This is a genomic window from Serratia sp. LACPHL-BACT-2024-00286 (assembly GCF_043109535.1).
Classification (GTDB): Bacteria; Pseudomonadota; Gammaproteobacteria; order Enterobacterales; family Enterobacteriaceae; genus Serratia; species Serratia sarumanii.
In genome coordinates this window covers 112208-227550 of the sequence record NZ_JBICNA010000007.1, presented here as the reverse complement: position 1 = coordinate 227550, position 115343 = coordinate 112208, and the positions used below count along the sequence as shown (strand labels likewise).

Sequence of the window (115343 nt, the reverse complement as noted above, 5' to 3'; positions counted from 1 at the left end):
TAGCACATGCATCCCGTGAGATGATCGTTCACCAGCCCGCTGGCCTGCATGAAGGCGTAACAAACGGTGGAGCCGATAAACTTGAAGCCGCGTTTTTTCAGCGCCTTGGACATGGCGTCGGACTGCTCGGTTTTGGCCGGCACCTGGTTCAGCGCCTGCCAGCGGTTGAGCTGCGGCCTGCCGCCGACGAAGTCCCAAATGAAGGTAACGAAATTCTCGCCGGCCGCCTCCATCGCCAGATAGGCTTTGGCGTTGGTGATGATGGCTTCTATCTTGCCGCGGTGGCGGATGATGCCGCTGTCCTGCAGCAGGTTTTCCACGTCCTGTTCGGTCATGGCGGCGACCCGCTGCGGATCGAAACCGTGGAAAGCGCGGCGGTAGTTCTCGCGCTTTTTCAGCACGGTGATCCAGGAAAGGCCGGCCTGTTGCCCCTCGAGGCACAGCATTTCAAACAGCTCGCGCGCGTCGGTGGTGGGCGCACCCCATTCCTGGTCGTGATACTCGAGATACAACGGATCGGCCGTCACCCAACCGCAACGTTCGTCTGCCATCCTGACTGTCCTTATGCTGTATTTATGAACAGTAATCATCGCTCGAAGCGCCGAACTTGGCAAGCCTCTGATTGTTTTGTCATCAGCCCGCTTGACGTGACGAAAAAGCCGACAATAGTTACTACATGGCCGGTGGAAAACCGGCCAACGATAAAAACGACATTGCCTTCATTTGCAGGCTCTCAGGAGTCGATTCATGCCTCTAAAAATAACGTGCATGCCCCGCCCGGCGGCGCTTGCAGTGGCGTTGCTTTGCAGTGTGACCCTTCCGGCTCAGGCGTACGATCAACTCTACGTCTTTGGCGATAGCCTGAGCGATACCGGCAACAACGGCCGGTTCACCTATGACGGTAACCAGCACCTGCTGTACGACGAAGCGTTGGCGCAACGCATCGGGGCGGCGCTGGTGGCTTCGGACAACGGCGGTGAGAACTACGCCGCCGGCGGCGCCGTGGCGGTGCCGGGCCTGAACCCGGCCGACAACACCCAGGATCAGGTGCAGCGCTATCTGAACCGGGTCAACGGCCAGGCCGACGGCGACGGTTTGTACGTTCATTGGATCGGCGGCAACGATCTGGCGGCGGCGGCATTAAATGCCGCTACCGCGCCCGGCGTGGCCTATAACAGCGCCGCCGCGGCAGCCGCGCAGGTGCATTCGCTGCTGAACGCCGGTGCCGGCACGGTGATCGTGCCGACGGTGCCGAACATCGGCTCCACGCCGCAGCTGATGGAATTGATCATTCAACAGGCGCTGTCGCCGGTGCAGGGAGCGGCGATCCAGGCGGCCTATGCCACGCTTAATTCGGTGGCGACGCCGGACAACGCTTCACGCACGCAGGCGATTCATGCGGCGTTGGCCGCCGCGGCGAAGCAGGGCAGCGCCATTCCTCAGGTGCAGCAGGCGATCGCCACGCAGCTTATTGCGGCGTATGACAGCCTGAGCGAGCAGGCCGCCCAGCTGACCGATTTCTATAATCAAAGTGAAGACCTTTTGCTGGCGCAGGGCGGCGGCAATATCGTGCGGGTGGACGTCAACAAGCTGTTCGCCGAAGCGATCGCCAATCCGGCGCAGTTCGGCTTCGCCAACACCGCCGGCATGGCTTGCCCGCCGGGCGTTTCCTCGGCGGTCTGCAGCTCCGATATGCCCGGCTTCGACGCCGGCCAGTCCTATCTGTTCTCCGACCATTTCCACCCGAGCCCGCAGGCGCACCTGCTGATTGCTGATTATATCCAGGCGGTGTTGGATGGCCCGGCGCAGGTAGTGGCGCTGAATCAGGCGACCGCGGCGATGGCGCGCGACAGCCGCGCCACGCTCGACAGCCGCTTCCAGCAGCTGCGCCACGGCGAAAACCCGCAGGGTTCGCTGGGCGTGTTCGGCGGTTACGCCGGCCAGCACTATGACTATGCCGATAACCGGGCGGCGGGGGACGGCAACGCCACCACCCACAACCTGACCGTCGGGGTGGACTATCAGCTGACCGACGGCTGGCTGATCGGCGCGTTGATCGCCGGTTCCAACGACGATCAACATCCTTCCAGCCGCTTTGATTACAAGGCGCGCGGGCTGCTGCTGTCGGCTTTCAGTTCACTGGCGATATTCGAGCAGGGCTGGGTCAACGCCGATTTGCACTATGCGACGATGGATTATGACGACATCCGTCGCAGCCTGCGGCTGGGGCCGCTGACGCGCACCGAAACCGGTTCGACCACCGGCAGGCAGTGGGGCGCGCGCGTGACCGCCGGCTATGACTTCCCGATCGCTTCTTACCTGACCACCGGGCCGGTGGCGCAGTTCGCCTGGGATTACAGCCGCGTTTCCGGCTACAGCGAAGATGGCGATGACAGCACCGCCATGCGCTTCAACGATCAAACCTACCACTCGCAGATCGGCGCGTTGGGCTGGCGGCTGGATACGCAATTCGGCGTGTTTAACCCTTATGCGGAAGTGAGTTATCAGCACCAGTTCGGCGACGACGTCTACCGCGCCGGCGGCGGCCTGAAATCGACGCAAACCTCGTTCACCCGCGACAGTGCGGGCCAGGACAAAAACTGGGTGGATGTCACGTTGGGGGCCAACATGCCGTTGACGGACAGGGTATCGGCCTTCGCCACCGTCTCGCAAACCGGCGGGCTGAGCAGCGGCGAGCAGTTTATGTATAACGTAGGCGTCAGCGCGCGCTTTTGAACGAATCGGACAGAGAATGAGGCTAATGGAAGGCGGGGTGGCAAGGCGGTGCATGTGAGTGAGACTGTACTTTAGTACAACTATCATTTGTCGCTAAAAGCTCTTATCGTTGTTGCATAACGATAAAATACAGCACTACAAAAAAAAACTGATCCTATAAAGGATCAGGTAGCCACTTGGCCAACACCAGGGAAAATTTTGGTTATTATTGTATATCCAAATCTTCACTGTCAATGGCTTTCTCCCTTCATCATTGGATGTGGGGCGTTTTTGCCTGCCTGCCTCATACCTCCCATCTTCAGCTCGACAGAACAATTTTTGTCAGATTCACGTCATGATGCTGAGTTGTTATGGTTTTGTTTTATTTGTGTTTATCCGCCGTGCTATGCCTTCTATCGGCCCTTCTTCAGTGAAGCGCTTATTTCACGATTAAATTAATTTCCCCTCCGAAATTATTTAAATTTACGCTTTAAAGCGCATGGCCATTATTAACGCATCCTCTATGTCTGCCAGATTAATTTACTTGGCAGCGCAACCGGGTTATACTCTTCTGCGTTTTATAGTATTGTTATTTCTTGAAGAGGATGGGTGAGTGTCTAACTTTTTTTTCAATAATGAAACCATTAATGCCTCTATCAAAGAAGAGTTGGAACGTGGTCTGAGTAAATACAATAATATAAAATATGCCTATGCTATAATGAATAAAAGAAATCCGGCTAATTTCTCAATCGTTTCCAATAGAACGGAGTGGTTTGAGTTTTATATCAAGAATAACTATCAGTTTATTGATCCCGTTTTGATTACCGCATCGCATAGAATTACCCCGTTTACCTGGGATAAAGATTTGGAAATTGGCTCAGGGTTAAAGTTGCCAAAGATTTTCGATATGGCTAAGAACTACAATATTATTAATGGATATACTTTTGTGTTGCACGATCATCATCATAATCTGGTGGTGTTATCCATTATGCTGGATAAGCATTGTGATACAGATGTTGAACAGCAGATTGACAATAATAAGGCCGAAATTCAAATGCTGCTGATTACCATGCACGGAAAAATGACGGCGCTCTACCAGGAAATGAGCACGCCTGCTGACTTTGAAAAGATGAATCAGCGGGAGTTTTTCTCCAAGCGTGAAAATGAGATTATTTACTGGGCGAGCTTAGGTAAGTCCTACCAAGAAATTGCACTTATCTTGGGAATAAAACTCACTACGGTAAAATATCACATTGGCAACGCTGTCAAAAAGCTTGGCGTCACCAATGCCAAACATGCCATCAGGTTAGGTGTGGAGCTGCAACTCATCCGGCCGCTTCTCGCAGATGCGGAAGGATAATGGCCATGCATCCAACGGGTTATCCCATTTTGTGGCGTGTTGGTTGATGCGCGCTAGCAATCTGTTCCGGTTGGCATCGTCTATCGGCATGTAGATCAGGTAAATATTTTTATTTTTCTCGGAACATCCGGTTTTTACCACCGAGATATGCCAGCCGGAACGTTGGAAAATGATGCGCATCGGGTGACTGATAATGGCGTAAATGCCTTCGTAGCCGCAGCTTCTTGCATAATTTATCATCGATAGAAAAAGCATGGCGCTAATCGGCGCTTGATGGAGTTGAAGTGCTTGAATGCGAGCCTTATCTATAAATAATCTGCTGGCTTCAACGTAATTTCCATCGGGGAGTTTTATATCGTTAAAGTAATTGTTGAACACACCATCGCTGATCATGTTTGGGTGTTTCGTTTCGATAAATCGCAAGCTGCAAATGACGTGATTCTGGTAGGTGCCGAAAATATAGGTGGCGTGACGATTGTCGTATTCGTCAAATTCCATGTTGTTTTCACAATTAACGAGCCAGTCTAAACGGTCTTTAAACGTTTTTTTTCTTAAAGAGAATAGTTCTTTCGATCTGTTATCTGGCAGCAAATTATAGTCTACGTCAAAGAGCTCTATCATTTTCAATCTTTTTCCTAAGCGACTTAAATGGTTTTTTAGCTGCGGCTGTCATTTGTTTTTATTATACTACCAGAGTCATTATGGCAAGTAAATTTCAGGCGGTGCGGCATCGGCGAGAATAAAGTAGTATATAACACTGAGTTATGTTTTTTTTCATTCTATTCACTTATTTGAATGTTTTTCAACACGCCTGTAGTTTGACGAAGAGGTGTCAAGCTGACGGTAGTAGAGCATGTAGGGTATGACGCGATATTTCTCTCAAGCAAACCAGTCGAGTCTGCGATAGCGGTGCTGTTGCCTCGCCCCTGAGGACGGTGGAGGCAGTACCGGGGATTTACCGCGCTGATGTCGCCGGCGGTTTCCGTGGCTGAAGGGTGAAAATCCAGCGCTTCTCGTCCCGATTCGCACTTGTTGCCGGATTCTGGCTGTATATCTTACGGTCAAAGGGTATACTGGCGCATTCCATCTAAATCCACTTGTATCGCGTGCGAATTCAACATGCAAAAGTTTGATACCAAGACCTTCCAGGGCCTGATCCTGACACTGCAGGATTATTGGGCGCGCCAGGGCTGCACCATCGTTCAACCATTGGACATGGAAGTCGGCGCGGGAACCTCACACCCGATGACGTGCCTGCGCGCACTGGGGCCGGAGCCGATGGCCGCCGCCTATGTGCAGCCATCCCGCCGCCCGACCGACGGCCGCTACGGTGAAAACCCGAACCGTCTGCAGCACTACTATCAGTTCCAGGTGGTGATTAAGCCATCGCCGGACAACATTCAGGAACTCTACCTGGGCTCGCTGAAAGAGCTGGGTCTGGATCCGACCATCCACGACATTCGCTTCGTGGAAGACAACTGGGAAAACCCGACGCTCGGCGCCTGGGGCCTGGGTTGGGAAGTGTGGCTGAACGGCATGGAAGTGACGCAGTTCACCTACTTCCAGCAGGTCGGCGGCTTGGAGTGCAAGCCGGTGACCGGCGAGATCACCTACGGCCTGGAGCGCCTGGCGATGTACATCCAGGGCGTGGACAGCGTATATGATCTGGTGTGGAGCAACGGCCCGCTGGGCGTCACCACCTACGGCGACGTGTTCCACCAGAACGAAGTGGAGCAGTCCACCTACAACTTCGAATACGCCGATGTCGACTTCCTGTTCTCCTGCTTCGAGCAGTACGAGAAAGAAGCCCAATCGCTACTGGCGCTGGAAAAACCGCTGCCGCTGCCGGCCTACGAACGCATCCTGAAGGCGGGCCATACCTTCAACCTGCTGGACGCGCGCAAGGCGATTTCGGTGACCGAGCGTCAACGCTACATTCTGCGCATCCGCACGCTGACCAAAGCCGTTGCCGAAGCCTACTACGCTTCCCGCGAAGCGCTGGGCTTCCCGATGTGCAACAAGAAGAACGAGAACTAAGAGGCAGCCATGACTCAACAGACTTTCCTGGTGGAAATCGGCACGGAAGAGCTGCCGCCGAAGGCTCTTCGTTCCCTGGCGGAATCTTTCGCCGCCAACTTCACCGCCGAGCTGGACAACGCCGGCCTGGAACACGGTGACGTGAGCTGGTTCGCCGCACCGCGCCGCCTGGCGCTGAAAGTGGCCAACCTGAGCGCGGCGCAGGCCGATCGCGAAATTGAAAAACGCGGCCCGGCGATCGCCCAGGCGTTCGACGCCGAAGGCAAACCGAGCAAAGCGGCCGAAGGCTGGGCGCGCGGCTGCGGCATCACCGTCGATCAGGCTGAACGCCTGGTGACCGACAAGGGCGAGTGGTTGATGTACCGCGCCCACGTCAAAGGCCAGTCGGCGCAGGCGCTGCTGGCCGGCATGGTCAGCACCGCGCTGGCTAAACTGCCGATTCCGAAACTGATGCGTTGGGGCGACTCCGACGTGCAGTTCGTGCGTCCGGTGCACACCGTCACGATGCTGCTGGGCGCCGATCTGATCCCGGGCACCGTGCTGGGCATCGACTCTGCGCGCACCGTGCGCGGCCACCGCTTCATGGGCGAAGCCGAGTTCACCCTCGACAACGCCGACCAATACCCGCAGATCCTGCTGGAGCGCGGCAAAGTGGTCGCCGATTATGAAGCGCGTAAAGCCTTCATCAAGCGCGACGCCGAGCTGGCGGCGCAGAAGATTGGCGGCAAGGCCGATCTGAGCGACAGCCTGCTGGAAGAAGTGGCCTCGCTGGTGGAATGGCCGGTGGTGCTGACCGCCAAATTCGAAGAGAAATTCCTGGCGGTGCCGGCGGAAGCGCTGGTGTACACCATGAAGGGCGACCAGAAGTATTTCCCGGTGTACGACGCCGCGGGCAAACTGCTGCCGAACTTTATCTTCGTGGCCAACATCGAGTCGAAAGACCCGCAGCAGATCATCTCCGGTAACGAGAAAGTGGTGCGTCCGCGTCTGGCCGACGCCGAGTTCTTCTTCAATACCGACCGCAAGAAACGCCTGGAAGACAACCTGCCGCGCCTGGAAACCGTGCTGTTCCAACAGCAGCTGGGCACCCTGCGCGACAAGACCGGCCGCATTCAGGCGCTGGCGGGCTGGGTTGCCGGCCAGATCGGCGCCGACGTCAACCACGCCACCCGCGCGGGCCTGCTGTCGAAGTGCGACCTGATGACCAACATGGTGTTCGAATTCACCGACACCCAGGGCGTGATGGGCATGCACTACGCGCGCCACGACGGTGAGGCGGAAGACGTCGCCGTTGCGCTGAACGAGCAGTATCAGCCGCGCTACGCCGGCGATGCGCTGCCGCAGTCGCTGGTGGCCTGTTCCCTGGCGATCGCCGACAAGATGGACACCCTGGCCGGCATCTTCGGCATCGGGCAGCATCCGAAAGGCGATAAAGACCCGTTCGCGCTGCGCCGCGCCGCGCTGGGCGTATTGCGCATCATCGTCGAGAAAAACCTGCCGCTGGATCTGCAGACCCTGACCGAAGAGGCCGTGCGCCTGTACGGCAGCAAGCTGACCAACGCCAAGGTGGTCGACGAGGTGGTGGAATTCATGCTGGGCCGCTTCCGCGCCTGGTATCAGGAGGAAGGCCACGCTGTCGATACCATTCAGGCGGTGCTGGCGCGCCGTCCGACCAAGCCGGCCGACTTCGACGCGCGCGTCAAGGCGGTCTCCCACTTCCGTACGCTGGAAGCGGCGGCGGCGCTGGCTGCGGCCAACAAACGCGTCTCCAACATTCTGGCCAAGTCTACCGAAACGCTGAACGACAGCGTGCGCGCCTCGGTGCTGAAGGATGCAGCGGAGATCCAGCTGGCGACTCACCTGGTGGTGCTGCGCGACAAGCTGCAGCCGTACTTCGCGGCGGGCAACTACCAGGAAGCGCTGGTGGAGCTGGCTGCGCTGCGCGAGCCGGTGGATGCGTTCTTCGACAACGTGATGGTAATGGCGGACGATGCGGAAGTGCGCGTGAACCGTCTGACGCTGTTGAGCAAGCTGCGCGAACTGTTCCTGCAGGTGGCGGATATCTCCGTGCTGCAGTAAGTGGCCTCTCTGCTGTGAAAAGGCGCCTGCGGGCGCCTTTTTTTATTTCCGTTTCCTGGGGGCGAAGGCAAGGTCGCCTGGCGACTTGGGGGGCGACTTGGGGGGCGACTTGGGGGGCGACTTGGGGGGCGACTTGGGGAAATTGAAGCGTCCGGTCGCCGACGGCAATGAACCTCAGTGCGTTTTGCGCACGATTTTCAACCGCATCCGGCCGGGGCAATGCTCATCGCAAGCGGAATCGCGTATCGGAATGCCGCCAGTTGATCTATTCTTATAGGCGCACGGAGTGCGGAAAAAGGGGCGGAGTCCAATGAAAAAGCAGGTTTATAACAGGAGTTATGTCACATGGCGGTAGGGATCCAGAGCAGAGGTTTCGCGCGTTGGTTGGCACCGGTATTGGCATTGTTGGTGGTCATGCAATTGACCGCCTGCGGCGATAAAGAGCCGGAACAGCGCAAAGCATTTATCGATTACTTACAGAATACCGTGATGCGCAGCGGGGCGAACATCCCCACGCTGAGCGAAGACCAGAAGCAGAAGTTCGGCAACTATGCCGGCGATTACGCGATTTTGGTCGGCTTTTCGCAGCAGCTGTCCAAGTCGGTCGGCGCCAGCCTGACGCCGGCGCTGGATCAGATTAACCAGATCCGCACCGCGCAGGACTACCTGAACAAACGCGACGCGCTGCAGCAATCGGTCGGCGCGTTGAACCTGCTGGGCCAACAGATCCAGTCCGCTAAATCGCAGGCGGATACCGCCCGCGCGGCGCTGAAGCAGCCCGACGATCTGAAGGCGGTGTACAACCAGGCCTATGACAAGATCGTTACCGCACCGGCCAACGCCTTGATGCCGGCGATCCCGACCACCGCCGGCTTCGTGCAGGATCTGGTGCAGGTTGGCGATTTCCTGCAGAGCCAGGGCAACCAGGTCAGTTTCAACAACAACGGCGTGCAGTTCCGCACCGCGCAGCAGGTGGCGCAGTACAACACCATGATGTCGAATCTGGTGGCCAAGCAGCAGAACCTGCTGAATGCGCAGAAAGCCGTTCAAAGCGTGACGCAATAACGCACCGCATGCACGACATACGGGCCGGCATTGCCGGCCCGTTTTATTTCCCCTCAGCGTTTCCAATAGCTTGCTGGTTTATTGCGCAGGCTTCTGTACTACACTTCAATTAATCCATTCATTCGGCAATGTAGTTTTCTTTCATTCATCACTTCGCTAGTTCCCGGCGGGATGAATGCTCACAGGGATGATCAAACAGAGCGTCGCGATCGGCGCCGCAGTTGAAAATAAATTGTGATGTTTATCACAATTTAAAAACAAACCATCAGCTTAAAAATGTGATCAACATCACTTTATTGTGGGTTTTCAGGCGACTTTTTTCTCACTGTGCTTTTTTTACACGCCATAAGTGTGATCTTTATCACTATAAAGGGTGGTTTGTTGGGGTGTTGTATGTGATTTGTGTCACAAAAAATCCGTGAAGTTCGCGTGACAAAAACAGCGTGATAGAGTCCGTTTCGCATACAGCGGCAACACGGCTGGATCGTCACAACAATAATCACGCGCTCTATTGTCAGCGCGTAACAATAGGGGTGTGTTTTATGTTTTCACCAGACATCAAGGTTAAAGTACAAAACTTTGGCCGCTTCCTGAGCAACATGGTGATGCCCAACATCGGCGCCTTTATCGCCTGGGGGATTATCACCGCGCTATTCATTCCAACCGGCTGGCTGCCGAATGAAACCTTAGCCAAGCTGGTCGGCCCGATGATCACCTACCTGCTGCCATTGCTGATCGGTTATACCGGCGGGCGGCTGGTGGGCGGCGAGCGCGGCGGTGTGGTCGGCGCTATCACCACCATGGGCGTCATCGTCGGCGCCGACATGCCGATGTTCCTCGGCTCGATGATCGCCGGTCCGCTGGGCGGCTGGGCTATCAAGCACTTTGACCGCTGGGTGGACGGCAAGATCAAAAGCGGTTTTGAAATGCTGGTGAACAACTTCTCCGCCGGCATCATCGGCATGCTGCTGGCGATCCTGGCTTTCCTGGGCATCGGGCCGCTGGTGGAGGTGCTCTCCAAGCTGCTGGCGGCGGGCGTGCACGTGATGGTGAAGAACAACCTGCTGCCACTGGCGTCCATCTTCGTTGAACCGGCGAAAATCCTGTTCCTGAACAACGCCATCAACCACGGCATCTTCTCGCCGCTGGGTATCCAGCAGGCCACGGAAGTCGGCAAGTCGGTATTCTTCCTGATCGAAGCCAACCCAGGCCCGGGCATGGGCGTACTGATGGCCTACATGTTCTTCGGTCGCGGCAGCGCCAAGCAATCCGCCGGCGGTGCGGCAATCATTCACTTCCTGGGTGGCATCCACGAAATCTACTTCCCTTACGTGCTGATGAACCCACGCCTGCTGCTGGCGGTGATCCTGGGGGGCATGACCGGCGTCTTCACCCTGACGATGCTGAACGGCGGCCTGGTTTCTCCGGCTTCTCCGGGTTCGATCCTGGCAGTGCTGGCGATGACCCCGAAAGGCGCCTACTTCGCCAACATTGCGGCGGTGTGCGCAGCCTTTGCCGTCTCCTTCGTGGTGTCCGCTTTCCTGCTGAAAACCTCCAAGGTGAAAGAGGATGACGATCTGGAAGCCGCGACCCGTCGCATGCAAGAGATGAAATCGCAGTCCAAAGGCGGCGCGGCGACGCCGGCATCGGTCGACGGCGATCTGAGCACCGTGCGCAAAATCATCGTCGCCTGCGATGCGGGCATGGGTTCCAGCGCCATGGGCGCCGGGGTGCTGCGCAAGAAAGTGGCCGACGCCGGGCTGAAGAACATCTCGGTGACCAACAGCGCCATCAACAGCCTGCCGGACGATGTGGATCTGGTGATTACCCACCGCGATCTGACCGAGCGTGCGATGCGCCACGCGCCGCAGGCACAGCACATCTCGCTGACCAACTTCCTCGACAGCAAGCTGTACAGCGATTTGGTCGACCGTTTGCTGGCGGCCAACAAAACCAGCGACAACCAACAAAAGGTACTGGGCGCGCTGGACGACAGCTTCGAAGCCGGTGAATCGAACCTGTTCAAGCTGAGCGAGAGCAACGTGTTCCTCAACCTGCAGGCCAGCGACAAAGAGCAGGCGATCCGCTTCGCCGGCGAGCAGCTGGTGAAAGGCGGCTACGTCGAGGCGGAGTACGTGCCGGCGATGCTGGAGCGCGAGAAACTCACCTCCACCTACCTGGGCGAGTCGATCGCTGTGCCGCACGGCACCATCGAGGCCAAAGACCGGGTGCTGCGCACCGGCGTGGTGTTCTGCCAGTACCCGCAGGGCGTGCGCTTCGGCGAGGAAGAGGATGAAGTGGCCCGTCTGGTGATCGGCATCGCCGCGCGCAACAACGAGCATATCCAGGTGATCACCAGCCTGACCAACGCGCTGGATGACGAGAGCGTGATCGAGCGGCTGGCGAATACCACCAGCGTGCAGGAAGTGCTGGACCTGCTCGGCGGCAAAAAAGCCGGATAACGGAATCATTTTAAAGGGTGCAGCTTGCTGCACCCTTCGACATTAAGAAGGTAGAGTTATGAAAGCATTACATTTTGGCGCAGGGAACATCGGCCGCGGTTTTATCGGCAAGCTGCTGGCGGACGCCGGGGTTGAGCTGACCTTCGCCGACGTCAATCAAACGGTGCTGGATCTGTTGAACAGCCGTAAAAGTTATCAGGTGCACGTGGTGGGCGAGCAAGAACGCGTGGAGAGCGTCAACAACGTCAGCGCCGTCAACAGCGGCAGCGAGGCGGCGGTGGCGCTGATCGCCGAGGCGGATCTGGTGACCACTGCCGTTGGCCCGCAAATTCTCGGCAAAATCGCCGGCACGATCGCCAAAGGGCTGGTGCTGCGTCATCAGCAGGGCAATGAGCAGCCGCTGAACATCATCGCCTGCGAGAATATGGTGCGCGGCACCAGCCAGCTGAAGCAGCATGTGCTCGCCGCGCTGCCGCAGGACGAGCAGGCATGGGTTGAGCAGCACGTCGGCTTCGTCGATTCGGCGGTCGACCGCATCGTGCCGCCGGCGGACAGCAGCGATCCGCTGGAAGTGACGGTGGAAACCTTCAGCGAATGGATCGTCGATCAGACCCAGTTCAAAGGCCAGCCTCCGGCGATCGCCGGCATGGAGCTGACCGACAACCTGATGGCGTTCGTCGAGCGCAAGCTGTTCACCCTCAATACCGGTCACGCCATCACCGCCTACCTTGGCCAACGGGCCGGGCTGCAAACCATTCGCGACGCCATTCTCGACCCGGCGATCCGCCGCGTGGTGAAAGGAGCGATGGAAGAGAGCGGTGCGGTGCTGATCAAGCGCTACGGCTTCGACGCCGACAAGCACGCCGCCTACATCAACAAAATCCTCGGCCGCTTCGAAAACCCGTATCTGCACGACGACGTCGAGCGCGTGGGGCGCCAGCCGCTGCGCAAACTGAGCGCAGGCGATCGCCTGATCAAACCGCTGCTGGGCACGCTGGAATACGGCCTGCCGCACGCCAACCTGATCCAGGGCATCGCCGCCGCCATGAGCTACCGCAGCGAACAGGATCCGCAGGCGCAGGAGTTGGCGGAATTGCTGAACACGCTCGGGCCGAAAGCCGCGCTGGCGCAAATTTCCGGCCTGCCGGCGGAAAGCGAGGTTGTAGAAGAGGCCGTTGCTGTGTATAACGCCATGCACAAGTAGAATCGTGATGATGAACACCCGAGCGCAGCTTGCTGCGCTCCTGCAATCCGAGTTCGACATCGACGGCCCTCCCCACGCCTTTCGAAAAGCGATGATGGAAGAAGCACAGGCATTTGAAAATCAGGTTCTGGAAAAGCTGAACGCGGGCAAAACGGTGCGCAGTTTCCTGATCGCGGCGGTAGAGCTGCTGGCGGAAGCGCTCAATGTGCTGGTGGTGCAGGTATTCCGCAAGGACGACTATGCGGTGAAATATGCCGTCGAACCGCTATTGTCCGGCAGCGGCCCGCTGGGGGAGCTGTCGGTGCGCCTGAAGCTGATGTATGGGCTGGGGGTGATCTCCCGCCACGAATATGAAGACGCCGAGCTGCTGATGGCGATGCGCGAAGAGCTGAATCACGACGGTGCGGAATACCGCTTCGTCGACGACGAAATCCTCGGGCCGTTCGGCGAGCTGCACTGCGTGGCCGCGCTGCCGCCGGCGCCGACCTTCCTGCAGCCGGGCGAAGCGGATGAAGCGCTGATCGCCATGCAGCGTCAGCGCTATCAGCAGATGGTGCGCTCCACCATGGTGCTGTCCATTACCGATCTGATCGCCGGCATCGGCGCCAAACAACCTTCCCGACTCTCTCCTCTCGGCCGCGGCTAAGCAAAGGCCGCGCGCCACTCGTCGAACAGCAACCACAGCGCGGTGGCGGCCATCAGGCCGGACATGACGCCGTTAAACGCGCGCAGCTTCCAGGCGACCTGGAGCGCGTTGCGCAACCGGTCGCCCAGCACCGCCCACAGCAGCACACAGGGTAAATTCAGCACGACGAAACCTGCGATGACGCTCAGCGTATGGAAGAAGGTGGCGCCTTCGCGCGGGGTGAACAGGATCGCCACGTTGATCACCATCAGCCAGGCCTTGGGGTTGACCGCCTGAAACAGCGCGCCGTTGAGGAAACTCATTGGCCTCACCTGCTCTTTGGCGTCCGGCGAGGCTGCCTTGAACAGTTTCCATGACAGCCACAGCAGGTAGGCGCAGCCGATCACCGCCAGCGGGAAGCGGATGACGCCGGCCCAGCTCAGCGCCAGCGCCAGCAGCGGGATAATGATAGCCAACTGCACCGCACAGCCGGCGCCGATGCCGAACAGCATCGGCAGGGTGCGGCGCAGGCCGAAGTTGACGCCCGACGAGGCCAGCAGCAGGTTGTTGGGGCCGGGGGTAATCGACATGACGGTGACGTAGCTGACAAAGGCGGAGTCCAGCATGGCAGGTTCCTTGAAAATGACGGTAATAACGAGAGGATCAGCATAATCGCTGCGATGGGGTGGTGACAGAACCACAAATTGGATATTGTTATGGTTACAGTTGTGCAAAATGTAAACTGTACCCATTGCCTGGAGAGAAACTGTGACCCTGCTCGATGAAACCCCGGATACCCGTTACCTGCAGCTGGCGGATACGCTGGCCGAGGCCATTCGCCGCGGCACGCTGCTGCCCGGCGACCGCTTGCCTTCGGTGCGGCGCTGTGCGCAAACCCATCGCGTCAGCATTAATACCGTGGTGTCGGCTTACCGCACGCTGGAGGATCGCGGGCTGATCGAAGCGCGGCCGCAATCGGGGTTTTATGTCCGCAGCACGCTGCCGGCGCTGAAGATGGCCTCGGCGCCCAGCGGCCGCATCGAGCCGCCGGCGGACGACGTGCTGGCGCTGATCGATACCGTGTTCGCCGCCCAGCAGAATCCGGCCTTCACCAACATTGCGCTGGCCTGCCCGCAGACCAGCGATTTTTATCCCGGCGGCAAGCTGGGGCGCATGCTGTCCTCTCAGCTGCGCCGTCAACCGGATCTGATCGGACAGTATTCGTTGCCGCCCGGCAGCCTGCGGCTGCGTCAGCAGATCGCCCGCCGTTCGATGACGCTGGGCATGCTGCTGGAGCCTGGCGACGTGGTGCTGACCCACGGCTGCATGGAGGCGTTGCAGCTGGCGCTGCGCGTCACCACCAAACCGGGCGACTGCGTCGGGCTGGAGTCACCGACCTACTTCTACCTGCTGCCGCTGCTGGCCAGCCTGGGGCTGAAAGCGCTGGAAATCCCCACCGATCCGCAGCTGGGGCTGTCGCTGGACGCGCTGGAGCTGCTATTGAACGAGAAACGGCTGAACGCGGTGATTGCCATGCCGACGGTGCAAAACCCGCTGGGCTGCACCATGCCGCTGGCGGCGAAAAAGCGGCTGGCGCGGCTGATGAACGATCATCAGGTGCCGTTGATTGAAGACGGGCTGTATGCCGAGATCCAGTTCGGCGGCGCGCTGTCGCCGGCGGTGAAGGCGTTCGATCGCGACGGCTGGGTGCTGTTTTGCTCCAGCTTCACCAAAACGCTGGCGCCGGATTTTCGCGTCGGCTGGATCTGCGGCGGCCGCTTTCACGAGGCGTTGCGCAAGCTGAAGGCGGTGTCGTCGATGTCCGAGTCGCAGCTGCTGTCGGAAACGCTGGCGACCTTCCTGGAGAGCGGCGGCTACGATCACCATTTGCGCAACCTGCGCAAGCGCTATGCGGCGCAGGTAGACGAGGCGCGGGCGCTGATCGCCCGGCATTTCCCGCGCGGCACGCGGGCCACGCAGCCGGCGGGCGGCTTCGTGTTTTGGGTTGAGTTCCCCCCCAACGTGGACAGCGTAGCGCTGTTCCACCAACTGCTGGAAGAGCAGATCTGTTTGACGCCGGGCACCCTGTATTCCCCCAGCGGGCGCTACCGCAACGCGCTGCGGCTCTCCTGTTGCTACCCGTTCAACGCGCGCTACACCCAGGCGTTGGCTCGGCTCGGCGCCAGGGCCTGCGAGATGAGCGGCCTGCCGCCCGGCATTGCGCAGGACGGGTAACGGCGCGCGCCTTTTGCTACAATGCCGGTATCATTGATTAGCGTGCCATTTTGGGCACAACGGGCCAGAGACCATGAAAGAGAAAGAAAAGGCAGAGATCAAGCGCCTGAGCGACCTGCTGGACGCCTTGAACCACAAAGATGCCACCGTGATCCAACAGGGCAACCCTGAGTTGATTGCGCAGCACACCAAAGAGAAAGAGAAGCTGGCGACGGAGATCGAGCGCCTGAAAAACGTGCGCGGCGAGAAGCTGAGCGCCGAAGCGCAGAAGCTGAGCAAGCTGCCGTTCAGCCGCGAAATCACCAAGAAAGAGCAGGCCGACATGGGCGCGCTGAAGAAAAGCGCGCGCGGGCTGATCGTGGTGCATCCGATGACCGCGCTGGGCCGCGAGATGGGCCTGAAAGCGGTCACCGGTTACGCCAAGAAAGCGTTCTGAACCCCCGGGCGTCAGACCTTGGTGGTGAAATACGCCTTGGTCTGATAGGGCACGGTGACCGTGTCCTGGCCCCGTAGCTCCTCTTCTTCCGCCACCAGCTGGCGCAATTGATCGATAACCTGCTCCTGTTGCGGCTGCGGCAGCGCGGCGATAAAGCTGGTTGAACGCACCCGGTTGTAGATCACGTCCTCCACCGCGCCGCGGTGGCTCAACATAAAGACCTGCTCCTGCAGCGGTTCAAAGCCTTTGAACGGGAAGAACTTGCGCCATTCGCCGGTATAGAAACGCGGCGCATCGCCTTCGTGGCGATCGACGATCTGATTCAGTTTACGCACCCAGCCGACGCGCGCATCGCGCATGTTCCACACCAGACCGAGTTTGCCGCCGGGTTTGAGAATGCGCCGGATCTCCGCCAGCGCCTGCGGCGTGGCGAACCAGTGGAAGGATTGGGCGCACACTACCGCGTCGACCGACTCGTCCGGCAACGGGATCGCCTCGGCGGTGCCCGCCAGCGTTTTCACCTGCGGCAGCGCCGCCGACAGTTTTTCCAGCATTTGCGGCACCGGTTCGACGGCGATCGCCTGAGCGCCGGTTTCCAGCAGGCGCGGGGTGAACTTGCCGGTGCCGGCGCCGAGATCGATAACCGTCATGCCGGCGTGCAGGCCGATAGTCTCGCGCAGCCAGGCGGCGATTTCCGGCGGATAATCCGGCCGGCCTTTCATATAGCGATCGGCATTGGCCTGATAGCCCTCGGCGGCGGCGTGATGAATCGAATGGGTCGGGGTGGTCATTACCTGGCTCCTGGCTGAAAAACACGCGGCTACAGTATAGGCGGAAGAACAGGGTTAACGCGGCATTCGGCGCACGTTTTTCATCTTTTCCGCCCGCGCTTTCAACGGCCGAGCAGGCGGCGGTTGAAGTCCTCAAGGTGCCCTTCGGCAAGCCGCGTGAGCATGGTCTTGCTCCAGCTGGCGGAGAGGCCGGCTACCGCCAACAGGCGGCGATACTGTTCCGCGTCGAACGGCATATGCCAGGCGATGGCGATGGCTTCGGCGACCGACACGTCGCTGTTGCGCGCCGCCAGCGCCAGCGGACGATCGCCGCTGACCGCGCCCGGCGACACCACCCGATACAGCCAGCCGCAGCGGCCGCTTTGCTGCATCAGCACCGAAATGTCCTCGATGGCGAAGTGATAATTGAGCTTGAAGCACGGCGAGCGCGGCTGGGTGACCTGGATCAGCGCCTCGCCCCAGCGGAAAATGTCGCCCATAAACACATTGTGTTCGGTCAGCCCTTCGGTGGAGATATTCTCGCCGAAGGCCGGGGCGCAAAATTGCTCGGCCTGCGCCGGAAACTGCGCGCGCCAGTGGGCGTAATGCTCGCGCGGGTAGTGGCACAGCGCGCGGTCCGGCCCGCCGTGATAGCTTTTTTCCGCCTGCTCGTCGCCTTCCAGGCCGAGCGGCGTGAGCCGGATGGCGCCATCCACCTGGCGTTTGGCGATGGCGCTGGGGCGCCCGCCTTCATAGGGTTGGATGCTGCCGATGTAAACGTCTGGGTGATGCATGTGCGCCTCCGTGTCTCGCGTCGAAGGCTCAGCATAGCCTGAGTTGCGCCGGGGGGACATAACAACCCGCCCGAAAATCCTCGGGCGGGCGGCGGGGCGTCAGAAGGTGGTCCAGTTCTCTTCCGCTGCGGCGTTGGCGGCCGCGGGTTTTACCGCCGGCGCTTTCGGCGCGGCGGCTTTCACGGCGGCGGGTTCGGTCTGCTCCGCCAAACGGAACACCGAGACGCTCTGCAGCAGCATGTCGGCCTGTTCTTCCAGCGAATCGGCGGCGGCGGCGGACTCTTCCACCAGCGCGGCGTTCTGCTGGGTGGTGTGGTCCATCTCGACGATCGCCTGGCCAATCTGGGCGATGCCGCGCGTCTGCTCATCGGAAGCGGCGGCGATTTCAGCCATGATGTCGCGCACGTGGGTGACCGAGCGGACGATCTGTTCCATGGTGTTGCCGGTGCTTTCCACCAGTTCGGTGCCGGTTTTCACCCGGCTGACCGATTCGGCGATCAGCCCTTCGATCTCCTTGGCCGCCTGGGCGCTGCGGCTCGCCAGGCTGCGCACTTCGCTGGCGACCACCGAGAAGCCGCGGCCCTGTTCGCCGGCGCGCGCCGCTTCCACCGCGGCGTTGAGCGCCAGGATATTGGTTTGGAAGGCAATGCCGTTGATCAGGGTGGTAATTTCGGCGATACGCTGCGAACTGCTGGAAATATCGCGCATGGTGCTGACCACGTTTTCCACCAGCTTGCCGCCCTGCTGCGCGGTCTGCGAGGCGTCGGTGGCCAGCTGATTGGCGTGATGGGCGTTGTCGGCGTTCTGTTTTACCGTGGCGGTAAGCTGTTCCATGCTGGCGGCGGTTTCCTCGACCGCCGCCGCCTGCTGTTCGGTGCGTGAGGAGAGGTCGGTGTTGCCGGCGGCGATTTCCGCCGAGGCGGTGGAGACCTGGCTGACCCCCATCTGGATCTTCTCAATCATGGTGCGCAGGTTTTGGCTCATCGCCGCCACCGCGTTCAGCAACTGCCCCAGCTCGTCGCGGCGGGTGCTGGTCTGCGCCTGGCGCAGGTCGCCGCTGGCGATGCGTTCCGCCATGGCCAGCGTGCTGTGCAGCGGACGGGTGATCTGCAGGGTGATGCGCCAGGCAATAAGCACCCCGGCGATGATGGCGATCAGCGTGGTGATGCCCATCTGCAGTTGCGCCAGATTGATATCATTGTGGGTCTGCGTCAGCTCGTCCTGCATAAAGGCGTTCACCAGCATGCCGATCGCCTGCGCGCGTTCGCCGAGCCGCCGGCTGATCTGCTGCTCGTGCTCATAGGCAGGCAGGTAGGCCGCGATGCGGTTTTTGTAATCGTCCAGCGCGGCCAGCAGCGGTTGCAGCTGCGGGCGCTGCGCGTCGCTGACCCGGCGGCTCAAGGCACTGGCCGCGTCGCGCGCATCGTCGATGGCCGCCATCAGCGGGGCTTCGGTTTCCTTGTTCAGGCTCAGCAGCAGGCCGCGCGCGCCGTAGCGCACCTGGGTCAGCTTCTGGTTCAGCTGGATGAAGGCCAACTGCAGATCGCCGTTGGTCAGCTGGCGCTCCACCTGGCTCAGGCTGGCCTGCACTTCCGACATGTTCCAGCTCTGGCGCACCGCGTCTTTCGCCGTGACCGCCTGTTCAAACTCTTTTTGCTGCTGCTGATATTCCCCGATCAGCGTCACCAGACGCTGCAGATCCTTGCGGCTTTGGGCGTCCCAGTCCAGCGCCTGCCCGTGGTCTATCAGTTTGACGGCGTTTTCAATATTGGCGCGGTTGTTCTGAATATACTCCGGCCGGTAGGTTTGGCCGTACATGGCGCGGTTGTATTTGGCCTGGTTGATCTCTTCGTTCAGCCGGTTGCTGAAGTCGATGCGATCGGCGCGTGATTCGATGATATGCAGATATTGCGCCCCGGTGCCGGCGATGATGACCGCCAACAGCAGCAACAGTGCGAAGCCGAGACCGAGCTTTTTACCTACGGTGAGATGAGTGAATTTTCCTGCCAATGCTTGCAATGCCGCCATAGCGTTTTTTCCTTCTCCGGGCGAACGTCAATTGAACAAACCATCGGCAAGACGTGGTCAAACTTTAGCGGATTTCAGGCAAAAAAATACCCGCCGGTGGCGGGCATCTTCATCAACGGGGGCGAATTACTTCTTCGCGGCGAAGCGTGCGGCGGCTTCATCCCAGTTGACCACGTTCCAGAACGCCTTGATGTAGTCAGGACGTTTGTTCTGATATTTCAGGTAGTAAGCGTGTTCCCACACGTCCAGGCCGATGATTGGGAAACCGGAAGCGCCGGCGACCGCTTCGCCCATCAGCGGGCTGTCCTGGTTAGCGGTAGACACCACGGCCAGTTTGCCGTCTTTCAGCACCAGCCAGGCCCAACCGGAACCGAAGCGGGTGGCAGCGGCTTTCTCGAACTCTTCCTGGAATTTCTCAACGCTGCCGAAATCGCGCTCGATGGCCGCTTTCAGATCGCCGCCCAGCGTGGTGCCGGTTTTCAGGTTTTTCCAGAAGAAGCTGTGGTTGGCGTGGCCGCCGGCGTTGTTGCGCATGAAGGTGCGTTTGTCGGCAGGCACTTTATCCAGATCCTGGATCAGCTCTTCAACGCTGTATTTGGCCAGCTCAGGGTAGGCTTCCAGCACGGTGTTGGCGTTGTTGACGTAGGTCTGATGGTGTTTGGTGTGATGGATTTCCATCGTCTGCTTGTCGAAATGCGGTTCCAGTGCGTCGTAAGCGTACGGCAGGGATGGCAGTGAATAACTCATAATCATCATCTCCAGTGGTGTATGGGCGGCGCAAAGCGTGAGCACCGCGTAAGCAGTCGGATCATTATAGTTAATTAAATGATATTGAAAATGATTATCAATGCCCTGTGAACTGTGTGGTTAACGATCAAATCGCTGCGCTAACCTACTGATAGAAGAAGGGGCGGATGGCTGCGTGAAGCCGTCGCCCCGGCGCGCGGGTTACTCTCTATACTGTAGGGAGCGCCAACGCCGAAATGTATCGAAATGTGCCAAAGCGTTCACTGAATGAGCACGAGTGTGTAACAACCACAAGCACGCTGTGGTAATATGGCCGGCGTTCGTAGCAAGCATAACAACAGTGACATTCGCGTTTGCCGCGCTAGCGGGCAGGCGCCTTTGAACAATGTGACAATCGAGAGTAAAGGAGACCCCCATGCAGGTCAGCAGAAGGCAGTTCTTTAAGATCTGCGCTGGCGGTATGGCAGGAACGACGGTGGCCGCGCTGGGCTTTGCCCCCGAAGTGGCGTTGGCGGAAACCCGGCAGTACAAACTGCTGCGCGCCCGCGAGACCCGTAATACCTGTACGTATTGTTCCGTCGGCTGTGGGCTGTTGATGTACAGCCTTGGTGATGGCGCCAAAAACGCCAAAGAAAGCATTTTCCATATCGAAGGGGATCCGGATCATCCGGTAAACCGCGGCGCGCTTTGCCCGAAAGGCGCCGGCCTGGTTGACTTCATCCACAGCGAAAGCCGCCTCAAGTACCCGGAATACCGGGCGCCAGGATCGGACAAATGGCAACGCATCAGCTGGGACGACGCCTTTACCCGCATCGCCAAGCTGGTGAAAGAAGACCGCGACGCCAACTTCATCAAAACCAACGATCAGGGCGTTACCGTCAACCGTTGGCTGACCACCGGCATGCTGTGCGCCTCGGCCGCCAGCAACGAAACCGGTTTTCTGTCGCAAAAATTTAGTCGCGCTCTCGGCATGCTTGCCGTAGACAACCAGGCGCGTGTCTGACACGGACCAACGGTAGCAAGTCTTGCTCCAACATTTGGTCGCGGTGCGATGACCAACCACTGGGTTGATATCAAGAACGCGAATTTGATTATCGTCATGGGCGGTAATGCGGCGGAAGCGCATCCGGTGGGGTTCCGCTGGGCGATGGAAGCCAAAATACACAACAATGCCAAGCTGATCGTGATCGATCCGCGCTTTACCCGAACCGCATCGGTGGCGGACTTCTACACGCCGATCCGCTCCGGGACCGACATCGCTTTCCTGTCGGGCGTGTTGCTGTATCTGATGACCAACAACAAGTTTAACCGCGAGTACGTCGAGGCCTACACCAACGCCAGCCTGCTGGTGCGGGAAGACTTTGCCTTCGAAGACGGCTTGTTCAGCGGCTACGATGCGGAAAACCGCAAGTACGACAAAACCACCTGGAACTACCAGTTCGACGAGAACGGCTTCGCCAAGCGCGACGTCACGCTGCAGGATCCGCGCTGCGTGTGGAACATGCTGAAACAGCACGTGAGCCGCTACACGCCTGACGTGGTGACCAACATCTGCGGCACGCCGAAGGACGATTTCCTCAAGGTGTGCGAATACATCGCCGAAACCTGCGTCGCGGATAAAACCGCTTCGTTCCTGTACGCCCTGGGCTGGACTCAGCACTCGGTCGGCGCGCAGAACATCCGCACCATGGCGATGATCCAGCTGCTGCTCGGCAACATGGGCATGGCGGGCGGCGGCGTCAACGCGCTGCGCGGCCACTCCAACATTCAGGGTCTGACCGATCTCGGCCTGCTGTCGCAGAGCCTGCCGGGCTACCTGACGCTGCCGTCGGAGAAACAGACCGATCTCGACACCTACCTGAAGGCCAACACGCCGAAGGCGCTGCTGCCGGGCCAGGTTAACTACTGGGGCAACTACCCGAAATTCTTCGTCAGCATGATGAAGACCTTCTACGGCGACAAGGCGCAGAAGGACAACAGCTGGGGCTTTGACTGGTTGCCGAAGTGGGACAAAGGCTACGACGTGCTGCAGTACTTCGAGATGATGGCGCAGGGCAAGGTCAACGGCTACTTCTGCCAGGGCTTTAACCCGGTGGCGTCGTTCCCGAACAAAAACAAGGTGGTGGCTTCGCTGTCCAAGCTGAAGTTCCTGGTGACCATCGATCCGTTGAACACCGAGACCTCCAACTTCTGGCAGAACCACGGCGAGTTCAACGAGGTGGATCCTGCGCAGATCCAGACCGAAGTGTTCCGCCTGCCGTCCACCTGCTTCGCCGAAGAGAACGGCTCGATCGTCAACTCCGGCCGCTGGCTGCAGTGGCACTGGAAAGGCGCGGACGCCCCGGGCGAAGCGCTGAACGACGGCGAGATCCTGGCGGGCATCTTCAGCCGCCTGCGCGAGATGTATGCGCGCGACGGCGGTGCGGTGCCGGAACAGGTGCTGAACATGACCTGGGACTACCTGACGCCGGACAACCCGGCGCCGGAAGAGGTGGCGCAGGAAAACAACGGCAAGGCGCTGGCGGATCTGCTGGATGCCGATGGCAAGGTGCTGGTGAAAAAAGGCGAGCTGCTCAGCTCGTTCGCGCAGCTGCGCGACGACGGCACCACCGCCAGCGGCTGCTGGATCTTCGCCGGCAGCTGGACGCCGGCCGGCAACCAGATGGCGCGGCGCGACAACGCCGATCCGTCCGGCCTCGGCAATACGCTGGGCTGGGCCTGGGCATGGCCGCTCAACCGCCGCATCCTGTATAACCGCGCCTCGGCGGATCCGCAGGGTAAACCGTGGGATCCGAAACGCCAGCTGCTGGAGTGGGACGGCGCCAAGTGGGTCGGGGCCGATATCCCGGACTACAGCACCGCCGCGCCGGGCAGCGACGTCGGGCCGTTCATCATGCAGCCGGAAGGCATGGGCCGCCTGTTCGCCACCGACAAGATGGCGGAAGGGCCGTTCCCTGAACACTACGAGCCGTTCGAAACGCCACTCGGCACCAACCCGCTGCACCCGAACGTGGTGTCCAACCCGGCGGCGCGCGTGTTCAAGGACGATCTGGCGGCGATGGGCAAATCCGACAAGTTCCCGTACGTCGGCACCACCTATCGTCTGACCGAGCACTTCCACTACTGGACCAAGCACGCGTTGCTGAACGCCATCGCGCAGCCTGAGCAGTTTGTGGAGATCGGCGAGAAGCTGGCGGAGAAAAAAGGCATCAAGCACGGCGATACCGTGAAGGTCAGCTCCAACCGCGGCTACATCAAGGCCAAGGCGGTGGTGACCAAGCGTATTCGCACGCTGCAGGTGCACGGCCAGGAAGTCGACACCATCGGCATCCCGATCCACTGGGGTTACGAAGGGGTGGCGAAGAAAGGCTTTATCGCCAACACGCTGACGCCGTTCGTCGGCGACGCCAATACGCAAACGCCGGAGTTCAAGGCGTTCCTGGTCAACGTGGAAAAGGTGTAACGGAGACGAATTATGGCCATGCAATCTCAAGACATCATTCGTAAATCCGCCACCAATGGTTTCACGCCGGCGCCGCGTGCCCGTGACCACCAGGAAGAAGTGGCCAAACTGATCGATGTCACCACCTGTATCGGCTGCAAGGCCTGTCAGGTGGCCTGTTCCGAATGGAACGACATCCGCGACGAAGTGGGGCACAACGTCGGGGTGTACGATAACCCCGCCGATCTGACCGCCAAGTCGTGGACGGTGATGCGCTTCTCCGAGGTGGAGGAAAACGGCAAGCTGGAATGGCTGATCCGCAAGGATGGCTGCATGCACTGCGCCGATCCGGGCTGCCTGAAGGCCTGCCCGTCGGAAGGCGCGATCATTCAGTACGCCAACGGCATCGTCGACTTCCAGTCCGAGCACTGCATCGGCTGCGGCTACTGCATCGCCGGCTGCCCGTTCGACGTGCCGCGCATGAACAAGGACGACAACCGGGTGTACAAGTGCACCCTGTGCGTCGACCGCGTGGACGTCGGCCAGGAACCGGCCTGCGTGAAAACCTGCCCGACCGGCGCCATTCACTTCGGCACCAAGGAAGCGATGAAGCAGGTGGCGGCGGATCGCGTCAGCGAGCTGAACACCCGCGGCTACCAGAACGCCGGTCTGTACGATCCGGCGGGGGTGGGCGGCACGCACGTGATGTACGTGCTGCACCACGCCGACAAACCGCAGCTGTACCACGGTTTGCCGGACAACCCGAGCATCAGCCCGGCGGTGACCTTCTGGAAGGGCGTGTGGAAACCCCTGGCGGCCATCGGCTTTGCCGCCACCTTCGCGGCCAGCGTGTTCCACTATGTCGGCGTCGGGCCTAACCGCGTCGACGATGAGGACGAGCACGACGAGTCGCACGACGAGGAGACGCGCAAATGAGAAAGGAAAAGCCCATTCAGCGTTACAGCGCACCGGAGCGCATCAACCACTGGATCGTGGCGTTCTGCTTTGTGTTCGCCGCCATCAGCGGGCTGGGGTTCTTCTTCCCCTCCTTCAACTGGCTGATGAACATCTTCGGGACGCCGCAGCTGGCGCGCATTCTGCACCCGTTTGTCGGGGTGATCATGTTTGCCGCGTTCCTGCTGATGTTCCTGCGCTACTGGAAGCATAACCTGATCAACCGGGAAGATATCGTCTGGGCCAAGAACATCCACAAAATCGCCATGAACGAGGAAGTGGGTGACACCGGGCGCTATAATTTCGGCCAGAAGTGCGTGTTCTGGGCGGCGATTATCAGCCTGGTGCTGCTGCTGGCCAGCGGCGTGGTGATCTGGCGGCCGTATTTTGCGCCGTCGTTCTCCATCCCGCTGATCCGCATCGCGCTGCTGGTGCATTCGCTGGCCGCGGTCGGCCTGATTATCGTGATTATGGTGCACATTTACGCCGCATTGTGGGTAAAAGGCACCATTACCGCGATGGTGGAAGGCTGGGTGCCGGCGGCCTGGGCCAAGAAACATCATCCGCGCTGGTACCGCGAGGTCCGCGAGAAACGACAGGAAGATAAACCCTGATGAGTATCCGCATCGTTCCTAAAGAGCAGTTAGGGGCACAGCGTGAGAAGTCCTCAACGGCGGAGAACATCCCGCCGTTACTTTTCGCCAACCTGAAAAGCCTGTACAGCCGCCGCGCCGATCGCCTGCGTCAGCTGGCTGTCGACAATCCGCTGGGCGACTATCTGAACTTCGCCGCCGAGCTGGCGCAGGCGCAGCAGCATGCGCTGCACGATAATCCGCTGCAGCTCGATCTTAGCGAAGCGCTGGCGCAGGGTGCCGCCAGCGGCAAACCGCCGCTCGATCTGAGCGTGTTCCCGCGCAGCGAGCACTGGCGCAAGCTGCTGGCGTCGCTGATCGCCGAGCTGCGCCCGCAGGCGCCGGAGCATATCCTGGCGGTGCTGGACAACCTGGAGAAAGCCTCGGCGCACGAGCTGGAGCTGATGGCCGACGCCTTGCTCAACCGCGAGTTCGGCAAGGTGGGCAGCGAGAAGGCGCCGTTCCTCTGGGCCGCGCTGTCGCTCTATTGGGCGCAGATGGCCAGCCTGATCCCCGGCAAGGCGCGCGCCGAATACGGCGAGCAGCGCCAGTTCTGCCCGGTGTGCGGCAGCATCCCGGTCTCCAGCATGGTGCATATCGGCACCGTCAACGGCCTGCGCTACCTGCACTGCAACCTGTGCGAAAGCGAATGGCACGTGGTGCGGGTGAAGTGCAGCAACTGCGAGCAGACCCGCGATCTCAACTACTGGTCGCTGGACAGCGAGCAGGCGGCGGTGAAGGCGGAAAGCTGCGGCGACTGCGGCACTTACCTGAAGATCCTGTATCAGGAAAAAGACCCGCAGGTCGAAGCGGTGGCCGACGATCTGGCTTCGCTGGTGCTGGACGCTCGCATGGAAGAAGAAGGCTTCGGCCGCAGCAGCATCAATCCGTTCCTGTTCCCGGCGGAGTAACCGCCCGGCCCCGTTCGCGCGGGGCCGGACCAGCAATTTCAGCACGGGCTTCTGGCATTCGCCCGGACGAGTTGCTACGTTTAGGCCATAACGCGCCAAGCGAAAGGAACCACGATGTTAAACACCCTGGCAAAACTGACCGCGGTCGCCGTGCTGGCGGTCGGACTGGCGGCCTGCGACAACAAAGACGACACCAAACCGGCGGTGCCGCCACCGGACACCAAGCCGACCGTGACGCAGCCCGCGCCACCGCCGCCGCCTGCGCCGGTAGAAACCCCGCCCGCGCCGCCGGGGCTGAACGTGTCGCTGCAGAAGGGCAAAATCACCTTCGAGCTGCCGCCGGGCTTTAGCGATCAAACGCTGAACAGCGGCATCATCAACGACAGCACCTCCACCATTCAGCGCTTTCTCGACGGCAAGTCGCGCCAGAGCGCGGTCTCTTCCGAAGTGATCCCGCCGGACGGCATGAAGCTCAACACCAGCGACAAAATGCTGAAAGAGCTGGCGCAGAGCGCCATCACGGTGCTGGCCGAGCGCTATCAGAATATCCAGACCACCAAAGAAGAGAACTTCAGCGTCGGCAAACAGAAGTTTCGCCGGGTGGATACCGAGCAGACCGTCAACGGGCAAAAGGTGGTCTCCACGCTGGTGTTGACGGTGTTCAACAAACGGGTGGTGACGCTGCAAATGCTGTCGCCGGCCAAAACGCCGGAAGTGCATCAGGCGCTGGTGCAGCGGATTATCGATACCCTGGCGGTGAAGTAAGGGCGCCGCGCCGCGGCCAGGACGAAGCGGAGGAGACCGGATGAAGCTTATCGGCAGTTACACCAGCCCCTTTGTGCGCAAGATTTCCGTGATGCTGCTGGAAAAAGGGATCGCGTTCGAATTCGTCAACGATCCGCCGTATGAGCCAGGCAGCCGGGTGAAGGAGCTTAACCCGCTCGGCAAGGTGCCGGTGCTGATCGCCGATGACGGCGAGGTGTTTTACGATTCGCCGGTGGTGGCCGAATACCTCGAACTGCTGACGATGGAGCCGGCGTTTTTGCCGGCCGAACGCGCCGCCGCGCTGCGCGTCCGCCAGGTGGCGGCGCTGGCGGATGGCGTGACCGAAGCGGCGGCGACCCTGTTTCGCGAAAGCCGGCGCGCGCCGGAAAAACAGGACGAAAACTGGATGCTGCGCCAGCGTGACAAACTGACGCACGGGTTGGATGCGCTGGAGGCGCTGGCGCGGGACAAAACGTGGCTCAATGCCGAGCGGCTGACGCTGGCGGATATCGCCACCGGCTGCGCGCTGGGCTACCTCAATTTCCGCCGCATCCTGCCCAACTGGTGCGTCGGGCGCCCGGCGCTGGTCAAGCTGGCCGAACGCCTGTTCGCCCGTGAAAGCTTCGCCCGCACCGCGCCGCCCTGAACGTTCTTTTCTCCCCGCCGCGGCGGGGCTTTGCTATGCCGATACGTCTAAATTGAAAACCGAGCGACCATGAGCACTGAATCCCACCTTCTTTACAGCCAACTGCCCGCCATCGACCGCCTGCTGCGTGAACCCGCGATTGAACCGCTGGTGGCGCAGCATGGCCAGACGCTGATCGGCGAACTGCTGCGCCGGCTGCAGGCCCAGGCGCGCGACGCGATCGGGCAACAGCAACGTTTACCCGCCTGGTGCGGCGACTGGCCGCAGGCGCTGCGGGCCGAGCTGGCCCAGCAGCAACGCCCGGCTTTGCTGCCGGTGTTCAACCTCAGCGGCACCGTGCTGCACACCAACCTCGGGCGCGCCCTGCTGGCGCAGCCGGTGAAGGAGGCGGTGAGCGCGGTGATGGGGGAGGCGGTGACGCTGGAGTACGATCTCGACGGCGCCGGGCGCGGCCATCGCGATCGGGCGGTGGCGGATCTGCTGTGCCGGCTGACCGGCGCGGAGGACGCCTGCATCGTCAATAACAACGCGGCGGCGGTGCTGCTGATGCTGGCGGCGATCGCCCCCGGCAAAGAGGTGGTGGTGTCGCGCGGCGAGCTGGTGGAGATCGGCGGCGCATTCCGCATACCCGACGTGATGCGCCAGGCCGGCTGCCAACTGGTGGAGGTCGGCACCACCAACCGCACCCATCTGAAAGATTACCGCCAGGCCATCAACGAACAGACCGGCCTGTTGATGAAAGTGCACACCAGCAACTACAGCATTCAGGGCTTTACCGCGGCGGTCGACGAGGCTGAACTGGCGCAGCTCGGAGCCGAACAGGGCGTGCCGACCGCCACCGATCTGGGCAGCGGCTCGCTGATCGACATGGCGCAGTACGGCCTGCCCGCCGAACCGATGCCGCAGCGGCTGCTGGCCGCCGGCGTCGACTTGGTGACGTTCTCCGGCGATAAGCTGCTGGGCGGCCCGCAGGCCGGGATCATCGTCGGCAAAAAGGCGCTGATCGCCCGCCTGCAGCAGCATCCGCTCAAGCGCGCGCTGCGCGTCGGCAAGCTGACGCTGGCGGCCCTGGAGGCCACGCTGCGGCTCTATCTGCAGCCGGAAAAACTGGCTGAGCAGCTGCCGACGCTGCGGCTGCTGACCCGCCCGCAGCAGGAGATGCAACAGGCGGCCGAACGGCTGCTGGCGGCGCTGGCACCGCGGTTCACCGCCGATTTCGAGCTGCGCGCCGAACCGTGCTGGTCGCAAATTGGCAGCGGTTCGCTGCCGGTGGATCGCCTGCCCAGCTATGCGCTGACCTTCACGCCGCGCGACGGCCGCGGCGCCACGTTGGAAGCGTTGGCCGAACGCTGGCGCCGCCTGCCGCAGCCGGTGATTGGCCGCCTCGGTGACGGCCGGCTGTGGCTGGATCTGCGCTGTCTGGAACAGGAAGGGGCGCTGATCGACGCGCTGAGCGCCTCATGATCATCGCCACCGCCGGCCATGTCGATCATGGCAAAACCACCCTGCTGCAGGCGATCTCCGGGATCAACGCGGATCGCCTGCCGGAAGAGAAGCGCCGCGGTATGACCATCGATCTGGGTTACGCCTACTGGCCGCAGCCGGACGGCCGGGTGCTGGGCTTTATCGACGTGCCCGGCCACGAGAAATTCCTCGCCAACATGCTGGCGGGCGTCGGCGGCATCGACCATGCGTTGCTGGTGGTGGCCTGCGACGACGGCGTGATGGCGCAAACCCGCGAACATCTGGCGATCCTGCGCCTGAGCGGGCGCCCGGCGCTGACGGTGGCGCTGACCAAGGCCGACCGGGTGGACGCGGCGCGTGTCGGCGAGGTACGCCGCCAGGTGCGCGACGAACTGGCGCGCCAGGGCTGGCCCGATGCACCGCTGTTTGTTACCGCGGCGGCGGCGGGAGAGGGTATTGAGGCGCTGCGCGCGCATTTGCTGGCGCTGCCCTCCGGCGAGCACGCGCTGACGCGCCGTTTTCGCCTGGCGGTAGACCGTGCGTTCAGCGTCAAAGGGGCGGGGCTGGTGGTGACCAGCACCGCGCTCGGCGGCCGGGTGCAGGTGGGAGATACGCTGTGGCTGACCGGCGCCGACGCGCCGGTGCGGGTGCGCGGCCTGCACGCCCAAAATCAGGCCGTGGAACAAGCCCAGGCCGGGCAACGCATCGCGTTGAACATCAGCGGCGATGTTGATAAAGACCGTGTCGCGCGCGGCGACTGGCTGCTGGCGCAGCGTCCGCCGGAGGCGGCGGAACGCATTCTGGTGGCGCTGGAAGCGGATCGGCCGATCCGCCATTGGCAGCCGCTGCACCTGCACCATGCCGCCAGCCACATCACCGGGCGCATTTCGCTGCTGAACGACGGGCTGGCGGAACTGATCCTCGATCGCCCGCTGTGGCTGGCGGAGAACGATCGGCTGGTGCTGCGCGATATCGGCGCACGGCAAACGCTGGGCGCGGCCCGGGTGCTCAGGCTGAGCGCGCCCAAGCGCGGCAAGCGCCAGCCGGACTACCTGGCATGGCTGCAGGCCCTGGCGAACGCGCAGGACGATGCGCAGGCGCTGACGCTTGAGCTGCCGCACGGCGCGCTGTCTCTGACGGCGTTCGCCTGGGCGCGTCAGTTGACCGACGACGGCCTGGCGGCACTGCTGGCGAACCGCGATCTGCTGATCGTCGGTGACCGGGCGCTGGCGCAGGAGCAGGTGCAACAGGCGGAAAGTCGGCTGCTGCAGGTGCTGGCGGAGTACCACCAACAGCACGCCGATCAGTTGGGGTTAGGGCGCGCCCGTCTGCGGCGCATGGCCCTGCCCCAGCAGCCGGAAACGCTGGTGTTTATGATGATCGATCGGCTGCTGAAGGCCGGCGCGCTGCGCAATACGCGCGGCTGGCTGCACCTGCCGGAACACGGTCTGGCGTTCAGCGCCGAAGAGGCGCCGCTGTGGGCGCGCATCGAACCGCTGTTCGGCGACGAGCCGTGGTGGGTGCGCGATCTGGCGAGCGAGTTGGGTGAGGAAGAGAGCCGGGTACGGGCGCTGCTGCGCAAGGCGGCCCAGCTGGGCCATGTGACGGCGGTGGTGGTGGATCGCTATTACCTCAGCCGACGCATCGAGCAGTTCGCGGCGCTGATCCGCGAGCTGGATGCGGAGCGGGGCGGCGCCAACGCCGCCGACTTCCGCGATCGGCTCGGCGTCGGGCGCAAGCTGGCGATCCAGGTGCTGGAGTTCTTCGATCGCAGCGGCTTTACCCGCCGCAAGGGTAACGAGCATCTGCTGCGCGACGGCGGGTTGTTTGGCAACTGATTGCGTGTTTTTTGTTCTCTGATGGCGGTATAATCAGCTTTAATCACTTTGATTGATATTGATTGTACTGAGGAGCAAGACGATGAATACGAAAGTCATCACCGCTCATGTCCCGCTGCCTTTGGCTGAAAAGGTGGATGAAATGGCCGCCAAACTTGAACGCTCACGGGGATGGATAGTGAAGCAAGCCCTCACCGCCTGGCTCGAGCAAGAGGAAGAGCGCCGTCGGTTAACGCTGGCGGCGCTGGCCGATGTCGAACAGCAAAACGTTATCGATCATGAATCGGTAGAAGCTTGGGCTGCCAGCCTGGACAGTGACGATCCGCTGCCGGTACCGCGCTGATGGAGTTAAAATGGACGAGTAAGGCGCTATCGGATTTGGCGCGTTTGTTTGAGTTTCTTGCCTTGGCTAACCGTACTGCGGCAGCGAATTCGGTGAAGGCCTTGGTCGCCGCGCCTAAAGCGTTGCTTGATAATCCTCGCCTGGGTGAAAGACTGGACGAGTTTTTACCGCAGGAAGTGAGGCGTATTCTGGTCGGCCGTTATGAGATACGTTACCAGGTGCAGCCGGCAACGATTTATGTTCTGCGTATTTGGCATACCCGCGAAGAGCGATAGGCCGAATTCCCCTACCCGATGAATCTGACGGCGGCCTGGCTGACGTCGGGCGTCTGGGCGGTCAGAAACGCCTGTAAGCGTTCGATCAGCGGCCGCTTCGCCGATTCTTCCGGCCAAACCAGATAGTAACCGTCGCCGGTACGCACGGCGGCGTCACAGGGCAGCGCCAATAACCCCTCTTCAATCGTCCGCAGGCTCAGCGCCAGATCGCCGATCGAGACGCCGTGCCCGGCGATGGCCGCCGTGTTGCCCTGTTCCAGCGAATCAAATACCTGGCCGCGCGTGAGATCGATCGGGGCCGCGATGCCGCTTTTTTGCAGCCAGCGCCGCCAGTCGCGCCGATCGGGCGAAGGGTGGATCAGCGGGCAGGCGGCGAGGTCGCGCTGCCCGTCGGCGAGCAGCGCGGGGGCGCAAATCGGGATCAGCCATTCGTCGAACAGTTTGGCGGCGGCGGTGTCGGCGCCGAAGTGGCCGTTGCCGAGCAGGATGGCGCAGTCGTAGGGTTCGCTGAAAAAATCCACGCTGTCGATGTCCATCCAGACGCTGGCTGCCTGCACCTCGAACGCCTGCGCCGTTTGCCGGAACCGGCTCAGGCAGTCCAGCAGCCAGCGCAGGGTCAGCGTGGAGGGCGCCTTCAGCCGCAGTAGATCGCGGTGGCTTCTGAACAGCTCGCAGGCTTGCTCGATGCGGCCAAACCCTTGCTGCAGCTCGGCGGCGAAGATTTTCCCCTGCGGCGTGACCTCGATGCGCGGGCCGTTGCGCTGGAACAGTCGACAGCCGAAGTGCTGCTCCAGCGTTTTGATGTGCTTGCTGACGGCGCTCGGGGTGAGATGCAGCTCCTCGGCGGCCAGCGTGAACGAGCCGGTGCGGGCGGCGCTTTCGAAGGCGCGCAGGGCGTAAAGCGGCGGAAGGGAACTGGCCATCGCGGCGTCTCTAATAATGAGTCTGATTCACAGTAAACGACAGGATTACTCCTTTTTCAAGGCGGGGGCGGCGGCAGGATAATGGCGCGACGCCAACTGACTGAATGTGAGTGAAATAAAGATGAACCTGTCGTTGCTGGCGGCGTATTTCGCCGCCATTTTCTTGCTGATCGCCACGCCGGGGCCGGTGGTGGCGATGGTGGCCAACACTGCGGCGCGCTTTGGCGCCCGGCGCGCGCTGTTGACCGCGCTGGGTAGCAATGGGGCCTCTTTGTTGCTGATCGGCGTCGCCGCGCTGATTATCACCGGGCTGTTCGCGGTGGATATGCGCTTGCTGCAGTGGATAGGCCTGCTGGGTTGCCTGTTTATCGGCCGTATGGCGATCGTCTCGCTGTATGAGGATTTATCCGCGCGAACCCCGGATGCGCAGCCCGTTGCGCCGCCGCAAAAACGCTCGGCGATCCTGACCGGTTTTCTGGTGGGCATCGCCAACCCCAAAGACATTATCTTCTTCGTCGCTTTTTTCCCGCAGTTTATCGCCGTCACCCCCTCGATCGGCGCCAGCCTGACGCTGTTGACTGCACTGTGGGTGCTGGCGGACTTCGCCATCTTGCTGGCCTATATCACCCTGCTGTCGGGAACGGCGCTGCAGCGCGCGCGGCGGGCGATCTCTGTCCTGTCGGCGTTGCTGCTGTTGGGGGTGGCGGTGGTGGGAGCGGGGTATGCGCTGTGGGGGCTGCTCGGCTGAAGCCGCATAAAAAAACGCCGGTCGGGAAACCGGACCGGCGTTTATCGTGGCGTTTAAGCCGCGCCGGTCGGCTGCGGCGTGGGGTCACCGTTGCGGCGTTTGCCGATAAACAGCGCCACCAGCGTCAGCCAGCACAGGCCGCTGATGAGGTTGAACAGGTTGAACAGCCCGCTGCCGCCCCAGACGTAGGCGACCTTGGCCAGTTCGATGCCGATGGTGAACACCATCATGCTCAGCATGCCCATAGTGGCCGACACCGTGCCCTTGCTGACGTTGCTGGAGAACAGCGTCAGGCGGTACAGGCCGGCGTTGGCCAGGCCAATGCCGAAGGCGTACAGGCTCAGGCCGGCGGTCATCCACAGGTAGGCATGGCTGGAGAACTGGGTCGCCAGCGCGGCGATCAGTAGCCCCAGCAGCATCGGGCCCGCGCCCAGCTTGATCAGGCGCTCCACGCTGTTTTTGCCGGTCAGGCGTGCCAGCGTCAGGTTGCCGAGGATCAGCGCGCCGAACACCGGGATTTGCAGCAGGCCGTAATCCAGCGTCGACAGCGACTCACCGCTGATCAGGATCACCGGTGACTGGGCGATCCAGGCCAGCAGCGGCAGGCTGGCGAAACCGATCGCCAAAGCGCCGCACAGGAAGCGGCGGTTGCCCAGCACCTGACGGTAGTCGCGCCACAGGTTGGCGGCGGAAAACGCCTCGCCCTGCAGCGTGGCGGTTTCCGGCATGGCTTTCCACAGGCCGTAGAAGGCGATGGCCGCCAGCGCGGCGAACAGCACGAACATGCTCTGCCACGGCGCGACGTGGATCAGCGCCGCGCCGGCCAGCGGCCCGAGCAGCGGGGCGATCAGCGCCACGTTGGCCATCAGCGCGGTGATCTTGATGCACACCGATTCTTCAAACGACTCCTGGATGGTGGCGTAGCCGACCGCGCCGATAAAGCACAGGCCGATGCCCTGCAGGAAACGCATGGCGATGAACTGCTCGATGGTGGTGACCAACAGGATCGCCAGGCAGGAGACGATAAAGAACGCCACTCCGGCCAGCATCACCGGGCGGCGGCCGCGGCGATCCGACAGCGGCCCGAGCAGCCACTGCAGGAAGATGCCGCCGGCCAGATAGGCGGTCATCGAGGTGGGTACCCACTCTTCGCCGGCGTTGAAATCCGCCACGACGGCCAGCATGCCCGGCTGAATCATATCGTTGCCGATATAAGTGGCGAACTCGAACAGCACCAGACAAAGAGGGAATAAAAGCGCCTGTCGGCCCAAACGTGCCGCAGGTGGTAATGTCGTTTTCATATTATTGTACTGATAGTAAAAGAGAAAAAGGAACTGCCAGGGCGGGAAGCGCAAACTGAGCGAGTTGTGGCGGCTATTTTGCCGCCAATTGTTCACCTTCGCAATCATAAGGTGTTGTTTAAGTGCATTCTGATATTTCGCTTTTGGGTTGTCGCCGAACGCCGTGCCCGATAACCTCTTCTTAACATATCAATATGACACAAGATCGGGCGAGCGTTTGAGCGAGAAAATCGGCTGGATAGACAATCTGCGGGCGATAGCGTGCATGATGGTGGTGATGATCCACGCCACCACCTATTACGTCACCAACGGCGCGGCGATAGGGCTGCACAACTGGGATATCGCCAACGCGCTGAACTCGCTGTCGCGCGTGTCGGTGCCGCTGTTCTTCATGATTTCCGGCTACCTGTTCTTCGGCGAAAAGAGCGCTGGCCGGCGGCATTTCACCCGTATCGCCTGCTGCATTCTGTTCTACAGCGCCATCGCGCTGATCTATATCGCGGCCTTCACCAAGATCGGCTTCTGGCCGTCGCTGCGCGCCATCCTGCAAAAGCCGGTGTTCTACCACCTGTGGTTTTTCTACGCCATTACGGTGATTTACCTGCTGTCGCCGCTGATCAGCGTCAAGCCGGTGTCGCGCCGTTACCTGGCCGCCGCGCTGGTGGTGTTGGCGGCGATCGCCAACCCGAATACCGACAAGCTGACCTTCGGCAATGCGCACCTGCTGCCGGTTAACCTGTATATCTACGGCGATACCTTCTACTACCTGCTGTATGCGCTGGCCGGGCGGGCGATTGGCATGATGGAGGCGCGCGGGCGCGCCGTGGGCTGGCTGGCGGCGCTGGGATTTGCGCTGTGCGTGGCGCTGATCGCGCGCGGCACCAAGCACCAGCTGTTCATCAACGGCAACTTCGCCGATACCTACTACATCTACAGCGGCCCGCTGGTGTTTATGGCGGCGGTGGCGCTGCTGGTGTGGGTGAAACACTGTTTGCCGCAGCCGATCGGCTGGCTGAGCGCGTTCTCCCGCCATTCGCTGGCGATCTACGGTTTTCACGCCCTTATCGTCAACGTGATGCGTAGCCGGCACCTGGATTTCACCGGCCACCCGCTGCTGGATATCTTCTGGGTGTTCGGCGTGGCGCTGGGGCTCAGCCTGCTGCTGTCTGTCGGCCTGCAGCGGCTGGATACCCGCCGACTGGTGTCATAGCGGCGAGCGCTGGCGCTGCTGGGCGCGGCGCAGCTGCCGCCCGGAAGAAAAGCCGGCCGCCAGCGCGGCCTTCTCCAACCCATACCCTTGCTGCAGGCGCTGTTGCGCCACCGCCAACCGCAGCTGTTCATGATACTCCCGCACGCTGATGCCGATGTGGTTGCGAAACAGCCGCGCCAGGTGGCGGCTGCTGACGTGCGCCTTCTCCGCCACCTGCGGCACCGACCAGTCGGCCTCCGGCTCGGCGGCCATCACGTCCTGCGCGCGGTGTACCGCCGGGTGCAGGTGGTTGCGGTAGCGCAGCCAGGGCGACAGCTGCGGATCGTCCCCGGCGCGGCGGAAATAGACCACCATGTCGCGTGCGACGTCGCGCGCCCGGCCGGAGCCGCAGTGGCGGTGGACCAGGTGCAGCGCCAAATCGATGCCGGTGGTGATGCCCGCGCTGGTGTAGATGCCGCGATCTTCGACGAAGATACGGTTCTCTTTCACCTGCGCCGCCGGCGCCTGCCGGCGGATACGCTCGATGACGTCGTGGTGGGTGGTGCACTGATAGCCGTCGAGCAGCCCGGCCTGCGCCGCCAGCAGCGCGCCGGAACAGATGCACACAAGGGTGATGCGCTGCCGCTGCAGATCGGGCCGCAGCGTCGCCAGCCAGCGTCGCGCCTGCTCGGCCTCTTCCCCGGCGAAATAGCGCTGCGAATCGCCGACGCCCGGCAGCACCAGAATGGCGCCGTCTTCCAGGCGTTCGGGCAACGGCTGCAGGCCGCTCAGCGTCATGCCGATGGAGCAGACGATCTGCGGCGCCGGGCTGAGATAACGCAGGCTGAACTGCCCGGCGAGGCGCAGGGTTTCCGCCGGGCCGCTGACGTCCAGCGACAGCACGTTGGGCAACAGCAGAAAATAGACGGCCTGCGACATGGTTACTCCTGTGCGAGTTGCGCCAGCGCCTCATCCACGCTGGCGATGCGGGCGAAACGATCGACCAGTACGGTTTCAGTATGCCGCTTCAGCTGCGCGGGGGTAAAGGTTTCACCGTCGGGATGACGCATCGGGAAAGTCAGCGTCGCCTCGGTGACGAAGGTCACCCGATAACCGAGATCGGACGCTACCCGGGTGGTGGTTTCGCAGCACTGCTCGGTACGGATGCCGGAGACGATCAGGTGGTTGATATCCCGCTCGCGCAACCAGGCGTCGAGGCCGGATTCGGTCAGCGCATTGTGTACGTGCTTATGCACGGTGATATCCGCCTGGTGGGTGAGGAACGGCAGGCGCTGCACATGGCCCGAAGCCAGCGAGAACGGCCCCTGCGGCGAAACGTGCAGCACATCGACCAGCGCTGCGCCGCGTTGTTGGCAGCCCACGATCAGGCGCGTCAGCGCCTGCTGAAACGCCGGCAGATCGTCCTCCTGCCAGAATGGACGGTGCTGGAATGATTGCTGGACATCGATGATCAATAACGCGCTCTGTGACATTTTCGGCCCTCCGCCAGTATGTGTAGCGACCATCTTGCGCCGCGCCTTACTCTGGCAGAAGGCCAAAAACGGCCATCATGATGACAACAGCGGACCGACCTTAGGCTTTGCTCACCTGGCCGGCCACCAGACGCCCCTGATGGAAGGTGGCGCTGCGCGCCGGCAGGCGGGCGACCGCCTCGGCGGAACAGCTGGCGTTGACCAGCACGAACTCGGCGGCATCGCCGGCTTTTGGCCAGGCGCGCTGGCCCTTATCGTCCAGCGGCAGCACGCCACCGGTGGAGATGGCCATGGCGCGCGACAGGTGATACTCGTCGGAGCCACGGTACAGCTGGGCGTACAGGTTGGCCTTCTCCAGGATGTCGCCGGTGCCGAACGGCGACCAGTGGTCGATCACGCTGTCGGTGCCGGTCATCACGAACACCCCTTTCTCGCTGAGCTGCGGCAGCGGCATCATCAGGCCGCCGATCGGCACCGTAGAGGCGATAGTGATCTGCTGCGCCGCCAGCCGGGTGGCGGTTTCCGCCAGTTCGCCCGGCGTCAGCGTGGTCAGGGCGAAAGCGTGGCTGATGGTGACCTTGCCGCGCAGCGCCGGGTTTTGCTCCACGGTGGCGATCATGTAGTTGATGGCGGCGACCCCGGCCGGGCTGGTCTCATGCAGGTGGATATCCACGCCTTTGCCGGTATCGAGGGCGATCTGGAACATGGCGTCCAGCGATTGCTCCATCGCGCCGTCGACGTTGGTCGGATCCAGCCCGCCGACGTACTGCACGCCCATCTGCATCGCTTCGCGCATCAGCGCATCGACTTTGGAGTGCAACAGCCCGTGCTGCGGGAAGGCGACGATTTCACAGCTGAAGTCCGCCCGGTGGTTTTCCAGCGCGCGCTGCAGGTGCTCCAGGCTTTTCAGGCCGCTGACCGGATCGATATTGCAGTGGCTGCGCGCCACGGTGCTGCCCTTGGACTGCAGCAGGGCGATCAGGTTTTCCGCCCGCTGCTGCGAGGTGGGCAGCAGTTTCGGGATCAGCGTCTGCTCCAGCGCGATCATGTCCATGATGGTTTTGCCCTGGCGCGGGCGCGGCGCCTGCCACGGGCCGCTGTAGAAGGTTTTGTCCAGGTGGATGTGCATGTCGCGAAACGCCGGCAGCAGCAGCTGGCCCTGCGCCTTATAGCGGGGCACGCCGGTGGGCAACGCGGCGTTGGCGGCGTGAATGGCGGCGATCTTGCCGTCTTTGATCTCCAGCGTGTACAGCGCGGTGCGGGTGCCGATCACCGTTTCGCCGTCGTATTCAAAGCCGTCTTCCAGCCGCACCTCGCTCAGGCAGTAGTGGCGATCGGTCAGGGTCATCGGTGCCGGTGCGCACTGCCCGTCGCCCGGTGACGCGGCCTGCGCCATGCCACCCGTCAGGCCGATCACCGCGCAGGCGGTGGTAAGTTTGCCGGTTTGGCTGAGGAAGGCTCTGCGGCCCGGTTGTTGAGGGGTTTCCACGTTCGGTTCCTTAATCCAGAGGTGAGGGATGAAAACATCCCCCAATTTAGGAGAGGAACCGGCCGGTTGGCAGTGACATTTGCCACTGGTGACTATTCGATTTGGTAATGATCGGCGTGTGCCGGCGTTTATATCAACCCGCAAAACACCGCCAGCCGCTGGGCCAGCGCCAGCGTGGCGGCGGGGGCGCCGTCGCGGTAGTAGAGCGCCAGTTCGAAGCTGTCTATCGGCGGCAATCCTTCGGCTTCGCCCAGCACCCGATGCGTGGGCAGACGGCAGCCGGCCGGCAACAGGGTGACGCCCAGCCCGGCGGCGGAAGCGGCGGTCAGCGCCGCCAGGCTGGCGCTGCTGTAGCCGATGCGCCAGCGTTTGCCGAGGTTGTCCAGCGCCTGGCACAGCTCGTCGCGGTACAGGCCGCTGAGCGGAAATACCGCCAGCGGCACCGGCGATTGCTCGATGGCCGGGAAGGCCTGGCTGTCCAGCCACAGCAGCGGTTCCGGCCGCGCGGCGCGCGGCGGTTGCCGGCGGCGCTGCTTCACCAGGATCAGATCCAGCTCTTCACGCGCGTAGGCGCTGTGCAGATCGGCGCTCAGGCCGCTGGCGACGTCCAATCGCAGGTGCGGGTGCTCGCGGCTGAAGTCGGCCAGCAGCTCGGTGGTGGGCACGGCGAAATCCTCCGGCATGCCGATCCGCAGCACGCCGTCGCGCCAGATGCCGGTCAGCGCGTCGTGGGCCTCTTCATTCAGCGCGATGATGCGGCGCGCGTAGCTCAACAGCTTGACGCCTTCTTCGGTCAGCAGCACCTGATGCGAGGAGCGCTCAAACAGCGGCTTGCCCAGCATCTCTTCCAGCCGGCGCACCTGCTGGCTGACGGTGGACTGCGACAAAAACACCCGCTCTGCGGCGCGGGTGAAGCTGTTGCTGTCGCATACGGCGACGAAGCTGAGCAGCAGCTGCGGATTGAACATCGGGTAGCGATTCATTTTCCCACTGTTGGCTATTTTATTATTTAATTTCCCAATACTAGCGGCGTTGCCTACAGTAACGCAACGCTGCGGCGATCGCGCTGTGACGCCGCACTCTTCATTTTGCAGTACCAGGAATATACCGTGTTAAATCATTCTGTTAATTCACCTTCTTCGCGCCGCTGGTTCAACCCTCTGCTGCTGGCGCTGGTGTTGATCGGCCTGAACATGCGGCCGCTGTTGACCTCGATTGGCCCGTTGCTGCCGACGCTGCGCCAGGCTACCGGGCTGAGCTTTGGCGGCGCGGCGCTGCTGACCACGCTGCCGGTGCTGATGATGGGCCTGATGGCGTTGGCGGGGGGCGCCATCAACCGGCTGTTCAGCGAACGCAGCGCTGTGGCGTTGAGCCTGTTGGCGATCGGACTGGGCGCGCTCTGGCGCGAGCTGGCCCCCGGCAGCGTGCAGCTGCTGATGAGCGCGGTGCTGGGCGGGCTCGGCATCGGGGTGATCCAGGCGGTGATGCCCGGCATCATCAAGCATCATTTCCTCAACAGCATGGCGCTGGTGGCCGGGCTGTGGTCGGCGGCGCTGATGGGCGGCGGCGGACTGGGCGCGGCGATCACCCCGTGGTTGATGAGTGCGGGGCACGACTGGCACAGCGCGCTGGCCTGGTGGGCATTGCCGGCGCTGGTGGCGCTGCTGGCCTGGTGGCCGGTCAGCCGCGGGTTGTCGCGCCTAGGCGCGGCGGGAGAAAACCGCGAGCCAAGCCTGCTGCGCAACCGGCGCGCCTGGCTGCTCGGCGCCTATTTCGGCCTGATCAACGGCGGCTACACCAGCCTGATCGCCTGGCTGCCGCCGTATTACATGCAGCTCGGCTGGCAGCCGCAGGCCAGCGGTTCGCTGCTGGCGCTGATGACCTTCGGCCAGGTGGTGGGCGCGCTGCTGTTGCCGGCGCTGGCGCGCAATCATGACCGGCGGCCGCTGCTGCTGCTGGCGCTGATGATGCAACTGATCGGCTTTATCGGCCTGATTTACCTGCCGCAGACGCTGCCGTGGCTGTGGGTGTTGGTTTCTGGGCTGGGGCTGGGCGGCGCGTTCCCGCTGTGCCTGGTGCTGGCGCTCGATCACCTGCACCAGCCAGCGGCGGCCGGGCGGCTGGTGGCCTTTATGCAGGGCGTCGGCTTCCTGCTGGCGGGCGTGACACCCTACCTCTCCGGCCTGCTGCGCGACTACAGCGGTGGCTTCGTGCTGGACTGGCAGATCCACGCGCTGCTGGTGGTGGTGCTGATCGCCATCACCTGGCGCTTCCACCCGCACAGCTACCGGCGGGCGTTCGCCGAATAATATTTCTGTCATTGCCGCTCCCTATAGTGACGTTGCTTTTACTTCTGGGCGATAACAACGAAAAGGGACAATGACATGCACAACACCAAAACCCGGCTGGCGCTGCTGGTCGGCTGCATGGCGCTGAGCGCCAACCTGTGGGCCGAGGCGCAGCCGGTACCGGCGACGCTGGCGGGGCATGCGCTGCTGCCGGTGAAATCCACCGTTTCCACGCCGAAGGACGCGCCGAGCGATCTGCAGCTGAGCGGTAAGTACACCAGTGGCAAACGCGTCACCGAGCTGGGCAGCGTGGCGGGCAAATCCGCCGATCGCCTGACCGGCCTCGGCCTGCCGATCGAAGGCCAGCCGCTGCAGGGCCACTCAGGCATCAAACACATGCCCGACGGCACCTACTGGGTGCTGACCGACAACGGCTTCGGCAGCAAGGCCAACTCGCCGGACGCCATGCTGTATCTCAACCACTACAAGATCGATTTCAAAGACGGCACGGTAGCGCCGCTGAAGACGGTTTTCCTGCACGATCCGGATAAAAAGGTGCCGTTCCACATCATCAACGAGAGCACAAAGCAGCGTTATCTGACCGGCAGCGATTTCGATCCGGAAAGCTTCCAGTTTGCCGACGATGCCTTGTGGATCGGCGAAGAATTCGGGCCTTACCTGATCAAGGCCGACCTGAACGGCAAAGTGCTGGCGGTGTTCGACACCCAGGTGGACGGCAAGGTGGTGAAATCGCCGGACAACCCGACGCTGACCCTGCCGGGCGCGCCGGACGGCAAGCAGAACTTCCAGGTGGCACGCTCCAAAGGCTTTGAAGGCATGGCCGCCTCGCCGGACGGCAGCAAGCTGTATCCGCTGCTGGAAGGGGCGCTGTGGGACGGCGAGCAGTTCGAGAACGTCGGCGGCAAACGCTACCTGCGGGTGCTGGAGTTTGACGTGAAACAGCAGGCCTGGACCGGCCGCAGCTGGCAGTACGTGCTGGAAGACAACCAGAACGCCATCGGCGACTTCAACATGATCGACGCCACCCACGGGCTGGTGATCGAGCGCGACAACGGCGAAGGCACGCCGGATAAAGCCTGCGCCGCAGGCGCGCCGACCGACAACTGCTTCAGCCAGGTGGCCAAGTTCAAGCGGGTGTATAAAATCGCCTTCTCGGACGCCAACGTCGGCAAACCGGTCGAAAAACTGGCCTATATCGACCTGATGAACATCCAGGATCCGAACAAGCTGGCGCGCAAGCCGCTGAACGACGGCGTGCTGACCTTCCCGTTCTTCACCATCGAGAACGTGGACGTGGTGGACGCTAACCACATCATCGTCGGCAACGACAACAACTTCCCGTTCTCCTCCAGCCGCCAGCCCAATATGGCGGATGACAACGAGTTCATCCTGCTGGACGTGAAGGATTTCCTGAAGTAGCGCTCCCCGGCCGCCGAATCGCCAGCGGCCGCCATTTCCCGCTTAGCGCAGCGAACAAACTGCGCTATAATCAGCGCCTTGCTTCTTCTCTTCTCCAAGGAAGATCCTCGTCCCCGGTGGGGCGGCCGGACTTCAAATCCGGTTGGGGCCGCCAGCGGTCCTGGGCAGGTTCGACTCCTGTGATCTTCCGCCAATCAGTATCTCTCTGACTCTCCTTGACTCAACTAATTCTCCGTAATTACTGGATTTAACGCTTTATATTGTCTCTGTAACTCAACGGGGCTCTACCCACATCAACGCAATATTGGGGGTGCTTTAGGGGGTGCAAAATTGTATGCTCTTTTTTGGCACCCCCAGACTATGTGGTAACCCCTGATTCCTCTGACTTGGCTGTGCCACACATACACCGCTGCTTATATTTTCAATGGAGATGCTATGCCACTAACGGATATCAAGGTGAAAACGGCTAAGCCGATGGATAAGGCTTACAAGCTAACTGACGGTGGCGGCATGTATCTGCTGGTCAAGCCGAATGGTTCGAAATACTGGCGACTGAAGTACCGTTTTGTCGGCAAGGAAAAGATGCTATCGATCGGCGTTTATCCGGATGTTTCTTTAGCCGATGCACGTCAGAAGAGAGACGAAGCGCGCAAAATCTTGGCTGCCGGTGGCGATCCTGGTGAGGTGAAGAAGGCGGATAAGCTGGCGCAGAAGCTCTCTACTGAAAATACGTTTGAGGCTATTGCCCGAGAGTGGCATAAACAAAAGGCCGATCGCTGGTCGTTACGCTATCGTGATGAAATCATTGATACCTTCGAGAAAGACATATTCCCTTATCTTGGCCGACGCCCGATAGCTGAGATTAAGCCAATGGAGCTACTTGAAACGCTTCGTCGCTTGGAGAAGCGCGGTGCGCTGGAGAAGATGCGCAAAGTGCGCCAGCGCTGCGGCGAGGTGTTTCGCTATGCCATTGTTACCGGGCGTGCGGAATACAATCCGGCTCCCGATTTGGCGACTGCCTTGGCAACGCCAAAGAAAACCCATTTTCCCTTCCTTACCGCAGAAGAACTTCCCTATTTCATCAAGGATCTGATCGGGTACACCGGTAGTGTAATCACTAAAACGGCGACGCAAATTATCATGCATACGGGGGTGCGTACGCAGGAACTACGCTTTGCGCGTTGGCAGGATATCGACTTTGAGAAGCGTCTCTGGGAGATCCCCCCTGAAGTGATGAAGATGAAACGGCCCCATATCGTTCCGCTGTCAGAGCAGGTTGTGGAGCTGTTTCAGTCGCTGAAGCCGATTACCGGCATGTATCCGTTGGTATTTGTTGGAAGAAATGACCGGACAAAGCCGATCTCAAAGGAAAGCGTTAATCAGGTTATTGAGTTACTGGGTTATAAAGGGAGGCTGACAGGACACGGCTTCCGCCACACGATGAGCACGATCTTGCACGAGCAGGGGTTCAACTCGGCGTGGATAGAGACGCAGCTTGCTCATGTGGATAAGAATGCGATTCGCGGCACGTACAACCATGCGCATTACCTGGAGGGAAGACGGGAGATGATGCAGTGGTATGGGGACTATATTGATGGGCTTGCGAGTGCTGGAAACGTACTTGCTGGTTCGTTTAGCAAAACGGCATAAAATTTTTTTTACTTCAGCTAGGTACTGGGAAAGGAGGTTTTTTTATTTGCTAAGTTCAATGAAAAAATATTTTTTCAGCAAAACAGCTAGTTATAGGCAATTCTTTTTTTATTCATCGCTCTTTTTGATGGCTAAGTGTAACAGGGTGTCCATCTGTAGAGGTGGTACTGTAGATAAAATGCTATTGACGATACTGTTTTTTTATATCATGATGCTTCTACCAACTCACTTTTACTGCGGTAGCAGTCGTACAGACAGTGATGTGAGTGGTGCGACAGGCGGCAACCTGTCGCGTTGACTCAAACCCAAAGCGTCTAAAACTAGGATCGGAGGTCGTACCTATGGCAGTTTATCAAATTTCTTATGATCTGCAAAAGCAGATTATTACACTTAGTGTAACAACTGAATCACACCCGGCAGATCTTGATGCTAACCCCGTAACTCTACATGGTTCATTGCCGCTCACCAAATTGCTGAGGAAATTCGCGAGGATGTTCTGGTTATGGTGGTGATTTAGTAAAAAGAGTTAAAGTGGCAGGAGTAGGCACGGATTATCCATGAAAGGGTTTTAAAATCCCCTGGCCGTTGAATCCTCACCATACGAACAGTGCATCAGGAATGATGCACCTACCCGAGGTCTTTATGCCAGCAACGTTAATAGAGTTAGGTGATATTGCTACAATCCGGTCTGGCTATACCTTTCGAGGGGCAATCGAGCCAGTATCTGACGGGGATGTACGCATATTACAAATTAAGGATCTTGAGCAGGATTGGCAGGGAGATCATGAGGCTTTACCGGCGATAAGCTGGGAGCAGCGTGTTGCACCACCTTTCCTCAGACAAGGCGAAATCGTCGTTGCCGCTAGAGGTAACCGGAACGTCGCGGTTGTCTATCGTAGTGAGATCCCTGTGGTAGCTACCAGCCAGTTTCTAATTGTCACTCTTCGAAGAAAAGAGTGTGAGATCGCTCCAGAATATCTGTGCTGGGTACTTAACCATCCCGTGACACAACAAATGTTTAATCGCAGTGGTACAAACATTCAGCTCATTACTAAAGCAGCATTGCTGGATGTGGAGATTCCTGTTCCATCTGCAGGTACTCAGCGACAACTTATTGAGCTCCAACGAGTCTGGCAGGAAGAAGATAAAATTATCAGTAAGTTACAAAAAAATCGCCACCAGCTTGAGCTTGGTATTTTGCAAAAATTACTTAAGGATAAATAGGTTATGAGCAACAAAATCGATCAAGACCGTATTAACCGGGTGCTGTGGGGTGTATGCGATATCTTCCGTGGCACCATCAGTCCTGATACCTATAAAGACTTTATCCTTACTATGTTGTTCCTGAAATATATTTCTGATGTATGGCAGGATCACTATGATGGGTATAAAAAAGAGTATGGCGATGAACCGGAACTGATCGAAGAGATGATGAAGAACGAACGGTTCGTTCTGCCAAAAGAGGCCAGTTTTTATGCGCTTTACAACCGCCGTAATGAACCTGGTAACGGCGAGCGTATCGACGAGGCGCTTCACGCCATTGAAGAAGCTAACGGTAACAAGTTGAAAGATGCCGGGAAAAGCGTTTTCCAGGACATTACTTTCAACACCGATAAATTAGGTGAAGAGAAGCAAAAGAACGGGATCCTCAAAGACTTGTTGCTGGAGTTCGCTGATCCAGAACTGAACCTTAAGCCTAGCCGCGTGGGCGGATTAGACGTAATCGGTAATGCGTATGAATACCTGATCGGTAAGTTTGCCGCCAACAGTGGTCAGAAGGCGGGTGAGTACTATACCCCACCGGAAGTGTCTGAACTGATGGCGGAACTGTTGGATCCTCAACCTAGCGACACTATTTGCGATCCAGCCTGTGGTTCTGCATCCTTGTTGATGAAATGTGGCCGTAAGGTAGTACAGCATCATGATTCTAAACAGTATGAGCTCTATGGCCAAGAAGCCATCGGCTCAACCTGGTCGCTGGCGAAAATGAACATGTTCCTGCATGGAGAGGATAACCACAAAATTGAGTGGGGCGACACCATTCGTAACCCCAAACTGCTGGATAAAAATGGCGATTTAATGCTGTTTGATGTGGTTACCGCTAACCCACCGTTCTCGCTCGATAAGTGGGGGCACGATGACGTGGAAAACGATAAGTTTGGTCGTTTCCGTCGAGGCATGCCGCCAAAGACTAAGGGTGATTACGCCTTTATTCTGCATATGATTGAAACCATGAAGCCGAAAACCGGGCGTATGGGCGTGGTGGTTCCTCATGGCGTGCTATTCCGTGGTTCTAGCGAAGGAAAAATTCGCCAAAAGTTGATTGAAGAAAACTTACTTGATGCGGTGATTGGTTTACCTGAAAAGCTGTTTTATGGCACGGGGATTCCTGCTGCAATTCTGATCTTTAAAAAGCAGAAAGTAGACGATAACGTGTTATTTATCGATGCTAGCCGTGAGTTTGAACCGGGCAAAAACCAGAACAAGTTAAGCGTGGAAAATATTGCTAAAATCGTTAAAACCTATCGTGAGGGTGATAACGTCGATAAATACGCTTATCTCGCCAGTCTACAGGATATTCGTAACAACGACTACAATCTGAATATTCCCCGCTATGTTGATACATTCCAAGAGGAGGAGGATATCGACCTTATGGCAGTACGTGCAGAGCGCGAACAGTTAAAAGCCCAATTAAGCAAACTAGAAACAGAGATGGCTGCATATTTGGAGGTGTTAGGTTATGGCTCGCGAGCTTGACGTAACTGCTATACCTGCGGGCTGGAAGTATGATCTGCTCGATAAGTTTGCAGAGAGATGCAGTGGTCATACACCGAGCAAGAGCCATCCCGAGTATTGGAATGGGGGGATTAAATGGATTTCACTGACAGATAGCTATCGTTTAGACAAAGGCTATGTATATGCGACCGATAAGGAAATCTCACAAAAAGGTATTAATAATAGCTCAGCAGAACTACATCCTGCTGAGACAGTAGTGTTATCTCGCGATGCAGGGATTGGGAAGAGCGGAGTGATGGCTGAGGCCATGGCTGTAAGCCAGCACTTTATCGCTTGGAAGTGTGACAATAAGGAAAAATTGAACAGTTGGTTCTTGTATAATTGGCTTCAATTGAATAAGGCTGAGTTTGAACGACAAGCTGTCGGATCAACAATTAAGACTATTGGGTTACCTTATTTTAAGAAGCTGAAGATTGCAGTTCCGCCATATTCAGAGCAAAAAAAAATCGCCAAAATCCTTTCTACCTGGGATAAGGCGATTGCAGCCACTGAGAAACTGCTTATCAATAGCCAGAAGCAGAAAAAAGCATTGATGCAAAAATTGCTTACAGGCAAGAAGCGTTTTATGGGGTTTAGTGGGGAGTGGAAACCGGCTCAATTACGTAATATAGCGAAAGTAGTTAAAGGGAAAGCATTAAGCAGCAAAGATTTGATTGAGGGTGAAGTGCCTGTTATAGCGGGTGGAAAAAGTAGTCCTTACAAGCACTGTCATTTCACTCATGAAAATGTGGTAACAGTAAGCGCTAGCGGGTCATATGCAGGTTATGTTGCCTACCATCCTCATAAAATCTGGGCTTCTGACTGTTCTGTTGTTGTTGCAAAAGAGGACTCTTCTATTGGGTATATATTCCAGTTACTTGTATTTATGCAAGAAAAAATTTATTCATTGCAAAGTGGTGGTGCGCAACCTCATATTTACCCAAAAGATATTGAAAGCTTACACGTTTTAATTCCTCCTAAAAGGGAGCAAGAGAAGCTCTCTATTGTTTTGACAATTTGTGACAATGAAATAGAAACTTTAAAACAACAACTCAATCACCTAAAACAAGAAAAGAAAGCCCTGATGCAACAACTGCTCACCGGTAAACGTCGGGTGCAAACGGAGGCGGCATGACGGATAAGCATCTACGGCAAGCTCCGGAGGGTGAGTTCCTGTTGTTTCAAAGCGAAGATGGTGCCGCTATCAGTCAAATATGCTGTGGCTTACTCAGGCATCAATGGCTGAGCTATGTGATAAGGGGGTTCGTACAATTAACGAATATCCGATCAACACCATTGCTAAAGGCGAACTTGCTCGAAGTCGAACTATCCAAAAATTCCGGATGGTTCGTCAGGAAGGAAATGTCAGGTTTCCAGAGAGATAGAGCACTATAAGGGAGTATAATGAACACCCAATATGCCCCAAAATTTCAGGAAGAATACAGTGCTAAGCTTCCGGCTTTGGCGCTGCTGAATAACATTGGCTGGTCTTACCTTTCTCCTGAAGAGGCTCTGGCTGCCCGAGCAGGCAAACCCGATCAGGTTGTATTGACGCACCTGCTCAGGGAGCAACTGGCAAAGCGTACTTTTACGTTTGGTGGACAGGAATATTCTCTTTCTGACAAGGCTATTGATAATCTGATTGCTGAAGTCAACAGCCCGGCCCTGAATCAGGGCTTACTCACTGCCAATGAGCGTCTCTATAACCACTTGATATATGGGATTTCCGTTACCGAGTTTATCGATGGTAAAAAGGCGAACCCAACCATTGCCTTAATCGATTGGCATCATCCAACGAATAACAGCTTTGTCTTTACCGAGGAGTTCACGGTAACGCGGGCTAACGGTGTTGAATCACGTAGACCAGATATCGTCTGCTTTGTGAACGGTATTCCACTGGTGGTCATTGAGGCCAAACGTCCGGATGGTAATGCTAAAAAGGCGCCAACCATTGGTGAAGGGATATCACAAACTCTCCGCAATCAGCGGCACGATGAAATTCCACGCCTGTTTGTCTACAGCCAGTTGCTGTTGTCGATTAATGGTCATGATGGTCGGTATGGTACCTGTGGAACATCGGCTAAATTCTGGGCCGCCTGGCGTGAAGAAGATCTCTCTGATGCTGAAATGTATGTCATCAAGAACCAAAAACTTCTGCCTGAACAGCTAGATAAGTTATTTGATCATCGGCCAGTAGCGGCCAGAGACTGGTACCAGGGTTTGGTAGCTGCGGGTGAGTTGGCCGTTACCGGGCAAGATAAGCTGTTAATCAGCCTATTGTTGCCTGAACGTCTGCTGGATATGGTTCGCTTTTATACGCTGTTTGATAAAAAAGTCGGCAAGGTTGTTGCTCGCTATCAGCAAGTTTTTGGCATCAAACGCTTGATTGAGCGCATCAATACCAAAAGACCTGATGGTAGCCGTGAAGGTGGTGTTATTTGGCATACCACCGGTTCGGGTAAATCGTTGACGATGGTATTTCTGAGCAAAGCGCTAATCTTGCATGAAAGCTTAAAGCAATGCCGCATTGTGGTGGTTACCGACCGCGTCGATTTGGAAAACCAGCTTAGCCGCACCTTTATCTCCAGTGGAGAGCTCTCCGGGAAGAGAGACAAGTCAGCGGCGATCGCGACATCCGGCAGGCGTTTGGCAGAGCAGATTGGTAAGGGCACTGAGCGTATTATCTTCTCGTTGATCCAGAAGTTTAATACCGCGATCAGGCAGCCTGAATGCATCAATACCAGTTCAGATATTATCGTGTTGATTGATGAAGGCCACCGTAGCCAGGGTGGTGAAAACCATATCCGCATGACGCAGGCGTTGCCGAAAGCCGCATTCGTTGCTTTTACTGGTACTCCATTGCTGAAAGATGATAAAACGACCAATAAATTTGGTTCTATCATCCATGCTTATACGATGCAGCGAGCAACGGATGATAAAGCCGTAACGCCACTACTTTATGAAGAGCGCATTCCCGATCTGGATGTGAATGAACGAGCTCTCGATAGCTGGTTTGAGCGAATCACCGAAGGGTTAAGCGACCAGCAAAAAACCGATCTTAAACGCAAATATTCCAGTAAAGGGCAGATCTACACCGCAGACGATCGTATTCGTCTGATTGCATTAGATATTGCCAATCACTTCGTAAAAAACATCGATGAAGGATTAAAAGGTCAGCTTGCTTGTGACAGTAAAGCCGCTGCCATCAAGTACAAGAAATACCTGGATGAGGTCGGGCTTTTTGAATCCGCGGTGGTGATCAGCGCCCCTGATACACGTGAAGGCAACACCGAAGTTGATGAATCTACCGCACCTGAAGTGGTTAAATGGTGGAAGGAGAATGTCGGTCAACAGGATGAACAATCCTACACCAGAAATGTGATAGACCGCTTTGATAAAGACGATTCGCTGAAATTGCTGATCGTGGTCGATAAGCTGCTAACCGGCTTTGATGAGCCCAAAAACGCTGTGCTTTACATCGATAAGCAGCTTAAAGGACACAACCTGATCCAGGCGATAGCACGAGTTAACCGTTTGCACCCTAAGAAGAAATTCGGTCTGCTCATAGACTATCGTGGCATTCTTAAAGAGTTGGATACCACCATAGAGAAGTACCAGAAACTCGCATCCCGCACACAGGGTGGCTATGAGATTGACGATCTCGCCGGGCTCTATAATCAGATGAGCACCGAATACAAACGTTTACCGCAGCTTTATAAAAACCTGTGGGCGATTTTTGACGGTGTGAAGAACAGGCAAGATACCGAGCAACTGCGTCAGGTATTGGTGCCACGCATTGAAGAAAAAAATGGCGAACTGGTCGATGTGCACCTGAAAATACGTGAGGATTTCTACGAGGCACTGACTGAATTTGCCAGTTGCTTAAAAGTTGCATTGCAATCAGCCACTTTCTTTGAAGACAAGAGCTTCAGTGAAGATGATCGCCGTCATTACAAAGAGACGGTGAAGCAGTTCTCCAGTTTGCGCCAGTTAGTGCAGCAAGATGCTGGTGAGCGTATCGACTATGATGAATATGCCGAGCAGGTCAAAAAGTTACTCGATAAGCATGTTGTTGGCGTAGAAGTTCGTGAGCCTGATGGTGTTTACGAAGTAAACAAGATGGGGCAAGCGCAGCCAGAAGAGTGGAGCGAAGATAAAACCCGTAACGAAACCGACATCATAAAAACGCGTGTTACTCGTATGATCGAGCAAGAACTGCGTGATGATCCTTATGCGCAGGAGGCGTTCTCTAAGCTATTACGGCAAGCTATTGAAGAAGCTGAGAAGTTATTCGAACATCCGCTCAAGCAATATATGCTTTTCCGGGAGTTTGAAGAGCAGGTGCAGGAACGCCGCTTGAATGATATTCCAGATGCATTCGCCGGCAATCACCATGCTCAGGCTTACTTTGGCGTATTCAAGAAGATTTTGCCTGAGGTCTTCTCGATTACCGATTCGCAAGTTCAGGATAAGTGGATAAAACTGGCGTTTGATGTGGATCGTTCAGTTGAAACCTCGGTGGCAGAAAACTCGATAAACCCGCAGAACATTGAAGCAGATATCAGGAAAAAGCTGCTGCCATTAATGTTTAAAGAATGCAAAGCCATTGGCGGCGGTATGGACCAGGCGAAGAAGATCGTCGAGATGATTGTACAAATTACCCGTGTCGGATTGAGTGGAGTGTAAGCTGTGCCCATTCACGCGCAAACGCAGGCTATGAGCTTTATCTACGGAGACGAGTGGATCAACTTTGACCGTGAGCCTCGTCCCTATGCAACAAGCCGCGTGTTGATTAAGGTGCATCCTGATTGCCGGGTGGTGGTCTCTGCACCTGAAGAGGCTGATGATCTGGCCGTCCTGACGGCAGTGAAAAAGCGAGGACGCTGGATTTACCAGCAGCTTCGCGATTTCCGCAAACAGCTTGAGTACATTACGCCACGTAAGTATATCAGCGGTGAGAGCCATTATTATCTTGGCAAACAATACTTGCTGAAGGTGATTGAAGAACCTGCAGGGTTACAACGCGTAAAAATGTTGCGTGGAAAGCTGGAGGTTACCTTGCGTCAGAAGAGCTCTGAAAAGGTCCGGCAGCTTCTTGTCGATTGGTATAAGACTCGTGCCAAGGATGTTTTCGCCAAACGGCTCGAAGCCATGCTCGAGCAGGCTCTGTGGGTCAATGTTCCGCCCCCATTGCGCATTCTCACCATGCAAACGCAGTGGGGGAGCTGTTCCCCTAACGGTCGGCTCACCCTTAACCTAAACCTGGTCAAAGCCCCCCGGGAATGCATCGACTATGTGATTTTGCATGAGCTCTGCCATCTGGCCGAGCACAACCATAGTGAACGCTTCTATCGGCTTATGGGGCAGGTTATGCCTGATTGGGAGAAGACTAAGAAGCGTTTGGATGGAATGGCTGGAGTGATAATGGTAGGTTAAGAATATGGATGTGATACTGCTTTTTTGGGGGCTATCCCGCTTACATTAAGGTGAAGAAAATGGAAAAAATTGTCTGTGGGTTGTGCAATGCGGAGGTCGGGTTAAATATGTTATCTAACCATAAGCATGGTTGGAAGTTGGTACCTAAGGCCACAGTGGAAGCACCATCAGTTACCCCAGAAGTCTGCAAATGCCCAATATGTAATGTTTCTCTTAAAGACGCCCGACGATTAAAAAAACATCTCGACAAGGCTCATGCCAAAGCAGGCATTTCTTCCCGACCCCTCCATCACACCGCTAAAAAACAAAGTGTATCCACGATTTCTTACCATTGGGCGCTCACTAAGAAATTGGATAAAAAATATACCAGCGTGGTAGATAAATTTGTAGCCGAAAAAACGTTGTTAGAAATTGAAAAGGAAATAACGCTTATAGTGAATAGCTATGATGCTGCAGATTTGTCGCGGCAGAGTTTGATGTCAGGTCGACTGATTATACTTTCGCATGCTAAGAAAAGAATTGAAGCAAAAAACAAGGCGAGTAAAAACAAGAAAGTACCTGCTAAGCGTTCAAAAAAAGGACCTGTTCGTTCTGGGGACATCATGGACCAATACATTGGTGGCAGGCGAATCGTTGTTTCCGGTGGTTTACCTTCTTTAGGAAAAAGGTGAAGGGGCCTAACGTGAATGAAAAACAGGGTGTTATCGACGAGAAAGGTCTATTCGATGCTGCACCCACGCTTCTACCTCACTCTGTAGCCAACGGGAGCTGCGCCCCAGTTTGATAGGTTTTGGGAATTCACCCTGCTGGATCAGTTTGTAAAACCACTTGTCACTTAAGGCAGTGAACTGCGTGATAAACGCCATATCGACAAGCTGATCATTCAGAAGGGATGATGAGTTGGTGTTCATGATTAAATCTCCTTTAAATTAGTTGGTTAAAGGAGGAATGCCGTTTTGGTTTTCTACTTGGCTTCCCTCAAGGGATGGGCTGCCGAGTAAGAAATAAATAATTCGTAGTTGGGGGTATGGCGCAAGTTCCCCCGGATGATGGGAGGGTATTGTCCTTACCCTGGTTTCTACGTTGGTATGTGCTTGTTCGTTTGCTTCCCCATCAGAACGCCAGAGTTCACCGAACATCCAAAGGAGCGTGCTTGATTGCTGTATTGCTTGGTCCGGTCTTTTGCCATGTAGTTGATACGATCCAAAAGAGCTTGGTAGTCATGTGTTTTCGTCAGGGCATTTCTATTGATGTGATAGCAGGGGTTCTTGGGAAAATAGACAAGAGAACGGTACTTTTCTTTATCAACACCAAGCGCACTACACCATGCCTGGACAATGAGGTCTGCAAGGTTACCTTCTGTTATATAGTTCCCCAGTATCCAGTAAGCATCCTTATTGAACATTAGGAGAACGTGGTAGTGGACTTTGTTTCCTATTTGGTTACTTTCCTTAACCCATATGTAATGAACTTCAGAGTCGTGTGCCTTGGGATTGGTTTTTTTACTTCTTTTCCTATCTGCTTTTACTTTAGCTTTAACAGCATCTGTAAAACGTGATATGACATTTTTGTCATTACGAGATGCTTCATTAGGCAAGTGCAGGTCAATACGTGCAGCTAAGGTTCTAGGGTGTTTAGCTAAAGCGAGACTTATGACTTGCTCAAACCTATTTAGGTAGTGATTGTTATGTGATGTTGTGCTTGCTTTCATAATGTATGCCCTCAGGGTTTAATTGTCTTCATCTCATCCCATACCCCGTATTTAATTATTAAAATCACCTTTCATATCTTCAATTTTATTTGTATATAATTAATCTACTTTGTTCTGTATATATATTAAACAATCCGAGATTTTATTTTAGTTTGCACTAAGCAAATTTCATGGCGATTTTCAGACTGGGCGAGGTGTCAGACTACGATTCTATTGATTACTTTTTGGATAATTTACTCTGGAGTTATGCTTTTTTAAAACGCTATATTTACATGCTTGTTTGCAGGGAGGCTGTTGCGCAGGGCAACCTGTTCTGGTTGGCACATTTGCTATCTCTTCCTCGAGTGGCATGGGAGAGACTGGACCAGTGCCGGCAACGCCACCGCTGTTTTGTAGGGAGGGTGTTCATGGATCAATCAATGGGATGCGCAGTATTTTTTTACATACCCCTATGTATTGGCGTACACAAAGCGCTTTACTTGCTCCCAAAGAGATCCTTTGAAAATCTTGATCTTTTGTTTCTATTTAAAATAATTGCATGATATATATGGTTTTGTTGTAAAGTAAGTTACTTTTTAAAGTCAAGGCTGTGGGGGAAAGCAAGAGATGGCAAGCAAGTACAAGATAACGACCTATCTTTCCGATAAGGCGCTCTATGAACGGGTCATTAACTCAGCCAAGAAAGCAGGGATGACGCAGTCAAAATACGTCGAGTCGCTTCTCATGCAAGAAAGTCCGCATGCTAGCGATGTGCGAAAAGTCAGGCCTGAGATAGAGATTTATGATCACTATTATCCCAGACAAGATATTTTCCCTTCTCATGGGGCACTCGTTCTTGACGAGGCATTGGCTTCTACGCCTAGTGAGAGGAAGTTGTTTTATTCTGAACAGATAACCCAAGCGGCCAACGCAGGGATTCTTGCTGATTTTTATAAGGAGGTGTATGGGGAAAATGTTCATAAGGTGGATCATGACAGTGCGATTTTTGTGTTTCTCAGACTACAGTTTTCCGGGAGTCTAAAGAAGAACTCAAATGTTTCAAGTGTGGAGTTTAAATATCGCGTTATGTATCAGCCTATGATAATTACTTCTACAGAGTGGAATAAATATAGTGGGTATTATGATTTCTTCAATATTAGATATTTGAGGCAGTCAGATCTTATTAATAAAGGGTGGCGCAGGAATTTCTCAAGTAAGTACTCCGGAGTTGTACCTGTTTTTGAGAGGAGAAGGGAACACAGGGATAATAGTGGTTTCTTTATTCCGGTTTTTAAGGAGCCTAAGTTTTTTTCAGATAGAGTGAGCGAGGTAAAAAACACTTTCATTGGAGATAACGGTTTTTTCTGTGGAGTTAAAAACATTAATAACAAAGAAAGATTTAATTTAAAAGGGCGGTGGCTGTTAAATATCTAGATTTTTCTGGTTTTTTATTTGGATAATTTCTTAGTTAAATATCATTGAAGTGGTATTTAACTTAATTATCTTAGGTAACGCAATGAATAAAAAACAGAAAAGTTATGAGCCTCTGTCTTCTTTGTTACAGACTCTTCCCCGAGAAATATCTCAAAGAGTGTTTCATCGACTCGATGAAGTGATCGCCTATGAACCGACAATCGGACTGATGGGCAAAACTGGCGCAGGGAAATCCAGCCTGTGCAATACGCTTTTTACGTCTCCTCCTGCCAACGTGGATGCGGTGAAGGGGGGTACCCGTTTTGCTCAACAGTACAAAACCTCTGGTGGTCTGAATGCTCTCAACATTATTGATTTCCCAGGGATCGGTGAAACACCCACGCTTGATAAGATGTATGCCCATTTGTACCAACACTGGCTGAATAAACTGGACCTGATTGTCTGGGTACTCAAAGCCGACGACCGCGCCTGGAATGATGATATCCGGTGTTACAGACAGTTGGTTTCTCAGGGGGCAGATCCCGCCCGGTGTCTGTTCGTCCTCAACCAGGCCGATAAAATTGAGCCTTGCCGGGAATGGGATATTGCAACTCGCCAACCTTCTCTGCGGCAACAGCAGAACCTTCAGGAGAAAGTGACCCAGGTGAATACCGTATTTTCTCCCGTACATCCTGTCTTGGCGGTTTCCGCCTCTGAAGGTTTCAATATTCCTGGGTGGGTCGAAACCCTTATCACCGTTTTACCCGACAAAGCCAGCAGTGCGGTTGCCCGTCAGCTTGAGCCTGAGTATCGGACAGAGAAGGTGACCACCACGGCGCAGGAGGGCTTTGGCCGCGTTGTAGGTGACATCTTTGACGCAAGCGTGGAATCCCTACTGGAGTCACATACATTAAGAACGTGGTTAAAACAGGTGCGCTCTCGATTGCTCTCTTTGGCCAAATTGCTCTGGCATCGCTTCTTTTAACGTATGCCGAGAAACCTGCCTTGTGTTCGATCTGTTTCGCCGATCGAATATAGATTCATTATAGTTTCTGGCTATTAAATCGCAATTAATGATCGTTTATATCGATAGATTTCAACGATCGGTTTCGGTTTATTGATCTTCACTAACGATTATCCCTCCTCTTTACATCCCGATACGATCCCCTCGCTGGGGAGGTCGTTTAATCCCACTGTTTTCTAATTAATTATTAATAAAGGAATATTTCTCTATGTTGAAACCTTATCCGTTTCTTAAGCAAGACACCTATGCCTGGTGTTTATCCATTGGCCTTCCTGTTATCTGGGGTCTCTCCGCTATCTTCCTCCCACAGAAAGTTGCGCTGGGTCTTTATATGCTTTTCTCCCTGGTCTGGGTGCTACTCGACCGATTGAGCCTGATGAAACAGGAGAAAACGGCCCCTTCACTGGGGTGGTTCTTGCTGCCGATGGTTTACCTGCGGCAACGTGACGAGCGTCAGGGGAAACCCTGGCGCTTGTTACAGGTATGGCTGATTTGCACCGTGTTATCAGCCGTGGCCGGTAATCATTTTAAAGCGCAATCGGGTACCGAACGGCTGGCGCAAAGCGCTTGCCCGGTGGTCACTAAAATCCTGCAGCGTCAGGGCATAGAGGAGCACTGTATCCGTATCACAGATATCAAGGAGGAGGTGGCAGGGCGTTTTTATCAGGCTCAGGCTTTGCTGAATACCGGCTCAAAAGAGCCGCTGACGATAGAAGTGCGCTCAGGCGGGAATATTTATGTCACGCTAACGGATCCGGAATAAGTGATTTTTATCAAGGAGATGATGAACATGAAAAAAACGATAATGATGTTTACCCTGTTGGTCAGCGCTCTGTTGAGCCAGGCCGCATGCGCAGCAGCTTATGATCCCAAGCCGATAGAATATCGGAATGTGGTGGCTGACAGCGTACAGGTTGAGCATGACCGTATTATGGATGGCGTTGATGAATTTATCATCACGGGGAAGAAGGGAAGGGTTACTGAGAAATTCAGGCTCACCTGCAACGCCGATGAAGCACGTCTGGGCATCATGTATTACCTGAAAGATATCTATGGCGATAAGGCCGAGGGGGCAACGGGAATGACTCTGCAGTATTACCCGGCCGGGGCCCATCAAATGAACATCAGTATCGATCATCCCGATACGTTGATGGACAGCCTTCTGACGGCTAATTTGGCACAGGCGGTTTCTGCCATGCAGAAGCGTAAGGAAGGGACCTTTGTTTTTCACTTCTACCACAACGACAGCAGCTTCGATCATGTCCCACTGGCTTACAGCTTCCAATACCCGGCGACAATGCTGGCCCCAGCCCTCGGGAGGGCATTGGTTAATGCCAGAACGACATCATGCGACATCAAATCAGGCAATAGCCAGCTATCACCACTCAAGCGTCTTGTTGATCATCTCTAGCTGATTGATTACCGCTATCAGTTTGTTACTGACTTAGAGCCCTGTCGCCGATCGCGACGGGGTTTTTGGTTTTTAGGCGCTGAGATGACCTATTTCAAGCCGTCTCCTGCGCTACCGCTCAATGAACCCTGAATGCAGTGACATCATGCCTATGAACGACTGAAAACAATGGGAACAACCTCATGAACTTAACCTTATCCCCGGCAGTCACTGAACTGCCATTAAGTACACAACGTACTATCAAACGCGCCCTGTTATTGCTGGAGGCCCATTTGCGTGAGCCGGGAGCCTCATTCACTTCACCTGGTACCGTCAGCGATTGGCTTCGATTGCGAATGGCTAGGCTGGAGCGTGAAGTATTTATGGTGCTCTGGCTTGACAATCAACACCGGCTATTGGCCCACGAAACGTTGTTCACCGGCAGTATCAACAGCACCGAAGTCCACCCCCGCGAAATCGTGAAAGCGGCACTGAAGCACAATGCTGCTGCGGTACTTCTCGCGCATTGCCATCCTTCCGGCCACGCTGAGCCCAGTGTTGCCGATCGGCAAATCACCGGCAGGATTAAAGATGTGCTGGCACTGGTTGAGGTCAGGGTACTGGATCACTGTATTGTCGGCGGCATGTCGGTGTATTCATTTGCTGAACATGGCTTGTTATAGGGGGCGATACGATGCCATCAATCATTGCCCCGGCCTGGGGACTCAAACGCAACGTCACTCCGCAGTTTGGCGCCCGCCTGGTACAAGAAGGCGGGCGACTGCACTTCCTGGCTGACCGTGCCGATATCAGCGGTACCTTCAGCGACGAGCAGCTGCGTGATGTAGATAACGCCTTTCCGCAGTTCATCAACCATTTGGAACTGATGCTGCTTTCTGGTGAGCTCAATCCCCGTTATCAGCATTGCGTCACGTTGTATCGCAATGGCTTGACCTGTGAGGCCGATAGCCTGGGATCACACGGTTATGTGTATCTCGCCATTTATCCTACGCCTTCATCAACGGCATAAATCTTCGTTTTTTATCTCTATCACTTTCCCTTTTTTCATCTGACTAACAACGAGATAACCCACATGCAAATCTTACCTGTCACTCCGAAACAGGCGGCTTACGCTTGCCCATCACCCGTTATTGTCTGGCAATCCATGCTCACGTATCTGCTGGAACAGCATTACGGATTGGCGCTTAACGATACCGAGTTCAGTGATGACACCGTGATCCACGAACATATTGATGCCGGTATTTCCCTGGCTGATGCGTTGAATTTCACAGTGGAAAAGTTTGGCCTGGTTCGCACCGATCGCCGGGGGTTTTCCTATAGGGAACAATCCCCCTTTATCACGGCTATCGATATTCTCCGTGCCCGTCGAGCTACCGGCCTGATGACCCGTATGGGTTACCAGGCCATCACCTCAGTTATCCGGGGAGAAAAGCAGGCATGAACCTGTCCAGATTGCTGTTGGCATGCTGATTGCCCGCCCACCCAGCTTGGCAGATTTTTTTTTGGGCAAGCTCGCATTCGATAGGCAATAAAGCTATTAGCCATCTAGGTTTTGCGAAACGCTTTCCACACTATCTTTCCTGAGGTTTATCCCCTTTTTATCTGTTGCATAATACGTCTAACCGATTTGGTAGGCGTGTTTGCTTTTATGTAAGGATTACGATGATGCAAACTGAAACCGAAGTAATAGTTGAACATAGCGAGGTGATTTGCTCGACCAGCGTAGCGCGAATCGTTGCTGGCCGCGATAGCGCTCTGAAACAGATAGAACAGCTGATCCATCAGCTTAGTGACATTTCTTCACTCACTTCTTCAATTGGTGGGGGGACTGCTGGCGAGTGGGCGATGAGACAGGGAAGCCGCTATGACTGCTGGTTAATGGAAGTGCCAGACAAAGCTATAAAGTTGATCACCCGAAATATCGATCGCAGTATCTGGCGTGATCTGATGATGAAATCTGGCATGCTAGCTCTCATGGATGCTGAAGCTCGCGAGCAGTGGTATAAAAATTTGGAAGAAGGCGACCTACCAGCCATCAATGAAGACAATATCCTCAGCACTTTTAAACAGCTACATCTGAATAAACAGGATGTATTTGAGCGCGGTGTTATCAATGTTTTCAGGGGACTATCATGGGAATATAAAACAAACAGTCCCTGTATGTTCGGCAAAAAAATCATTGTTAACAATCTGGTAACGCATAACCGTTGGGGCTTCAGCTTAAGTTGGGGCTGCCGGCGGGACCAGTTAGTTGATTTGGAGCGAATGTTGTATCTGTTGGATGGTAAGCCCGTTCCTGACAATCGTGGGGATATCTCTGTGCGGTTAATGGAGTATATCCGGGATAACCCTCGTCTGCAGAGCTACGAGGATGAGCTGTTTGGTATCCGCTATTTTCAGAAAGGTACCGCGCATGTGATTTTCAAACGCTTGGATCTGGTGGAGAAAATGAACGATATCGTGGCGAAGCACTATCCAGGGATGTTAGCTCGAGAAGAGTGTGTCCTCTATTCATTTTGAGCAATAAGTGAGCCTGTTTACCGGATCAAAAATGGAGTAAAATCTGCAAGATCCATGAGTCATTTATTGCCTGTTTTTCATACAAAAATAAGCAAGCAAAAGCATTTGGGGGTGCTTATGGGGGTTAATTAATTATCCATTTCAAATAACTCCTTTTATATCATATTAATAAGTCTCTTATGCGACTCCTGTGATCGCCAATCAATATCTCCCAATCTCCCCTGTGATTGTCGGCTCCGGTAGGGGTAATTTACTCCTCTCATTTTGTGATAGTGCGGCTTGCGTGGGTAGAAGAAACGTTCATGAAGAAGGACTACGAGGCGGTAAGCCTTGACGTAAAAACCGCTTACGCGGCCTTTTTATTTCTGAGGAACAGGGCAAGCAGATACAGGGCGCCCAGCGGCACGGCCATGACATAACAGAATGCATAATACAGGATCAGCACGCCATTTTTGCCTATGGTATCGGCGAACAGTCCGCGGTGCCAAAATTCTTCACTCGTGAACCGCAGGGCGGCCGTTTCAATGCCTTTTTTAGCACAGGGATACAGTAAAAAGCTCAGGATGGAGAGGATCAACGAAAGTGCGATATTCACCATGTCCTGGAAAGAATAGATGTAATAAAGCGCGGTAAAAAAATAGGCCGCTCCCCACACCTGACTTTTCCAATAATACGCTTTGGTCATTTGTGCCTCCCTGGGCATGAGTTCCTTTCTGTTTCGTGCTTGGCGAAATGGAATACCGATGCCATTGCCCGCGTCGCGCGGTTTACCCAAGACGTCTGAGTATGCGCAGGGCTTCGGCAAAATGCCATGTTACCGGCTTATCTGGCAGGCGTATTTGGGTTCTGCCGCGAGCGTCTTCTCTCCCCAACACCTAACCCCTTCACTCCCTTTGCAAAAAGAACTGCTTGATGGTCTGCCGCAGCCAGCGGTGCGCCGGATCGCGATCGAGGCGCGGATGCCAGGCCTGCACGATGAACACCGATTCCAGCTCGAGCGGCAGCTCGATCTCCGCCAACGGCAGGTGGATGTTGCTTACTCCCTGCAGCACGTGGCGCGGTAGCGGCAGGATAAAGTCTGATTTCATGGTTAGCATCATCGCCGAATGGAAGCCCGGCAGGGTCAGGGCGACGTTGCGCTGCAGGCCAAGATCGCGCAGCGCGTCGTCGATCGGCCCCTGGGTGCGCCCGCGGCGGGAGACGCTGATATGCGGGTAATGGGTCAGGGTTTCGGGCGTTACCCGGCCGATGATCGGGTGCCCCAGCCGCACCAACGCCTGAAAGGTGCTGGTGAACAGGCTCTGCGTCTTGATTTCCGGGTGCCAGTCGCGTGAGGAACCGATCACCAGATCCACCTTGCCGCTGCGCAGCGCGTCATCCTCGCCGTCGCTTTCGGCGATAAACTTCAGGCCGCTCAGCGGCGCCATGTCCCGCAGCGTCTCCAGCAAGCCGCCTGCCAGCGCGCCGATAAAAATGTCGTTGGCGCGAATGGTGAAGGTTCTGGTCAGCTTGCCGGGCTCGAAGGATTCATTCGGCGCGATCAGCGCGGCGGCCTGCTCGATGATCTCGCCGAGCTGGCGTTTCAACTCCAGCGCACGCGGCGTCGGCACCAGATGCTTACCGGCTCTGACCATGATAGGGTCGTCGAACTGCCGGCGGATGCGCCCCAGAATGCGGCTCATCGCCGGCGCGCTCAGATTCATCTTTTCGGCGGCGCCGCTCACGCTCCCTTCTTCCAGCAGCAGATTCAGCGCATAGATCAGGTTGAAATCAATTTTTTGCGGCATGGCCTCTCCGGTAATGGTGCGCTCTATGGATTGCGTTTTGTGCAACTAGTTAATTACATCATTTCATTTTAAACAATCGAAGTAAGCCCGGATACTGCCCACGACAACAAAGATTGAGGCTGAAACAGCAGGAGTGGGGAATGGTTGAGGTGTCTGTTACGCCGCACCACAAAAATCGATGGCTCGCCAGCGCCGGCGAAATCAACGGCCGCACCTGGCTGGGGTTGTTCGGCGTGTTTTTGGCGGTGATGGCCAGCGGCGTGGGGGAAAACGCCGGCAAGTTCGCGCTGGCGGATATACAGGGCGGCATGCTGCTGAGCTTCGATGCCGGCAGCTGGCTGACCACCTGTTATGTCACCGGCTTTGTGATCGGTTCCGGGTTCACGCCCTGTTTTTGGCCGACCTTTTCGCTGCGCCGGGTGGCGTTGACGATGTGCGGCATTTACCTGGCCGGTGGACTGCTGACGCCCTGGTTGGGAGAACAGTATGGCGCGCTGCTGGCGGTGCGCAGCCTGCAGGGCTTCGCCGGCGGCGCGTTGCCACCGATGCTGATGACGGTGGTGCTGCGTTTTATGCCGCCGCTGATCAAGGTGCTGGGGCTGGGCGCCTATGGCTGGGTCTCCGCCTGGAGCGCCACGCTGGGCGCCACTGCCGCCGCCTTTGCCTTTCACTGGGGCTGGAGCGGGTACTTCTATTGGAACCTGCCGCTGATGGCGATCGCCGCCGTGTGTATCGGCTACGGTCTGCCGCAGGATCCGTTGCGGCTGGAGCGCCTGCGGCAGTTCAACTGGCGCGGCCTGCTGCTCGGCGGCATGGCACTCGGCATGCTGACGATGGGCATCTCACAGGGGGAGCGCCTCGACTGGCTGAACTCGCCGCTGATCTACGTTTTATTGTTGGGCGGCATCGGGCTATTGGCATTATTTCTGATTAACGAATGGTATCACCCGCTGCCCTTTTTCAATTTGCAGCTATTAAGCAAAAGGAATTTGTCTTTCTCCTTAATTACGCTGGGTGGCGTGCTGTTAATTATGGTGTCGCTGGTCAATATTACGTCGGGATATTTAGCCGCGATTCAGGGCTATCGGCAGGAACAAACCTCCGACTTAATGCTGTGGGTGGCGTTGCCGCAATTAATTACGCTGCCGATTGTCGCCATTATTTGCAATACGCCGCGGGTGGATTGCCGCTGGGTGCTGGCGATCAGCCTGCTGTTGATGGCCACCGCCTGCGTGCTGGCCGCCCAGCTGACGCCGGAATGGAACGGCGACACGTTTCGCGTTATCGCGCTGTTGCAGGCGGTCGCTCAACCGATGGCGATCATCCCCCTGCTGATGCAGGCGACCGGCGGGCTGTTGCCGACCGACGGGCCGTTTGCGGCGGCCTGGTTCAACGCGGTGAAGGGTTTCGCCGCCACCGCGGCCGGCGGCGCCATCGCGCTGCTCAGTCGGCAGCGCGGGGACTATCACGCCGGCACGATCGCCGACGGTTTTGGCTCGGCCTACAGCCGCGCATCGGGGTCGGCGGAGCAGTTGGCGCAGCTTGCCGCTCGGCAGGGCCACGTGCTGGCCAGCGCCGATCTTTATCTGTTGGTTGCCGGCCTGGCGTTATTATTGACCGCGCTGATTTTATTTATGCCGACCCGTATTTATCCGCCGCGTTCGGTCGCCGCCTGACATTTTATCATCAGAAATAAATATTAAGTGGAGTCACTTTTATGGCTAACAAGAAAGTCGCCGTCGCCGTATTGGCGGTTACCGTTATTACGCTGGGGTTATTAATCAATAAATTCTTTATTAAAGAAACACAGCAGAATACCAACGACGCCTATATTCGCGCCGATATCTCGCGTATTTCTCCGCAGATTGCCGGTGAAATTGCGCAGGTGTTGGTCAGGGACAACCAGTGGGTCAAACAGGGTGAATTGCTGGCGGTGATCGACCCGCGTGAATTCAACGTCGCGCTGGCGCAGGCGACGGCGCAGGAGCAATCCGCCCGCGCCCGGCAGGACGACGCCAGGGCCAATCTGACCCGGCAAAGCGCGCTGATCGCCGCCGCGCAGGCGGAGCGGCAGGCGGCGCAGGCGGAGCTGGCGTTTGCGCGCCAGGAGCAGAACCGCTACCAGAGAATGGCCAGCAGCGGCGCGGGCTCCCAGCAGGCGGCGCAGCAGGCGACAACGCGGGTGCACACGCTTTCCGCCAATGTGGCGCAGGCGGAGGCGACGCTCAAAGCGGCGCGAAACATGGAGCAGGTGCTGCAAGCCAAGCTGGCGGACAGCGATGCCGAGCTGATGCTGGCGCAGGCCAAGAAAGCGATGGCCGAGCTGAACCTGTCTTACACCCGTATCACCGCGCCGATCGGCGGCGTGGTCGGCAAGAAAAGCCTGCGGGTCGGGGAGTTCGTCAAACCGGGCGATGCGCTGCTGGCCATCGTGCCGCAGGACAAGCTGTACATCATCGCCAACTACCAGGAAACCCAGCTGGAAAACATTGCGCACGGGCAGTCGGTGGACATCCATATCGATACCTTTCCCGGCCAAACGCTGAAAGGGCTGGTGGACAGCATTGCGCCGGCTTCCGGCGTCAGCTTCGCGGCCGTGGCGCCGGAGAACGCCACCGGCAACTTCACCAAGATCGTTCAGCGCATCCCGGTGAAGATCGTGTTTGATAGCAACAAGGAGCACGCCGCCTTGCTGAGCGCCCTGCGCGTCGGGATGTCCGCGGACGTCAGCATCAATACGCTGGACGGAGGCGTGCAATGAACAGGGCCGTGATCCCGCTGCTGTTGATTGCGCTGAGCGGCTGCCGGGCGGTAGGGCCGGACTACGCTCGGCCGCAGAACGCGCTGCCCAATAACTGGGGCGAGCAGGCCGGCGGCGGGGCGCTGCCGGTGGCCTGGTGGTCGATATTCAACGACGCGCCGCTGTCGCAACTGGTGCAGCGCGCGGCGGCCGGCAACCTGGATCTGCAGCTCGCCACGGCGCGCATGCAGCAAAGCCGCGCCCTGCTGGGCGTGACCGAGGCGGCGCTGATGCCGGATCTGAGCCTGGACGGCGCCTATCAGCGCCAGCGCGCCACCTCGGTGGGCAGCATGGATCCGTCCGGCAACGGCGGAGAGGCGGATTATAACCTCTGGCGCGGCGGATTCAGCGCCAGCTGGGAGCTGGACATGTGGGGCAAGCTGCGTCGCGCGTCGGAAAGCGCGCGCGCCGGCTTCGCCGCTTCGCAGGAGAATCGGCGCGCGCTGCTGACGTCGGTGACGGCGGAGGTGGCGAGCGATTATCTGCGCCTGCGCGCCACGCAGCAGCAGCTGACGGTGGCGCAGGAAAACCGCGCCACGGCGCTGCGCACGCTGCAGCTGACGCAAAGCCGTTATCAAAGCGGTGCGGGCAACGAACTGGATATCGATCAGGCACAGGTGCAGTTGGCGCAGGTGGATGCCCTGCTGCCGACGCTGGTCGATCGGCAGGAACGCTTGATCAACGCCATCAGCCTGCTGTTGGGCGAGCGGCCTGGCGCGCTGGAAGCGATGTTGTCGCCGACGGGGCCGCTGCCGACGCTGGCGCGCGCGGTGCCGATGGGCGTGCCGTCGGATCTGGCGCTGCGCAGGCCGGATATTCGCGAAGCGGCGGCGCGTTTGCATCAGGCGACCGCCGAGATCGGCGTCGCCACCGCCGACTACTATCCGCGCATCACGCTGACCGGCAACGCGGGCTATCAGGCGCTGGCGCTGGCGGATATGGGCAGTTGGTCCACGCATACCTTCGCCATCGGCCCCACCCTGTATCTGCCGCTGTTCGACGGGGGGAAAATCACCCAGCGGGTACGCCTGAGCGAATACCGGCAGCAGGAAATGGCCATCGCCTACCAGCAAACGGTGCTGCGCGCCTGGCACGAGATCGACGACGCGCTTTCCGGCTATCGCGCCCAGCAGCGCCGCCAGACGCACCTGGCCGAGGCGCTGGCCGCCAACCGGCACGCGTTTGCGCTGGCGCGCGACAGCTATCTGAACGGCGCCAGCGATTTTATCCATGTTCTGAGCACGCAGCGTGCGCTGCTGGATCTGCAGTCCGCGCAAATTGTTTCTCAGGAGGAGACGGCGATCGCCGTGGTGAATATCTATCGAGCGCTGGGCGGTGGCTGGGAACACACCTATCCGCCGGCGGCGCCACAGGAGAAGGCTGATGCACAACACGCTGAATAAAATTGTCGACGAGATGCTGGAAAGGGACACCCGCCGCAAACGCGAGGCCCGGGTGAGCGCCGTGCGGCAAGTCACCGCCCGGATCCGCCGCATCACGTTGAGCGGCGACGATGTGGATAAGTTTATCGCCGATCCGCGCGCGCAGGAACCGGCCAGCTGGGTCAAGGTGTTCTTCCCGTGGCGCGACACGCTGGCCGGACGGGCTTACACCCTGAGCGGCATCGACAAACTCGCCCGCACCTTCGATATCGACATGGTGCTGCACGGCGAAGGCCCGGCGTCGAACTGGGCGCGCGACGCGATGCCGGGCGACAAGCTGGGGTTCGCCGGCCCTTGCTCCGGCGGCTTTCGTCTGTTGCCGCAAACCCGCTGGCTGCTGTTGCTGGGCGATGAGACCGCGCTGCCCGCCATGCGCACCATCCTCGCCTCGCTGTCTGCCCCGTTGCCGGTGCTGTGGTTCGCCGAAGTGGGCGATGCGCAGGAGATTCAGGACGTCGATTGCTCCTTTTTGCAGGTGAACAGCTGGCAAATCCGCACCCGACATTTCGACAGCGTGATGAACAGCCCGCTGGTGCAGGCCGTCAGCCATTGCGAGCTGCCGCCCGGCGAAGGGCAGGTGTGGCTGGCCTGCGAACACCAGGTCGCCGCCTATCTGAAGGCGCGCTTTATCAACGAAATGGGCATTTCCCGCGCTGCGCTGTTTGCCAAGGGTTATTGGAAAAAGGGCGAAGCCAACTTCAAGGGTGCGATTTAACTCGGGCGAATGAGGGTTGTTATGATTGAGAGAGTGTTATTGGCGGTGGACTGTTTTGAACACAGCGGCAATGCCCTGGATTTTATGGCGCGTCTGCAAGGCAGCATCGGCGGCGTGATCGTACTGACGGTGGTAGACAATGCCTTCACGCTCAGCCGCAGCGGCCTGCGTTTCGACAGCGACGAGCGCGAGGAATATCCCGCCGCCCAGCGCGAAGAGGCGCTGGCGGAAAAGCAGGTCGGACAGGTGACGCGGGCGCTGAAACAGATGGGCTTCAACGCCCAGGGGCTGCTGGCCGCCGGGGCGCCCATCGAGGTGATCCCGGAACAAATGGCGCTGTTTAACTGCGATTTGCTGATCATCTCGCACCGCCACCTGTCTTCGTTGGGGCGCTGGCTGAACGCCTCCGTCACGCGCGGCCTGCTGGATGAGATTGGCCAACCGGTCTTGGTGATCCCGCGCTAAGCTATGGGTAAGGGCAGCCGCATGCGGCGGCGCGCGTTCGGCGACGAAGGCCGTACATACCGGAGGTCAACATGCGAAGTCTGGAAGATCAACTTGCCGCTTATGCCGCCTATCACCGCGATGCGCGCAATATCGCCACGCATTTCATCGGCATTCCGCTGATCGTCGTCAGCCTGCTGGCGCTGCTCTCCCGGCCGGCGTGGGGCGCGGGAGGGCTGCCGTTTTCGCCGGCCTGCGCGGTGGTGCTCGTCGCGGCCTTCTATTACCTGCGGCTAAATCTGCGCCTTGGCGCCATGATGCTGGCGTTGTTGCTGGTGTGCCTCGTGTTCGGCGCCTGGGTGGCGTCGCTGTCGACGGCGGCGTGGCTGAGCGTCGGCATCGGCGGCTTCGTCATCGGCTGGCTGTTTCAGTTTGTCGGGCATTTCTGGGAGGGGAGAAAACCGGCGTTTATGGACGACGTGACGGGCCTGATCATCGGCCCGCTGTTCGTACTGGCGGAAGCCTGCTTCCTGGCCGGCGGGCTGCGCGAACTGCAGCGGAACATCGAAATGCGATCGGGCAAAGTGCGCAGTGGGAGGGCATGAGGTGGGCTTGATTCCTACAGTGACAGCGTTTCCGCTGCAGCAGGCTTTTATCCCGCTGCTGGAGGCGCTGACGACAGGGCTACCGCGCCAATTCCCGACGCTCATCCACAGCATTTACCTCTACGGCAGCGTCGCGCGCGGCGAAGCCATTCCCGGCGTGTCCGATCTGGACATCACGCTGTTGCTCACCAAGCCGGCCGATAGCGAGGCGTTGCAGCGCCTTGAGGCGTGGCGGCAGGCTTTTCAGCTGGAGCAGCGGATCGTGAGCAAGGTCGACTTTGACATCGGCAGCGTCGAGGAGGCGTTGAACCCCGAGCATTGCCATTCCTGGGGATTTTGGCTGAAGCATCACTGCCGCTGCCTGTGGGGCGAAGACGTGTCCGCCGCTTTTCCGCTGTTTCGGCCCGATCGGCGCATCGCGCTGGCGGTCAATGCCGATTTACGGCCCGTGTTGGTGCGTTATCGGGAGCAGCTACTGCTGCAGGCAAGCCCGGTGCCGGATGAGAAGCGCTTAAAGCGCGAAGCGGCCAGAAAGCTGATCCGCGCCACCAACATGCTGCGCGCCGAGGGCAGCGCATTCTGGCCGACAACGTTAACCGACTATGCCGAACAGCTGCTGGCGCGCTATCCGGCACAGCAGGCTGACATGACGTACTTGCTGGCTCATGCGGTTGGCGAGGCGAACGACGCTGCCTTTGCCGACCGGATGATGGATTTTCTTGCGTGGATGGAAGGGCAGCGGTAGGGCGGCTGCCATGCGTGATCACACCGGATGACGGATGCCCCACCCGCCGCACTTTTAACAAATTTGCAAAAGTCTTTTAGCCTCCCGCCTGCTTATCTTTGTTGTGATCAATGTCATACTTTCGGCATCTTAACTGTTCCCGCGCTTCGGCAGCGGTAAACCGGAGTTGTTGCATGAAAGTGAATTATCCCTTGTTAGCGCTGGCGGTGGGGGCGTTCGGCATCGGCACCACCGAATTCTCTCCCATGGGCTTGCTGCCGACCATCGCCAAAGGGGTGGACGTCTCCATTCCGATGGCCGGCATGTTGATCAGCGCCTACGCCGTCGGCGTGATGGTCGGCGCGCCGCTGATGACGCTGCTGCTGTCGCACCGGGCGCGCAGAAGCGCGCTGATTTTCCTGATGGCGATCTTTACCCTGGGCAACGTGCTGTCGGCCATCGCGCCGGATTACACCACCCTGATGCTGTCGCGCATCATCACCAGCCTGAACCACGGCGCCTTCTTTGGCCTCGGATCGGTGGTGGCCGCCAGCGTGGTGCCGAAAGAGAAACAGGCCAGCGCCGTGGCGACCATGTTTATGGGGCTGACCATCGCCAATATCGGCGGGGTGCCCGCCGCGACCTGGCTGGGTGAAACCATCGGCTGGCGCATGTCGTTCTTGGCGACGGCCGGGCTGGGCGTGATCGCCATGCTGGGGCTGTGGCTCTCGTTGCCGAAAGGCAGCGCCGGCGCGCGCCCTGACGTGAAACGCGAGCTGTCGGTGCTGGTGCGGCCGCAGGTGCTGACCGCGCTGCTGACGACCGTGCTGGGGGCGGGCGCGATGTTCACGCTCTATACCTACATCTCGCCGGTATTGCAGCACATCACCGAGGCGACGCCGCTGTTCGTGACGGTGATGCTGGTGTTGATCGGCGTCGGTTTCTCCATCGGCAACTACCTCGGCGGCAAGTTCGCCGACCGTTCCGAGAGCGCGACGCTGAAGGGCTTCCTGCTGCTGTTGGTGGCCATCATGCTGCTGATCCCGCTGCTGGCGCGCAGTGACATCGGCGCGGCGGTGAGCATGGTGATTTGGGGCGCGGCGACCTTTGCCGTGGTGCCGCCGCTGCAGATGCGCGTGATGCGCGTGGCCAGCGACGCGCCGGGGCTGTCGTCTTCGGTCAACATCGGCGCTTTCAACCTGGGCAACGCGCTGGGCGCCGCCGCCGGTGGCGCGGTGGTCTCCGCCGGTTTGGGCTACAGCTTCGTGCCGGTGATGGGGGCGATTATCGCCGGATTGGCGCTGCTGCTGGTGTTGTTCACCAGCCGCGCCGCCGCAAAAGTCGTTTACGCCAACGGCTAAATACGCAGATGCGGCGGGCCTGCTCGCCGCACCTACTCAAAGCCGAGCAGGCTGAACGCATCGTCCTGCGGGGCGTAACCCAGCAGGCGACGGGTCTCTTCCAGCGATAAACGCGTGTAGCGGTTATTGGAAACCCCGTGCACCACCGCATATTGCACCCCTTCGACGCGAATGCAGCGCTCCAGCAGATCGGCGGCGTCGCGATGGCTGAGGAACGCGCTCATGTCGCGAGCGCTGAGCCGATCGCCCGGGCTGAGGGTGGTGAAGTTGGCGATGCGCACCGACAGGGCGGAAAGCCCTTCCTGATGGGCGAAGTAGGCGGCGATGCCTTCGCCGAAGGCTTTGCTGGCGCCGTACAGGTTCTTCGGCTTCGGCGCGTCGTCCGGGCGGATTTGGTAATCGAGCGGATAGCCTTCCACCGCCTGCGCGCTGCTGGCGAACACCACCCGGCGGCAGCCGGCGTCTTTCGCCGCGCGGAAGATATTGAAGGTGCCGAGAATGTTGTTGTCCATCAACGAACCGCAGAAGTCGGCATCGGGGGAGGGATCGGCCGCCAAATGCAACACGGTGTCGATATTGGCGCAGGCCGCGCGGCAGGCATCGAGATCGGCGATGTCGAAGCTGATGACTTCGTCGCCCGGCTGCCGATCGCTCAGCAGGCTGATGTCTCGTTCCGCCAGGCGCAGCGCGTAGCGATCGCCCATCGCCAGACGAAACGCCGTGGCTACCCGGCCGCCGGCGCCGGTGATCAGAATCCGTCCTACATCAGTACGCAACACCATGATGACTGCCATCCCTACTCTCGATTACGCGTTGACCAGTAATAATCCCCCGCGTGACTTTTGTCCAGTATTTATATTAGTCATGCTGATGCTTTATGCCGGTAATGGGCACGTTTTGCCGAGCGTTTCGACCAGGAAATTCATCACCGCGCGCACGGCAGCGGTGCGCGCTAAATCGGGATACGTCACCAGCCAAAGCTCGCGCGTTGGCGCGGCATTGGCCGTGGGCAACGGGACCAGATCCGGATCGCCATCGGCGACGAACGTCGGCAAAACGGCGGCACCCAGCCCTGAACGCGCCGCTTGTTGCAGTGAAAACAGATCGCTGGCCTGAAAGACCACCGGCCGCCCCTGTAACAGCTGTTGCAGCCATTGCTGATGTGGCTGCTGTTGGTAGTGATGGTCATAGGCGAGAAAGCGGCGCGCCGCGTCGGGCAGTGCGGCGTGCTCCGGTGCGGCATACAGCGCGTAGCGCATCATGCCGATGCGCTGCGTCAGCAGCTCTGGCTGCTGCGGGCGCACCATGCGCACGGCGATGTCGGCTTCGCCGCGATCCAGCTCGGCGAGCGCCGATTCACCCGACAGCGTGACGACGATCTGTGGAAAAGCCTGGTTAAATGCGGCAATGCGCGGCGCGAGAATATGTGCGGCGATCGACGGCGGCGCACTAATGCGCACGCCGGCCTGGGGCGTTGCGCCGGCGCTGCGCGCATGGCGGGCAATAGCCTGGCTTTGCGCCTCGATCTCCGCCGCCAGCCCGGCAATCGCCTGTCCGTCCTGGGTCAACGGCGTGCTGCGCGGCAGCCGTACGATCAAACGCAGGCCGAGCGCCTGTTCCAGCGCCGCTACGCGTCGCCCGACGGTGGCGTGATCGCAACCCAGCTCCCGCGCTGCCGCCGACAACGAACCGGTGCGCGCCAGCGCCACGAAGTGTTTTAAATCCTGCCAGTCAAACATCGGTGAATTCCTGCACATTGATGATGCGGTTTTCGGGAATATTCACACGAATAACGGCGTGATTCAATGTGTGAACGTTTCCTCTTAAATTGAATTATTCAATTAAGGTTTCTTATGAATCTGCAATTACAGCAACGCACGGCATTGGTCACGGGTGCCAGCGAAGGGATCGGTGCCGGCATGGTCAGGGTATTGGCCGCTCAAGGGGTCAAGGTAGTGGCCACCGCACGACGCGGTGACCGGCTGCAGGCCTTGGCGGATGAGGTGGAACGGCAAGGGGCGGCGCGTCCGCAGGCGATCGTTGCCGATGTGACCGAGCCTGAGGCTCTCGCCCGTTTGGCGGCGCAGGCGCTGCGCCAGGTGGGGACAGTCGATATTCTGATCAACGCGGTCGGCGCGTTTCACCCCACGACGTTGAACGACAGCGATCGCAGCTGGGATGACGCTTTCGCTTTGAACTTCACGCCGGCCCGTAGATTGACTCAGGCGCTGTTGCCGGCCATGCAGGCGCAAGGCTGGGGCCGGATTATCAATATCAGCGGCTCGATGGAGCCGCGCAGCCTGAGCGCCGCCAGCGCCGCCAAGGGCGCATTGCATCTGTGGGCCAAAGGATTGGCCGGCGACGTGGCTGCGCAGGGGATTACCGTCAATACGCTGCAACCCGGGCGTATCAACAGTGAACAGATCCGCGAGCGCTTATACGCTTGTGATAAAGCGCGCCAGGCGTTCATTGCGCAACATATCCCGATCGGCTACTTCGGCGAACCGGAAGACATGGCGTATCTGGCGGCGTTTCTTTGCTCCCCGCTCGCGCGATATATCACCGGCGCGGTGATCCCGGTAGATGGCGGCATGCATTATTTCGCGCATTGAGGCCGTTTTGCTTCCGCGATCACAGTTCGGCAATTTGCCGGTGCAAAGCCTTGCGCCGGCAAAATCCGCGGTGTTAACGTCATAACTCAACCGATTTAGGGTTGTTACTGCTACGGCAGGCAAAACCTAAACCTCGCGTTTCTGTTCCCCGATGGGGCAGAGGCCGCGAGGTTTAGGTTTTTTTTTGCGCCGAATTCCGCCTCAGCGCCAGGCCAGTGCGGGGGGAGCGGCAGAACGCGAAGTCTAAGGATAACCGTATGAAATATGACACATTAGCCAGTGAGATTTTGGCCGGCGTCGGTGGCCGCGACAATGTGAAAAGCCTGGTGCACTGCGCCACCCGCCTGCGTTTCAAGCTGCGCGATGACAATCGCGCCAACGCGGCAGCGCTGAAGAAAAATCCTGGGGTCATTATGGTGGTGGAGAGCGGCGGCCAGTTCCAGGTGGTGGTGGGCAACCACGTGGCGGAGGTGTTCGACGCGGTCAACCGGGTTGGCGGATTGGCCGACGGCGCGCCGAGCGACGACGCGGGCGGCAAAAAAGACAACCTGCTCAGCCGCTTTATCGATCTGGTGTCCGGCATTTTCACCCCGCTGCTCGGGGTGATGGCCGCTTCGGGGATCCTGAAAGGCTTCCTGGCGCTGAGCCTGGCCTGCGGCTGGCTGCTGGAGAGCGGCGGCACCTTCAAAATGCTGTTCGCCGCCAGCGATTCGCTGTTCTACTTCTTCCCGATCATGCTCGGCTACACCGCCGGGAAAAAATTCGGCGGCAACCCGTTTGTCACCATGGCGATCGGCGGCGCGTTGACGCATCCGCTGATGATGGCGGCGTTCGAAGCGGCGCAGCAGCCGGGGGCGGTGCGCGAGTATTTCTTCGGCATTCCGCTCACCTTCATCAACTACAGCTCGTCGGTGATCCCGATCATCTTCGCGGCCTGGGTATCTTGCCGCCTGGAGCCGCTGTTTAACCGGGTGATCCACAGCGCGCTGCGCAATTTCATCACGCCGCTGCTGTGCCTGGCGATCACCGTGCCGTTGACCTTCCTGCTGATCGGCCCGGCGGCGACCTGGCTCAGCCACCTGCTGGCCAACGGCTATCAGAGCATTTACGCCTTTAACCCGATCGTTGCCGGCGCCTTTATGGGGGCGATGTGGCAGGTGTGCGTGATCTTCGGCCTGCATTGGGGACTGGTGCCGTTGATGATCAATAACCTGAGCGTGCTGGGGCGCGACACCATGGTGCCGCTGCTGTTGCCGGCGGTGATGGGGCAGGTCGGCGCCACGCTGGGCGTGATGCTGCGCACCCGCGATGCCAAACTGCGGGCGCTGTCCGCTTCTGCCATCGGCGCCGGGATTTTCGGCATCACCGAACCGGCGGTGTACGGCGTCACGCTGCCGAACAAACGCCCGTTCATCTTCGGCTGCATCGGCGGCGCGCTGGGCGGTGCGGTGATCGGCTACTTCCAGACCTCGGTCTACTCGTTCGGCCTGGTGAGCGTATTCACCTTCGCGCAGATCATCCCCGGCGGCGGCATCGACGCCACGGTATGGGGCGCGATCGGCGGCACCCTGCTGTCGTTCGTGTTCGCCGCGCTGGCCAGCTACCTGTTCGGCGTCGCGCCGGCGGAAGAGACGGCGCAGCCTGAAGCTGCCGCGCCGCTTAACCGCAAACAGGCCATCCTCAGCCCGATCGCCGGCGACATCGTGCCGCTGGATCAGGTGAACGACGCGACCTTCGCCAGCGGCCTGCTGGGGAAAGGGGTGGCGATCGCGCCGCAGCAGGGGCGCGTGGTGGCGCCGGTGAGCGGCAGCGTGGCGTCGCTGTTCAAAACCAAACACGCCATCGGCATCGAATCGGACGACGGCGCGGAGATTCTCATCCACGTCGGCATCGATACCGTGAAGCTGGACGGGGCGCATTTCACCGCCCACGTGCGGGAAGGCGAGCGGGTCGCCCCGGGCGATCTGCTGATCGAGTTCGACCAGGCGGCGATCCATGCCGCCGGCTATGACACCACCACGCCGATCATCATCAGCAACAGCGATGACTACGTGGACGTGTTGACCAGCGGCCTGTCTCCGGTGCAGGAACAGGCGCCGCTGCTGACTTTATTACGTTAATTGAGGAGCAAGCGATGAACGGCAAGTTTCCGCAACATTTTCTGTGGGGCGGCGCGGTAGCGGCGAACCAGGTAGAAGGCGCGTATCAGGCCGACGGCAAGGGGCTGTCGACCTCCGATCTGCAGCCGCAGGGCATCTTCGGCGCCATCACGCCGCGCACGGCGGGCGACAGCGGCATCAAGGACGTGGCGATCGATTTCTATCATCGTTACCCGGAGGATATCGCGCTGTTCGCCGAAATGGGCTTCAAGTGCCTGCGCACCTCGATCGCCTGGACGCGTATTTTCCCGCAGGGCGACGAAGAGACGCCGAACGAAGCCGGGCTGGCGTTCTACGATCGGCTGTTCGACGAGATGGCGAAGTACGGCATTCAGCCGCTGATCACGCTGTCGCACTATGAGATGCCTTACGGCCTGGTGAAGAACTACGGCGGCTGGGGCGATCGGCGCACCATCGATTTCTTCGAACGCTATGCGCGCACCGTGTTCGAACGCTACAAGCACAAGGTCAAACACTGGCTGACCTTCAACGAGATCAACATGTCGCTGCACGCGCCTTTCACCGGCGTCGGCCTGCCGCAGGAGAGCGACAAGAGCGCCATCTATCAGGCGATCCACCATCAGCTGGTGGCCAGCGCCAAAGCGGTGAAAGCCTGCCACGAGATCGTGCCGGAGGGCAAAATCGGCAACATGCTGCTGGGCGGCATTCTGTATCCGCTGAGCTGCAAGCCGGAAGATCTGCTGGAAACCCAGCGGCAAAACCGCGACTGGCTGTTCTTCGGCGACGTGCAGGCGCGCGGCTATTACCCGGCCTATATGCAGCGCTTCTTCCGTGAAAACGGCATTCAGGTGGCGATCACCGAGGAAGATCGGCAAACGCTGCGCGAAACCATCGACTTCATCTCGTTCAGCTACTACATGAGCGGCTGCGTCACCGCCGATCCGGAGCAGTACGAGACGGCGCGCGGCAACATTCTCGATATGGTGCCGAACCCGCATCTGGCCAGCTCGGAGTGGGGGTGGCAAATCGACCCGATCGGGCTGCGCTACCTGCTCAACGTGCTGTACGACCGCTATCAGAAGCCGCTGTTCATCGTCGAGAACGGGCTGGGCGCCAAAGACCGCGTCGAAGCCGACGGCAGCATCCACGACGACTACCGCATCAACTACCTCAATGACCATCTGGTGCAGGTGGCGGAAGCGATCGACGACGGCGTCGAGGTGATGGGCTACACCAGCTGGGGGCCGATCGATCTGGTCAGCGCCTCGAAGGCCGAAATGTCGAAGCGCTACGGCTTCATTCACGTCGACAGGGACGATGCCGGCAACGGCAGCCTCGCGCGCCGCCGCAAGAAGAGTTTCTTCTGGTATCGCGATGTGATCCACAGCAACGGCGCCAGCCTGAAAGACCGACGCTAACCTCTAAGCCCGGCGGCAAGCGCCGGGCGTTAACCTAACGTTATTCGCTGCTGTTCATGATGGGAAATTCTCTCCCAGGGAATGCTGTTGCCCGCAGTCAGCCGTTATGCGGAGAAATATAATAATGATGAAAAGCTTATTACCTCGTTCCATAACCCTGGCGGCGCTGGCGCTGCTCTGTAGCCAGGCGCAGGCGGAAACGCTGCAAACCGGCAAGGACGTCGAAGCCCCCACCGCCAAGTGGGAAGGGGTGGCGCTCGGCTTTGAACCGCCGCAGCCCGGGCTGTTGGGGGATATGCTGGGGATCAGGCCGATCCTGGAGGATCACGGTTTCCACTATAACCTCGGCTACCTCAGCCAGCTGTCGTATAACGCCGGCGGCGGTTACAACCACGATAAACAGGCGTCGTACATCGACCAATTCTCGCTGACCTTCAGCCAGGATTTGCAGGCGCTGACCGGCATTCCGGACGCGGCGATCGAAGGCAATATCGTCAACCGCAACCATGACAACAACCTGACCCGCGATCGCTTGCAGGATCCGCGCGTCGGCCTGACCGATCTGTCGCAGGAGAGCTTTGGCGGGCAGTCGATTACCCGCCTGGGCTGGCTGACCTTCAGCCGGTCCTTCCTCGATCGCCGGCTGCAGTGGCGCATCGGCATGATGAACAAGGTGCAGGATTTCGATCAGATCATCCCCTGCGATTTTCAGACGCTGACGCTGTGCGGCGGCAAGTCTGCCAACTCGTTGACCTGGTACAACTGGAACGTGCATTACTGGGGCACCACGCTGCAATACAAGCTGACCGACGGCCTGACCCTCAAGGGCGGCGTGATGGAGCAGAACCCGAGCGCCCCCAGCCGCAGCCACGCCTGGAGCTGGTCCACCAAGGGCAGCAAAGGCTTCCTGTTGCCGATGGAGCTGGAGCTGAAAACCCACGCCGTCAACCAGCTGCCGGGGGTGTATAACCTGGGCGTGCTGTTCACCAACGCGCGCCAGAGCGATCTTTATGAAGGGGTGTCCGGTGGGCCGGGCGCCAGCGATCCGCAGGGCTATCGCAGCCACGATCGCACCTGGTTCCTGTATACCGGTTTTAACCAGCAGGTGACGCGCCATGCGGATGACGTCAACCGCGGTCTGAGCGTGTTTTACAGCCTGGGGCTGGGGGATCAGCGCAGCAACTACCTGCACTGGTCTACCTCGACCGGCATTCGCTATCGCGGGCTGTTCGATGCGCGGCCGGACGACTGGCTGGGGCTGGGCGTCTCGGTGGTGAAGCTGAGCGACCGCTACAAAGATAATCAGCGTTATCTCAACCAAATCAACGGCGTCAGCGATTATCACGATCCGAGCTACCGGCCGGTGCCGGGCCACTCGGTGACGGCGGAGCTCTATTATCGCGTGAACGTCACGCCGTGGTTGCAGCTGCAGCCGGGCCTGCAGTACTGGCATCACCCGGCGGGCGTCAGCGAGACGCAGGACGCCTGGGTGACGGCGTTGAAAACGGTGGTGACCTTCTGATCAGGCCGCATCGCTCTCGCGGTAGCGCCGGCGGGCGTGTTCGAACCAGCTGGCGGGCACGTTGTGCGGCGGCTGCTGCAAGCGGAGCAGCCCTTGCTCAACGATATGGCTGGCCTGGCGCCACAGCGTCGGGTCGCCTTCGGTCAGCACCTCCAGCAGACGCTGTTTCTCGATCAGGTAGGTCTGAGCGAAGTGGCTGTCATAGTCCAGCAGCGAGCGGGTGTTGTCGATCAGATCCGCCAGCTTGATGGTTTTGGCCTGCGGCGATGCGCCGGCGCTGTGGCGCCGATCGCGGTTTTTGCGCTCGAAGCGGTTGCCGTCCTCGGCGCGGCTGACGTTGGTTAGCATCCGCACCAGCTCCGCCACCTTCGGCCCGAAGTGGCTTTCGATATCGCCGAGGGTAGTGGGCGTGTCTTCCACCGTGTCATGCAGCCAGGCGGCCGCCAGCATCTCTTCGGTGTGCGGCACGCTGCGCACCAGTTCCATCACCGCCTGTGGGTGGACGATGTACGGATCGTCGGTGTATTTGCGGCGCTGATCAATGGCCGCATGCGCCTTGGTGGCGTAGCGGCGCGCGCGTTCTACAAGCGTGTTCGTCATTTCCTTTCCCTCCGAGCATCCTCTGCATAAAAAAAAGGTAGCATACCTCAAAAGAAATAGCTTGCGATTACATCGTGCGCTATCTATATTCAGACACATGAAAAGCACCGATACCGAACAACCCCTCGCGAAGAATCTGCTGCAGCTCGATCAGCAGCTCTGTTTCGCGCTGTACTCCGCCAACCTGGCGCTGCACAAAGTCTACCGCAAGCTGTTGAATCAGCTCGAACTCACCTACCCGCAATACCTGGTGATGATGGTGCTGTGGGAGCGCGATCGGGTGACGGTATCGGATATCGGCGAGCGGCTGTTCCTCGATTCCGCCACGCTGACGCCGCTGCTGAAGCGGTTGGAAACCGCCGGTTTGCTGGTGCGTTATCGCGCCACCGCCGACGAGCGGCAGGTGATCATTGCACTCACCGAAGCCGGCCGCGCGCTGCGCGAGCGGGCGCAATCGGTGCCCGAGGCGGTGATGTGCGCCACCGACTGCAGCCTGGACGAGATCGTCTCGCTCAAACAGCAGCTGGAAAAGCTGCGCGGCAGCCTGATCGATCAGATTTGACCCGCCGCCGCCGGACGCAAGAACGGCAGGGGTGGTCTACACTGGTTAATAAGCGTCAAAAATAAGTAGTGCGCGATTTAATCGCAAAAGATAAATATGTGACCGGCTTTACCTCGTGGAAGCCGTAGTCATCTCGCCAACCAGCAAGAAGGAATGAACGATGTCTATTGAGAAAGTGGTTTACCGCGCTCACGCCACCGCAACCGGCGGCCGCGACGGCCGTGCGACCTCCTCCGACGGCGTGTTGGACGTGAAACTGGGCGTGCCGAAAGAGATGGGCGGCGCCGGCGGCGAAGTCACCAACCCCGAGCAGCTGTTCGCCGCCGGTTACTCGGCCTGCTTCCTCGGCGCGTTGAAGTTTGTCGCGGCGAAAGAAAAGGTCAAAATCCCGGCCGAAGCGAAGATCGACGGCACCGTCGGCATCGGTGAAATCCCGAACGGCTTCGGCATCGAAGTGCAGCTGGATATCTCGCTGCCGGGCATCGAGCGCAGCGTGGCGGAGGATTTGGTGAAAAAGGCGCACGTGGTGTGCCCATACTCCAACGCCACCCGCGGAAATATCGATGTGACTCTGAACGTTAAGTAAGATTTTTATCCTTATCGCGAAAAAAATGGAGGGTTTGACCCTCCATTTTCTTATCTGCCCCGCTTGAAAGCCGTTTGCAAAAAGCGTAAAAATTGCCCGTTTTGTGAGAATTCTCTTGATTATTACCCGCAAAATAACGCTTATTGCCGGTTGGCTGAACCAGAAGCCCTAATAAGTGTCTGACTGATCCAGAACCGCTACACCGTCCCCGGAGCCACCGCGTTACATGAACAAAGTTAAATCGCTATCACAGCAGAATTTATCGTTATTGTTAGCGATCTATATCGGCATATTTCTCAACCTGTCCGTTTTTTATCGTCGTTTTGATTCGCTGGCGCACGGCATTCAGGGGATTAAGGTGATTTCGGCGGTGACGGAAGTCATCGCTATCGTCCTGTTCACGTTCTTCATCATGCGGCTGGTATCGCTCGGCGGCCGGCTGTTTTATCGCATCGTCGCTTCGCTGCTGGTGTTGATTTCGGTTGCCGCCAGCTACTACATGACGTTTTTCAACGTGGTGATCGGCTACGGCATCGTGGTGTCGGTGATGACCACCGACATCGATCTGTCGAAAGAGGTGGTCGGCCTGCACTTCGTGCTGTGGATGGTGGCGCTCAGCGCCTTGCCGCTGCTGCTGATCTGGAAAAACAGCCTGCGTTACACCCTGATAGAACAGCTGAAAACCCCCGGTCATCGCATCAAGCCGCTGCTGGTCTTGCTGGCGGTGGTGGCGCTGGTCTGGCTGCCGCTGCGCATGCTGGACGACGAGCAGAGCGTGCAAGAGAAGCTCTCCAACGTCGATCTGCCGAGCTACGGCGGCGTGGTGGCGCACTCGTATCTGCCGTCCAACTGGCTGTCGGCGCTGGGGTTGTTTGCCTATACCCGCTATGACGAAAGCCAGGATCAGAGCACGATGTTCGATCCGGGCAAACACTTCACCTACGTACCGCCGGCGGATATCGACGACACCTACGTGGTGTTCATCATCGGCGAGACCACGCGCTGGGACCACATGGGCATGCTGGGCTATGAGCGCGATACCACGCCGCGGCTGTCTAAAGAGAAGAATCTGGTGGCGTTTCGCGGCGAGTCGTGCGACACCTCCACCAAGCTGTCGCTGCGCTGTATGTTCGTGCGCGAAGGCGGCACCGAAGACAACCCGCAGCGCACGCTGAAAGAGCAGAACGTGTTCGCGGTACTGAAGGATCTGGGCTTCTCTTCCGAGCTGTTCGCCATGCAGAGCGAGGTGTGGTTCTACAACAACACCGAGGTGAACAACTATTCGTTCCGCGAGATGATCGCTTCCGAGAAGCGCAACGACGGCAAGGCGGTCGACGATATGCTGTTGGTGGACGAAATGAAGGAGTCGCTGGCGCGCTATCCGAAGGGCAAACACCTGGTGATCCTGCATACCAAAGGCTCGCACTACCTGTACTCGCAGCGTTATCCGCGCAGCTATGCGCGCTATCAGCCGGAGTGCATGGGGGTGGACGATTCCTGCACCAAGGCGCAGCTGATCAACGCCTTCGACAATACCGTGCTGTATACCGACAGCTTTATCGCCAATGTGATAGACCAGGTGCGCGACAAGAAGGCCATCGTGTTCTATGCCGCCGATCACGGCGAATCGATCGGTGAAAACACGCACCTGCACGGTACGCCGCGCGAGATGGCGCCGCCGGAGCAGTTCCGCGTGCCGATGATCGTATGGGCGTCGGACAAATTCCTTGAGAACCCGCAGCACCTCAGCGCCTTTGAGCAGCTGCAGGCGCAGCAGCGCATCGGCAAAACGCATCGCCACGTCGAGCTGTTTGACACCATCCTCGGCTGCCTCGGCTACACGTCTCCCGATGGCGGCATCGTGGATAAAAACAACTGGTGCCATCTGCCGCAGGATAAAACGGCGCCCGCTAGCCTGTAATCCCGCCCGCCGGGTGCCTGCCTTGCGCACCCGGCAATTTCACCCAATACATTCTCTTCATCAATTATTCCGGTGTGTGCATACGGTATACTTGCGCACTTCCCCCTGTTAACCGGAGATTTCCATGACCCTGCGCGTGGCGTTTATCGACGATCATGACATTGTGCGTTCGGGCTTCGTGCAGCTGCTGTCGCTGGAGGCCGATATTCAGGTGGTGGGCGAGTTCAGCAGCGCAGCGCAGGCGCGCGCCGGCCTGCCGGGGCTGGAGGTGGACGTTTGCATCTGCGACATTTCGATGCCGGACGGCAGCGGGCTGGATCTGTTGGCGGACATTCCCTCCGGCATCCGCGTGGTGATGCTGTCGATGCACGATAACCCGGCGCTGGTGGAAATGGCGCTGGATCGCGGCGCCGGCGGCTTTCTCTCCAAGCGCTGCAAGCCGGAAGATTTGATCACCGCGGTGCGCACCGTCGCCGGCGGCGGCGTTTACCTGATGCCGGAAATCGCGCAGCAGCTGGCGCGGGTGAGGGTCGATCCGTTGACCCGCCGCGAGCGCGAGATCGCGCTGTTGCTGGCGCAGGGCCAGGAGGTGCGCGAGATCGCCGCCGCCTTGGGGCTGTCGCCGAAGACGGTGCATGTGCATCGCGCCAATTTGTTCGCCAAGTTGGGCATCAACAACAACGTCGAGCTGGCCAGACGGATGCTGAACCTGTGACGCAGCGCCTGATCACCCAGCTGGCGCTGTTTTTCATCTACGCCGCCAGCGCGTTTTGCCTGTGGGGCATCGGCACCGCGCTGATCGACCCGCCCTGGCAGGCGCTGCTGCTGTTCCCGTTCGGCCTGCGCATGGGTATTTTGCTGCAGAGCCCGTACCGTTTCTGGCCGGGGATCCTGCTGGCCGACCTGCTGCTGATGGCGCTGCTGGCGGACCAGTTCGGTTACGGCCCGGCGCTGTGGGCGTCGGTGGCGGTGCTGGTGTTGACGGTGCTGCTCAGCCTGCTGGCCTCGCCGTGGCTGTTGCGCCATCAGCAGAGCGACAGCGAATGGCGCTGGCCACTGTTGCAGGGCGCGGTGGTGGGCGCCGCCGCCTTGCTGCAGGCGCTGGTGTGGCAGCTGGTGAGCGGTGAAGGCGCCCGCGCGCTGCTGCTCGGCCTGACTGGCGGTTTCACCATCGCACCGACCTGCCTGCTGTTGTGGCACTATCTGGCGCGCCAAATCTGGGTGCCGCTGGAGCCGGGGCTGATCCACAAGCCGGTGGAGCTGCGTCTGGGCCATCTGGCCAGCTACCTGCTGCTGTTTGCGTTCAGCATCTGGCTGCAGCAGCAGGTGAACGCCGCCGAGCTGCGGCGCTTTGCGCCTTTCTGCCTGGCCATTCCTATCGTGTTCATGTCTTACCGCTACGGCTGGCAGGGCGCGCTGTTGGCGACGCTGCTCAACGGCGTGGCGCTGATGGTCAACGAGCCGCCGCAGCCGGAGTCGCACCGCGATCTGCTGTTGTCGCTGCTGGCCCAAAGCCTGACCGGGCTGCTGCTGGGCGCCGGCATTCAGCGCCAGCGCGAGCTGAATCAGCAACTGCGGCTGCGGCTGGCGGAGAACCGCCAGCTGGCGCGGGCGCTGGTGACGGCGGAGGAGCAAACCCGGCGCGAGGTGGCGCGTGAGCTGCACGATGAAGTGGGGCAGACCATCACCGTGATTCGCACCCAGGCCAGCATCGTCAAACGCCTGGCGCCGGAGCCGGCGGTGGTCGGCTGCGCCGACGCCATCGATGCGTTGGCGCTGCGGGTCTACGACGGGGTGCATGATGTGCTGACTCAGCTGTGGCCGGCGGCGCTGAACAACCTGCCGCTGTCGGCGGCGGTGGCGGCGATGCTGCGGGAGTCGCTGCCGCAGGACGCGTCGCTGGTGAGCAGCCTGCAGTGGCAGGTGCCGGACGAGCTGCTGGATGAAACGCTGAAAATCACGCTGTACCGGGTGTGCCAGGAAGGGGTGACCAATGTGTGCCGCCACGCCGGCGCCAGCCGCCTGGAGCTGGATGCGCGCCTGCAGCCGCGCAAAGGCGCCGCGCCGCAGATCGCCCTGACCATCCGCGACAACGGGGTGGGCTTCGATGAGGAAAACCATCAGCCGGGCTATGGCCTGCGCGGCATGCAGGAGCGCATCAGCGCCCTCGGCGGCAGCCTGCGGTTCACCGATGAGGGGGGCGCCTGTTTGAGTGTGATCTTGCCCACAGTTTCGCCGGCGCAAACGCAAAACTAGGAAAAACTCCTAACCGCGTCGGGAATCCGGCGTAAGCCTCCCGCGCGCGCGCGGAGCATCATAGCGGCACTTTATTCAATCCTCTGAGGTTCCACATGTGGTCTTTCCTTAAAAGCCGCCCGGACGCGCCGCAGGTCACCGATCAACGGCAGATCGACGCCAGCTACAAATACTGGCGCATCCAGCTGATGTGCACCATGTACATCGGCTACGCCGCGTTTTACTTCACGCGCAAAAGTTTCAACTTCATCATGCCGGCGATGCTGAGCGATCTGGGCCTGACGATGTCCGACGTCGGCATCCTCGGCACGCTGTTCTACATCACCTACGGCTGCTCGAAATTCATTTCCGGCATGATCAGCGATCGCTCCAACCCGCGTTACTTTATGGGGCTGGGCCTGATCATGACCGGGGTGCTGAATATCTTCTTCGGCCTCAGTTCGTCGCTGCTGATGCTGGGCACGCTGTGGATCCTCAACGCCTTCTTCCAGGGCTGGGGCTGGCCGCCGTGCTCCAAAATCCTCACCAGCTGGTATTCGCGCTCCGAGCGCGGTGGCTGGTGGGCGATCTGGAACACCTCGCACAACGTCGGCGGCGCGCTGATCCCGCTGCTGGTGGGCTTTATCTCGCTGCACTTCAGCTGGCGTTACGGCATGATCATCCCCGGTATCATCGGCGTGGTGCTTGGCCTGCTGATGTGCTGGCGCCTGCGCGACAAGCCATCCACCCTGGGGCTGCCGAGCGTCGGCAAATGGCGCAACGACGCCATGGAGCTGGTGCAGGAATCGGAAGGCCAGGGGCTGAGCAACCGCGAGATCATCAAACGCTACGTGCTGACCAACAAGTACATCTGGCTGCTGGCGGTCTCTTACGTGCTGGTGTACATCGTGCGCACCGCGATCAACGATTGGGGCAACCTCTACCTGACGCAGGAAAAGGGCTATTCGCTGATGACCGCCAACTCGGCCATCTCGCTGTTTGAAGTGGGCGGCTTTATCGGTTCGCTGGTGGCCGGTTGGGGTTCCGACAAGTTGTTCCGCGGCAACCGCGGCCCGATGAACCTGATCTTCGCCATCGGTATCTTCCTGTCGGTGGCGGCGCTGTGGCTGATGCCGGGCGTGACCTACCTGCTGCAGGCCTGCTGCTTCTTCGCCATCGGTTTCTTCATCTTCGGCCCGCAGATGCTGATCGGCATGGCGGCGGCGGAGTGCTCGCACAAGGATGCGGCGGGCGCGGCGACCGGTTTTGTCGGCCTGTTCGCCTACCTGGGCGCGGCGCTGTCCGGCTACCCGATCGCGCGGGTGATGGAGATCTGGCACTGGAACGGCTTCTTCGTGGTGATTTCCATCGCCGCCTGCCTGTCGGCGCTGTTCCTGCTGCCGTTCCTGCGCGCGCAGACGCCGGCGCTGAAACCGGCCAAAGCCTGAGCAAAATACGCTGCGCAGCCCCCGGCGCAGCGCATTATGGCGCTTTTATCACCACTTGAAATGCAGGGGCAAAAAAGTGATTGACGCCTATAACCGCCAGCAGTAAGATGCGCCCCGCATCGGCGAGTAGCGCAGCTTGGTAGCGCAACTGGTTTGGGACCAGTGGGTCGGAGGTTCGAATCCTCTCTCGCCGACCACCATTCGAAAAACCTGCTTTTAAAGCAGGTTTTTTTTCGCCTGTCGTTTATGAGGATGAGCACCTCCGCAGGAGGTTCGAGCCTCGCGAAGCGAGACAGCGTTGCTTTGGCAACGGCCCGCAGGGCGCGCATCAACGATGCGCGTAATCCTCTCTCGCCGACCACCATTCGAAAAACCTGCTTTTTAAAGCAGGTTTTTTTTCGCCCGTCGTTTATGAGGATGAGCACCTCCGCGGGAGGTTCGAGCCTCGCGAAGCGAGACAACGTTGCTTTGGCAACGGCCCGCAGGGCGCGCATCAACGATGCGCGTAATCCTCTCTCGCCGACCACCATTCGAAAAACCTGCTTTTTAAAGCAGGTTTTTTTTCGCCTGCGGTTTATGAGGATGAGTACCTCCACCGATATGGCCGGCTTCGCTTTATGGCGTGCCTCAATCTACCGTCCTCGTGAAATATATTTATCCTTTACGCTTAATTAATTCACACTCCTTATTCCCTTTAGGTTCTTATTTCCATATTTAAATAAATTCATGCTTGCCGAATAAAACCCGGTTGATAGCGCTCTTGTTTTCACGCTTTTTTTACCTATAGTCTGAATGGACAACGCGGGATGTATTATTCCCGCCGCGTGGAAAATACCGTGATTATTTATTAACGTTAATCTTCGTGGATTATTGCGGAATCATTTCGCTCCGGCAATGCGTGGCGACGATTAACTCTTTTATGTTTATCCTCTCGGAATAAGGAATCAGTTATGCGCAAATTTAATAAACCGCTGTTGGCGCTGGTGATCGGCAGCACGCTGTGTTCCGCGGCGCAGGCCGCCGCGCCGGGCAAGCCGACCATCGCCTGGGGCAACACCAAGTTCGCCATCGTCGAAGTCGATCAGGCGGCCACCGCTTATAATAATCTGGTGAAGGTAAAAAATGCCGCCGACGTTTCGGTCTCCTGGAATTTATGGAATGGCGACACCGGTACGACGGCAAAAATTTTATTGAATGGCAAAGAGGCGTGGAGCGGCCCTTCAACCGGCGCTTCCGGTACGGCGAATTTTAAAGTGAATAAAGGCGGCCGTTATCAAATGCAGGTGGCGTTATGCAATGCCGACGGCTGCACCGCCAGCGACGCCACCGAAATTGTGGTGGCCGACACCGACGGCAGCCATTTGGCGCCGTTGAAAGAGCCGCTGCTGGAAAAGAATAAACCCTATAAACAGAATTCCGGCAAAGTGGTCGGCTCTTATTTCGTCGAGTGGGGCGTTTACGGGCGCAATTTCACCGTCGATAAGATCCCGGCGCAGAACCTGACCCATCTGCTGTACGGCTTTATCCCGATCTGCGGCGGCAACGGCATCAACGACAGCCTGAAAGAGATCGAAGGCAGCTTCCAGGCGTTGCAGCGCTCCTGCCAGGGCCGCGAGGACTTCAAAGTCTCGATCCACGATCCGTTCGCCGCGCTGCAAAAAGCGCAGAAGGGCGTGACCGCCTGGGATGACCCCTACAAGGGCAACTTCGGCCAGCTGATGGCGCTGAAGCAGGCGCATCCTGACCTGAAAATCCTGCCGTCGATCGGCGGCTGGACGCTGTCCGACCCGTTCTTCTTTATGGGCGACAAGGTGAAGCGCGATCGCTTCGTCGGTTCGGTGAAAGAGTTCCTGCAGACCTGGAAGTTCTTCGATGGCGTGGATATCGACTGGGAGTTCCCGGGCGGCAACGGCGCCAACCCGAACCTGGGCAGCCCGCAAGACGGGGAGACCTATGTGCTGTTGATGAAGGAGTTGCGGGCGATGCTGGATCAGCTGTCGGCGGAAACCGGCCGCAAGTATGAGCTGACCTCCGCCATCAGCGCCGGCAAGGACAAGATCGACAAGGTGGCTTACAACGTCGCGCAGAACTCGATGGATCACATCTTCCTGATGAGCTACGACTTCTACGGCGCCTTCGATCTGAAAAACCTGGGGCATCAGACCGCGCTGAATGCGCCGGCCTGGAAACCGGACACCGCCTACACCACGGTGAACGGCGTCAATGCGCTGCTGGCGCAGGGCGTCAAGCCGGGCAAGATCGTGGTCGGCACCGCCATGTATGGCCGCGGCTGGACCGGGGTGAACGGCTACCAGAACAACATTCCGTTCACCGGCACCGCCACCGGGCCGGTTAAAGGCACCTGGGAGAACGGCATCGTGGACTACCGCCAAATCGCCAGCCAGTTCATGAGCGGCGATTGGCAGTACACCTACGACGCCACGGCGGAAGCGCCTTACGTGTTCAAACCTTCCACCGGCGATCTGATCACCTTCGACGATGCCCGCTCGGTGCAGGCCAAAGGCAAGTACGTGTTGGATAAGCAGTTGGGCGGCCTGTTCTCCTGGGAGATCGACGCGGACAACGGCGATATTCTCAACAGCATGAACGCCAGCCTGGGCAACAGCGCCGGCGTTCAATAATCGGTTGCAGTGCGTTGCCGGGGGATATCCTTTCGCCCCCGGCTTTTTCGCCGCCGAAAGTTTTTTTACGCCGCACAGATTGTGGGCCTGCCCGGCGCAAAACGCGCTCATCGGACTCACCCTTTTGGGTAATCCCTCAGCATTTCCTCCTGTCTTTAACGGCGATCACAAAAATAACCGTTCAGATATTCATCATTCAGCAACAAAGTTTTGGCGTTTTTTAACGGAGTTAAAAACCAGTAAGTTTGTGAGGGTCAGACCAATGCGCTGAAAATGTCCGCTTAGCATAAATTTTCATGCTGGAAGTGTTAACAAAAGGTTTTTTTTATGTTTGTTTGCTGTTTCTCACAGTCTGCGTAAATCCCCACTGGTTATATTGACGACACCCCAAACAGTTGGCAACTTGATAGCCTCAGGGGTAAGAGCGAGAGTTGTTTGAGTGAATTCCACGCGCTCAGACGTCCCCGCCGCGATGCGTTCCATCCGGCATTCTCTCCTCATACACCTTCTGCCTTCGGGCGCCGATCGCACAGGCCACGCAATAAAAAATACAGGTCTGGCGGCAATGACACACATCACATCACACAATGGAGCACTAACGATGACACGTTCCTTGGGTAAATCGGGGGTTCTGAAATTCGGCATTGGGCTGATCGCGCTGACCGTGGCGGCCAGCGTACAGGCCAAGACGTTGGTTTACTGTTCTGAAGGTTCCCCGGAAGGGTTCAACCCGCAGCTGTTTACCTCCGGCACCACCTACGACGCCAGCTCGGTACCGATCTACAACCGCCTGGTCGAATTCAAAATCGGCACCACCGAACTGCAGCCGGGCCTGGCTGAGAAGTGGGACGTCAGCGAAGACGGCAAAACCTACACCTTCCACCTGCGCAAAGGCGTGAAGTGGCAGAGCAGCAAAGACTTCAAACCGACGCGCGATTTCAACGCCGACGACGTGGTGTTCTCCTTTGAACGCCAGTTGGATGCGAACAACGCCTATCACAAAGTGTCCGGCGGCAGCTACGAATACTTTGAAGGCATGGACATGCCTAAGCTGATCGCCAAGATTGAAAAAGTGGACGACAACACCGTGCGCTTCGTGCTGAACCGCCCGGAAGCGCCGTTCCTGGCTGACCTGGGTATGGACTTCGCGTCCATCCTGTCCGCCGAATACGCCGACGTGATGATGAAAGCCGGCACGCCGGAGAAGGTCGACCTGAACCCGATCGGCACCGGCCCGTTCCAGCTGCTGCAATACCAGAAAGACTCCAAGATCCTGTACAAGGCATTCGACGGTTTCTGGGGCACCAAGCCGAAGATCGATCGCCTGGTGTTCTCCATCACGCCTGACGCCTCCGTGCGCTACGCCAAACTGCAGAAAAACGAATGTCAGGTGATGCCGTACCCGAACCCGGCCGATATCGCCCGCATGAAGCAAGACAAGTCCATCAACCTGATGGAGCAGCCGGGCCTGAACGTGGGCTACCTGTCGTTCAACGTCGAGAAAAAACCGCTGGATAACCTGAAGGTGCGTCAGGCGTTGACCATGGCGGTCAACAAGCAGGCGATCATCGATGCGGTTTATCAGGGCGCGGGCCAGGCGGCCAAGAACCTGATCCCGCCGACCATGTGGGGCTATAACGACGCGGTGCAGGATTACGCTTACGATCCGGCCAAGGCGAAAGAGCTGCTGAAAGAAGCGGGTATGGCCGACGGTTTCAGCATCGACCTGTGGGCGATGCCGGTACAGCGTCCTTACAACCCGAACGCGCGCCGCATGGCGGAAATGATCCAGGCCGACTGGGCCAAGATCGGCGTGAAAGCCAAAATCGTGACCTATGAGTGGGGTGAATACCTCAAGCGCGCCAAAGCGGGCGAGCACCAGACGGTGATGATGGGCTGGACCGGCGACAACGGGGATCCGGACAACTTCTTCGCCACGCTGTTCAGCTGCGCGGCGGCGAAAGACGGCTCCAACTACTCCCGCTGGTGCTACAAGCCGTTTGAAGATCTGATTCAACCGGCGCGCGCCGAATCCAACCACGACAAGCGCATCGAACTGTACAAGCAGGCGCAGGTGGTGATGCACGATCAGGCTCCGGCGCTGATTGTCGCACACTCCACCGTGTACGAGCCTGTGCGTAAGGAAGTGAAAGGCTACGTCGTGGATCCACTCGGTAAGCATCACTTCGAGAATGTCTCTGTAGACTGATTTCGACCGCTTTACCGGAGACGCACGAATGGACTTGCAGGGGCGCAACAGGTTTGCGCCCCTGCTGACCAGTCTCCGGCGTATGGCCGTCGAATCGTTCAAAGGCATGTGAGCGTTAATAAGCCTGGCGGACGATGAGCTGCCGGGCATTGATACAGAGAGTTCGGGATATGTTGCAGTTCATACTCCGACGTTTGGGGTTAGTTATCCCAACGTTTATCGGCATTACATTGCTGACTTTTGCATTCGTCCATATGATCCCCGGCGACCCGGTGACCATCATGGCCGGGGAACGCGGTATCTCCGCCGAGCGCCACGCGCAGCTGATGGCGGAAATGGGGCTGGACAAGCCGCTCTATCAACAATATTTCTCCTACGTGTCCAACGTGCTGCAAGGCGATCTGGGCACCTCCCTCAAAAGCCGCATCTCCGTCTGGAGCGAGTTCGTTCCGCGCTTTCAGGCCACGCTGGAACTGGGCATTTGCGCGATGATCTTCGCGGTGCTGGTAGGCATCCCGGTCGGGGTGCTGGCGGCGGTCAAACGCGGCTCGGTCTTCGACCATACCGCGGTGGGCATCTCGCTGACCGGCTATTCGATGCCGATTTTCTGGTGGGGCATGATGCTGATCATGCTGGTGTCGGTGCAGCTTAACCTGACGCCGGTGTCGGGGCGCATCAGCGACACGGTCTTCCTCGACGACAGCCAGCCGCTGACCGGCTTCATGCTGATAGACACCCTGATCTGGGGCGAGCCGGGCGACTTCGTCGACGCGGTGATGCACATGATCCTGCCGGCCATCGTGCTGGGCACCATTCCGCTGGCGGTGATCGTGCGCATGACCCGTTCCTCGATGCTGGAGGTGTTGGGCGAAGACTACATCCGCACCGCGCGCGCCAAGGGCGTGAGCCGCATGCGGGTGATCGTTGTTCACGCGCTGCGCAACGCGCTGCTGCCGGTGGTGACGGTGATCGGGCTGCAGGTCGGCACCATGCTGGCCGGCGCCATTCTGACCGAAACCATCTTCTCCTGGCCGGGGCTGGGCCGCTGGCTGATCGACGCGCTGCAGCGCCGCGACTACCCGGTGGTGCAGGGCGGGGTGTTGCTGGTCGCCTGTATGATCATTCTGGTTAACCTGCTGGTAGACGTGCTCTACGGCGTGGTCAACCCGCGTATTCGCCACAAGAAATAAGGGGCGCTCTCATGTCTCAAATCACTGAGTCTGCAGTTAAAGGTGCGCCGAAGCCGATGACCCCGTTTCAGGAGTTCTGGCACTATTTCAAGCGCAATAAAGGGGCCGTGGTCGGCCTGGTGTATATCGTTCTGATGCTGGTGATCGCGCTCGGCGCCGGCGTGCTGGCGCCACATGCGCCGGCGGACCAGTTCCGCGACGCGCTGCTCAAGCCGCCGGTGTGGCAAGAGGGCGGCAGCTGGCAATATATCCTCGGCACCGACGACGTGGGCCGCGACGTGCTGTCGCGCCTGATGTACGGTGCGCGCCTGTCGCTGCTGGTCGGCTGCCTGGTGGTGGTGCTGTCGCTGATCATGGGCGTGATATTCGGCCTGCTGGCCGGTTACTTCGGCGGCGTAGTGGACGCGATTATCATGCGCGTCGTCGACATCATGCTGGCCCTGCCGAGCCTGCTGCTGGCGCTGGTGCTGGTGGCGGTATTCGGGCCGTCGATCGTCAACGCCTCGCTGGCGCTGACCTTCGTCGCCCTGCCGCACTATGTGCGTCTGACGCGCGCAGCGGTGCTGGTGGAGGTGAACCGCGACTACGTCACCGCTTCGCGGGTGGCGGGCGCCGGCGCGCTGCGCCAGATGTTCGTCAATATTCTGCCTAACTGCCTGGCGCCTTTGATCGTGCAGGCTTCTCTCGGTTTCTCGAACGCCATTCTGGACATGGCCGCTCTCGGCTTTCTGGGCATGGGCGCGCAGCCGCCGACGCCGGAGTGGGGCACCATGCTCTCCGACGTGCTGCAGTTCGCGCAAAGCGCCTGGTGGGTGGTGACCTTCCCCGGCGTGGCGATCCTGCTGACGGTGCTGGCATTCAACCTGATGGGGGACGGTTTGCGTGATGCTCTCGACCCCAAACTCAAGCAGTAACAGAGGACGAGAGAGATGGCGTTATTGAATGTAGACAAGCTTTCGGTGCACTTCGGTGACGAAGGCACCCCGTTCCGCGCGGTAGACCGCATCAGTTACAGCGTGGAGCAAGGTCAGGTGGTCGGCATCGTCGGTGAATCCGGCTCCGGCAAATCCGTCAGCTCGCTGGCGATCATGGGCCTGATCGATTTCCCCGGCAAGGTGATGGCCGACAAGCTGGAGTTCAACGGCCAGGATCTGCGCAAGATCTCCGAAAAAGAGCGCCGCCAGCTGGTGGGCTCTGAAGTGGCAATGATCTTCCAGGATCCGATGACCAGCCTGAACCCGTGCTATACCGTCGGTTATCAGATCATGGAGGCGCTGAAGGTGCATCAGGGCGGCAACCGCCGCACTCGCCGCCAGCGCGCTATCGACCTGCTGACCCAGGTGGGCATTCCCGATCCGGCCTCGCGGCTGGACGTATACCCGCACCAGCTTTCCGGCGGCATGAGCCAGCGCGTGATGATCGCCATGGCCATCGCCTGTCGGCCGAAGCTGCTGATCGCCGATGAGCCGACGACCGCGCTCGACGTGACCATCCAGGCGCAGATCATCGAACTGCTGCTGGATCTGCAGCAGCGCGAAAACATGGCGCTGCTGCTGATCACCCACGATTTGGCGCTGGTGGCGGAAGCCGCGCACCACATCATCGTGATGTACGCCGGCCAGGTGGTGGAATCCGGCAAGGCGGCGGAGATTTTCCGCGCCCCGCGCCACCCCTATACCCAGGCGCTGCTGCGCGCGCTGCCGGAGTTCGCCGCCGACAAGGCGCGGCTGGCTTCGCTGCCGGGCGTGGTGCCGGGCAAATACGATCGCCCGACCGGCTGCCTGCTCAACCCGCGTTGTCCCTACGCCAACGAGCGCTGCCGCAACGAGGAGCCGGAACTGCGCAGCATTCCCGGCCGTCAGGTTAAATGTCACACACCGCTGGATGATGCGGGGAGGCCGACCGTATGAGCCAGAATCAACCTTTACTGCAGGCGATTGACCTGAAGAAGCATTACCCGGTGAAAAAGGGCCTGTTCGCGCCGGAGCGGCTGGTCAAGGCGCTGGACGGCGTCTCCTTCACCCTGGAGCGCGGCAAAACGCTGGCGGTGGTTGGTGAGTCGGGCTGCGGCAAATCGACGCTCGGCCGCCTGCTGACGATGATCGAAGTGCCGACCGGCGGCGAGCTGTACTATCAGGGGCAAGATCTGCTGAAGCCGGACGCCTCTGCCGAGAAGCTGCGGCGCCAGAAGATCCAAATCGTGTTCCAGAATCCTTACGGATCGCTCAACCCGCGCAAGAAGGTCGGGCAGATCCTCGAGGAGCCGCTGTTGATCAACACGTCGCTCAGCGCCGCCGAACGGCGGGAAAAAGCGCTGGAGATGATGGCGAAGGTCGGCCTGAAGACCGAGCATTACGATCGCTACCCGCACATGTTTTCCGGCGGCCAGCGTCAGCGTATCGCCATCGCCCGCGGGCTGATGCTGAACCCGGACGTGGTGATCGCCGATGAGCCGGTGTCGGCGCTGGACGTGTCGGTGCGCGCTCAGGTGCTGAACCTGATGATGGATCTGCAGCAGGATCTGGGGCTGTCCTATGTGTTCATCTCGCACGATCTGTCGGTGGTGGAGCACATCGCCGACGAGGTGATGGTGATGTACCTCGGCCGCTGCGTGGAAAAGGGCAGCAAAGAGGCGATCTTCAACAATCCGCGCCATCCGTACACTCAGGCGCTGCTGTCGGCGACGCCGCGATTGAATCCGGATATGCGCCGCGAGCGCATCAAGCTGACCGGCGAGCTGCCCAGCCCGATGAATCCGCCGCCGGGCTGTGCGTTCAATGCCCGCTGCCGCCGCGCCTTCGGCACCTGCGTTCAGCTGCAGCCGCAGCTCAAACAGTACGGTGAGCAGATGGTGGCCTGCTTTGCGGTCGATCAGGACGAACATCCGGGGGCGTGAAGCGCCGGATTTTCCTGTCTAAACCAAACGCCGGCACAGCGCCGGCGTTTTTTATTATTCAATCAAGGGGTTGGTCAGTAGACGATCGTGACAACCCGTCTTTTAAATTATGCTCTTAACGTCATTCTGACAAAACGTTATATTTTTAAGAATCTTCGCATGATAATAGTAATCGAATAATAGAATTCAACGGGTTGCTGTTAATAAGTTTATTTCGGCCGATAGCGTTCGCCATTTTTATTATAAAAACCCAATAAAAAAGCACGCCGGCGGCGTGCTTTGGGTGAATGAGGCCGCGCTTATTGCGGATAAGGCACCCAGTCGCCGCCGTTCAGGCGAATGTAGGGCTTGCCCTGATACAGCATCACGACGGCGTTGTCGTTTTCGGAGATGACCGGGGTCTGCGGCAGCCCCTGGGTCAGCGCCTGCCAGTCGACGCTGGGTTCGCTGAAGACCTTGCCGTCCACCAGACGCGACACCAGTTCAGACAGCGCCAGATAGCTGCTCGGCGTTTTGATCTGCAGCGGGCTGCCCTGATGCGGCGCCTTCATGCCCACCAGTTTGATGCCGACCGGCGTATGGGTGATATTCGGGCTGGGAATGTCGCGCAGGCCGGACATCTGCATCTTGTCGCCCACCAACGCCGCGCCGTGTTCCGGCACGATCACCACCACCACTTTGCGGCCGGATTTCTCCAACTGATCGAGGAAGGTGTTCAGCTGATCGAACAGCTTCTGCGCGCGCGGCGGGTAGTCGGCGCTCTTGTTGGAGCCGACGAAGCGGTTGCCGTCGTGCAGCGGGATGACGTTGAAGAAGGTGGCGGTGCGGCCGTCACCGCCTTTTTGCTGCTGATCCAGCCAACGGGTCAGCAATTCGAGATCGTTATAAATCGGCTCGCCGTCGAACGACGTCAGCTCGTTGCCGATGCCGGCCTGCGACATCAGCGGCGCCTGCATGTCGCCCTGTTCACGCAGCTCTTTCAGGAAGTTGCCGAACACCCCGGAGTGATCGAGCATCAGCTGTTCCTTGAAGCCGAGCTTCGCCAGGTTGTCGAACAGGTAACATTGCTGGTTCACCGGCTGATACAGATCGCGATGCGAAAGCTGGCCGCAGCTGGCGCGCAGCAAACGGATGGCCGCCGGGCCGCTGTAGGCGGTGGCCGAGTTGAAGTTGTCGAACATGATGTCCATCTTCGACCACAGCGGGTGATTTTGCAGGTTGACCGCGTCCATATCGGCCCAGGCCAGCGAACAGATGTTGATCACCAGCAGATCGAACGGCTGGGCATCGGCGGGCAAGCTGGCCGGGAACGCGGTGGTGCGGCCTTTTTCTCGCTCGTAGAACTGGTTCAGGTAGGCCGTCAGGTTGGTGCTGGTCGGCGGCAGGCTGTCTGCCGGCGCAGCATCCCCCGCCGCCGGCGCAGACGTGGCCGGCGTATTGGCGCCGCCGGCCGCGGCCGTGGAGGTCGCGGGCAGCAGCGAGACTGCCGGTCCGGCGATGTTGACGATATTGAGCCACACCAGCGCCGCCACGGTGAACACCGTGACGCGCACCCACTGCGCGACGAACAGGTAGGCGATAAACAGCACGAAGGCCGCGCCGATCATTTGCCAGTTGATAAAGCGGCCGATCAGCTCCAGCAGGTACTGGGCGCTGAAGCCGGCCAGCTGCGAACCCTGGCTGAGAATGCTGTTGATGCCCGGCAGCCAGGTGTCGTGGTAGAACAACGCGATGCCGATCGGAATGGCGAGGTAATGGCGCCAGCGATGCAGGCGCTGCGACGGGATCGGCATCAGCAGAAACGCCATGAACACCAGGTTCGGCAGCGCGTGGAAGTTCAGGTAGCCGAACCACAGCAGGGCGAATTTGGCCAGAAAGTACAGGTTCCAGCCGCCCAGTCCGCGCCAGTAGCGCCATAGAGCGTTATCGGATTGCGTCTTCGAGTTTGGATTCATGGCTGCTTCTTACGTTTAATCTGAGATGAGGAGCCTGTGCGCACCCACAAACCGGCGGATTTCAAATAGCGCGGCGATAACAACAGGTTTTGCCAGTATTGACGCAAATGCGGAAAACGCCGGTGAAAGGCGTAGCCCAGCGGGATGAAGATCAGCGCGCACAGCAGGATCAGTTGCACGATGTCGTTAAGGTTCAGCATGCGGTTCCTCCTGCGGGCCGAGCGTCAGCGTGAAGGCGACCGGCTGCCGCCGTTCTGCGGGCGCCTCGGCCGCCGTCTCGCGGGGGCGCGGCGCGGCGCCGGCGGTGCCGGTGGCCGAAATCTGCCAGCGCCCCTGGGCCATACGTTTGATTTCCGAAATGATATCGACGTCCTGATGCCACACCACCCGGTTGCTGAAGGCTTCATCCACCGGCAGGCGGAAGATGAACCTCAGCGCGGTATCCAGATCGTTGATGCGGCAGGTGGAGAGAAACAGCACCAGCCGCCCCTGTACCACGGTCATCACGTCGCCGAAGCGCCGCAGGTGGCACAGGGTCATCGCCTGTTCGGCGCGCAGGCCGGTGGCCGGCCGCAGCGCCACCATCACGCCTTTGCCGTCCTCGGGCAGCAGCGTGTTACCCATCAGCGAAAGCACCGCCTGGCTGAACGGTTCCGGCCGCATATAGCCTTTGAGCTGCAGCGGGCGCAAGCCGGCCAGCAGCGCATCGATGTCGGCGGGCACATGGCGCGAGAAGCGCTGCCCCTGGATGCCCTCGAGCATGGTCAGAAAACGCGACAGCGGCGCGACGTGCGGCACGATCAGGTTGGCGCCGCAGGCCAGCAGCAGCCGCTCGTCGCTGTAGCGCAGGCTGGCACTCATCTCGCGCACCGCGATTTTCAGGCCGTTGCCGCGGCTGCGGCGCAGGGTGTGGATCTGGTGCGCCAGGTGATCGATTTGGTCGCTTTGGTACAGCGCGAAAATCAACGTCGCCGAGAGTCTCAGCATGCCGTGCTGCGCCAGTTCGTCGTTGCTGTCCAGCAACTGCCAGTTGGCGGACAGCGGTGGCGCGCCTTCCAGGATGCTGCGCTCGGCCAGATACAGGCCTTCATCGCTGCGCAAGGCGGTGGGGGAGGGTTGGCTGTTTTCATCCTCACCCTGCCAGCCGCCTTCCGCGGCGTACAGCGTCAGCAGCTGATTGGCGTTGATGCCGTTTTCGGTGCTCCACCAGTTCACCAGATATTGCGCGCTGTCCTGTTGCCATTGCAGGCTGGACAGGCCGTTCAGGATGCGATGCTGCGCGCTGAGCTGCCCTTTGAGCTTATTGATGCCGCCGCCGTGGCTGAGGATCAACAGCGTGCAGCCCTGCCGCCGCAGCCAGGCGGCGAGGGCGCGCGTCCACTCACGCAGCTCTTCGGTGGTGAAGGTTTGCCACAGGCTGGCGTGGGCCAGCAGGATAAGTAAGCGATTTTGCGGCCGCAGGGCGCGCATCAGATCGTCGCTCAACTGCGTCAGCGCGGCTTTTTTCTCCGGTAATTGATACAGCGGCAGCTTCTGCAACGCGGGCGAAGCCAGCTCGGCCAACAGGCGGTCGGGTTTGTCGCCGCTGCAGATCAGGGCGACTTTGCGGGTGGCCGGCTGGGCGGCGATGACCTGGCGACACAGCAGCGCGGCGTCGCTTTGCCTGTCGATATTGATCCAATAAAGCCCGGGGGCCTGCATCACCGACAGCTCTTCCCAAATCTGCCGAATGCCTAGAGAAAAAGAGTGCGCCATAGGATGTGTTCTACTTTCGTTGAAAGCCGACTAAAGGCGTTTATATTTAAAGATAGCCATTTTTACTCTGGCAATAACAAATCTCCTACGCTCTGCAACAATATTTGTTGAGAATCATCTTATTGCCTCTCTCTTTTTGTATCGTTGCTATAGTTAATTAACATAGCCTATTTTCGCCAAGGCGGAAGAATGAATAACGCACCCACCCATTTTCGTGCAGCGGCGCCTGGGGAGAGCCAGGATGACCTGCAGGCGCTCAGCCAGGCTTTTTCATTGCCGAAATTAAGCTATGTCGATATTTCCCGGCAGGAGCGGTTAACGCAAATGATGACGCGCTGGCCACTGTTGGCCGAATTGGCGCAGACCACGGGGAGCCATTGATCTATGCCGGTGATCGCGCTGCAAGGGTTGCGGGGTGGAATGGGGACGACGTCGGTCACGGCGGCGCTCGCCTGGGCGTTGCAGCAGTTGGGTGAGTCGGTGTTGGCGATCGATTTCACGCCGGATAATCTGCTGCGCCTGCATTTCAACACGCCGTTCGAGCTGGCGCGCGGTTGGGCTCGCGCGGAGCGGGATGGCGGCGGCTGGCAGGAAGGCGCGCTGCGTTATTGTGAAAACCTCGACTTTCTGCCCTTTGGCCGCCTGAATGCGGCGGAACGGCTGGAAGTGCAGCGTCAGTGTCGGGAGCAGCCGGAACGCTGGCGCGACAACCTGCGCCAACTGATCGCCGGCGATCCGCAGCGCTGGATCCTGCTGGATGTCCCGGTCGGGGACGGCGTGCTGGCGCAGCAGGCGCTGCAGCTTGCCGACTGCGTGTTCATGCTGTTGAACCCCGACGCCAACTGCCAGGTACGGCTCCATCAACAGACGTTGCCGAACGACTGCCGTTTCCTGGTCAATCACTACTCCTCCGCCAGCCAGCTGCAGCAGGATCTGCATCAGCTGTGGCTGCAAACGCTGAGCGGTCTGCTGCCGGTGGTGATCCACCGCGACGAAGCGTTGGCGGAAGCGCTGGCGGTCAAACAGCCGTTGGGCGAGTACCGCCCCGAGAGCCTGGCGGCGGATGAAGTGCTGACGCTGGCCAACTGGTGCCTGATCAATCTCAAACGGGGCGTTGCGCCATGAGCCGGGTGCTGAGCCTGCTGCTGGTGCCGCCGGTGCGTCAGGCGGTGCAGACGCGCTACCGCGGCTATCGCCGCAATGGTGCATCGGCGCTGACCGCCTTTTTCGCCACGCTGCTGGTGGCGTTGGGCTGGCTGCTGCTGCGCTTCGAGTCGCCGGCCTGGCAGCGCGTGCGTACCGGCCGCGCTTACTGGTTCCCGCATCTGTCCGCCGAACGCCCGCGCCCGGCGGATGCGCTGCGTTATCTGCTGCAGGGGCTGTGGCTGCTGCTGTTTCGCAGCGGCCGCGCGCCGGTGCAGCGCGACTATTTCGCCGGTTGGCGCCGCCTGCAGCAGCGCTATGCCGACTGGCTGCAGAGCCTGCCGCAGCGGCTGAAGAACGCCGGCGTGGAACAGCGCTCGGTGGAGCGCCTCGGTCGCATGAACCGCGGCATGCGGCGCGCGCTGTTTATTCTGGTCAGCGTGCTGGCGGCGATCCTCGCCATGCTGTGCATCTCGCAACCGTTCGATCTGCCGGCGCAGTTCGTGTTCGTCCTGCTGCTGTGGGGGATCGCGATGGTGGTGCGCCGGGTGCCGGGGCGTTTGCCCGCGCTGATGCTGATCGTGCTGTCGCTGACCGTCTCCTGTCGCTACCTGTGGTGGCGCTATACCGCCACGCTGAACTGGGACGACCCGCTAAGCCTGGTGTGCGGCCTGTTGCTGCTGGTGGCGGAAACCTACGCCTGGGTGGTGCTGGTGCTGGGCTATTTCCAGACCATCTGGCCGCTTAACCGCCAGCCGGTGCCGCTGCCCGCCGATAGCGCCAGCTGGCCGACCATCGATCTGATGGTGCCGACTTACAACGAAGATCTCGGGGTGGTGAAGCCCACCATCTACGCGGCGCTGGGCATCGACTGGCCGAAAGAGAAGGTGAATATCTATATCCTCGATGACGGCAACCGCCCCGAATTCCGGGCGTTCGCCGCCGAAGTGGGGGTGAAATACATCGCCAGGCCGACCCACGAACACGCCAAGGCCGGCAACATCAACAACGCGCTGAAGCAGGCCACCGGCGAGTTCGTGGCGATTTTCGACTGCGATCACGTGCCGACGCGCTCCTTCCTGCAGCTGACCATGGGCTGGTTCTTCAAAGACAAAAAGCTGGCGATGCTGCAAACCCCGCACCATTTCTTCTCGCCGGATCCGTTCGAGCGCAACCTCGGCCGCTTCCGCCAGACGCCCAACGAAGGCACCTTGTTCTACGGGCTGGTGCAGGACGGCAACGACATGTGGGATGCGACCTTCTTCTGCGGCTCTTGCGCCATCCTGCGCCGCAGCGCGCTGGACGAAATCGGCGGCATCGCGGTGGAAACCGTCACCGAAGACGCCCACACCTCGCTGCGCTTGCACCGGCGCGGGCACACCTCGGCCTATATCCGCATTCCGCAGGCCGCCGGGCTGGCGACCGAGAGTCTGTCGGCGCACATCGGCCAGCGCATTCGCTGGGCGCGCGGCATGGTGCAGATCTTCCGGCTGGACAACCCGCTGCTGGGCAAGGGGCTGAAACTGGCGCAGCGCCTGTGCTACGCCAACGCCATGCTGCACTTCCTGTCGGGCATTCCGCGGCTGATCTTCCTCACCGCGCCGCTGGCGTTTTTGCTGCTGCATGCTTACATCATCTTCGCGCCGGCGCTGGCGATCGCGCTTTACGTGCTGCCGCACATGATCCACGCCAGCCTGACCAACTCGCGTATCCAGGGGAAATACCGCCATTCGTTCTGGAGCGAAATCTATGAAACGGTGCTGGCCTGGTATATCGCGCGGCCGACGACGGTGGCGCTGTTCAATCCGCACAAGGGCAAATTCAACGTCACCGCCAAGGGCGGGCTGGTGGAGGAGGAGCACGTCGACTGGGTGATCACCCGGCCTTACATGTTCCTGGTGATCCTGAACCTGGCCGGGCTGGCGTTCGGCGTCTGGCGGTTGGCCTATGGCCCGACGGACGAGGTGATGACGGTGATCATCAGCCTGGTGTGGGTGCTGTACAACATGACGATTCTCGGCGGCGCAGTGGCGGTGGCGGTGGAGGCCAAGCAGGTGCGTCAGGCGCACCGCGTGGAAATCGCCATGCCGGCGGCGATCGCGCGCGCCGACGGCCATCTGTATCCCTGCACGCTGCGCGATTACTCCGACGGCGGCGTGGGCATTGAGATGCGGGTGGAAAACGCGTTGAAAGACGGCGACAAGCTCTCGCTGCTGCTCAAGCGCGGCCAGCAGGAGTACAGCTTCCCCTGCGTGGTGACGCGCGCCTTCGGCAACAAGGTGGGGGTGCGCCTGGTCGACCTCTCCACCCGCGAACACATCGATTTCATTCAGTGCACCTTCGCCCGCGCCGATACCTGGGCGCTGTGGCAGGACGGGTTCCCCGAAGACCGGCCGATCGAAAGCCTGCGCGACGTGCTGGCGCTGGGCTTCCGGGGGTATGTGCGCATGGCGGACTACGCGCCGCCGCTGGTGCGCGGTCTGCTGGTCGGGGTCACCTCGCTGACCGCCTGGGTCGTGTCGTTTATTCCGCGCGGCGTCGGCAGGGATCCGACCTTGGGTCAACAAGAAACAGTGGGTTAGCTGCGAGTTCAACCGCCCGCTCACTCGCCCGGTGAACAGGCTCCAACATTGATGATGATACGATGACGAGAAAAATAACCTGGTTAACTGCTCTGGCCTTAGGCATCAGCACCCTGTCGCAGGCCGAAACCGCCACCGCGCCGACCGTGGCGGCCCAGCCGCCGATTGCCGCGGCGGCCGATACGGCGATCGCGCCACCGCCGGCCGCCGCGCCGCAGGATCCGAATGCGCCGGTGCGCGACGTGTCGCTGCCGTTTGCGCAGATAGCGCCGCCGCCGGGCACCTTTGTTCTGCGCGGCACCCGGCCGGACGGGCAGATCGAATTCGGCGTGCGCAGCGACGAGGTGGTCTCGCAGGCGATGCTCGATATGGAGTTTACGCCGTCGCCGGCGCTGATCCCGGTGGAGTCGCACGTCAAGGTCTACCTGAACGACGAGCTGATGGGCGTGACCACGATCGCCAAGGAGCAGCTGGGCAAGCCCAATCGCATCCAGATGGCGATCGATCCGCGCTATATCACCGATTTTAACCGCGTTCGGCTGGTGTTCGTCGGCCATTATCAAAATATCTGCGAAAACCCGGCCAGCACCTCGCTGTGGCTCGACGTCAGCAAGTCCAGCGCGCTGAAGCTGCGTTTCCAGACGCTGCCGGTGAAAAACGAGCTGTCGCACTTCCCTGAGCCGTTCTTCGACAGCCGCGATAATCGGCCGCTGACGCTGCCGATGGTGTTCGCCGGCCAGCCGGATCTCGCCCAGCAGCGTGCGGCGGGCATTCTGGCGTCCTGGTTCGGCAGCAAGGCGCAGTGGCGCGGGCAATCCTTCCCGACGCTGTACAATGCGCTGCCGACGCAGCACGCGGTGGTGTTCGCCACCAACTCGCAGCGCCCGGATTTCCTGCGCGATTATCCGGCGGTCAACGGCCCGACGGTGGAGATGATCAGCCACCCGGACAATCCGTACGTCAAACTGCTGTTGATTCAGGGACGTGACGACAACGATTTGATCACCGCGGTGAAGGGCATCGCGCAGGGCAACATCCTGTTCCGCGGCCAGAACGTAACGGTGGACAAGGTGGAACAGCTGGCGCCGCGCCAGCCGTACGACGCGCCGAACTGGGTGCGCACCGATCGGCCGATGACCTTCGCCGAGCTGCAGCAGTACGCCGAGCAGCTGCAAACCAGCGGCATCGAGCCCGGCCCGATTTCGCTGACCATGAACCTGCCGCCGGACCTGTTCCTGATCCGCAGCACCGGCATCGACATGCACCTGAAATACCGTTACACCGCGCCGCGCATTCAGGACGGTTCGCGGCTGAGCGTCAGCCTGAACAACCAGTTCGTGCAGGCTTACTCGCTGGTGCCGGAGCACGAGCAGGGCGCGCAGCTGCTGCGCCTGCCGTTGACGCAGGGGCTGCTCGATTCCGACAAGAACGTCAATATCCCGGCGCTGCGGCTGGGGGCCACCAACCAGCTGCGCTTTGACTTCGATTACACCACGCTGCTGGCCAGCGGCGCGGAAGGGCGCTGTGAAACCTACTCCTTCACGCAAAACCACGCGGTGATCGACGGCGCGTCCACCATCGATTTCTCCGGCTACCGCCACTTTATGGCGATGCCGGATCTGCGCGCCTTCGCCAACGCCGGCTTCCCGTTCAGCCGCCTGGCGGATCTGTCGCAAACGCTGGTGTTGGTGAATCAGAAACCGCAGCCGGCGCAGGTCAGCGCGCTGCTGAACGCGCTGGGCGTGATCGGCGCGCAAACCGGCTACCCGGCGCTGGCCTTCACGCTGAGCGATGACTGGTCGCAGGCCAAGGATCGCGACGACGATATCCTGATGGTCGGCACCATTCCGCCGGAGCTGCGCGACGACAAGAAAATCAGCCTGCTGGTGGACGCGACCCAAAGCTGGGTGAAACAGCCGACGCGGCAGCCGCCGCTGCCCAGCGCGGAAGCGCTGGCGGAGGACACCCGGCCGGACAGCAAGACTGCCGTCAGCTCCGAGGGCGCAATGTCGGCGATCATTGGCGTGCAGTCGCCGTTCAACGACCAGCGCAGCATCGTGGCGCTGTTGGCGGACAGCCCGCGCGGCTATGAGCTGCTGAACAATGCCCTGCTGGACAGCGGCAAGCGCGCCGCGGTATTCGGCTCGGTGGCGGTGATCCGCGAATCGGGGGTCAACAGCCTACGCGTCGGCGATATTTACTATGTCGGCCACCTGCCGTGGTGGGAGCGGCTGTGGTATGCCCTCTCCACCCATCCGGTGCTGCTGGCGGTGATCGCGGTGGTGCTGGTGGTGATCCTGGGGCTGATGCTGTGGCGTGGCCTGAAGGCCTTCAGCCGGCGTCGTCTGGCGCCTGAAGATCGGGATTGACGGCGGTGAACGCCATGCTGCAACGCCTGTCGCTCGGCATGCTGCTGCTGTGCGCCTTCAGCGCCGCGGCGGCCTGCGAGTGGCCGGGCTGGCAACAGTACAAGCAGTTCTACATCAGCCCGCAGGGGCGGGTGATCGATCCGAGCAGCCCGAACAAAATCACCACCTCCGAGGGGCAGAGCTACGGCCTGTTCTTCGCCCTGGTGGCCAATGACCGGCCGACCTTCGATCTGCTGCTGGCCTGGACGGAGAACAACCTGGCGGCGGGCGATCTCAGCGCCCGTTTGCCCGCCTGGCTGTGGGGCGAGAGCGACGACAAACAGTGGAAGGTGCTGGACGCCAACTCGGCGTCGGACGCCGATCTGTGGATCGCCTACAACCTGCTCGAAGCCGGCCGCCTGTGGAAAAGCCGGCGCTATCAAACCCTGGGGACGCTGCTGCTGCAACGCATCGGCCGCGAGGAGGTGGCCGACATTCCCGGCCTGGGCCTGATGCTGCTGCCGGGCAAAGTCGGGTTCGTGACGGACGATCGCTGGCGGCTGAACCCCAGCTACCTGCCGCCGCAGCTGTTGGCGCGTTTTGCGGCGCTGAACGGCCCGTGGCGCGCGATGCGCCAGGTCAATCAACGGCTGTGGCTGGACACCGCACCGCACGGCTTCTCGCCGGACTGGGTGGTGTGGCGGGTCGGCGCCGGCTGGCAGCCGGATCCCGTCAAGCCGAACGTCGGCAGCTACGACGCCATTCGGGTTTATCTGTGGGCCGGCATGCTGGCGGACGACGATGAATACAAGGCGGCGCTGCTCGAACGTTTTCAGCCGATGGCGCAGCTCACCGCCAAACAGGGCGTGCCGCCGGAGAAAACCGATACCGCCAGCGGCAAAACCACCGGCGGCGGCCCGGTTGGCTTTTCCGCCTCGATGCTGCCGATGTTGGCGACGCAGGCTGAGGCGCTGGCGACACAGCGGCAACGCATCAGCGAACATCCGCCGGGGGACGACGCCTATTTCAGCGCCTCGCTGACGCTGTTCGGTCAGGGGTGGGATCAACAACGTTATCGCTTTAATCGTCAGGGTGAATTGCAACCCTCGTGGGACGGCCAATGCACAACTTCAAAATAAACTGGCTGAATTTGATTCCGCTGAGCCTGGCGATGCTGCCGCAGGCGCGCGCTGCGGAAGCCGTGGCCCCGGAGCAGTGGCTGCTGGAACAGGTGCGCATTGGCGAGGCCGGCAACAAGGACGATCTGGTGCGCCAGTCGCTGTACCGGCTAGAGCTGATGGATCCGAACAACCCGGACGTGATCGCCGCGCGCATGCGTTTGGCGCTGCGGCAGGGCAATATGGCGCTGGCGCAGCAGCAGTTGGACAAGCTGAAAACCCTCGCGCCGCAGTCCAGCGCCTATCGCCAGGCGCAAATGAACATGCTGCTGACCCAGCCGGAAACCCGGCAGAAGCTGCAGCAGGCGCGCCTGATGGCGACCGCCGGCCGGTTGCCGGAGGCCAAAGCGCAGTACGATGCGCTGTTCCACGGCGAGCCGCCGACGCTCGATCTGGCGGTGGAATATTGGCGGCTGGTGGCGCGTTTGCCGGGGCAGGAGGCGAAAGCGTTGAAGCAGCTGCAGGCGCTGGATCAGCAATATTCCGGCAACGTGGCGCTGCGCATGTCGCTGGCGCGCATGCTGTTCAGTCAGAACCAGGACGCGCAGGCCTATGAGCTGCTGCAGAAGATCGCCGCCGATCCGGCCGGGCGCGGCGATGCCGCCGATCTGTGGTTGGACAAGGTCAAAGCGATGCCGGTTAGCGCGCAAAGCGTGGCGGCGCTCAACCGTTTCCTCGGCGTGTTCGATACCGGCGATCAGGCGACCAGCGCCCGCGAAGAGCTGGCCAGACAGCAGAAACTGTTGGCCGATCCGGCGTATCAGGCGCGGGTGCGCGGCCTGGCGCAGGTGGATAAAGGCGGCAGCCGGGCGGCCATTCCGGCGTTGCAAAAGGCGCTGGCGGCGACGCCGAACGACGCCGAGGTGCTGGGTGCGCTCGGCCAGGCCTATTCGCGCGCCGGCAACCGCCCGCAGGCGTTGAAGCTGTTCCGCCAGGCGCTGGCCGCCGACACGAACGGCTACGACAGCGGCAAGTGGCAAAGCCTGATCAAGAGCACCAGTTACTGGCTGGCGATAGACGAAGGCGACAAGGCGCTGAAGGCCGGCAATCTTGCGCTGGCCAGGCAGAAATACCAGCAGGCGCGCCAGCTCGACGACCGCGACGGCGATGCGTTTATCGGCCTGGGCGATGTGGCGGTGGCGAGCAAGGATGACGCCGCGGCGGAAGGGTTTTATCAGCAGGCGCTGCGGCGCGATCCCGGCAACGGCAGCGCGCTGCGCGGCCTGGTGAATCTCTATCAACGCCAGTCGCCGGAAAAAGCGCTGGCCTACCTCAACGGCCTGCCGCGCAGCCAACAGGCCAAGCTGCGCAGCACCCTCGACGGGCTGCGGCTCGATATGTTGAAGCAACAGGCGGAGACGCTGGCGGCGCAGCAGCAGTGGCAGCAGGCGGCGGAAATCTATCGCCGCGCCCAGCCGATGGATCCCGACGACGTTTGGCTGACCTATCGCTATGCGCAGGCGCTGCGTCAGGCCGGGCAGCCGCAACAGGCGGACGCCTTATTCCGGCAGCTGGCGCAGCGTCAGCGCGCCAATCCGCAGTTGGCCTATGCCTATGCGCTCTACCTTTCCGGCAGCGATCGCGACGACCAGGCGCTGGCGCAGCTCAATACGCTGCCTGCGGCGCAGTGGAACGACAACATGCGCGAACTGGCGCAGCGGCTGAAAATGCAGGCGGTGATTGCACATGCCGAAGGGCTGCGGGCGGCCGGCGACGAACCGGCGGCGGAAGCCTATCTGCGCCGGCAGCCGGCGGACACCCGCATCGATTTGCTGCTGGCCGACTGGGCGCTGGCGCGCGGGGAGTATGCGGCGGCGCTGGGCGACTATCAGCGGGTGAAACGGCGCGAACCGAACAACCCGGATGCGCAGCTGGGCGAGATCGAAGCCTATGTGGCGCAGGGGGATCTGGACGCGGCGCGCCAGCGGCTGAAAACCGAACCGCAGCCGCAAGACGCTTCGCTCAACAGCCAACGGCGGGTCGCCAACGCCTGGGGCGCGGTCGGCGATCCGCAGCAGGCCGAAGCTATCTTCGGCCGGCTGAAAACGGCGGCGGCCGCGGAGCCCGTGGGGCAGACCAAGGCGCTGATCTACCGCGACGCCGCCCGTCTGGAACGGGCGCAGCGGCAGCCGGAGCGGGCGCAGCAGGATTACCGGCAGGCGATGGTGGCCGGCGGCATCACGCCGACGCTGCCGCAGGACAATGACACCTACACCTCTCTGACGCGCAATAACCCGGGCGACGACTGGTTGAAACGCGGCATCCGTTCCGAGGCCGCGGATCTGTACCGGCAGCAAGACGTTAACGTCACGCTCGATCACGATTACTGGCGCTCGAGCGGCACCGGCGGTATTTCCGACTTCAATGCGCACGACACCATGCTGCAGGTGGACATGCCGCTGTATGACGGGCGCGCCTTCTTGCGTACCGACACCGTGCAGCTGGACGCCGGCCGCTTCTCGACCGACGGCAGCGGCCACTATTACGAGACCTTCGGCACTTGCAACACGCAAGGGTGCCGCGGCGATGAACATCAGAAATCCACCGGCACCAGCGTGGCGGCCGGCTGGAAAAACGACCGCTGGGCCGCCGATATCGGCACGACGCCGATGGGCTTCGAGGTGGTCGACTGGACCGGCGGCCTGGCCTACAGCGGCGACTGGAACCACATCGGCTGGACGCTGGCGGCCTCGCGGCGGCCGATCTCCAGCTCGCTGCTGGCGTTCGGCGGCGCCAAGGATCCGAACACCGGCACCACCTGGGGCGGCGTGCGCGCTACCGGCGTCAGCCTGAGCGCCAGCTACGATCGCGGCGAGGCGAACGGCGTGTGGGCCGATCTCAGCGCGCACCAGATTACCGGCAAGAACGTGGCGGATAACCAGCGGCAGCGGTTGATGGCCGGCTACTACTACAAGCTGATCAACGAAGACAATCGCCGTCTGAGCGTCGGGCTCAATACCATGCTGTGGCACTACCAGAAGGATTTGAGCGGCTATTCGCTGGGGCAGGGCGGCTATTACAGCCCGCAGCAATATCTGTCGCTGTCGCTGCCGGTCAACTATCGCCAGCGCACCGAGAACTGGTCGTGGGAGCTGGGCGGTTCGGTTTCGCTGTCCCATTCGAAAACCGACAGCCAGCGCCGCTATCCGCTGCAGGGGCTGATCCCGGATTCGCTGCCCGATAAGTTCGCCGTCGAGGACGGCAGCTCCTCAAGCGGCGTCGGTTATACCCTGCGGGCGATCGTCGAACGCCGTCTCAGTTCGCACTGGACGCTCGGCGCCGGTATCGACATTCAACAGGCGAAGGACTATACGCCGAGCCACGCGTTGATTTATCTGCGCTATTCCCTGGCCGGCTGGCAGGGGGATCTCGATTTGCCGCCGCAGCCGCTGACGCCTTACGCCGACTTCAAGTAGCCGGGAGGGGAAAGATTCGGAGTGTCGGACACCGGGGAGTTTTGTTACCCTGTGTCCGGGTCGCGTTTGTTCGCTTTAGGAAAAGACTGAAACCCGCGATTTTCTTGGTTTTGCCTGCGGCATAGCCAGATAAAAACAGCCGATGATCGAGTATAATCAGCCCGGTTCGAGGGGGCGGGTGAGAGTCAGCCCCCTTTTTTGTTTCAGCCCGATTTCACGGAGAGCAGGTTTGCGGGTCAGGCGTTCGTTAACGATTAAGCAGATGGCGACGGTGTCCGGCGTGGCGCTGGTCACGATCTGCATCTTTATCGTGATCCAGTTATTCCACTTTGTGCAGCAGCGCAGGGATGACTACGCCCAGCAACTGGAGAATATCGCTCAATCCGTGCGCCAGCCGCTGGCGGAAGCGGTGCTGCGCATGGACGTGCCGGAAGCCAAAAAGGTGCTGAACACGCTGTTGCCGGTCGGCATTCTCAGCCGGGCGGATATCGTCTTGCCGAACGAGTTTCAGGCACTGCACGCCAATTTCCCGCCGGAGCGGCCGGTGCCGACGCTGATCGCCCGGCTGTTTGAGCTGCCGATCCAAATTTCCGTGCCGCTCTATTCGCTGGAGCGGGTGCCGGCCAACCAGCAGCCGCTGGCCTATCTGGTGCTGCAGGCCGATTCGTTCCGCATGTACCAGTTTATTCGCAGCATTTTGTCGACCATGCTGTCGACCTACCTGCTGTTGGCGCTGATCCTGTCGGTGGCCATCACCTGGTGCATGAACCGGTTGATGGTGCATCCGCTGCGCGCGATGGCCAAAGAGCTGGAAAACATCTCGCAGGACGAAGCGCCCTACCACCAACTGATGCTGCCGACGCTGCACCAGGACGACGAGCTCGGCCTGCTGGTGCGCAACTACAACCGCAATCAACAGACGCTGGCCAAGGCGCATGCCGACATGAGCCGCCTGAGCACCCGCCATCCGGTGACCGAACTGCCGAATCCGGCATTGCTGAACGCGTTGCTGGAACAGCATATCGCCTCCAGCCTGCGCCCCGAGCGTTTTAACCTACTGGTGATCGGCATCGAGACGCTGCATGAAGCCTCGGGCGTGATGAGCCCGGCGATGCGTGAAGCGCTGCTGTTGGCGCTGGCGAAGAAGCTGCGCGGCTGCATCGACGAAAACGGCGTGCTGGCGCAGCTGAGCAATACCGAATTCGCCATCCTGGCCAAGGGGACCGAGCGGCCGTTCCACGCCATGCAGCTGGCGCGACGCATCATGGCGGAGATCAACGCGCTCTTGACCCTGGAAGGTCTGGCGCTGCGGCCCAACGCCAGCATCGGCATCGCGCACTACCTCAATCAGGGGGAAAGTGCGGAACAGCTGCTGCGCAGCGCCACCTCGGCGATGATGTCCGCCCACCGTGAAGGAAAAAATCAGATCCTGTTCTTCGAGCCCAGCCTGACGGAACGCACGCAGAAGCGGCTGACGCAGGAGAGCGAGATTTTGCACGGCATCGAGCAGCGGCATTTTACGCTGTTCCTGCAGCCGCAGATCGACATGCAGTCCAACGAGGTGATCGGCGCCGAAGCGCTGCTGCGTTGGCAGCAGTATGACGGCAGCTATACCCTGCCGGCCGACGTTATTCCGCTCGCGGAAGAGCTGGGCGTGATCGTGCCTCTCGGCAACTGGGTGCTGGAAGAGTCCTGCCGCATCCTGGCGGACTGGCAGCAACGCGGCATTGCGCTGCCGCTGGCGGTCAACGTTTCCGGTATACAGATGCAGCATGAGGCGTTCGTCCCGCATCTGAAAAACCTGCTGGCGCAGTATCGGATAGACCCGCGCAAGCTGCTGCTGGAGATCACCGAGACGGTGCGCATCGACGATCTCGACCGCGCGCTGGCGCTGCTGCGCGAGCTGCACGATCTGGGATTGTCGATCGCGCTTGACGACTTCGGCATGGGCTACTCCAGTCTGGAATACCTGAACCGCTTGAAATCCCTGCCGATCGATTTGATTAAAATCGACCGCAGCTTCATTCAGGGGCTGCCGGCCGACGATGCGATGGTGCGCATCGTCAGTGCGATCTCCGAAGTGCTGGCGTTGCCGGTGATGGCCGAAGGCGTGGAAAACGCCGAGCAGCGCGACTGCCTGCTGCAGCACGGCATTCGCAGCGGGCAAGGATTCCTGTTCGCCCGGCCGCTGCCGCGCGCAGCGTTCGAAGCCGAGTTTTGCCGCGCGGCGCCGTAAGCGCCGCGTTGCCTTTCCGGTACTTTTCCCCGTCCGAAAATCGCCATTCTTCTTCTACCTCTTTTGCGTTAGTGCAAACAAAGCATTACGCAATTTTCAGCTTTGCACCCCGACTGACGCGTTTCAGCTCTTAAATTCACATCAACTCCCAGGGGCGGGTGCAACAAATTATTTCCATGTTGTTAAGTGGGTGTTATTTTCCGCGCAAGCAATGAACAGGCTGGATTTTTAGACTGCTGCCTGGTGCGTGTCTTCCCCCCATAGGATGTTCATATGAAAACAACGATCTTTAAGAGCCTCTATTTTCAGGTGCTGACGGCGATCACGCTGGGTATCCTGCTTGGCCATTTCTACCCTGACCTCGGCGCCGAGATGAAACCTCTGGGCGATGGCTTCGTCAAACTGATCAAGATGATTATCGCCCCGGTGATCTTCTGCACCGTGGTGACCGGCATCGCCGGCATGGAAAGCATGAAGGCGGTGGGCCGCACCGGCGCCATCGCGCTGCTGTATTTTGAAATCGTCAGCACCATCGCGCTGATTATCGGCCTGGTGATCGTCAACCTGGTGCAACCGGGCGCCGGCATGAATGTCGATCCCGGCACGCTGGACGCCAAGGCGGTGGCAGTCTACGCCGAGCAGGCGCAGCAGCAGGGCATCATTCCGTTCCTGCTGGACATCATCCCCGGCAGCGTGATCGGCGCGTTCGCCAGCGGCAACATTCTGCAGGTGCTGCTGTTCGCGGTGCTGTTCGGGTTCGCCCTGCATCGCTTGGGTGAAAAGGGGCAGCTGATCTTCAACGTGATCGACAGCTTCTCGCGGGTGATTTTCGGCATCATCAACATGATCATGCGCCTGGCGCCGCTGGGGGCCTTCGGCGCCATGGCGTTTACCATCGGTAAATACGGCGTTGGCACCCTGGTGCAACTCGGCCAGCTGATCGTGTGCTTCTATATCACCTGTATCCTGTTCGTGGTGGTGGTGCTGGGCAGCATCGCCCGCGCCAACGGCTTCAGCATTTTCAAATTCGTCAACTACATCAAAGAAGAGCTGCTGATCGTGCTGGGGACCTCGTCGTCCGAGTCCGCGCTGCCGCGCATGCTGGATAAAATGGAGAGGCTGGGCTGCAAGAAATCGGTGGTGGGCCTGGTGATCCCGACCGGGTACTCCTTCAATCTGGACGGCACCTCTATTTATCTGACCATGGCCGCGGTGTTTATCGCGCAGGCGACCAACACCCACATGGACATCATGCATCAGATTACCCTGCTGGTGGTGTTGCTGCTCTCCTCCAAAGGGGCGGCGGGCGTGACCGGCAGCGGCTTTATCGTGTTGGCCGCCACCATCTCCGCCGTCGGCCACCTGCCGTTGGCCGGCCTGGCGCTGATCCTCGGCATCGACCGCTTCATGTCGGAAGCCCGCGCGCTGACCAACCTGGTGGGCAACGGGGTGGCGACCGTGGTCGTGGCGAGGTGGTGCGGCCAACTGGATGAGAAACAGCTGAAAGCCACGCTGAACAACAAAAACGCCGGCGCGGACAAAACGCTGCCTTCCGCCTGATATTGACGGCGAATCACCGGCCGCAGCCGCGGCCGGTGAGGTTTTCCCCCTGCCTCGTAACGATTTCTTGCATTAAAAACCCCGCTATCTATTATTTTTCACTCTAATGAGTGACATCCGCAAAGGCGCGCGGTCTAACACGATGGTACACTTTCTGCTTTCCGCCCCACTGTGAAACTCAGGGCGTATTTTTATGATTCCATTGAATGGAATACACGCATTTGCATAAGAAATTGGATAGTCATTAAGTAGGGGTTCACATGCAGGGCACCAGAATTCATCTTATAGTTGGTGGGCTGCTATTGGCTGCAGCCAGTAGCAGCGTGCAGGCTGAAGCACTACAACCCGATCCTGCCTGGCAGCAGGGGGCGCTGGCCAACGGGTTTTCATGGCAAATTCTCGATACGCCGCAGCGGCCAAGCGACCGCGTGGAACTGCGGCTGATCGTCAATACCGGCTCTCTGGTGGAGTCTTCGCAACAGACCGGCTTCGCCCAGCTGTTGCCGCGGCTGGCGTTGACGCGCAGTGAAAGCTTTACCGCGCCGCAGCTGCGCGCCCTGTGGCAGCAGAGCGTGGATAACGAGCGGCCGCTGCCGCCGGCTATCATCTCGTATGATTTCACCATGTATAATCTCAGCCTGCCGAATAACCGGCCTGACCTGCTGAAAGAAGCGCTGGCCTGGCTGGCGGACACCACCGGCAAACTGGCGATCGACGAGCATACGGTGCACGCGGTGATGAACTCCACCATCAATCCGGTCGGCACGTTCCCGCCCAATACCCAAGACGTCTGGTGGCGTTACCGCCTGAAAGGCTCGACGCTGCTGGCGCACGATCCGGCGCAGCCGGCGAAACGGCCGGTCAACCTCGAACAGCTGAAGAAATTCTATCAACAGTGGTATACCCCGGATGCCATGACGCTGTTCGTTGTCGGCAAGGTCGACAGCCGCAGCCTGGGCGAGCAGATCAACAAGGCGTTCTCGCCGCTGCAGGGCAAACGTGAAACCCCGGCCCCGATGCCGACTCTGACGCCGCTGCCGCAACAGCCGGTGAGCCTGATCAGCGAGCAGGTGAAACAGGATACGCTGTCGATCATGTGGGATTCGCCGTGGCATCCGATTCGCGATTCGCAGAGCCTGCTCCGTTACTGGCGTGGCGATCTCGCCCGCGAGGCGCTGTTCTGGCATCTCCAGCAGACGCTGGAAAAAAGCGACCAGAAGAGCCTGCATCTGGGCTTTGACTGCCGCGTGCAGTACCAGCGCGGGCAGTGCGCCATCCATCTGGATACGCCGAACAACAACCTGAACGGCAGCCTGGGCTTTATCGCCCGCGAGCTGGCCAACGTGCGTGACAACGGCCTGTCGAAAGAAGAATTCGATGCGCTGCTGGCGCAGAAAAACGATCAGCTGAGCAAGCTGTTCGCGACCTACGCCCGCACCGACACCGATGTGCTGATGAGCCAGCGCCTGCGTTCGCAGCAGAGCGGGGTGGTGGATATCGCACCGGAGCTGTATCAGAAGCTGCGCCAGGAGTTCCTGTCCAGCCTGACGCTGGAGACGCTGAATCAGGCGCTGAAGCTGCAGCTTTCTCAGGAGGCGACGCTGGTGCTGATGCAGCCGAAGGGCGAGCCGGAAATGAGCATGAAGCAGCTGCAGGAAACCTATGACGGCATCATGATGCCGGCGCCGGCGGTGGTGACGGAGGAAGCCAAACCGGCCGACGCCGCGGTGGCTGCGCCGGCGACGGACGCCGGCGCGCAGTAATGCCCGGCAGGGGGCTCAGGCCCCCTCAGTTGCGGTACAGCACCTTGATGATGTGGTAACCGAACTGGGTTTTGACCGGGCCGTAAGGTTTGAGCAGCGGAATGCTGAACACCGCTTTATCGAACGCCGGCACCATCGCGCCCTTGTTGAATTCGCCCAGCGAGCCGCCGTTGCGTTTTGACGGGCAGCTCGAGTATTTGCGCGCCAGCGTGTCGAAGCTGACGCCGCGCTTCAGCTTGGCCAGCAGCTCGTTGGCCAGCTTTTCATTGTCTACCAGAATGTGCAGGGCGCACGCCGTTTTTGCCATGGTATTGCCTTTGTCGATGCGAAAATTGCGCTGATTATACCCGCTAAATCTCATCGGCGCTTTCTGCTACAATTCCCTTCCACGTTTTACAGCCGAGCAAGCCAGCACCATGCGATTAAACCCCAGCCAACAACAAGCCGTCGAATTCGTTACCGGGCCCTGCCTGGTGTTGGCCGGTGCCGGTTCCGGCAAGACGCGCGTTATCACCAACAAGATAGCCCACCTGATCCACCATTGCGGCTATCAGGCGCGGCACATCGCCGCCGTGACCTTTACCAACAAGGCCGCGCGCGAGATGAAAGAGCGCGTGTCGCAAACCCTGGGGCGCAAAGAGGCGCGCGGGCTGATGATTTCCACTTTCCATACCCTGGGGCTGGAGATCATCAAGCGGGAATACGTGGCGTTGGGGATGAAGTCCAACTTCTCGCTGTTTGACGATCAGGATCAGCTGGCGCTGTTGAAAGAGCTGACCGAAAAGTGGCTGGAAAGCGATAAGACGCTGGTGGCGCAGCTCATTTCGACCATCTCCAACTGGAAAAACGACCTGATCGATCCCCAGCGGGCGGCGGCGCTGGCGCGCTCGGAGCGCGACAAGCTGTTCGCCCACTGCTACGGCCTGTACCACGCCCATATGCGGGCGTGCA

General features: G+C 59.4%; 97 protein-coding genes, 2 tRNA genes and 2 other RNA genes (2 of these 101 running past the window's edge). 77 read left to right on the top strand and 24 right to left on the bottom strand.

Translation table 11 applies throughout. The features are described from left to right. Positions 1-551, bottom strand: partial view of a DNA-3-methyladenine glycosylase I gene (locus ACF8MC_RS20770; RefSeq protein ID WP_033636547.1) — the 5' portion only. 16 nt of this gene lie to the left of the window's left edge; the window shows 551 of its 567 coding nt (coding positions 1-551); it begins with the start codon at positions 549-551; the stop codon falls past the left edge of the window. Between the two features lie 196 nt (positions 552-747). On the opposite strand from ACF8MC_RS20770, the gene ACF8MC_RS20765 reads away from it, so the two are divergent. Together ACF8MC_RS20765 and ACF8MC_RS20760 are read left to right on the top strand one after the other, a co-directional pair. Then, the gene (locus ACF8MC_RS20765; protein WP_164105506.1) at positions 748-2736 is read left to right on the top strand and encodes an autotransporter outer membrane beta-barrel domain-containing protein; all 1989 of its coding nucleotides are present in this window, start codon (positions 748-750) and stop codon (positions 2734-2736) included. 592 nt (positions 2737-3328) lie between these two features. Continuing rightward, positions 3329-4075, top strand: a complete 747-nt coding sequence (locus tag ACF8MC_RS20760; protein ID WP_049211658.1) for a LuxR family transcriptional regulator — start codon at positions 3329-3331, stop codon at positions 4073-4075. Here the strand turns inward: ACF8MC_RS20760 and ACF8MC_RS20755 are convergent. Then, positions 4022-4696, bottom strand: a complete 675-nt coding sequence (locus ACF8MC_RS20755) for an acyl-homoserine-lactone synthase (protein ID WP_079656089.1) — start codon at positions 4694-4696, stop codon at positions 4022-4024. The genes ACF8MC_RS20760 and ACF8MC_RS20755 overlap by 54 nt on opposite strands. 498 nt (positions 4697-5194) lie before the next feature. Here ACF8MC_RS20755 and glyQ point away from each other — a divergent pair, with 498 nt between their 5' ends. The 6 genes from glyQ (at position 5195) to ACF8MC_RS20725 (ending at position 13568) form a co-directional block, all read left to right on the top strand. Then, positions 5195-6112, top strand: coding sequence for a glycine--tRNA ligase subunit alpha (glyQ, locus tag ACF8MC_RS20750; RefSeq protein ID WP_004933966.1), 918 nt, complete (start codon positions 5195-5197; stop codon positions 6110-6112). 9 nt (positions 6113-6121) lie between these two features. Beyond that, on the top strand, positions 6122-8191 hold the full coding sequence (glyS, locus tag ACF8MC_RS20745) for a glycine--tRNA ligase subunit beta (protein WP_164105504.1): 2070 nt from the start codon (positions 6122-6124) through the stop codon (positions 8189-8191). Between the two features lie 345 nt (positions 8192-8536). Further along, entirely contained in the window at positions 8537-9256 is a 720-nt protein-coding gene (locus tag ACF8MC_RS20740; protein WP_033636551.1) for a DUF3053 domain-containing protein, read from the top strand. A 542-nt stretch (positions 9257-9798) separates the two neighbouring features. Further along, the gene (locus ACF8MC_RS20735; RefSeq protein WP_041037303.1) at positions 9799-11718 is read left to right on the top strand and encodes a PTS mannitol transporter subunit IICBA; all 1920 of its coding nucleotides are present in this window, start codon (positions 9799-9801) and stop codon (positions 11716-11718) included. 58 nt (positions 11719-11776) lie between these two features. Then, positions 11777-12922, top strand: a complete 1146-nt coding sequence (mtlD, locus tag ACF8MC_RS20730; RefSeq protein WP_033653964.1) for a mannitol-1-phosphate 5-dehydrogenase — start codon at positions 11777-11779, stop codon at positions 12920-12922. A 91-nt stretch (positions 12923-13013) separates the two neighbouring features. Then, positions 13014-13568, top strand: a complete 555-nt coding sequence (locus ACF8MC_RS20725; RefSeq protein ID WP_033638634.1) for an MltR family transcriptional regulator — start codon at positions 13014-13016, stop codon at positions 13566-13568. Here the strand turns inward: ACF8MC_RS20725 and ACF8MC_RS20720 are convergent. Continuing rightward, positions 13565-14173, bottom strand: coding sequence for a LysE family translocator (locus ACF8MC_RS20720; RefSeq protein ID WP_033649537.1), 609 nt, complete (start codon positions 14171-14173; stop codon positions 13565-13567). The two genes, ACF8MC_RS20725 and ACF8MC_RS20720, sit on opposite strands and share 4 nt — an antisense overlap. A 142-nt stretch (positions 14174-14315) precedes the next feature. Here ACF8MC_RS20720 and ACF8MC_RS20715 point away from each other — a divergent pair, with 142 nt between their 5' ends. Then, positions 14316-15782 (top strand): PLP-dependent aminotransferase family protein, encoded by a 1467-nt coding sequence (locus ACF8MC_RS20715; protein WP_041037299.1) that lies wholly within the window; start codon positions 14316-14318, stop codon positions 15780-15782. 73 nt (positions 15783-15855) lie between these two features. Further along, entirely contained in the window at positions 15856-16218 is a 363-nt protein-coding gene (locus ACF8MC_RS20710; RefSeq protein ID WP_004933989.1) for a YibL family ribosome-associated protein, read from the top strand. An 11-nt stretch (positions 16219-16229) separates the two neighbouring features. Here the strand turns inward: ACF8MC_RS20710 and ACF8MC_RS20705 are convergent, their stop codons facing one another. The 4 genes from ACF8MC_RS20705 to sodA all read right to left on the bottom strand — a co-directional run bounded on the left by ACF8MC_RS20705 (position 16230) and on the right by sodA (position 20557). Then, a complete protein-coding gene (locus ACF8MC_RS20705; protein ID WP_041037296.1) occupies positions 16230-17009 on the bottom strand; it encodes a class I SAM-dependent methyltransferase in 780 nt (259 codons plus the stop codon). 101 nt (positions 17010-17110) lie between these two features. Next, positions 17111-17782: a 6-hydroxyaminopurine reductase gene (gene yiiM, locus ACF8MC_RS20700; RefSeq protein ID WP_033649535.1), complete on the bottom strand. Its 672-nt coding sequence runs from the start codon at positions 17780-17782 to the stop codon at positions 17111-17113. 99 nt (positions 17783-17881) lie between these two features. Next, positions 17882-19810, bottom strand: coding sequence for a methyl-accepting chemotaxis protein (locus ACF8MC_RS20695; protein WP_161726074.1), 1929 nt, complete (start codon positions 19808-19810; stop codon positions 17882-17884). Between the two features lie 126 nt (positions 19811-19936). Beyond that, positions 19937-20557, bottom strand: coding sequence for a superoxide dismutase [Mn] (sodA, locus tag ACF8MC_RS20690; protein WP_004934003.1), 621 nt, complete (start codon positions 20555-20557; stop codon positions 19937-19939). A gap of 415 nt (positions 20558-20972) precedes the next feature. On the opposite strand from sodA, the gene fdnG reads away from it, so the two are divergent. The 10 genes from fdnG (at position 20973) to ACF8MC_RS20640 (ending at position 31827) form a co-directional block, all read left to right on the top strand. Further along, positions 20973-24020 (top strand): formate dehydrogenase-N subunit alpha, encoded by a 3048-nt coding sequence (fdnG, locus tag ACF8MC_RS20685; protein ID WP_094887892.1) that lies wholly within the window; start codon positions 20973-20975, stop codon positions 24018-24020. 12 nt (positions 24021-24032) lie between these two features. After that, on the top strand, positions 24033-24935 hold the full coding sequence (gene fdxH, locus ACF8MC_RS20680) for a formate dehydrogenase subunit beta (RefSeq protein WP_033649532.1): 903 nt from the start codon (positions 24033-24035) through the stop codon (positions 24933-24935). Continuing rightward, complete coding sequence (gene fdoI, locus ACF8MC_RS20675) at positions 24932-25567, top strand: formate dehydrogenase cytochrome b556 subunit (protein WP_004934017.1); 636 nt, start codon at positions 24932-24934, stop codon at positions 25565-25567. Before fdxH ends, fdoI begins: the two co-directional genes overlap by 4 nt. Further along, positions 25567-26496 carry a formate dehydrogenase accessory protein FdhE gene (fdhE, locus tag ACF8MC_RS20670; RefSeq protein ID WP_033649531.1) on the top strand — a complete coding sequence of 310 codons (930 nt, stop codon included), beginning with the start codon at positions 25567-25569 and terminating at the stop codon, positions 26494-26496. Before fdoI ends, fdhE begins: the two co-directional genes overlap by 1 nt. Positions 26497-26610: 114 nt before the next feature. Then, positions 26611-27261 carry a DcrB-related protein gene (locus ACF8MC_RS20665; protein ID WP_033636562.1) on the top strand — a complete coding sequence of 217 codons (651 nt, stop codon included), beginning with the start codon at positions 26611-26613 and terminating at the stop codon, positions 27259-27261. A 40-nt stretch (positions 27262-27301) separates the two neighbouring features. Beyond that, on the top strand, positions 27302-27907 hold the full coding sequence (locus ACF8MC_RS20660) for a glutathione S-transferase (protein ID WP_060439322.1): 606 nt from the start codon (positions 27302-27304) through the stop codon (positions 27905-27907). A 69-nt stretch (positions 27908-27976) separates the two neighbouring features. Continuing rightward, a complete protein-coding gene (gene selA / locus ACF8MC_RS20655; RefSeq protein WP_060439320.1) occupies positions 27977-29371 on the top strand; it encodes an L-seryl-tRNA(Sec) selenium transferase in 1395 nt (464 codons plus the stop codon). After that, entirely contained in the window at positions 29368-31209 is a 1842-nt protein-coding gene (gene selB / locus ACF8MC_RS20650; protein WP_392423906.1) for a selenocysteine-specific translation elongation factor, read from the top strand. Before selA ends, selB begins: the two co-directional genes overlap by 4 nt. A gap of 82 nt (positions 31210-31291) precedes the next feature. After that, a complete protein-coding gene (locus ACF8MC_RS20645) occupies positions 31292-31552 on the top strand; it encodes a CopG family ribbon-helix-helix protein (protein ID WP_033649526.1) in 261 nt (86 codons plus the stop codon). Further along, positions 31552-31827 (top strand): type II toxin-antitoxin system RelE/ParE family toxin, encoded by a 276-nt coding sequence (locus ACF8MC_RS20640; protein WP_033636570.1) that lies wholly within the window; start codon positions 31552-31554, stop codon positions 31825-31827. The genes ACF8MC_RS20645 and ACF8MC_RS20640 overlap by 1 nt, the downstream gene beginning before the upstream one ends. Positions 31828-31838: 11 nt before the next feature. On the opposite strand, the gene ACF8MC_RS20635 is transcribed toward ACF8MC_RS20640, so the two are convergent. After that, the gene (locus tag ACF8MC_RS20635) at positions 31839-32750 is read right to left on the bottom strand and encodes a LysR family transcriptional regulator (RefSeq protein WP_060439316.1); all 912 of its coding nucleotides are present in this window, start codon (positions 32748-32750) and stop codon (positions 31839-31841) included. Between the two features lie 121 nt (positions 32751-32871). Here ACF8MC_RS20635 and ACF8MC_RS20630 point away from each other — a divergent pair, with 121 nt between their 5' ends. Then, complete coding sequence (locus ACF8MC_RS20630) at positions 32872-33498, top strand: LysE family translocator (RefSeq protein ID WP_049235504.1); 627 nt, start codon at positions 32872-32874, stop codon at positions 33496-33498. Positions 33499-33551: 53 nt separating this feature from the next. On the opposite strand, the gene ACF8MC_RS20625 is transcribed toward ACF8MC_RS20630, so the two are convergent. Beyond that, positions 33552-34799, bottom strand: coding sequence for an MFS transporter (locus tag ACF8MC_RS20625; protein ID WP_043148337.1), 1248 nt, complete (start codon positions 34797-34799; stop codon positions 33552-33554). Positions 34800-35016: 217 nt separating this feature from the next. On the opposite strand from ACF8MC_RS20625, the gene ACF8MC_RS20620 reads away from it, so the two are divergent. After that, entirely contained in the window at positions 35017-36009 is a 993-nt protein-coding gene (locus ACF8MC_RS20620) for an acyltransferase (RefSeq protein ID WP_060439315.1), read from the top strand. Here ACF8MC_RS20620 and ACF8MC_RS20615 read toward each other — a convergent pair. From ACF8MC_RS20615 to ACF8MC_RS20600, 4 genes are all read right to left on the bottom strand, one after another. Continuing rightward, on the bottom strand, positions 36004-36927 hold the full coding sequence (locus ACF8MC_RS20615; protein ID WP_154030186.1) for a GlxA family transcriptional regulator: 924 nt from the start codon (positions 36925-36927) through the stop codon (positions 36004-36006). The genes ACF8MC_RS20620 and ACF8MC_RS20615 overlap by 6 nt on opposite strands. A gap of 2 nt (positions 36928-36929) precedes the next feature. Next, positions 36930-37481, bottom strand: a complete 552-nt coding sequence (locus tag ACF8MC_RS20610) for an isochorismatase family protein (RefSeq protein ID WP_033653973.1) — start codon at positions 37479-37481, stop codon at positions 36930-36932. A gap of 100 nt (positions 37482-37581) precedes the next feature. After that, positions 37582-38970, bottom strand: a complete 1389-nt coding sequence (locus tag ACF8MC_RS20605; protein WP_164105502.1) for an amidohydrolase family protein — start codon at positions 38968-38970, stop codon at positions 37582-37584. Between the two features lie 128 nt (positions 38971-39098). Beyond that, positions 39099-39953, bottom strand: coding sequence for a LysR family transcriptional regulator (locus tag ACF8MC_RS20600; RefSeq protein ID WP_060431160.1), 855 nt, complete (start codon positions 39951-39953; stop codon positions 39099-39101). Between the two features lie 126 nt (positions 39954-40079). Here ACF8MC_RS20600 and ACF8MC_RS20595 point away from each other — a divergent pair, with 126 nt between their 5' ends. From ACF8MC_RS20595 to ACF8MC_RS20550, 10 genes are all read left to right on the top strand, one after another. Beyond that, positions 40080-41279: a cyanate transporter gene (locus tag ACF8MC_RS20595; RefSeq protein WP_164105500.1), complete on the top strand. Its 1200-nt coding sequence runs from the start codon at positions 40080-40082 to the stop codon at positions 41277-41279. A 75-nt stretch (positions 41280-41354) separates the two neighbouring features. Beyond that, positions 41355-42698: an esterase-like activity of phytase family protein gene (locus ACF8MC_RS20590; protein WP_164105498.1), complete on the top strand. Its 1344-nt coding sequence runs from the start codon at positions 41355-41357 to the stop codon at positions 42696-42698. 98 nt (positions 42699-42796) lie between these two features. Further along, positions 42797-42891: transfer RNA gene (locus ACF8MC_RS20585), tRNA-Sec, on the top strand. 242 nt (positions 42892-43133) lie between these two features. Further along, complete coding sequence (locus ACF8MC_RS20580) at positions 43134-44348, top strand: integrase arm-type DNA-binding domain-containing protein (RefSeq protein ID WP_098929280.1); 1215 nt, start codon at positions 43134-43136, stop codon at positions 44346-44348. A gap of 642 nt (positions 44349-44990) precedes the next feature. Next, positions 44991-45572, top strand: a complete 582-nt coding sequence (locus ACF8MC_RS20575; protein ID WP_164105496.1) for a restriction endonuclease subunit S — start codon at positions 44991-44993, stop codon at positions 45570-45572. A 3-nt stretch (positions 45573-45575) separates the two neighbouring features. After that, a complete protein-coding gene (locus ACF8MC_RS20570; protein WP_164105494.1) occupies positions 45576-47105 on the top strand; it encodes a type I restriction-modification system subunit M in 1530 nt (509 codons plus the stop codon). Continuing rightward, positions 47089-48258, top strand: coding sequence for a restriction endonuclease subunit S (locus ACF8MC_RS20565; RefSeq protein WP_164105492.1), 1170 nt, complete (start codon positions 47089-47091; stop codon positions 48256-48258). The genes ACF8MC_RS20570 and ACF8MC_RS20565 overlap by 17 nt, the downstream gene beginning before the upstream one ends. 269 nt (positions 48259-48527) lie before the next feature. Next, positions 48528-51809 carry a type I restriction endonuclease subunit R gene (locus tag ACF8MC_RS20560; protein ID WP_164105490.1) on the top strand — a complete coding sequence of 1094 codons (3282 nt, stop codon included), beginning with the start codon at positions 48528-48530 and terminating at the stop codon, positions 51807-51809. Positions 51810-51839: 30 nt separating this feature from the next. After that, on the top strand, positions 51840-52559 hold the full coding sequence (locus tag ACF8MC_RS20555; protein WP_164105488.1) for a M48 family metallopeptidase: 720 nt from the start codon (positions 51840-51842) through the stop codon (positions 52557-52559). Between the two features lie 59 nt (positions 52560-52618). Further along, a complete protein-coding gene (locus ACF8MC_RS20550) occupies positions 52619-53230 on the top strand; it encodes a hypothetical protein (protein WP_353038712.1) in 612 nt (203 codons plus the stop codon). A gap of 30 nt (positions 53231-53260) precedes the next feature. Here the strand turns inward: ACF8MC_RS20550 and ACF8MC_RS20545 are convergent, their stop codons facing one another. Both ACF8MC_RS20545 and ACF8MC_RS20540 read right to left on the bottom strand, forming a co-directional pair. Further along, complete coding sequence (locus tag ACF8MC_RS20545; protein ID WP_164105484.1) at positions 53261-53470, bottom strand: AlpA family transcriptional regulator; 210 nt, start codon at positions 53468-53470, stop codon at positions 53261-53263. A 167-nt stretch (positions 53471-53637) separates the two neighbouring features. Continuing rightward, complete coding sequence (locus ACF8MC_RS20540; protein WP_239506368.1) at positions 53638-54270, bottom strand: inovirus Gp2 family protein; 633 nt, start codon at positions 54268-54270, stop codon at positions 53638-53640. A gap of 606 nt (positions 54271-54876) precedes the next feature. Between ACF8MC_RS20540 and ACF8MC_RS20535 the strand changes: the two genes are divergently transcribed. The 8 genes from ACF8MC_RS20535 to ACF8MC_RS20500 all read left to right on the top strand — a co-directional run bounded on the left by ACF8MC_RS20535 (position 54877) and on the right by ACF8MC_RS20500 (position 60617). Beyond that, positions 54877-55683, top strand: coding sequence for a hypothetical protein (locus ACF8MC_RS20535; RefSeq protein WP_164105482.1), 807 nt, complete (start codon positions 54877-54879; stop codon positions 55681-55683). A gap of 82 nt (positions 55684-55765) precedes the next feature. Beyond that, on the top strand, positions 55766-56647 hold the full coding sequence (locus ACF8MC_RS20530; protein ID WP_239506367.1) for a GTPase family protein: 882 nt from the start codon (positions 55766-55768) through the stop codon (positions 56645-56647). Positions 56648-56894: 247 nt separating this feature from the next. Continuing rightward, entirely contained in the window at positions 56895-57449 is a 555-nt protein-coding gene (locus ACF8MC_RS20525) for a hypothetical protein (RefSeq protein ID WP_164105480.1), read from the top strand. Positions 57450-57476: 27 nt separating this feature from the next. Beyond that, positions 57477-58097, top strand: a complete 621-nt coding sequence (locus ACF8MC_RS20520) for a hypothetical protein (RefSeq protein WP_164105479.1) — start codon at positions 57477-57479, stop codon at positions 58095-58097. A 182-nt stretch (positions 58098-58279) separates the two neighbouring features. Continuing rightward, the gene (gene radC, locus ACF8MC_RS20515; protein WP_164105477.1) at positions 58280-58759 is read left to right on the top strand and encodes a DNA repair protein RadC; all 480 of its coding nucleotides are present in this window, start codon (positions 58280-58282) and stop codon (positions 58757-58759) included. Between the two features lie 11 nt (positions 58760-58770). Next, positions 58771-59106 carry a type IV toxin-antitoxin system YeeU family antitoxin gene (locus tag ACF8MC_RS20510; protein WP_098929264.1) on the top strand — a complete coding sequence of 112 codons (336 nt, stop codon included), beginning with the start codon at positions 58771-58773 and terminating at the stop codon, positions 59104-59106. A 63-nt stretch (positions 59107-59169) separates the two neighbouring features. Continuing rightward, the gene (locus ACF8MC_RS20505; RefSeq protein WP_098929262.1) at positions 59170-59538 is read left to right on the top strand and encodes a TA system toxin CbtA family protein; all 369 of its coding nucleotides are present in this window, start codon (positions 59170-59172) and stop codon (positions 59536-59538) included. A gap of 224 nt (positions 59539-59762) precedes the next feature. After that, the gene (locus tag ACF8MC_RS20500) at positions 59763-60617 is read left to right on the top strand and encodes a DUF4942 domain-containing protein (RefSeq protein WP_164105475.1); all 855 of its coding nucleotides are present in this window, start codon (positions 59763-59765) and stop codon (positions 60615-60617) included. A 346-nt stretch (positions 60618-60963) separates the two neighbouring features. On the opposite strand, the gene ACF8MC_RS20495 is transcribed toward ACF8MC_RS20500, so the two are convergent. Further along, the gene (locus ACF8MC_RS20495) at positions 60964-61302 is read right to left on the bottom strand and encodes a colicin E1 family microcin immunity protein (protein WP_050438982.1); all 339 of its coding nucleotides are present in this window, start codon (positions 61300-61302) and stop codon (positions 60964-60966) included. Between the two features lie 199 nt (positions 61303-61501). Then, a complete protein-coding gene (locus tag ACF8MC_RS20490; protein WP_161726097.1) occupies positions 61502-62404 on the bottom strand; it encodes a LysR family transcriptional regulator in 903 nt (300 codons plus the stop codon). A 140-nt stretch (positions 62405-62544) separates the two neighbouring features. Between ACF8MC_RS20490 and ACF8MC_RS20485 the strand changes: the two genes are divergently transcribed. The 8 genes from ACF8MC_RS20485 to ACF8MC_RS20450 all read left to right on the top strand — a co-directional run bounded on the left by ACF8MC_RS20485 (position 62545) and on the right by ACF8MC_RS20450 (position 70495). Next, a complete protein-coding gene (locus tag ACF8MC_RS20485; protein WP_164105473.1) occupies positions 62545-64080 on the top strand; it encodes an MFS transporter in 1536 nt (511 codons plus the stop codon). A 41-nt stretch (positions 64081-64121) separates the two neighbouring features. After that, positions 64122-65165, top strand: a complete 1044-nt coding sequence (locus ACF8MC_RS20480; protein WP_164105470.1) for an HlyD family secretion protein — start codon at positions 64122-64124, stop codon at positions 65163-65165. Further along, on the top strand, positions 65162-66607 hold the full coding sequence (locus ACF8MC_RS20475) for an efflux transporter outer membrane subunit (protein WP_164105469.1): 1446 nt from the start codon (positions 65162-65164) through the stop codon (positions 66605-66607). The genes ACF8MC_RS20480 and ACF8MC_RS20475 overlap by 4 nt, the downstream gene beginning before the upstream one ends. Continuing rightward, the gene (locus tag ACF8MC_RS20470) at positions 66588-67361 is read left to right on the top strand and encodes a siderophore-interacting protein (RefSeq protein ID WP_033636595.1); all 774 of its coding nucleotides are present in this window, start codon (positions 66588-66590) and stop codon (positions 67359-67361) included. The genes ACF8MC_RS20475 and ACF8MC_RS20470 overlap by 20 nt, the downstream gene beginning before the upstream one ends. A 21-nt stretch (positions 67362-67382) precedes the next feature. Continuing rightward, positions 67383-67826: a universal stress protein gene (locus ACF8MC_RS20465; RefSeq protein ID WP_033636596.1), complete on the top strand. Its 444-nt coding sequence runs from the start codon at positions 67383-67385 to the stop codon at positions 67824-67826. A 71-nt stretch (positions 67827-67897) separates the two neighbouring features. Then, the gene (locus ACF8MC_RS20460; protein WP_060423458.1) at positions 67898-68410 is read left to right on the top strand and encodes a DUF962 domain-containing protein; all 513 of its coding nucleotides are present in this window, start codon (positions 67898-67900) and stop codon (positions 68408-68410) included. Between the two features lie 19 nt (positions 68411-68429). Further along, positions 68430-69155, top strand: coding sequence for a nucleotidyltransferase domain-containing protein (locus ACF8MC_RS20455; RefSeq protein WP_230199964.1), 726 nt, complete (start codon positions 68430-68432; stop codon positions 69153-69155). Between the two features lie 173 nt (positions 69156-69328). Then, complete coding sequence (locus ACF8MC_RS20450) at positions 69329-70495, top strand: MFS transporter (RefSeq protein WP_164105467.1); 1167 nt, start codon at positions 69329-69331, stop codon at positions 70493-70495. Between the two features lie 32 nt (positions 70496-70527). Here the strand turns inward: ACF8MC_RS20450 and ACF8MC_RS20445 are convergent, their stop codons facing one another. Both ACF8MC_RS20445 and ACF8MC_RS20440 read right to left on the bottom strand, forming a co-directional pair. Beyond that, the gene (locus ACF8MC_RS20445; RefSeq protein WP_164105527.1) at positions 70528-71277 is read right to left on the bottom strand and encodes an NAD(P)-dependent oxidoreductase; all 750 of its coding nucleotides are present in this window, start codon (positions 71275-71277) and stop codon (positions 70528-70530) included. A 93-nt stretch (positions 71278-71370) separates the two neighbouring features. After that, the gene (locus tag ACF8MC_RS20440; protein ID WP_033636600.1) at positions 71371-72234 is read right to left on the bottom strand and encodes a LysR family transcriptional regulator; all 864 of its coding nucleotides are present in this window, start codon (positions 72232-72234) and stop codon (positions 71371-71373) included. 114 nt (positions 72235-72348) lie between these two features. On the opposite strand from ACF8MC_RS20440, the gene ACF8MC_RS20435 reads away from it, so the two are divergent. From ACF8MC_RS20435 to ACF8MC_RS20420, 4 genes are all read left to right on the top strand, one after another. Continuing rightward, complete coding sequence (locus ACF8MC_RS20435; RefSeq protein ID WP_060423449.1) at positions 72349-73107, top strand: SDR family NAD(P)-dependent oxidoreductase; 759 nt, start codon at positions 72349-72351, stop codon at positions 73105-73107. Between the two features lie 257 nt (positions 73108-73364). Continuing rightward, the gene (bglF, locus tag ACF8MC_RS20430; RefSeq protein ID WP_041037253.1) at positions 73365-75227 is read left to right on the top strand and encodes a PTS beta-glucoside transporter subunit IIABC; all 1863 of its coding nucleotides are present in this window, start codon (positions 73365-73367) and stop codon (positions 75225-75227) included. A gap of 14 nt (positions 75228-75241) precedes the next feature. Beyond that, positions 75242-76645, top strand: a complete 1404-nt coding sequence (locus ACF8MC_RS20425; RefSeq protein ID WP_033636603.1) for a glycoside hydrolase family 1 protein — start codon at positions 75242-75244, stop codon at positions 76643-76645. 124 nt (positions 76646-76769) lie between these two features. Then, positions 76770-78167 (top strand): carbohydrate porin, encoded by a 1398-nt coding sequence (locus ACF8MC_RS20420; protein ID WP_392423892.1) that lies wholly within the window; start codon positions 76770-76772, stop codon positions 78165-78167. Here the strand turns inward: ACF8MC_RS20420 and ACF8MC_RS20415 are convergent, their stop codons facing one another. Continuing rightward, positions 78168-78767 (bottom strand): HD domain-containing protein, encoded by a 600-nt coding sequence (locus ACF8MC_RS20415; RefSeq protein ID WP_033636604.1) that lies wholly within the window; start codon positions 78765-78767, stop codon positions 78168-78170. It abuts the gene before it with no gap. Positions 78768-78864: 97 nt separating this feature from the next. Here ACF8MC_RS20415 and ACF8MC_RS20410 point away from each other — a divergent pair, with 97 nt between their 5' ends. The 15 genes from ACF8MC_RS20410 (at position 78865) to dppF (ending at position 94456) form a co-directional block, all read left to right on the top strand. After that, a complete protein-coding gene (locus tag ACF8MC_RS20410) occupies positions 78865-79329 on the top strand; it encodes a MarR family winged helix-turn-helix transcriptional regulator (RefSeq protein WP_033653991.1) in 465 nt (154 codons plus the stop codon). A gap of 160 nt (positions 79330-79489) precedes the next feature. Beyond that, positions 79490-79915: an organic hydroperoxide resistance protein gene (locus tag ACF8MC_RS20405; protein ID WP_004934114.1), complete on the top strand. Its 426-nt coding sequence runs from the start codon at positions 79490-79492 to the stop codon at positions 79913-79915. Positions 79916-80141: 226 nt separating this feature from the next. After that, on the top strand, positions 80142-81836 hold the full coding sequence (gene eptB / locus ACF8MC_RS20400; protein WP_033650007.1) for a kdo(2)-lipid A phosphoethanolamine 7''-transferase: 1695 nt from the start codon (positions 80142-80144) through the stop codon (positions 81834-81836). Between the two features lie 124 nt (positions 81837-81960). Then, complete coding sequence (gene uhpA / locus ACF8MC_RS20395; RefSeq protein ID WP_049235495.1) at positions 81961-82551, top strand: transcriptional regulator UhpA; 591 nt, start codon at positions 81961-81963, stop codon at positions 82549-82551. Then, the gene (gene uhpB, locus ACF8MC_RS20390) at positions 82548-84092 is read left to right on the top strand and encodes a signal transduction histidine-protein kinase/phosphatase UhpB (protein WP_164105465.1); all 1545 of its coding nucleotides are present in this window, start codon (positions 82548-82550) and stop codon (positions 84090-84092) included. The genes uhpA and uhpB overlap by 4 nt, the downstream gene beginning before the upstream one ends. 95 nt (positions 84093-84187) lie before the next feature. Beyond that, positions 84188-85519 (top strand): MFS transporter, encoded by a 1332-nt coding sequence (locus tag ACF8MC_RS20385; protein ID WP_041037243.1) that lies wholly within the window; start codon positions 84188-84190, stop codon positions 85517-85519. A gap of 120 nt (positions 85520-85639) precedes the next feature. Continuing rightward, positions 85640-85716, top strand: a tRNA-Pro gene (locus ACF8MC_RS20380). A gap of 35 nt (positions 85717-85751) precedes the next feature. After that, positions 85752-85880: non-coding RNA, RtT sRNA (locus tag ACF8MC_RS20375), on the top strand. 36 nt (positions 85881-85916) lie between these two features. Beyond that, positions 85917-86045: non-coding RNA, RtT sRNA (locus ACF8MC_RS20370), on the top strand. A 424-nt stretch (positions 86046-86469) separates the two neighbouring features. Continuing rightward, positions 86470-88161: a glycosyl hydrolase family 18 protein gene (locus ACF8MC_RS20365; RefSeq protein ID WP_033653995.1), complete on the top strand. Its 1692-nt coding sequence runs from the start codon at positions 86470-86472 to the stop codon at positions 88159-88161. A 601-nt stretch (positions 88162-88762) separates the two neighbouring features. Beyond that, positions 88763-90370 carry a dipeptide ABC transporter periplasmic-binding protein DppA gene (gene dppA / locus ACF8MC_RS20360; protein ID WP_019452584.1) on the top strand — a complete coding sequence of 536 codons (1608 nt, stop codon included), beginning with the start codon at positions 88763-88765 and terminating at the stop codon, positions 90368-90370. 170 nt (positions 90371-90540) lie between these two features. Next, a complete protein-coding gene (gene dppB, locus ACF8MC_RS20355) occupies positions 90541-91560 on the top strand; it encodes a dipeptide ABC transporter permease DppB (protein ID WP_033636611.1) in 1020 nt (339 codons plus the stop codon). 11 nt (positions 91561-91571) lie between these two features. Next, positions 91572-92474, top strand: a complete 903-nt coding sequence (dppC, locus tag ACF8MC_RS20350) for a dipeptide ABC transporter permease DppC (protein ID WP_025304838.1) — start codon at positions 91572-91574, stop codon at positions 92472-92474. Positions 92475-92489: 15 nt separating this feature from the next. Next, the gene (gene dppD, locus ACF8MC_RS20345) at positions 92490-93470 is read left to right on the top strand and encodes a dipeptide ABC transporter ATP-binding protein (RefSeq protein WP_004934132.1); all 981 of its coding nucleotides are present in this window, start codon (positions 92490-92492) and stop codon (positions 93468-93470) included. Further along, on the top strand, positions 93467-94456 hold the full coding sequence (gene dppF / locus ACF8MC_RS20340) for a dipeptide ABC transporter ATP-binding subunit DppF (protein ID WP_033636613.1): 990 nt from the start codon (positions 93467-93469) through the stop codon (positions 94454-94456). The genes dppD and dppF overlap by 4 nt, the downstream gene beginning before the upstream one ends. Before the next feature lie 299 nt (positions 94457-94755). Here dppF and bcsG read toward each other — a convergent pair whose 3' ends face one another. The 3 genes from bcsG to bcsE are packed head-to-tail and all read right to left on the bottom strand — an operon-like array spanning position 94756 to position 98166. Next, entirely contained in the window at positions 94756-96411 is a 1656-nt protein-coding gene (bcsG, locus tag ACF8MC_RS20335) for a cellulose biosynthesis protein BcsG (RefSeq protein WP_164105535.1), read from the bottom strand. Continuing rightward, a complete protein-coding gene (gene bcsF / locus ACF8MC_RS20330) occupies positions 96408-96611 on the bottom strand; it encodes a cellulose biosynthesis protein BcsF (protein WP_004934139.1) in 204 nt (67 codons plus the stop codon). The genes bcsG and bcsF overlap by 4 nt, the downstream gene beginning before the upstream one ends. Next, complete coding sequence (bcsE, locus tag ACF8MC_RS20325; protein WP_060429067.1) at positions 96598-98166, bottom strand: cellulose biosynthesis protein BcsE; 1569 nt, start codon at positions 98164-98166, stop codon at positions 96598-96600. The genes bcsF and bcsE overlap by 14 nt, the downstream gene beginning before the upstream one ends. 189 nt (positions 98167-98355) lie before the next feature. On the opposite strand from bcsE, the gene bcsR reads away from it, so the two are divergent. The 9 genes from bcsR (at position 98356) to ACF8MC_RS20280 (ending at position 114392) form a co-directional block, all read left to right on the top strand. Then, positions 98356-98547: a cellulose biosynthesis protein BcsR gene (gene bcsR / locus ACF8MC_RS20320; protein ID WP_033649881.1), complete on the top strand. Its 192-nt coding sequence runs from the start codon at positions 98356-98358 to the stop codon at positions 98545-98547. A gap of 3 nt (positions 98548-98550) precedes the next feature. Then, the gene (gene bcsQ / locus ACF8MC_RS20315) at positions 98551-99291 is read left to right on the top strand and encodes a cellulose biosynthesis protein BcsQ (RefSeq protein WP_033653997.1); all 741 of its coding nucleotides are present in this window, start codon (positions 98551-98553) and stop codon (positions 99289-99291) included. Further along, positions 99288-101891, top strand: a complete 2604-nt coding sequence (bcsA, locus tag ACF8MC_RS20310; protein WP_060443769.1) for a UDP-forming cellulose synthase catalytic subunit — start codon at positions 99288-99290, stop codon at positions 101889-101891. The genes bcsQ and bcsA overlap by 4 nt, the downstream gene beginning before the upstream one ends. Positions 101892-101953: 62 nt before the next feature. Next, complete coding sequence (bcsB, locus tag ACF8MC_RS20305) at positions 101954-104260, top strand: cellulose biosynthesis cyclic di-GMP-binding regulatory protein BcsB (protein ID WP_033649878.1); 2307 nt, start codon at positions 101954-101956, stop codon at positions 104258-104260. A 5-nt stretch (positions 104261-104265) separates the two neighbouring features. Further along, entirely contained in the window at positions 104266-105378 is a 1113-nt protein-coding gene (bcsZ, locus tag ACF8MC_RS20300; protein ID WP_039568333.1) for a cellulose synthase complex periplasmic endoglucanase BcsZ, read from the top strand. Continuing rightward, on the top strand, positions 105360-108833 hold the full coding sequence (gene bcsC, locus ACF8MC_RS20295) for a cellulose synthase complex outer membrane protein BcsC (RefSeq protein WP_164105537.1): 3474 nt from the start codon (positions 105360-105362) through the stop codon (positions 108831-108833). Before bcsZ ends, bcsC begins: the two co-directional genes overlap by 19 nt. A 229-nt stretch (positions 108834-109062) precedes the next feature. Next, complete coding sequence (gene hmsP / locus ACF8MC_RS20290) at positions 109063-111069, top strand: biofilm formation regulator HmsP (protein WP_204350895.1); 2007 nt, start codon at positions 109063-109065, stop codon at positions 111067-111069. Positions 111070-111342: 273 nt separating this feature from the next. Then, positions 111343-112629 (top strand): dicarboxylate/amino acid:cation symporter, encoded by a 1287-nt coding sequence (locus tag ACF8MC_RS20285; RefSeq protein WP_060428425.1) that lies wholly within the window; start codon positions 111343-111345, stop codon positions 112627-112629. 260 nt (positions 112630-112889) lie between these two features. Further along, entirely contained in the window at positions 112890-114392 is a 1503-nt protein-coding gene (locus ACF8MC_RS20280; protein ID WP_033636624.1) for a pitrilysin family protein, read from the top strand. Positions 114393-114417: 25 nt separating this feature from the next. On the opposite strand, the gene ppiC is transcribed toward ACF8MC_RS20280, so the two are convergent. Then, positions 114418-114699, bottom strand: coding sequence for a peptidylprolyl isomerase PpiC (gene ppiC / locus ACF8MC_RS20275; protein WP_004934175.1), 282 nt, complete (start codon positions 114697-114699; stop codon positions 114418-114420). Between the two features lie 109 nt (positions 114700-114808). On the opposite strand from ppiC, the gene rep reads away from it, so the two are divergent. After that, positions 114809-115343, top strand: partial view of a DNA helicase Rep gene (gene rep / locus ACF8MC_RS20270; protein ID WP_033654001.1) — the 5' portion only. The gene runs 1490 nt beyond the window's last position; 535 of the gene's 2025 nt are visible here — the first part of the coding sequence; its start codon is at positions 114809-114811; its stop codon lies off the right edge, out of view.

What these genes read in the sequence shown, in the direction of transcription:
- ACF8MC_RS20765 (WP_164105506.1), top strand. Translation starts at nt 748, where the DNA reads ATGCCTCTAAAAATAACGTGCATGCCCCGCCCGGCGGCGCTTGCAGTG.
- ACF8MC_RS20755 (WP_079656089.1), bottom strand. Translation starts at nt 4,696, where the DNA reads ATGATAGAGCTCTTTGACGTAGACTATAATTTGCTGCCAGATAACAGA.
- glyQ (WP_004933966.1), top strand. Translation starts at nt 5,195, where the DNA reads ATGCAAAAGTTTGATACCAAGACCTTCCAGGGCCTGATCCTGACACTG.
- glyS (WP_164105504.1), top strand. Translation starts at nt 6,122, where the DNA reads ATGACTCAACAGACTTTCCTGGTGGAAATCGGCACGGAAGAGCTGCCG.
- ACF8MC_RS20740 (WP_033636551.1), top strand. Translation starts at nt 8,537, where the DNA reads ATGGCGGTAGGGATCCAGAGCAGAGGTTTCGCGCGTTGGTTGGCACCG.
- ACF8MC_RS20735 (WP_041037303.1), top strand. Translation starts at nt 9,799, where the DNA reads ATGTTTTCACCAGACATCAAGGTTAAAGTACAAAACTTTGGCCGCTTC.
- mtlD (WP_033653964.1), top strand. Translation starts at nt 11,777, where the DNA reads ATGAAAGCATTACATTTTGGCGCAGGGAACATCGGCCGCGGTTTTATC.
- ACF8MC_RS20725 (WP_033638634.1), top strand. Translation starts at nt 13,014, where the DNA reads ATGATGGAAGAAGCACAGGCATTTGAAAATCAGGTTCTGGAAAAGCTG.
- ACF8MC_RS20720 (WP_033649537.1), bottom strand. Translation starts at nt 14,173, where the DNA reads ATGCTGGACTCCGCCTTTGTCAGCTACGTCACCGTCATGTCGATTACC.
- ACF8MC_RS20710 (WP_004933989.1), top strand. Translation starts at nt 15,856, where the DNA reads ATGAAAGAGAAAGAAAAGGCAGAGATCAAGCGCCTGAGCGACCTGCTG.
- ACF8MC_RS20705 (WP_041037296.1), bottom strand. Translation starts at nt 17,009, where the DNA reads ATGACCACCCCGACCCATTCGATTCATCACGCCGCCGCCGAGGGCTAT.
- yiiM (WP_033649535.1), bottom strand. Translation starts at nt 17,782, where the DNA reads ATGCATCACCCAGACGTTTACATCGGCAGCATCCAACCCTATGAAGGC.
- ACF8MC_RS20695 (WP_161726074.1), bottom strand. Translation starts at nt 19,810, where the DNA reads ATGGCGGCATTGCAAGCATTGGCAGGAAAATTCACTCATCTCACCGTA.
- sodA (WP_004934003.1), bottom strand. Translation starts at nt 20,557, where the DNA reads ATGAGTTATTCACTGCCATCCCTGCCGTACGCTTACGACGCACTGGAA.
- fdxH (WP_033649532.1), top strand. Translation starts at nt 24,033, where the DNA reads ATGGCCATGCAATCTCAAGACATCATTCGTAAATCCGCCACCAATGGT.
- fdoI (WP_004934017.1), top strand. Translation starts at nt 24,932, where the DNA reads ATGAGAAAGGAAAAGCCCATTCAGCGTTACAGCGCACCGGAGCGCATC.
- fdhE (WP_033649531.1), top strand. Translation starts at nt 25,567, where the DNA reads ATGAGTATCCGCATCGTTCCTAAAGAGCAGTTAGGGGCACAGCGTGAG.
- ACF8MC_RS20665 (WP_033636562.1), top strand. Translation starts at nt 26,611, where the DNA reads ATGTTAAACACCCTGGCAAAACTGACCGCGGTCGCCGTGCTGGCGGTC.
- ACF8MC_RS20660 (WP_060439322.1), top strand. Translation starts at nt 27,302, where the DNA reads ATGAAGCTTATCGGCAGTTACACCAGCCCCTTTGTGCGCAAGATTTCC.
- selA (WP_060439320.1), top strand. Translation starts at nt 27,977, where the DNA reads ATGAGCACTGAATCCCACCTTCTTTACAGCCAACTGCCCGCCATCGAC.
- selB (WP_392423906.1), top strand. Translation starts at nt 29,368, where the DNA reads ATGATCATCGCCACCGCCGGCCATGTCGATCATGGCAAAACCACCCTG.
- ACF8MC_RS20645 (WP_033649526.1), top strand. Translation starts at nt 31,292, where the DNA reads ATGAATACGAAAGTCATCACCGCTCATGTCCCGCTGCCTTTGGCTGAA.
- ACF8MC_RS20640 (WP_033636570.1), top strand. Translation starts at nt 31,552, where the DNA reads ATGGAGTTAAAATGGACGAGTAAGGCGCTATCGGATTTGGCGCGTTTG.
- ACF8MC_RS20635 (WP_060439316.1), bottom strand. Translation starts at nt 32,750, where the DNA reads ATGGCCAGTTCCCTTCCGCCGCTTTACGCCCTGCGCGCCTTCGAAAGC.
- ACF8MC_RS20630 (WP_049235504.1), top strand. Translation starts at nt 32,872, where the DNA reads ATGAACCTGTCGTTGCTGGCGGCGTATTTCGCCGCCATTTTCTTGCTG.
- ACF8MC_RS20625 (WP_043148337.1), bottom strand. Translation starts at nt 34,799, where the DNA reads ATGAAAACGACATTACCACCTGCGGCACGTTTGGGCCGACAGGCGCTT.
- ACF8MC_RS20615 (WP_154030186.1), bottom strand. Translation starts at nt 36,927, where the DNA reads ATGTCGCAGGCCGTCTATTTTCTGCTGTTGCCCAACGTGCTGTCGCTG.
- ACF8MC_RS20610 (WP_033653973.1), bottom strand. Translation starts at nt 37,481, where the DNA reads ATGTCACAGAGCGCGTTATTGATCATCGATGTCCAGCAATCATTCCAG.
- ACF8MC_RS20600 (WP_060431160.1), bottom strand. Translation starts at nt 39,953, where the DNA reads ATGAATCGCTACCCGATGTTCAATCCGCAGCTGCTGCTCAGCTTCGTC.
- ACF8MC_RS20590 (WP_164105498.1), top strand. Translation starts at nt 41,355, where the DNA reads ATGCACAACACCAAAACCCGGCTGGCGCTGCTGGTCGGCTGCATGGCG.
- ACF8MC_RS20580 (WP_098929280.1), top strand. Translation starts at nt 43,134, where the DNA reads ATGCCACTAACGGATATCAAGGTGAAAACGGCTAAGCCGATGGATAAG.
- ACF8MC_RS20575 (WP_164105496.1), top strand. Translation starts at nt 44,991, where the DNA reads ATGCCAGCAACGTTAATAGAGTTAGGTGATATTGCTACAATCCGGTCT.
- ACF8MC_RS20570 (WP_164105494.1), top strand. Translation starts at nt 45,576, where the DNA reads ATGAGCAACAAAATCGATCAAGACCGTATTAACCGGGTGCTGTGGGGT.
- ACF8MC_RS20565 (WP_164105492.1), top strand. Translation starts at nt 47,089, where the DNA reads ATGGCTCGCGAGCTTGACGTAACTGCTATACCTGCGGGCTGGAAGTAT.
- ACF8MC_RS20560 (WP_164105490.1), top strand. Translation starts at nt 48,528, where the DNA reads ATGAACACCCAATATGCCCCAAAATTTCAGGAAGAATACAGTGCTAAG.
- ACF8MC_RS20555 (WP_164105488.1), top strand. Translation starts at nt 51,840, where the DNA reads ATGAGCTTTATCTACGGAGACGAGTGGATCAACTTTGACCGTGAGCCT.
- ACF8MC_RS20550 (WP_353038712.1), top strand. Translation starts at nt 52,619, where the DNA reads ATGGAAAAAATTGTCTGTGGGTTGTGCAATGCGGAGGTCGGGTTAAAT.
- ACF8MC_RS20545 (WP_164105484.1), bottom strand. Translation starts at nt 53,470, where the DNA reads ATGAACACCAACTCATCATCCCTTCTGAATGATCAGCTTGTCGATATG.
- ACF8MC_RS20540 (WP_239506368.1), bottom strand. Translation starts at nt 54,270, where the DNA reads ATGAAAGCAAGCACAACATCACATAACAATCACTACCTAAATAGGTTT.
- ACF8MC_RS20535 (WP_164105482.1), top strand. Translation starts at nt 54,877, where the DNA reads ATGGCAAGCAAGTACAAGATAACGACCTATCTTTCCGATAAGGCGCTC.
- ACF8MC_RS20530 (WP_239506367.1), top strand. Translation starts at nt 55,766, where the DNA reads ATGAATAAAAAACAGAAAAGTTATGAGCCTCTGTCTTCTTTGTTACAG.
- ACF8MC_RS20525 (WP_164105480.1), top strand. Translation starts at nt 56,895, where the DNA reads ATGTTGAAACCTTATCCGTTTCTTAAGCAAGACACCTATGCCTGGTGT.
- ACF8MC_RS20520 (WP_164105479.1), top strand. Translation starts at nt 57,477, where the DNA reads ATGAAAAAAACGATAATGATGTTTACCCTGTTGGTCAGCGCTCTGTTG.
- radC (WP_164105477.1), top strand. Translation starts at nt 58,280, where the DNA reads ATGAACTTAACCTTATCCCCGGCAGTCACTGAACTGCCATTAAGTACA.
- ACF8MC_RS20510 (WP_098929264.1), top strand. Translation starts at nt 58,771, where the DNA reads ATGCCATCAATCATTGCCCCGGCCTGGGGACTCAAACGCAACGTCACT.
- ACF8MC_RS20505 (WP_098929262.1), top strand. Translation starts at nt 59,170, where the DNA reads ATGCAAATCTTACCTGTCACTCCGAAACAGGCGGCTTACGCTTGCCCA.
- ACF8MC_RS20500 (WP_164105475.1), top strand. Translation starts at nt 59,763, where the DNA reads ATGCAAACTGAAACCGAAGTAATAGTTGAACATAGCGAGGTGATTTGC.
- ACF8MC_RS20495 (WP_050438982.1), bottom strand. Translation starts at nt 61,302, where the DNA reads ATGACCAAAGCGTATTATTGGAAAAGTCAGGTGTGGGGAGCGGCCTAT.
- ACF8MC_RS20490 (WP_161726097.1), bottom strand. Translation starts at nt 62,404, where the DNA reads ATGCCGCAAAAAATTGATTTCAACCTGATCTATGCGCTGAATCTGCTG.
- ACF8MC_RS20485 (WP_164105473.1), top strand. Translation starts at nt 62,545, where the DNA reads ATGGTTGAGGTGTCTGTTACGCCGCACCACAAAAATCGATGGCTCGCC.
- ACF8MC_RS20480 (WP_164105470.1), top strand. Translation starts at nt 64,122, where the DNA reads ATGGCTAACAAGAAAGTCGCCGTCGCCGTATTGGCGGTTACCGTTATT.
- ACF8MC_RS20475 (WP_164105469.1), top strand. Translation starts at nt 65,162, where the DNA reads ATGAACAGGGCCGTGATCCCGCTGCTGTTGATTGCGCTGAGCGGCTGC.
- ACF8MC_RS20470 (WP_033636595.1), top strand. Translation starts at nt 66,588, where the DNA reads ATGCACAACACGCTGAATAAAATTGTCGACGAGATGCTGGAAAGGGAC.
- ACF8MC_RS20465 (WP_033636596.1), top strand. Translation starts at nt 67,383, where the DNA reads ATGATTGAGAGAGTGTTATTGGCGGTGGACTGTTTTGAACACAGCGGC.
- ACF8MC_RS20460 (WP_060423458.1), top strand. Translation starts at nt 67,898, where the DNA reads ATGCGAAGTCTGGAAGATCAACTTGCCGCTTATGCCGCCTATCACCGC.
- ACF8MC_RS20450 (WP_164105467.1), top strand. Translation starts at nt 69,329, where the DNA reads ATGAAAGTGAATTATCCCTTGTTAGCGCTGGCGGTGGGGGCGTTCGGC.
- ACF8MC_RS20445 (WP_164105527.1), bottom strand. Translation starts at nt 71,277, where the DNA reads ATGGTGTTGCGTACTGATGTAGGACGGATTCTGATCACCGGCGCCGGC.
- ACF8MC_RS20440 (WP_033636600.1), bottom strand. Translation starts at nt 72,234, where the DNA reads ATGTTTGACTGGCAGGATTTAAAACACTTCGTGGCGCTGGCGCGCACC.
- ACF8MC_RS20435 (WP_060423449.1), top strand. Translation starts at nt 72,349, where the DNA reads ATGAATCTGCAATTACAGCAACGCACGGCATTGGTCACGGGTGCCAGC.
- bglF (WP_041037253.1), top strand. Translation starts at nt 73,365, where the DNA reads ATGAAATATGACACATTAGCCAGTGAGATTTTGGCCGGCGTCGGTGGC.
- ACF8MC_RS20425 (WP_033636603.1), top strand. Translation starts at nt 75,242, where the DNA reads ATGAACGGCAAGTTTCCGCAACATTTTCTGTGGGGCGGCGCGGTAGCG.
- ACF8MC_RS20420 (WP_392423892.1), top strand. Translation starts at nt 76,770, where the DNA reads ATGATGAAAAGCTTATTACCTCGTTCCATAACCCTGGCGGCGCTGGCG.
- ACF8MC_RS20415 (WP_033636604.1), bottom strand. Translation starts at nt 78,767, where the DNA reads ATGACGAACACGCTTGTAGAACGCGCGCGCCGCTACGCCACCAAGGCG.
- ACF8MC_RS20410 (WP_033653991.1), top strand. Translation starts at nt 78,865, where the DNA reads ATGAAAAGCACCGATACCGAACAACCCCTCGCGAAGAATCTGCTGCAG.
- ACF8MC_RS20405 (WP_004934114.1), top strand. Translation starts at nt 79,490, where the DNA reads ATGTCTATTGAGAAAGTGGTTTACCGCGCTCACGCCACCGCAACCGGC.
- eptB (WP_033650007.1), top strand. Translation starts at nt 80,142, where the DNA reads ATGAACAAAGTTAAATCGCTATCACAGCAGAATTTATCGTTATTGTTA.
- uhpA (WP_049235495.1), top strand. Translation starts at nt 81,961, where the DNA reads ATGACCCTGCGCGTGGCGTTTATCGACGATCATGACATTGTGCGTTCG.
- ACF8MC_RS20385 (WP_041037243.1), top strand. Translation starts at nt 84,188, where the DNA reads ATGTGGTCTTTCCTTAAAAGCCGCCCGGACGCGCCGCAGGTCACCGAT.
- ACF8MC_RS20365 (WP_033653995.1), top strand. Translation starts at nt 86,470, where the DNA reads ATGCGCAAATTTAATAAACCGCTGTTGGCGCTGGTGATCGGCAGCACG.
- dppA (WP_019452584.1), top strand. Translation starts at nt 88,763, where the DNA reads ATGACACGTTCCTTGGGTAAATCGGGGGTTCTGAAATTCGGCATTGGG.
- dppB (WP_033636611.1), top strand. Translation starts at nt 90,541, where the DNA reads ATGTTGCAGTTCATACTCCGACGTTTGGGGTTAGTTATCCCAACGTTT.
- dppC (WP_025304838.1), top strand. Translation starts at nt 91,572, where the DNA reads ATGTCTCAAATCACTGAGTCTGCAGTTAAAGGTGCGCCGAAGCCGATG.
- dppD (WP_004934132.1), top strand. Translation starts at nt 92,490, where the DNA reads ATGGCGTTATTGAATGTAGACAAGCTTTCGGTGCACTTCGGTGACGAA.
- dppF (WP_033636613.1), top strand. Translation starts at nt 93,467, where the DNA reads ATGAGCCAGAATCAACCTTTACTGCAGGCGATTGACCTGAAGAAGCAT.
- bcsG (WP_164105535.1), bottom strand. Translation starts at nt 96,411, where the DNA reads ATGAATCCAAACTCGAAGACGCAATCCGATAACGCTCTATGGCGCTAC.
- bcsF (WP_004934139.1), bottom strand. Translation starts at nt 96,611, where the DNA reads ATGCTGAACCTTAACGACATCGTGCAACTGATCCTGCTGTGCGCGCTG.
- bcsE (WP_060429067.1), bottom strand. Translation starts at nt 98,166, where the DNA reads ATGGCGCACTCTTTTTCTCTAGGCATTCGGCAGATTTGGGAAGAGCTG.
- bcsR (WP_033649881.1), top strand. Translation starts at nt 98,356, where the DNA reads ATGAATAACGCACCCACCCATTTTCGTGCAGCGGCGCCTGGGGAGAGC.
- bcsQ (WP_033653997.1), top strand. Translation starts at nt 98,551, where the DNA reads ATGCCGGTGATCGCGCTGCAAGGGTTGCGGGGTGGAATGGGGACGACG.
- bcsA (WP_060443769.1), top strand. Translation starts at nt 99,288, where the DNA reads ATGAGCCGGGTGCTGAGCCTGCTGCTGGTGCCGCCGGTGCGTCAGGCG.
- bcsB (WP_033649878.1), top strand. Translation starts at nt 101,954, where the DNA reads ATGACGAGAAAAATAACCTGGTTAACTGCTCTGGCCTTAGGCATCAGC.
- bcsC (WP_164105537.1), top strand. Translation starts at nt 105,360, where the DNA reads ATGCACAACTTCAAAATAAACTGGCTGAATTTGATTCCGCTGAGCCTG.
- ACF8MC_RS20285 (WP_060428425.1), top strand. Translation starts at nt 111,343, where the DNA reads ATGAAAACAACGATCTTTAAGAGCCTCTATTTTCAGGTGCTGACGGCG.
- ACF8MC_RS20280 (WP_033636624.1), top strand. Translation starts at nt 112,890, where the DNA reads ATGCAGGGCACCAGAATTCATCTTATAGTTGGTGGGCTGCTATTGGCT.
- ppiC (WP_004934175.1), bottom strand. Translation starts at nt 114,699, where the DNA reads ATGGCAAAAACGGCGTGCGCCCTGCACATTCTGGTAGACAATGAAAAG.